Annotated in this window: 90 protein-coding genes, 1 pseudogene and 1 riboswitch; of the genes and pseudogenes, 36 read left to right on the top strand and 55 right to left on the bottom strand. The window is 68.4% G+C overall.

The window, feature by feature from the left end; genetic code table 11:
* Nucleotides 1–348: 348 nt before the first annotated feature.
* Both ACFWNN_RS36395 and ACFWNN_RS36390 read right to left on the bottom strand, forming a co-directional pair.
* A complete protein-coding gene (locus tag ACFWNN_RS36395; RefSeq protein ID WP_382444492.1) occupies nt 349–1,695 on the bottom strand; it encodes a polysaccharide lyase 6 family protein in 1,347 nt (448 codons plus the stop codon).
* 43 nt (nt 1,696–1,738) lie between these two features.
* Nucleotides 1,739–2,173, bottom strand: coding sequence for an NUDIX domain-containing protein (locus ACFWNN_RS36390; protein ID WP_382444491.1), 435 nt, complete (start codon nt 2,171–2,173; stop codon nt 1,739–1,741).
* A 74-nt stretch (nt 2,174–2,247) separates the two neighbouring features.
* On the opposite strand from ACFWNN_RS36390, the gene ACFWNN_RS36385 reads away from it, so the two are divergent.
* Nucleotides 2,248–3,180 (top strand): SPFH domain-containing protein, encoded by a 933-nt coding sequence (locus ACFWNN_RS36385; protein ID WP_382444490.1) that lies wholly within the window; start codon nt 2,248–2,250, stop codon nt 3,178–3,180.
* Nucleotides 3,180–3,398 carry a hypothetical protein gene (locus tag ACFWNN_RS36380; protein WP_382444489.1) on the top strand — a complete coding sequence of 73 codons (219 nt, stop codon included), beginning with the start codon at nt 3,180–3,182 and terminating at the stop codon, nt 3,396–3,398. Before ACFWNN_RS36385 ends, ACFWNN_RS36380 begins: the two co-directional genes overlap by 1 nt.
* Nucleotides 3,399–3,401: 3 nt before the next feature.
* Here the strand turns inward: ACFWNN_RS36380 and ACFWNN_RS36375 are convergent, their stop codons facing one another.
* Nucleotides 3,402–4,136: a PIG-L deacetylase family protein gene (locus ACFWNN_RS36375; protein WP_382444488.1), complete on the bottom strand. Its 735-nt coding sequence runs from the start codon at nt 4,134–4,136 to the stop codon at nt 3,402–3,404.
* A 152-nt stretch (nt 4,137–4,288) separates the two neighbouring features.
* On the opposite strand from ACFWNN_RS36375, the gene ACFWNN_RS36370 reads away from it, so the two are divergent.
* From ACFWNN_RS36370 to ACFWNN_RS36360, 3 genes are all read left to right on the top strand, one after another.
* Nucleotides 4,289–6,553 (top strand): glycoside hydrolase family 3 N-terminal domain-containing protein, encoded by a 2,265-nt coding sequence (locus ACFWNN_RS36370; RefSeq protein ID WP_382444487.1) that lies wholly within the window; start codon nt 4,289–4,291, stop codon nt 6,551–6,553.
* Between the two features lie 127 nt (nt 6,554–6,680).
* Complete coding sequence (gene rpsT, locus ACFWNN_RS36365) at nt 6,681–6,947, top strand: 30S ribosomal protein S20 (RefSeq protein ID WP_166047155.1); 267 nt, start codon at nt 6,681–6,683, stop codon at nt 6,945–6,947.
* 144 nt (nt 6,948–7,091) lie between these two features.
* Nucleotides 7,092–7,901, top strand: coding sequence for a hypothetical protein (locus ACFWNN_RS36360; RefSeq protein ID WP_382444486.1), 810 nt, complete (start codon nt 7,092–7,094; stop codon nt 7,899–7,901).
* Between the two features lies 1 nt (nt 7,902).
* Here the strand turns inward: ACFWNN_RS36360 and holA are convergent, their stop codons facing one another.
* Nucleotides 7,903–8,871 (bottom strand): DNA polymerase III subunit delta, encoded by a 969-nt coding sequence (gene holA / locus ACFWNN_RS36355; RefSeq protein ID WP_382444485.1) that lies wholly within the window; start codon nt 8,869–8,871, stop codon nt 7,903–7,905.
* An 87-nt stretch (nt 8,872–8,958) separates the two neighbouring features.
* A riboswitch (SAM riboswitch) is annotated at nt 8,959–9,104 on the top strand.
* Nucleotides 9,105–9,115: 11 nt separating this feature from the next.
* Between holA and thrC the strand changes: the two genes are divergently transcribed.
* Complete coding sequence (gene thrC, locus ACFWNN_RS36350) at nt 9,116–10,372, top strand: threonine synthase (protein ID WP_382444484.1); 1,257 nt, start codon at nt 9,116–9,118, stop codon at nt 10,370–10,372.
* Here thrC and ACFWNN_RS36345 read toward each other — a convergent pair.
* The 10 genes from ACFWNN_RS36345 to ACFWNN_RS36300 all read right to left on the bottom strand — a co-directional run bounded on the left by ACFWNN_RS36345 (nt 10,369) and on the right by ACFWNN_RS36300 (nt 20,908).
* On the bottom strand, nt 10,369–13,149 hold the full coding sequence (locus ACFWNN_RS36345; protein WP_382444483.1) for a DNA internalization-related competence protein ComEC/Rec2: 2,781 nt from the start codon (nt 13,147–13,149) through the stop codon (nt 10,369–10,371). The genes thrC and ACFWNN_RS36345 overlap by 4 nt on opposite strands.
* A gap of 672 nt (nt 13,150–13,821) precedes the next feature.
* Nucleotides 13,822–14,523, bottom strand: coding sequence for a helix-hairpin-helix domain-containing protein (locus tag ACFWNN_RS36340; RefSeq protein ID WP_382444482.1), 702 nt, complete (start codon nt 14,521–14,523; stop codon nt 13,822–13,824).
* An 87-nt stretch (nt 14,524–14,610) separates the two neighbouring features.
* The gene (locus ACFWNN_RS36335; protein WP_382444481.1) at nt 14,611–15,504 is read right to left on the bottom strand and encodes a DegV family protein; all 894 of its coding nucleotides are present in this window, start codon (nt 15,502–15,504) and stop codon (nt 14,611–14,613) included.
* 20 nt (nt 15,505–15,524) lie between these two features.
* Complete coding sequence (octT, locus tag ACFWNN_RS36330; RefSeq protein ID WP_382444480.1) at nt 15,525–16,238, bottom strand: diglucosylglycerate octanoyltransferase; 714 nt, start codon at nt 16,236–16,238, stop codon at nt 15,525–15,527.
* Nucleotides 16,235–16,840: a histidine phosphatase family protein gene (locus ACFWNN_RS36325; protein ID WP_382444479.1), complete on the bottom strand. Its 606-nt coding sequence runs from the start codon at nt 16,838–16,840 to the stop codon at nt 16,235–16,237. The genes octT and ACFWNN_RS36325 overlap by 4 nt, the downstream gene beginning before the upstream one ends.
* An 8-nt stretch (nt 16,841–16,848) precedes the next feature.
* Complete coding sequence (rsfS, locus tag ACFWNN_RS36320; protein ID WP_045316502.1) at nt 16,849–17,232, bottom strand: ribosome silencing factor; 384 nt, start codon at nt 17,230–17,232, stop codon at nt 16,849–16,851.
* 141 nt (nt 17,233–17,373) lie between these two features.
* On the bottom strand, nt 17,374–17,577 hold the full coding sequence (locus ACFWNN_RS36315; RefSeq protein ID WP_030468099.1) for a cold-shock protein: 204 nt from the start codon (nt 17,575–17,577) through the stop codon (nt 17,374–17,376).
* 85 nt (nt 17,578–17,662) lie between these two features.
* Entirely contained in the window at nt 17,663–18,244 is a 582-nt protein-coding gene (nadD, locus tag ACFWNN_RS36310; protein ID WP_382444478.1) for a nicotinate-nucleotide adenylyltransferase, read from the bottom strand.
* Nucleotides 18,245–18,426: 182 nt separating this feature from the next.
* Nucleotides 18,427–19,596 (bottom strand): cytochrome P450, encoded by a 1,170-nt coding sequence (locus tag ACFWNN_RS36305; RefSeq protein ID WP_382444477.1) that lies wholly within the window; start codon nt 19,594–19,596, stop codon nt 18,427–18,429.
* Nucleotides 19,597–19,612: 16 nt separating this feature from the next.
* Nucleotides 19,613–20,908, bottom strand: coding sequence for a glutamate-5-semialdehyde dehydrogenase (locus ACFWNN_RS36300; RefSeq protein ID WP_382444476.1), 1,296 nt, complete (start codon nt 20,906–20,908; stop codon nt 19,613–19,615).
* A 33-nt stretch (nt 20,909–20,941) separates the two neighbouring features.
* Between ACFWNN_RS36300 and ACFWNN_RS36295 the strand changes: the two genes are divergently transcribed.
* The 5 genes from ACFWNN_RS36295 to ACFWNN_RS36275 all read left to right on the top strand — a co-directional run bounded on the left by ACFWNN_RS36295 (nt 20,942) and on the right by ACFWNN_RS36275 (nt 29,535).
* Complete coding sequence (locus ACFWNN_RS36295) at nt 20,942–23,029, top strand: RecQ family ATP-dependent DNA helicase (protein WP_382444475.1); 2,088 nt, start codon at nt 20,942–20,944, stop codon at nt 23,027–23,029.
* Between the two features lie 95 nt (nt 23,030–23,124).
* Nucleotides 23,125–24,585 carry a PIN-like domain-containing protein gene (locus ACFWNN_RS36290; RefSeq protein WP_382444474.1) on the top strand — a complete coding sequence of 487 codons (1,461 nt, stop codon included), beginning with the start codon at nt 23,125–23,127 and terminating at the stop codon, nt 24,583–24,585.
* 63 nt (nt 24,586–24,648) lie between these two features.
* Complete coding sequence (locus ACFWNN_RS36285) at nt 24,649–27,174, top strand: ATP-binding protein (RefSeq protein WP_382444473.1); 2,526 nt, start codon at nt 24,649–24,651, stop codon at nt 27,172–27,174.
* On the top strand, nt 27,171–28,916 hold the full coding sequence (locus ACFWNN_RS36280; protein WP_382444472.1) for a DEAD/DEAH box helicase family protein: 1,746 nt from the start codon (nt 27,171–27,173) through the stop codon (nt 28,914–28,916). The genes ACFWNN_RS36285 and ACFWNN_RS36280 overlap by 4 nt, the downstream gene beginning before the upstream one ends.
* A gap of 25 nt (nt 28,917–28,941) precedes the next feature.
* A complete protein-coding gene (locus tag ACFWNN_RS36275; RefSeq protein WP_382444471.1) occupies nt 28,942–29,535 on the top strand; it encodes a hypothetical protein in 594 nt (197 codons plus the stop codon).
* Between the two features lie 59 nt (nt 29,536–29,594).
* Here ACFWNN_RS36275 and ACFWNN_RS36270 read toward each other — a convergent pair whose 3' ends face one another.
* A complete protein-coding gene (locus ACFWNN_RS36270) occupies nt 29,595–30,833 on the bottom strand; it encodes a DNA cytosine methyltransferase (protein WP_382444470.1) in 1,239 nt (412 codons plus the stop codon).
* A gap of 505 nt (nt 30,834–31,338) precedes the next feature.
* Complete coding sequence (locus ACFWNN_RS36265; protein WP_382444469.1) at nt 31,339–32,292, bottom strand: NaeI family type II restriction endonuclease; 954 nt, start codon at nt 32,290–32,292, stop codon at nt 31,339–31,341.
* 124 nt (nt 32,293–32,416) lie between these two features.
* On the opposite strand from ACFWNN_RS36265, the gene ACFWNN_RS36260 reads away from it, so the two are divergent.
* Nucleotides 32,417–33,601: a cytochrome P450 gene (locus ACFWNN_RS36260; RefSeq protein ID WP_382444468.1), complete on the top strand. Its 1,185-nt coding sequence runs from the start codon at nt 32,417–32,419 to the stop codon at nt 33,599–33,601.
* Here ACFWNN_RS36260 and ACFWNN_RS36255 read toward each other — a convergent pair.
* A complete protein-coding gene (locus ACFWNN_RS36255) occupies nt 33,579–33,989 on the bottom strand; it encodes a DUF1772 domain-containing protein (protein WP_382444467.1) in 411 nt (136 codons plus the stop codon). The two genes, ACFWNN_RS36260 and ACFWNN_RS36255, sit on opposite strands and share 23 nt — an antisense overlap.
* An 82-nt stretch (nt 33,990–34,071) precedes the next feature.
* On the opposite strand from ACFWNN_RS36255, the gene ACFWNN_RS36250 reads away from it, so the two are divergent.
* Nucleotides 34,072–34,974 carry an AraC family transcriptional regulator gene (locus ACFWNN_RS36250; RefSeq protein ID WP_382444466.1) on the top strand — a complete coding sequence of 301 codons (903 nt, stop codon included), beginning with the start codon at nt 34,072–34,074 and terminating at the stop codon, nt 34,972–34,974.
* On the opposite strand, the gene ACFWNN_RS36245 is transcribed toward ACFWNN_RS36250, so the two are convergent.
* Nucleotides 34,956–35,324: a VOC family protein gene (locus ACFWNN_RS36245; RefSeq protein WP_382444493.1), complete on the bottom strand. Its 369-nt coding sequence runs from the start codon at nt 35,322–35,324 to the stop codon at nt 34,956–34,958. The two genes, ACFWNN_RS36250 and ACFWNN_RS36245, sit on opposite strands and share 19 nt — an antisense overlap.
* Nucleotides 35,325–35,377: 53 nt before the next feature.
* Here ACFWNN_RS36245 and ACFWNN_RS36240 point away from each other — a divergent pair, with 53 nt between their 5' ends.
* Together ACFWNN_RS36240 and ACFWNN_RS36235 are read left to right on the top strand one after the other, a co-directional pair.
* Nucleotides 35,378–35,962, top strand: a complete 585-nt coding sequence (locus ACFWNN_RS36240; RefSeq protein ID WP_382444465.1) for an alpha/beta fold hydrolase — start codon at nt 35,378–35,380, stop codon at nt 35,960–35,962.
* Between the two features lie 12 nt (nt 35,963–35,974).
* Nucleotides 35,975–37,240, top strand: coding sequence for an MFS transporter (locus ACFWNN_RS36235; RefSeq protein WP_382444464.1), 1,266 nt, complete (start codon nt 35,975–35,977; stop codon nt 37,238–37,240).
* On the opposite strand, the gene proB is transcribed toward ACFWNN_RS36235, so the two are convergent.
* From proB to ACFWNN_RS36205, 6 genes are all read right to left on the bottom strand, one after another.
* Nucleotides 37,233–38,360 (bottom strand): glutamate 5-kinase, encoded by a 1,128-nt coding sequence (gene proB, locus ACFWNN_RS36230; protein ID WP_382444463.1) that lies wholly within the window; start codon nt 38,358–38,360, stop codon nt 37,233–37,235. The genes ACFWNN_RS36235 and proB overlap by 8 nt on opposite strands.
* Before the next feature lie 4 nt (nt 38,361–38,364).
* Nucleotides 38,365–39,822: a GTPase ObgE gene (obgE, locus tag ACFWNN_RS36225; RefSeq protein WP_382444462.1), complete on the bottom strand. Its 1,458-nt coding sequence runs from the start codon at nt 39,820–39,822 to the stop codon at nt 38,365–38,367.
* Between the two features lie 105 nt (nt 39,823–39,927).
* Nucleotides 39,928–40,185 carry a 50S ribosomal protein L27 gene (gene rpmA / locus ACFWNN_RS36220; protein ID WP_053735607.1) on the bottom strand — a complete coding sequence of 86 codons (258 nt, stop codon included), beginning with the start codon at nt 40,183–40,185 and terminating at the stop codon, nt 39,928–39,930.
* Between the two features lie 14 nt (nt 40,186–40,199).
* On the bottom strand, nt 40,200–40,511 hold the full coding sequence (gene rplU, locus ACFWNN_RS36215; RefSeq protein ID WP_065913850.1) for a 50S ribosomal protein L21: 312 nt from the start codon (nt 40,509–40,511) through the stop codon (nt 40,200–40,202).
* A gap of 265 nt (nt 40,512–40,776) precedes the next feature.
* A complete protein-coding gene (locus ACFWNN_RS36210) occupies nt 40,777–43,803 on the bottom strand; it encodes a translation initiation factor IF-2 N-terminal domain-containing protein (protein ID WP_382444461.1) in 3,027 nt (1,008 codons plus the stop codon).
* 214 nt (nt 43,804–44,017) lie between these two features.
* Nucleotides 44,018–44,743 carry a TIGR03936 family radical SAM-associated protein gene (locus ACFWNN_RS36205; protein WP_382444460.1) on the bottom strand — a complete coding sequence of 242 codons (726 nt, stop codon included), beginning with the start codon at nt 44,741–44,743 and terminating at the stop codon, nt 44,018–44,020.
* A gap of 205 nt (nt 44,744–44,948) precedes the next feature.
* On the opposite strand from ACFWNN_RS36205, the gene ACFWNN_RS36200 reads away from it, so the two are divergent.
* Both ACFWNN_RS36200 and ACFWNN_RS36195 read left to right on the top strand, forming a co-directional pair.
* On the top strand, nt 44,949–46,379 hold the full coding sequence (locus ACFWNN_RS36200) for a S8 family serine peptidase (RefSeq protein ID WP_382444459.1): 1,431 nt from the start codon (nt 44,949–44,951) through the stop codon (nt 46,377–46,379).
* Nucleotides 46,376–47,113: a PhzF family phenazine biosynthesis protein gene (locus ACFWNN_RS36195; RefSeq protein WP_382444458.1), complete on the top strand. Its 738-nt coding sequence runs from the start codon at nt 46,376–46,378 to the stop codon at nt 47,111–47,113. Before ACFWNN_RS36200 ends, ACFWNN_RS36195 begins: the two co-directional genes overlap by 4 nt.
* Here ACFWNN_RS36195 and ACFWNN_RS36190 read toward each other — a convergent pair.
* The 4 genes from ACFWNN_RS36190 to ACFWNN_RS36175 all read right to left on the bottom strand — a co-directional run bounded on the left by ACFWNN_RS36190 (nt 47,103) and on the right by ACFWNN_RS36175 (nt 51,933).
* Entirely contained in the window at nt 47,103–49,064 is a 1,962-nt protein-coding gene (locus ACFWNN_RS36190; protein WP_382444457.1) for a TIGR03960 family B12-binding radical SAM protein, read from the bottom strand. The genes ACFWNN_RS36195 and ACFWNN_RS36190 overlap by 11 nt on opposite strands.
* A gap of 339 nt (nt 49,065–49,403) precedes the next feature.
* Entirely contained in the window at nt 49,404–50,249 is an 846-nt protein-coding gene (locus ACFWNN_RS36185; RefSeq protein WP_382444456.1) for an ABC transporter permease, read from the bottom strand.
* On the bottom strand, nt 50,246–51,019 hold the full coding sequence (locus ACFWNN_RS36180) for an ABC transporter permease (protein ID WP_382444455.1): 774 nt from the start codon (nt 51,017–51,019) through the stop codon (nt 50,246–50,248). Before ACFWNN_RS36180 ends, ACFWNN_RS36185 begins: the two co-directional genes overlap by 4 nt.
* A complete protein-coding gene (locus tag ACFWNN_RS36175) occupies nt 51,019–51,933 on the bottom strand; it encodes an ABC transporter ATP-binding protein (protein ID WP_382444454.1) in 915 nt (304 codons plus the stop codon). The genes ACFWNN_RS36180 and ACFWNN_RS36175 overlap by 1 nt, the downstream gene beginning before the upstream one ends.
* Nucleotides 51,934–51,989: 56 nt before the next feature.
* Here ACFWNN_RS36175 and ACFWNN_RS36170 point away from each other — a divergent pair, with 56 nt between their 5' ends.
* Entirely contained in the window at nt 51,990–52,607 is a 618-nt protein-coding gene (locus ACFWNN_RS36170; RefSeq protein WP_382444453.1) for a GNAT family N-acetyltransferase, read from the top strand.
* Nucleotides 52,608–53,092: 485 nt separating this feature from the next.
* Here ACFWNN_RS36170 and ndk read toward each other — a convergent pair whose 3' ends face one another.
* Complete coding sequence (ndk, locus tag ACFWNN_RS36165; RefSeq protein WP_330270318.1) at nt 53,093–53,503, bottom strand: nucleoside-diphosphate kinase; 411 nt, start codon at nt 53,501–53,503, stop codon at nt 53,093–53,095.
* Between the two features lie 134 nt (nt 53,504–53,637).
* Here ndk and ACFWNN_RS36160 point away from each other — a divergent pair, with 134 nt between their 5' ends.
* Nucleotides 53,638–54,255: a hypothetical protein gene (locus tag ACFWNN_RS36160; protein ID WP_382444452.1), complete on the top strand. Its 618-nt coding sequence runs from the start codon at nt 53,638–53,640 to the stop codon at nt 54,253–54,255.
* Here ACFWNN_RS36160 and ACFWNN_RS36155 read toward each other — a convergent pair.
* From ACFWNN_RS36155 to ACFWNN_RS36095, 13 genes are all read right to left on the bottom strand, one after another.
* Entirely contained in the window at nt 54,252–55,694 is a 1,443-nt protein-coding gene (locus ACFWNN_RS36155; protein WP_382444451.1) for a DHA2 family efflux MFS transporter permease subunit, read from the bottom strand. The genes ACFWNN_RS36160 and ACFWNN_RS36155 overlap by 4 nt on opposite strands.
* A gap of 40 nt (nt 55,695–55,734) precedes the next feature.
* A complete protein-coding gene (locus ACFWNN_RS36150) occupies nt 55,735–56,217 on the bottom strand; it encodes a MarR family winged helix-turn-helix transcriptional regulator (RefSeq protein ID WP_382444450.1) in 483 nt (160 codons plus the stop codon).
* A 50-nt stretch (nt 56,218–56,267) separates the two neighbouring features.
* Complete coding sequence (gene pulA, locus ACFWNN_RS36145; RefSeq protein WP_382444449.1) at nt 56,268–61,667, bottom strand: pullulanase-type alpha-1,6-glucosidase; 5,400 nt, start codon at nt 61,665–61,667, stop codon at nt 56,268–56,270.
* Between the two features lie 94 nt (nt 61,668–61,761).
* Nucleotides 61,762–63,006 carry a hypothetical protein gene (locus ACFWNN_RS36140; RefSeq protein WP_382444448.1) on the bottom strand — a complete coding sequence of 415 codons (1,245 nt, stop codon included), beginning with the start codon at nt 63,004–63,006 and terminating at the stop codon, nt 61,762–61,764.
* A 22-nt stretch (nt 63,007–63,028) separates the two neighbouring features.
* Nucleotides 63,029–64,537: an alkaline phosphatase D family protein gene (locus ACFWNN_RS36135; RefSeq protein ID WP_382444447.1), complete on the bottom strand. Its 1,509-nt coding sequence runs from the start codon at nt 64,535–64,537 to the stop codon at nt 63,029–63,031.
* A gap of 51 nt (nt 64,538–64,588) precedes the next feature.
* Nucleotides 64,589–65,011 (bottom strand): hypothetical protein, encoded by a 423-nt coding sequence (locus tag ACFWNN_RS36130; RefSeq protein WP_382444446.1) that lies wholly within the window; start codon nt 65,009–65,011, stop codon nt 64,589–64,591.
* Between the two features lie 43 nt (nt 65,012–65,054).
* Nucleotides 65,055–65,753: an ESX secretion-associated protein EspG gene (locus tag ACFWNN_RS36125; protein WP_382444445.1), complete on the bottom strand. Its 699-nt coding sequence runs from the start codon at nt 65,751–65,753 to the stop codon at nt 65,055–65,057.
* A gap of 1 nt (nt 65,754) precedes the next feature.
* Nucleotides 65,755–67,071 (bottom strand): hypothetical protein, encoded by a 1,317-nt coding sequence (locus ACFWNN_RS36120; RefSeq protein WP_382444444.1) that lies wholly within the window; start codon nt 67,069–67,071, stop codon nt 65,755–65,757.
* On the bottom strand, nt 67,068–67,670 hold the full coding sequence (locus ACFWNN_RS36115) for a DUF3558 domain-containing protein (RefSeq protein ID WP_382444443.1): 603 nt from the start codon (nt 67,668–67,670) through the stop codon (nt 67,068–67,070). The genes ACFWNN_RS36120 and ACFWNN_RS36115 overlap by 4 nt, the downstream gene beginning before the upstream one ends.
* Nucleotides 67,671–67,720: 50 nt before the next feature.
* Nucleotides 67,721–68,020 carry a PE domain-containing protein gene (locus tag ACFWNN_RS36110; RefSeq protein WP_382444442.1) on the bottom strand — a complete coding sequence of 100 codons (300 nt, stop codon included), beginning with the start codon at nt 68,018–68,020 and terminating at the stop codon, nt 67,721–67,723.
* Between the two features lie 221 nt (nt 68,021–68,241).
* The gene (locus tag ACFWNN_RS36105) at nt 68,242–68,664 is read right to left on the bottom strand and encodes a DUF4233 domain-containing protein (protein WP_382444441.1); all 423 of its coding nucleotides are present in this window, start codon (nt 68,662–68,664) and stop codon (nt 68,242–68,244) included.
* On the bottom strand, nt 68,661–69,998 hold the full coding sequence (locus ACFWNN_RS36100; protein WP_382444440.1) for a bifunctional folylpolyglutamate synthase/dihydrofolate synthase: 1,338 nt from the start codon (nt 69,996–69,998) through the stop codon (nt 68,661–68,663). Before ACFWNN_RS36100 ends, ACFWNN_RS36105 begins: the two co-directional genes overlap by 4 nt.
* 5 nt (nt 69,999–70,003) lie before the next feature.
* Nucleotides 70,004–72,631, bottom strand: a complete 2,628-nt coding sequence (locus ACFWNN_RS36095; protein WP_382444439.1) for a valine--tRNA ligase — start codon at nt 72,629–72,631, stop codon at nt 70,004–70,006.
* 98 nt (nt 72,632–72,729) lie between these two features.
* On the opposite strand from ACFWNN_RS36095, the gene ACFWNN_RS36090 reads away from it, so the two are divergent.
* Both ACFWNN_RS36090 and ACFWNN_RS36085 read left to right on the top strand, forming a co-directional pair.
* A complete protein-coding gene (locus tag ACFWNN_RS36090) occupies nt 72,730–73,428 on the top strand; it encodes a hypothetical protein (RefSeq protein WP_382444438.1) in 699 nt (232 codons plus the stop codon).
* A gap of 150 nt (nt 73,429–73,578) precedes the next feature.
* Nucleotides 73,579–75,867, top strand: coding sequence for an FdhF/YdeP family oxidoreductase (locus ACFWNN_RS36085; RefSeq protein WP_382444437.1), 2,289 nt, complete (start codon nt 73,579–73,581; stop codon nt 75,865–75,867).
* A gap of 5 nt (nt 75,868–75,872) precedes the next feature.
* On the opposite strand, the gene ACFWNN_RS36080 is transcribed toward ACFWNN_RS36085, so the two are convergent.
* Both ACFWNN_RS36080 and ACFWNN_RS36075 read right to left on the bottom strand, forming a co-directional pair.
* On the bottom strand, nt 75,873–76,034 hold the full coding sequence (locus ACFWNN_RS36080) for a hypothetical protein (protein WP_382444436.1): 162 nt from the start codon (nt 76,032–76,034) through the stop codon (nt 75,873–75,875).
* A gap of 38 nt (nt 76,035–76,072) precedes the next feature.
* Nucleotides 76,073–76,630 (bottom strand): winged helix-turn-helix domain-containing protein, encoded by a 558-nt coding sequence (locus ACFWNN_RS36075; RefSeq protein WP_382444435.1) that lies wholly within the window; start codon nt 76,628–76,630, stop codon nt 76,073–76,075.
* 183 nt (nt 76,631–76,813) lie between these two features.
* Here ACFWNN_RS36075 and ACFWNN_RS36070 point away from each other — a divergent pair.
* Nucleotides 76,814–77,178, top strand: a pseudogene (locus ACFWNN_RS36070) (DUF2238 domain-containing protein).
* On the opposite strand, the gene ACFWNN_RS36065 reads toward ACFWNN_RS36070, so the two are convergent.
* Both ACFWNN_RS36065 and ACFWNN_RS36060 read right to left on the bottom strand, forming a co-directional pair.
* On the bottom strand, nt 77,123–77,614 hold the full coding sequence (locus tag ACFWNN_RS36065) for a hypothetical protein (RefSeq protein WP_089922227.1): 492 nt from the start codon (nt 77,612–77,614) through the stop codon (nt 77,123–77,125). The pseudogene ACFWNN_RS36070 and the gene ACFWNN_RS36065 sit on opposite strands and share 56 nt — an antisense overlap.
* Nucleotides 77,615–77,661: 47 nt before the next feature.
* On the bottom strand, nt 77,662–79,176 hold the full coding sequence (locus ACFWNN_RS36060) for a phytoene desaturase family protein (protein ID WP_382444434.1): 1,515 nt from the start codon (nt 79,174–79,176) through the stop codon (nt 77,662–77,664).
* A 65-nt stretch (nt 79,177–79,241) separates the two neighbouring features.
* On the opposite strand from ACFWNN_RS36060, the gene fdhD reads away from it, so the two are divergent.
* From fdhD to ACFWNN_RS36045, 3 genes are read left to right on the top strand one after another with little or no spacing between them, the layout of a single operon-like run.
* Nucleotides 79,242–80,069 (top strand): formate dehydrogenase accessory sulfurtransferase FdhD, encoded by an 828-nt coding sequence (gene fdhD / locus ACFWNN_RS36055; protein WP_382444433.1) that lies wholly within the window; start codon nt 79,242–79,244, stop codon nt 80,067–80,069.
* Nucleotides 80,056–81,186: a CaiB/BaiF CoA transferase family protein gene (locus ACFWNN_RS36050; protein ID WP_382444432.1), complete on the top strand. Its 1,131-nt coding sequence runs from the start codon at nt 80,056–80,058 to the stop codon at nt 81,184–81,186. Before fdhD ends, ACFWNN_RS36050 begins: the two co-directional genes overlap by 14 nt.
* Nucleotides 81,187–81,225: 39 nt before the next feature.
* Nucleotides 81,226–82,104 carry an alpha/beta hydrolase gene (locus tag ACFWNN_RS36045; RefSeq protein ID WP_382444431.1) on the top strand — a complete coding sequence of 293 codons (879 nt, stop codon included), beginning with the start codon at nt 81,226–81,228 and terminating at the stop codon, nt 82,102–82,104.
* Here ACFWNN_RS36045 and ACFWNN_RS36040 read toward each other — a convergent pair.
* The 6 genes from ACFWNN_RS36040 to tig form a co-directional block, all read right to left on the bottom strand.
* Nucleotides 82,101–83,414, bottom strand: coding sequence for a serine hydrolase domain-containing protein (locus tag ACFWNN_RS36040; RefSeq protein WP_382444430.1), 1,314 nt, complete (start codon nt 83,412–83,414; stop codon nt 82,101–82,103). The genes ACFWNN_RS36045 and ACFWNN_RS36040 overlap by 4 nt on opposite strands.
* Nucleotides 83,415–83,435: 21 nt before the next feature.
* Nucleotides 83,436–84,014, bottom strand: coding sequence for an RBBP9/YdeN family alpha/beta hydrolase (locus tag ACFWNN_RS36035; protein ID WP_382444429.1), 579 nt, complete (start codon nt 84,012–84,014; stop codon nt 83,436–83,438).
* A 710-nt stretch (nt 84,015–84,724) separates the two neighbouring features.
* Nucleotides 84,725–86,005 carry an ATP-dependent Clp protease ATP-binding subunit ClpX gene (gene clpX, locus ACFWNN_RS36030; protein WP_191305687.1) on the bottom strand — a complete coding sequence of 427 codons (1,281 nt, stop codon included), beginning with the start codon at nt 86,003–86,005 and terminating at the stop codon, nt 84,725–84,727.
* Nucleotides 86,006–86,327: 322 nt separating this feature from the next.
* On the bottom strand, nt 86,328–86,957 hold the full coding sequence (locus ACFWNN_RS36025) for an ATP-dependent Clp protease proteolytic subunit (protein ID WP_382444428.1): 630 nt from the start codon (nt 86,955–86,957) through the stop codon (nt 86,328–86,330).
* 19 nt (nt 86,958–86,976) lie between these two features.
* Complete coding sequence (locus ACFWNN_RS36020) at nt 86,977–87,591, bottom strand: ATP-dependent Clp protease proteolytic subunit (protein ID WP_382444427.1); 615 nt, start codon at nt 87,589–87,591, stop codon at nt 86,977–86,979.
* 115 nt (nt 87,592–87,706) lie between these two features.
* On the bottom strand, nt 87,707–89,053 hold the full coding sequence (tig, locus tag ACFWNN_RS36015) for a trigger factor (protein ID WP_382444426.1): 1,347 nt from the start codon (nt 89,051–89,053) through the stop codon (nt 87,707–87,709).
* A 290-nt stretch (nt 89,054–89,343) separates the two neighbouring features.
* Between tig and ACFWNN_RS36010 the strand changes: the two genes are divergently transcribed.
* Both ACFWNN_RS36010 and ACFWNN_RS36005 read left to right on the top strand, forming a co-directional pair.
* Nucleotides 89,344–90,156 (top strand): hypothetical protein, encoded by an 813-nt coding sequence (locus ACFWNN_RS36010; protein ID WP_382444425.1) that lies wholly within the window; start codon nt 89,344–89,346, stop codon nt 90,154–90,156.
* 288 nt (nt 90,157–90,444) lie between these two features.
* Complete coding sequence (locus tag ACFWNN_RS36005) at nt 90,445–91,344, top strand: LysR family transcriptional regulator (RefSeq protein WP_382444424.1); 900 nt, start codon at nt 90,445–90,447, stop codon at nt 91,342–91,344.
* 296 nt (nt 91,345–91,640) lie between these two features.
* Here the strand turns inward: ACFWNN_RS36005 and ACFWNN_RS36000 are convergent, their stop codons facing one another.
* Complete coding sequence (locus ACFWNN_RS36000) at nt 91,641–92,630, bottom strand: LacI family DNA-binding transcriptional regulator (RefSeq protein ID WP_382444423.1); 990 nt, start codon at nt 92,628–92,630, stop codon at nt 91,641–91,643.
* A 99-nt stretch (nt 92,631–92,729) separates the two neighbouring features.
* Between ACFWNN_RS36000 and ACFWNN_RS35995 the strand changes: the two genes are divergently transcribed.
* The 8 genes from ACFWNN_RS35995 (at nt 92,730) to ACFWNN_RS35960 (ending at nt 103,151) form a co-directional block, all read left to right on the top strand.
* The gene (locus ACFWNN_RS35995) at nt 92,730–93,983 is read left to right on the top strand and encodes an ABC transporter substrate-binding protein (RefSeq protein WP_382444422.1); all 1,254 of its coding nucleotides are present in this window, start codon (nt 92,730–92,732) and stop codon (nt 93,981–93,983) included.
* 5 nt (nt 93,984–93,988) lie between these two features.
* Nucleotides 93,989–94,858: a carbohydrate ABC transporter permease gene (locus tag ACFWNN_RS35990; protein WP_382444421.1), complete on the top strand. Its 870-nt coding sequence runs from the start codon at nt 93,989–93,991 to the stop codon at nt 94,856–94,858.
* The gene (locus ACFWNN_RS35985) at nt 94,855–95,676 is read left to right on the top strand and encodes a carbohydrate ABC transporter permease (RefSeq protein ID WP_382444420.1); all 822 of its coding nucleotides are present in this window, start codon (nt 94,855–94,857) and stop codon (nt 95,674–95,676) included. The genes ACFWNN_RS35990 and ACFWNN_RS35985 overlap by 4 nt, the downstream gene beginning before the upstream one ends.
* Nucleotides 95,677–95,707: 31 nt before the next feature.
* Nucleotides 95,708–96,814, top strand: a complete 1,107-nt coding sequence (locus ACFWNN_RS35980; RefSeq protein WP_382444419.1) for a glycosyl hydrolase — start codon at nt 95,708–95,710, stop codon at nt 96,812–96,814.
* Nucleotides 96,815–96,818: 4 nt separating this feature from the next.
* A complete protein-coding gene (locus ACFWNN_RS35975; protein WP_382444418.1) occupies nt 96,819–99,725 on the top strand; it encodes an alpha-mannosidase in 2,907 nt (968 codons plus the stop codon).
* Nucleotides 99,726–99,846: 121 nt separating this feature from the next.
* A complete protein-coding gene (locus ACFWNN_RS35970) occupies nt 99,847–101,331 on the top strand; it encodes a PKD domain-containing protein (protein WP_382444417.1) in 1,485 nt (494 codons plus the stop codon).
* Nucleotides 101,332–101,343: 12 nt separating this feature from the next.
* Entirely contained in the window at nt 101,344–102,789 is a 1,446-nt protein-coding gene (locus ACFWNN_RS35965) for a PKD domain-containing protein (protein WP_382444416.1), read from the top strand.
* Between the two features lie 185 nt (nt 102,790–102,974).
* Nucleotides 102,975–103,151 carry a hypothetical protein gene (locus ACFWNN_RS35960; protein WP_382444415.1) on the top strand — a complete coding sequence of 59 codons (177 nt, stop codon included), beginning with the start codon at nt 102,975–102,977 and terminating at the stop codon, nt 103,149–103,151.
* A gap of 78 nt (nt 103,152–103,229) precedes the next feature.
* Here the strand turns inward: ACFWNN_RS35960 and ACFWNN_RS35955 are convergent, their stop codons facing one another.
* Both ACFWNN_RS35955 and ACFWNN_RS35950 read right to left on the bottom strand, forming a co-directional pair.
* Nucleotides 103,230–104,669: a PKD domain-containing protein gene (locus ACFWNN_RS35955; RefSeq protein ID WP_382444414.1), complete on the bottom strand. Its 1,440-nt coding sequence runs from the start codon at nt 104,667–104,669 to the stop codon at nt 103,230–103,232.
* 12 nt (nt 104,670–104,681) lie between these two features.
* Nucleotides 104,682–106,508, bottom strand: a complete 1,827-nt coding sequence (locus ACFWNN_RS35950) for a PKD domain-containing protein (protein ID WP_382444413.1) — start codon at nt 106,506–106,508, stop codon at nt 104,682–104,684.
* 270 nt (nt 106,509–106,778) lie between these two features.
* On the opposite strand from ACFWNN_RS35950, the gene ACFWNN_RS35945 reads away from it, so the two are divergent.
* On the top strand, nt 106,779–106,955 hold the full coding sequence (locus tag ACFWNN_RS35945; RefSeq protein ID WP_382444412.1) for a hypothetical protein: 177 nt from the start codon (nt 106,779–106,781) through the stop codon (nt 106,953–106,955).
* The last annotated feature ends 48 nt before the right edge of the window (nt 106,956–107,003 follow it).

Below are 107,003 nucleotides of genomic sequence, written 5' to 3'. Positions count from 1 at the left end.
CTGGTATTACTCTCAAAGGAATACCCCGACGAGGGGTATTCATATTACTGGCTGTGTTTCGGCACGCTGTTGAGTTCTCAAAGAACACGCGCTCACCGGTTCCAGTCTCCGTTTCCGGAGGCTTTCTCTCGGGGCTGTGTTTGAAGCTTATTTGGTCTTGCGTCCCGGTGTCAAATCGGCCTCTCGGAGGCTCTTTCTCTTCCGGTTTTTTGGCCAGGCCCGTTCCGGTCTGTATTTCCCGGCCCGCTTCGCTCTGACATGGAGAACATTACACGGGCCTGTTTCGATCTCCAAATCGGGGGGTCCTGGTAACCGCCACACGGGCGGCTACCAGGACAAATGCGTTCGTCAGGGTGCGGAGACCCCGACGTCGGCCTTCGTGAGCGGCTTCCGCACCGCCGCCGAGTTGTACTCATCCGCCCCGACATCAGGCTTGCCGGAGCGCGCCTGAAGGTCGAAGTCCCGCGTCACATAGGAGTAGGTGCCCACTGACGCGTCGATGGCCGGGCTTCCGGAAGACAGCCGGAACAGTCCGTTGGCGTCCTTCACCAGCTTCGGGTCCACGGACTTGTAACCGGACGACGGCATGTTGCCGCCGGTTCCGCCCCAGATGACGTTGCCCTCGTACTTCACCGTCGAACCCGAGTGCATGGAGACGACACCACCCGACGAACCGCGGATGACGTTGTTCGCGAGCACGCAGTCCTTCGGCTTGAAGTCACCGCCGTCGCTGTCCACCACCGCACCGGTGCCGATCAACGTGTTGTACGCGACCGTCACGCGGTCCGGCCGGTCGTGCAGCTTCGAGTCGGGACCGCTGTCGGCCTCCTTGCCCGAGCCGAACACGATCGCGCGGTCTTTGGTGCTCTCCACGTAGTTGTTGATGACCTTGTGGTCGTTCCCGTGGAACCGGATGCCGCTGTTGAACAGCAGGTTGCCCTCGACCGTGGTGCGGTGGCCGTGGCGCAGGACGATGTAGCCCTTGCTGTTGCGGATGGTGTTGAACCGGACGACGTTGTCCGAGGACTTGATGGAGATGGCCTCCGCGTCCCCGTCCGCCTTCTCGAACAGGTTGTGCTCGACGATCGCGTTCGCCGACTTCGACTGCTTGTGGCTGTAGCCGAGCCGGATCGACTCTCCGCCGTTCGCACCGGTGAACTGGTGGTTGTAGAAGTAGTTGTGGTGGATCCACGACCTCTTGGCGATCTCGCTGCCGGGGCCGGTGATCTGGAGGTAGACGCCCTCGTTGTTCCGGTTCTGGAACGTGTTGTGGTCGATCTGGACGTCGTCGGCGCTCACGCTGAGCGAGGCGCCGTCCTTGTTGCCGTTGTACGTGTTGCGGGTGATGCGCGTGGCCTGCGCCTCCGGTGGCACGGAGAGCGTGCTGGTTCCGTCGAAGACGAACCCTTCGATTGTCACGTCTCGAACGGCCCCGAGTTCGAAGCCGCCGCGGGTGAACACCGTGCCGCCGACGTTCTGCGCGGCCACGGTGACGCCCGATTTCGTGATCTTGATCGGCTGGTCGGCCGCGTGCAGGCCCCTGGCCAGCACGATGCGCTGACCTGCTCGCGCGGTGTCCAGGGCGGCCTGCAGGGAGGCCACGCTCGACACGCTCACGACAGCCGCGTGGGCCGGCACAGCGACGAAGGACGACAGCAGGGCGGCCGCGCCGACTGCGGCCAGTGATCGGATCATTCGCCAACTCCGTTGTGGGCAGTTGGCGGCGGTAGAGCGGAATCTACCGCAAGATTCCGGCAGGTGGGGCAGTTCGATACAGACCAAGGGCCGTGTCCAGCGACGGCACTCGGTCCAGTTGTCCGATGTCTGCCACGGGGAACCACTGGGCGAGGTCGGTCGTGCCGCCCACCTCGCTGCGCAGCTCGCCGCCTGCGATCCGCACCTCGTACATGATCCGAAGTGCGTGGTAGTCGCGGTCGGGCTCCTCGCGGAGCTCGGAGTCGATGCCGATCAGCCGGACCACCTCGACGGCGTAGCCGGTCTCCTCCTCGAACTCCCGGATGACGCCGTCGTACGGGTGCTCGCCGTGGTCGATGCCTCCGCCGGGGAGGATCCAACGTTTGCCCTTCGGGCCAAGCCAGCGCGCCAGCAGGATCTCGTCGTTCTCGTTGATGCACACCCCGTAGGCGGCCACACGCTGCTTCTTCGCCCTCATGCGACGCAGCGTAACTTGCGATCACCCTCAGAAAAGTGATATCACTTAGATACTACTTCGCTAGGGGGTCCTGGATGAGTGCATCCATCGAAACGACGGTCCAGATGCCGGCGCCGGCCGTCCGCGAGAAGCAAGCGCGGGAACTGCCCGGTCTCCTCATGTTCTTCGCTGGGTTGGCGGTGCTCGCTGTGAGCGTGTGGACGATCATCGAGGGGATCAAGGCGACCGACGCCGCCGACGGCGACCCGGCGGTCGGCCTGCTGCTCACCGGAGTGCTGCTGCTCCTGGCCACCGCGGTGATCTGGAAGGGGCTGTTCACGGTCGCGCCCGGTGAGGTGCGCGTGCTGCAGTTCCTCGGCCGTTACGTGGGCACGGCCCGCACGGACGGTCTGCGGTGGGCGAACCCGCTCACCACGCGGCAGAAGATCTCCGTCCGGATCCGCAACCACGAGACGGCGACGCTCAAGGTCAACGACGCCGACGGCAACCCGATCGAGATCGCGGCCGTGGTCGTGTGGCAGGTCGAGGACACCGCGCGGGCACGGTTCGAGGTCGACGACTTCGTGCGGTTCGTCGGCATCCAGACGGAGACCGCCGTGCGGCACATCGCGAACAGCTACCCGTACGACAACCACAACGAGACGGGTCTCTCACTGCGGGAGAACGCCGACGAGATCACCGAAACGCTGGCGATCGAGATCGCGGCACGGGTGCAGTCCGCCGGCGTGAGGGTGATCGAGTCGCGGCTCACGCACCTCGCGTACGCACCGGAGATCGCCCACGCCATGTTGCAGCGGCAGCAGGCCGGCGCGGTCGTGGCGGCGCGGACCCGGATCGTGGAAGGCGCCGTCGGCATGGTCGAGCTCGCGCTGGAGCGGCTGGCCGACCACGACGTCGTCGAGCTCGACGAGGAACGCAAGGCGGCGATGGTCTCGAACCTGCTCGTCGTCCTGTGCGGGGACCGTTCCACTCAGCCCGTGGTGAACACCGGGTCGCTCTACACCTGATGGCCGATCGCAAAAGCGTTCTGCTCAGGCTTGATCCGGCGGTGCACGACGCGTTGAGCAGGTGGGCGAACGACGAGCTGCGCAGCACCAACGCGCAGATCGAGTTCCTGCTGCGGCGTGCGCTGGCGGACGCGGGCCGGCTGCCCGGCGAGGCGCAGAAGATGCCTCGCCGGGGACGGCCTCCCAAGAAGCCCGCGGAAGAAGACCCTGACGAATAGGTGTCAGAAGTCCGGTGGTGCCTCCAGGTCGTGGGCGCGGAAGAGCACGGCGTGCTCGACGCCCATGGCCTGGCCGCCCATCGCGGCCAGTTTGGGGATGAAGTCGGCAGGCGCGGGATGGCCCGGCAGCGCGGCCAGGTAGGCGGCGTGTGCTTCGAGAGAGGCCACGCCCCGTCGCAGCGGCTCCCCCGTCACGTCCACGCCGTGCGTCACGCCCGGCCCCATCCCGGGAACCAGGTACCAGCGCGGCGAGTGCGGTTCGAGACCTTCGTCGACCTGCTCGGGGAAGATCCACCGGTTGCCCGCGTCGCGGATGGCGTCGAGGGTCGCGAGGCCGACGGCGCGGTGGTCGGCCTGGTCGAACCCCCACGGCGTCTCGACCGCGAACGAGCTGCCGAACACCACGTCCGGTTTGAACCGGCGGATCTCGCGGCAGATGTCCCGGCGCAGGTCCAGGCCGTAGACGAGATGGCCGTCCGGGTGGCCGAGGATCGTCAGGTGCTTCACCCCGACGGCGGCGCAGGCGGCCTGTTGCTCGGCGGCGCGCAGCCTGGCGGTCTCCTCGGGCGGGTTCGGCATCCCGGCCTCTCCCGCGGTGAGCAGGAGGTAGCCGACCTCGATGTTGTTGGCGGTCCAGCGGGCGACCGCCGCGGACGTGCCGTACTCCATGTCGTCGGGGTGCGCGACGACGCAGAGCACCCGTCTGAACGTCTCCTCGGGTAGCGCGGGCAGTGTCATCCCGCCATTTTTCCTCCTTTCGGCGGGGGCGGCTGATCAGGCGTTTCACCTGCATGAAAACGCTGTCATTGAGTTCCTCCGTTCGGAGGTTTTCTCGTCCGACTCGTGCACGCGAAGGTGTCCGGCGGGCGCACCGGGAACGTGGAGGAGTCTTGTCTTTGTTCTCCCGCAAGCGCGCCGGACTCGGCGTGCTGGGCGTTGCTGTGGTGATCGCGTCGCTGACACCGGCCGGTGGTCTGGCGGCGGGCAGAGAGATCTACCTGGACAGCCGGGCGTCGACGGAACGGCGGGTCGAGGACCTGCTGCGGCGGATGACGGTCGAAGAGAAGATCGGGCAGATGGCGCAGATCCGCGTCGGGAAGCTGCGCGGTGACTGCAACAACGTCAACGGGCCGTTGGTCGACGCGTGCCTGAAGGCCGTGCTCGCGGACGCGCACGTCGGGTCGATCCTGTCCGGCGGCGGTGACGCGCCGCTCGACAACACGCCCAAGGCGTGGGCCGAGATGAACAACGCGATCCAGCGGTACGCGTTGGAGAACAACAGGTTGAAGATCCCGATCATCTACGGGTCGGACGGCGTGCACGGGCACAACAACGTCATCTCCGCGACGATGTTCCCGCACCAGATCGGGCTCGGCGCGACCTGGGACCCGGCGTTGCAGGAGAAGATCGGCGTGTCCGCGTCGAAGGCGTTGCGCGCCACCGGTGTCTTCTGGAACTTCGCGCCGGTCTCGGACATCGCGCGGGACACGCGGTGGGGCCGCTACTACGAGACCTACGGCGAGGACCCGTTCCTGTCCGGGCAGCTGGCGGCGGCGAACGTGCGCGGGCAGCAGGCCAAAGTGGACGACACGGCACAGCTGACCGCGACGGCGAAGCACTTCGCCGGGTACTCGGCGCCGGCGAACGGGCACGACCGCGCGGCGGCGCAGATCCCGATCCGGCAGCTGCAGGACGTCGTGCTGCCGTCGTTCCAGGCGCAGTTCGACGCGGGCGTGCGCACGGTGATGATCAACTCTGGCTCGTTGAACGGCGTGCCGGTGCACGCGTCGAAGTACATGCTGCAGACGCAGCTGCGCGACCGCATGGGGTTCAAGGGCGTCGCGGTCTCGGACTGGCAGGACATGAAGTACCTGGTGGACCGGCACAAGGTCGCGCCGGACTACAAGACGGCGATCGCGATGAGCGTCAACGCCGGTGTGGACATGGCGATGGAACCGTCGAACGCGGCCGAGTTCACGTCGTTGCTGCTGGCGAACGTGCGGGACGGCTCGGTGTCGCGCGGGCGGATCGACCAGGCGGTGCGGCGGGTCCTGAAGCTCAAGTTCGACCTCGGGCTGTTCGAGAAGCCGTACGTGGACCCGGCCAAGGCCGACGCGTCCGTGGTGGGGGTCGACCGCGACCTGGCACGGCAGGCGGCGGCCGAGGGAACGGTGCTGCTGAAGAACGACGGCGTGCTGCCGTTGTCGACGTCGGCGCGGAAGATCGTCGTGACCGGCGAGACCGCTGATGACGTGCGCCGTCAGCTCGGTGGCTGGACCGTGGAGTGGCAGGGCGTGCCGGACGACTCGCCGTTGCCGCCGACCACGACCGTGCTCGCGGGTGTGCGCGAGGCCGTTCCCGGTGCTGCTGTGGTGCACGCTCCGACTCAGGCCGCGGCGGTGTCCGAGGCGGCGGGTGCGGACGCTGTAGTCGTCGTCCTGGGCGAGAAGCCCGGAGCGGAGGGTCCCGCCGACACGGAGAACCCCGCGCTGACCGCGGAGCAGCAGGCGTGGGTGGACGCGGTGCAGGCGACCGGCAAGCCGGTGGTCGTGGTGCTGCTGACCGCGCGCCCGCAGGTGCTCGGTGCGGCGGCGGACGCGAACGCGCTGGTCGCGGGCTGGTTGCCGGGCAGCGAGGGCGGCCGGGCGATCGCGGACGTGCTGTTCGGCGCGGTGAACCCGAGTGGCAAGCTGCCGATCTCGTGGCCTCGTGCTCTGGGCGACCCGACGCTGACCTACGACCAACTGCCGGGCGCGAACACCTCGGCGGGCGCGAAGTACGACGCGTTGTACGCCTTCGGCCACGGGCTCTCCTACACGTCGTTCACGACCTCGGGCACCTCGGTGTCGGTGGACCGCTCGAACGGCGTGGTGAAGTTCACGGTGGCGAACACCGGTGCGCGTGCGGGCACCACGATCGTGCCGGTCTACGTGCGTCAGCCGGCCTCCCCCGTGCTCACGCCAGACCTTCGACTCGTGGGCTTCACCCGCGTCGAACTCGCTGCGGGACAGTCGAAGCAGGTCGAGGTGTCGTTCAAGCTGTCGCAGCTCGCGCTGACCGTCGGCGACGTGGACGGCGACGGACGGCGTGAGGTCGCCCGCGGCGGCTACGAGGCGGTGGTCGGCGCCGAGAAGGCCGCCTTCACGGTGCGCTGAGCTGGCCTGATATCCTTCGTCGTCGTGAACGCGCGGCACTCCGCCGTGGAGGAGAGCCGGTCCTCGTGACCGGTGCCGACAAATGCGCGCCACGAACCCCGGTTTCGACAAGAAGGGTGATGTCGCGATGGCGAACATCAAGTCCCAGCTCAAGCGGATCAAGACCAACGAGAAGGCCCGCCTTCGCAACAAGTCGGTCAAGTCGTCCCTCAAGACGGCCATCCGCAAGTTCCGTGAGGCTGCCGAGGCCGGCGACAAGGCGAAGGCCCTGGAGCTGCTGCAGGACGCGTCCCGCAAGCTCGACAAGGCCGCCACCAAGGGCGTCATCCACGCCAACCAGGCCGCCAACAAGAAGTCGGCGATGGCCCTGCGCGCGAACGCCCTCGAGGGCTGATCTCGCTCGCGGAGCTCACTCGAGCTTCTGGAAGGGCCCCATCTCCTCGCGGAGGTGGGGCCCTTCCGCATCTCCGCCTGGGACGCCTCCTCCACCGGAGCGGGCCCTTCCCCAGTGGGCGTCGCGCGCGGTAGGCGTAGTTCCATGGAATCGCTTCCGCGCATCGACTTCGTCGAACTGCACGACCTCGACGGCACGCCGCCCGTGCTGCGCACCCTGCACACGGAGTCCATCACCACCATCTACCGGCTGACCGACGCCGCCCGCGAGTACGCACGGCCGTTGGCGCTGGCACTGCGGTCGGGCGCGGACCACCGGATCGTGGATCTTTGTGCGGGTTCGGGTGGCCCGGTGCCGTTGATCCAGCGGCGGCTGCACGCGCAGGGCGTCCACACCCAGGTCACGCTGACGGACCTGGTGCCGAACGTGCCCGCTTTCGAACGCGTGGCCGCGACCAACCGGCGTCGCCTGCCCGACTCGTGCTGCACCGTGGACCACGTGCCGTCGCCGGTCGACGCCACGGACTGCCGGGTCGAAGGCACGCGGACGATCTACGGCGCCTTCCACCACTTCCCGCCGCCGCTGGCCACGCGCATGCTGCAGAACGCCGTCGACACCCGGCAGCCAATCGTCGTCGTGGACACCAAACGGTCGTGGCTCTACGTGCTGGTCTTCCCGTTCTTCCTGACGCTGACCGTGTTGCTCGCGGCGCCGTTCCAGCGCAACCCGCTGCCGCGCTACCTGCTGCGGCTCGTGCTGACCTACGTCGTGCCGGTGCTGCCGTTCATGATGTTCTGGGACAGCGTCGTGTCGTTCCTGCGCATGTACGGGCGCGCCGAACTGCGGCGGATCGTCGACGGCCTGAACGACACGGAGTCGTTCGACTGGACGATCGGCGTCGAACGCGGCTTCACCGGCGCCCAGTACCTGATCGGGATCCCGCGCCGGACGTGAGCTAACGACGGCTGTGCGCGGCCACGATCCGGAGCACGGCGCGCTCCAGCGCGTAGTCGGCGTCGGCCGCCACGCCCTTCACGTCGGCGTTGAGCCCCGCGACCACCTGCATCGCGTCGGCGAGACCCGCCTGGTCCCAGCCGCGGGCCTGCGCCTGCGCCTTCTTGATCTTCCACGGCGGCATGCCGAGCGGACCGGCCAGGCTGAACGGGTCGGCCCGGCCCACGGCGGACACGCGCGCGACCGTGCGCACCGCGTCCGCGAGCGCGTCCGCGACCAGCACGTGCGGCACACCGAGCTGCATCGCCCAGCGCAACGCCTCCATCGCGCCCGCCCGGTCCCCCGTGACGGCCTTCTCCGCGACGGCGAACCCCGTCACCTCGGCCTTGCCCTGGTGGTAGCGGCGGATCTCCTCGACCGTCACCTTGCCGTCGGTGTCGGACACGAGCTGCGACGAGGCCGCGGCGAGCTCGCGCAGGTTCGTGCCCACGGCGTCGATGAGCGTGGCGACGGCCTCCGGGTCGATCTTGCCGCCCGCCCGCCGCACCTCGTTGCGCACGAACGCCTCGCGCTCGGCCGGCTTGGTGACCTTGGCGCACTCCGTGACCGCCGCACCGGCCTTCTTCAGTTGTCCCGGCAGGTCCTTGGCCGCCTTGCTGCGGCCACCGCCGGTGTGCAGGACGACGAGCGTGACCCCGTCCGCGGGCGCCTTGACGTAGGAGAGCACCGTGTCGGCGACCTCCTTGCCGATGTCCTGCGCGTTCTGCAGGACGATCACGCGCCCCTCCGCGAACAGCGACGGACTCACCAGTTCGGCGAGCTCCGGAGGCGTGAGATCAGTCACCGGGACGCGGGTCAGATCGGCCGTCGAATCGACCTCGCGGGCAGCGTCCAGAGCCGCCCGAACAGCCCGTTCGACCAGCAACTCCTCTTCACCGACGATGAGGTGCAGTGACTCCGGTGCGCTCACGACCGGCATCCTCCCACGTCTCGGATCGTGGGCGTCTGTGGCTCGGAAACCGAGCTATGCCGTAGCTTGGTCACCACAACTGAACACCGCTCATCCAGAGGGGCAGAGGGAACGGCCCGAAGAAGCCCCGGCAACCGGCGTCAGCGCTGTGTGCACATACCTGTGGACGCATCTGAGCGCAGACGATCACGGTGCCAATTCCGACCCGTTCGATTTCGCGGGAAAGATGAGGAGATACCTCGCGATGACTGCTGTCACTGTGCCCACGAGCACCCAGTTCGACCTCGGCCCGGCCCGCGCGCTGCTGTGCCGTGAGTGTGGAAACGAAACCCCTCTCGCTCCTGAGTACGCCTGTCTCGAGTGTTTCGGGCCGCTGGAAGTGGCCTACGACTTCGGGAAGATCCGGCGCGAGGACATCGAGGCCGGCCCCAGGTCCATCTGGCGCTACCGCGGCCTCCTCCCCGTTCCGTCCACTGTGGAGCAGCACCCGAACACCGATCCCGGCGGCACCCGCCTGGTCGAGGCGCACAACCTCGCCAAGGCCTTGGGCGTCCGCAAGATCTGGGTGAAGGACGACACCGGCAACCCCACCCACTCGTTCAAGGACCGCGTCGTAGGCGTCGCGCTCGCCGCCGCCCGCGAACTCGGCTTCAAGGTGCTGGCCTGCCCGTCCACCGGCAACCTGGCGAACGCCGTCGCCGCGGCCGCCGCCCGTGCCGGCTGGAAGTCCGTCGTTCTCGTCCCCTCCAACCTCGAACGCGCCAAGATCCTCATGAGCGCGGTGTACGAAGGCGCCCTGATCGCCGTCGACGGCAACTACGACGACGTGAACCGCCTCGCCCAGGAGCTCGCCGCGGAGAACGAGGACTGGGCGTTCGTGAACGTCAACGTCCGCCCGTACTACGCGGAAGGCTCGAAGACGCTCGGCTACGAGGTCGCCGAACAGCTCGGCTGGCGCCTGCCCGACCAGATCGTCGTGCCGATCGCGTCCGGCTCGCAGCTCACCAAGGTCGACAAGGCGTTCCGCGAACTCGGCCAGCTCGACCTGGTGGAAGCCTCGCCGTACAAGGTGTTCGGCGCGCAGGCCACCGGCTGCTCCCCGATCTCCGCCGCCTTCAAGGCGGGCCACGACGTCATCCGCCCGGTCCGCCCGGACACCATCGCCCGGTCCCTGGCAATCGGCGCCCCGGCCGACGGCCCGTACGTGCTCGACGCGGTGCGCCGCACCAACGGCGCCATCGAGGACGTCACCGACGAAGAGGTCGTCGAGGGCATCAAGCTGCTCGCCCGCACCGAGGGCATCTTCGCCGAGACCGCCGGCGGCGTGACCGTCGCGACGGCGAAGAAGCTGATCGAGACGGGCAAGCTCGACCCCGACGCCGAGACCGTGCTGCTCATCACCGGCGACGGCCTCAAGACCCTCGACGCCCTCGGCGACACGATCGGCCCGCGCGCGACGGTCCCACCGTCGGCCGAAGCCGTCATCAACGCCCTGGGCTAGTCACCACCTCCTCTCACCCGGACGCCATCTCCCCGCCTCACAGGGAGATGGCGTCCGTCTTGAGCCACCCCGTGCGCGGGAACCGTTCCAGGCCTTCGACCACGTGCGGCCCGACCGGCGTCACCTCGGCCCGCCACGCCACGATTCGTTGCGGCCACGGGGCTTCCGCCTTCAACGCGTTGTAGTGGTAGTCGTGCCACACGTCCGGCGCGATCCGCAGGGCGTCGTCGAACACGTGCTCCGCCGCGAGGTCGTACGCCGCCTCCGGCGACTCCGCCTTCGTCGGTGCCAGCACATGCGTCATCACCGCCTTGTACGTGACGGCGCGCGTGCCGTCTTCGAGCGATTCGCAGATGTAGTAACCGAAATCGGGTTTCAGCTCGTCGTGCGGCCACGGCGTGGCCGCGTAGTTCGTCTGCCACAGCGCCCACGCGAGTCCCGGCGTACCACCGGGAATCGGGTAGCGCGCGTTGAACAACCTGACCCAGACCATCTCTTCTCCTTCGTACGATTCGATTCCCCGGCAACACCGCCAGGTCTCCGTCCTTGTCCGTGCGCAACACCAGCGCGCCACCCGTCCGCAACACGTCCACGACGTGCTCGCTCGGATGCCCGTACCTGTTGCCCGCGCCGACACTCACCAGCGCCACCCGAGGCCGCACGGCCCGCAGGAACGCGGGCAGCGAGTACCGCGACCCGTGGTGCGGCACCTTGAGCACCTCGGCACGCAGGTCCCGCTCCCCCAGCAACGCCGCCTGGCCGGCCAGTTCGACGTCCCCGGTGAGCAGCACCCGGCCCGCTCGCGTGTGCGCCCTGAGCACGAGCGAGTAGTCGTTCACCGTCGTGTTCCCGTCCTCGGCAACCGGCGGCCTCCGAGGTCCCATCACCTCCATCTCCAGTCCTGGCAAGGAAAACCGCTCCCCCGCCTGCGGCTCGACCACCCGCACGTTCTGGGCGCGGGCGAGCCGGCTGACGTCCCGCCACGCCCAGACGGGCTCCTTGAGCGGCCCGACCGCGATCGCCCCCACCGCACGCCCGGTGAGCGCGGCCTCCAGTCCGCCGACGTGGTCCGCGTGCAGGTGCGTCAAGACCAGCAGCGGAATCTTCTTGATTCCCAACGTCTTCAGGCACCGGTCGACCGCACCGGGATCGGGCCCGGTGTCGACCAACACCGCCGTGTCGGGCGCGTCGGTGGCCAGCACCAGCGCGTCGCCCTGGCCCACGTCGCAGCTGACGACCTTCCACCCGTCGGGCGGCCACACCGGCGCCACCACCCTCATGGGCACCAGCACCACGAACCCGCCGACGAGCACCGCGACGACCAACGTCCGCGTCTTCCTGAACCGCAACAACAACACCACCGCAGCAGTGGCCGCGGTCAGCGCCACCGCCCCGACCCAGCCGTCGGGCCAGCCGACCGCCGCCCCCGGCACCGACGCCGCCTGCCGCCCGACCAGAACCAGCCAGCTCACCGCGGGCCCGGCCACGTGCGTCACGACCTCGGCCGCGGCGCCGCTGACCGGCGCGACGGCCGCCGCCACCACCCCCAGCACCGTCGCCGGCGCGACGACCGGCCCGGCGACCAGGTTGGCCACCACCGAGACCAGACTCACCTGCCCGGAGATGCCGGCCACCAACGGCGCGGTGGCCAGACTCGCCGCCGTGGGCACGACGATCGCCTCGGCCAGCCCGTTCGGCACGCCACGCCGTTTGAGCGCCCGCGCCCATCCCGGCGCGACGAGCACCAGCGCCGCAGTGGCCACCACCGACAACGCGAACCCGGGCTCACCACCCAGCGCCGGATCGTGGAACACCAGCACGAGCACCGCCGCCGCCAACCCAGGCACCGCCGACCGCTGCCGGCCGAGCACCAACGCCAGCAACGCCACCGCACCCATGACCGCAGCGCGTAACACACTCGGCTCCGGCCCGGCCAGCACCACGAACCCGACCAGCGCCACGAACGCCGCACCCGCGGCCGGCCGCGGCCCGAGACGCCGCGTGAGCAGGTAGACCGCGCCACTCACGATCGCGAGGTTCGCCCCGCTCACCGCGAGGAGGTGAGCGAGCCCGGCCGTCCGGAACTCGTCCTCGATGCGCGGCACCATCTGCTCGGTGTCGCCCACCACGAGTGCCGGCAGCAGCCCGGCCTCTTCCTCGTCGAGCACGCTGCTGGCCTGCCTCAGGCCGTCGCGGAGTTCGGCGGCCCAGCGCTGGTAGGCCGGGGGTGGTTGCGGGTTCTGCGGAGGTCCGCGCACCCGTAGCAGGGCTGAGGCCAGGTCGCCGCCCCTGGGTGGGGCGAGCGTGCCCTTGACCGTGACCTTCTGGCCCGGCAACAGGTCCCGCCACTTGTCCGCCGGGGCCAGCACCACCAGGTGGGCGCCGTTGGCCGTTGCTTTGATCACGACGTTCTCGACGCCTGCCTGGGTGCCACCGAAGCCCTCGGCTCGGATTCCTTTCGGTCTGGTGGTGAGTTCGGCGGTGAGGGTGGTGCTGCGGCCTTCGTTCGCGGCTTGGCGGAGGGGGTGGGTCTCGGCTCGGTGGACCGCCGCGCCCACCCAGATCGCGGCCGCCGGGCCGGAGATCAGGAGGGCTATGGCGCAGGTTCTGGTCCACCAGGCTCTGCGCCAGGCGGCGAGGCCGATGGTGCCTGCCGTCAGGCCGGTCAGCACGGCTGTCTGCCAGCTCAGGAAGAGGCCGGCTGCGGCCGTGGCCCAGACTGCGGCGGCTGCCGGGACCAGGCGGAAGTCGTGGGAGGTCGGGAGTTTGCTAGCCATCTCGGGCGCTCGTTCGCAGTGGTCGCTGGATCACGGCTGTGGATGGGTGGGGCGGGCGAGAGCGCGGGGGCGCGGGGCCTGGGAGGGCGGGGCACGGGTGGGAAGCGCGAGCTGGGTGGGTGTCGGTCGGCGGTCTCGGGTCGCGGCTGGGGCTGCCTTGTCGGGGGCGGGGCAGGGTGTGAGGTTTTGAGGCTGGGCGGTGCGGGAGTGCGCGTGGGTGGAGGTACAGGCGTCGGAAGGTGGGGTGGTGCCAGGCGGTCTCGAGGTGGGCGTGGCTGGTGATGCGGACGGACGACATCGCTGACTCCGATCGGTGAGTGGTGAGGTGGTGAAGGGCGCCGGATTTGGGGCACGCCAGGGTTGAAGCGCTTCGAGGCGTGGAGCGCGGCAAGGGTGAAGCGTTCAGGGGTGGGGAGCGGCAGGGTTGGAGCGCGCGGGTTTTGGAGCGGGCAGGGCGTGGAGCGAGGCGGGGTGAAGCGCGCCCAGAGTGGGGACCGGGGCGGGGTTGGAGCGGGGCGGAGAGCACGGCGCAGGTTGGCGGTGCCGCTGGCAGCAGGCCGTGTGGGGTGAGCGGGCCTGCTGCGGTAGGCAGAACTGGCGGGTGGACAGGCCTGGTGGGCGGCGGGCGGGCGCGCTTGTTAGCTGGGGCGGGGCGAGTGGGCTTGGCGGTGGTTAGGTGTGGACCAGCTCTGCGAGCCTGGCCAGCTTTGAGTCGCCTATGCCTTCTACGTCGCGGAGTTGTTCGACCGCGGTGAAGGGGCCCTTGCGGGTGCGGTGGTCGACTATGCGTTGCGCCATCACCGGGCCTATGCCGGGGAGGGCGTCCAGTTCGGTCGTGGTGGCGGTGTTCAGGTTCAGCTTGGGCTGGGTGCCTGGGGCTTGGGGAGCGCCTGCTGCGGCTGGTGGGGGTGGGATGCCCACCGCTATCTGTTCGCCGTCGGTGAGTTTGCGGGCGAGGTTCAGGTTGTGGAGGTCGGTGCCCGGCTTCATGCCTCCGGCCAGGCGGATGGCGTCGGCCACGCGGGCACCGGACGGGGCGGTGATCAGGCCTGGGGTGGCCACCTCGCCGATCACGTTCACGACGAGGTCCTCGGCTGGGGCCGAGGTGCTCACCAGGGCCAGGTCCGGGGCGGGTTCGGCGGCGGGGCTCTGCCACCAGCTGCCCAGGCCTATCACCGTGCACGCGACGGCTATGCCCAGGGCCAGCAGGCCCCGGCGCGGGAGGGCGGGCAGGCGGAAGCGGCGGTGGGGTGGGGCGGTGTCGGCCGAGTCCTCTGATCGTGCGTGGACCAGGGTCGGGTCGGCTCTCACCTTGTCGGCCAGGGCGGCCAGGCGTTCGGTCGGGAGGGGGTCCTGGTGGGGGCGGGGGGACATGCGAGCGACGTTACGGAGCGGGGTGGGTGGGGAGGTGGGGTTGGCTCCGGGGCTGTGGATTACTCGCGGGTTGTGGACAGGTCGCGATCACTCGCCGGTCGGGGGCGCGGAATTGTCGGGGGTCTGTGGGATGCTGTCGGGTCCTCCTGGCAGCACCACGACGCCCAGCACGCCCGGTCCGGTGTGCGCGCCGATCACGGCGCCGACCTCCGAGATCACGCAGCCCGTCGAGCCGGGCAGCCGTTCGTCCAGGCGGGTCGCCAGCTCCGCGGCACGTTCCGGCGCGGCCAGGTGGTGCACAGCGAGGCCGACGGGGCCGTCGCCCGCCGCGGCCGCCGCCAGGTCGACCAGGCGCCCGACCGCGCGGCCCATCGTGCGCACCTTCTCCAGCGGCACGATCCGGCCGTCGTCCATGTGCAGCAACGGCTTCACGGCCAGCGCGGTCCCCACGAGAGCCGCCGCCGTACCGATCCGGCCACCCCGGCGCAGGTGCTCCAGCGTCTCCAGGCAGAAGAACATCCGGGTCTCCGCCGCCGCCGACGAAGCCGCCTCCTCGACCTCGGCGTGCGAACGCCCGGCAGACACGGCCGCGCACGCGCGCAGCACCGAGAACCCGAGCCCCATGCCCGTCGACCGCGAGTCGACCACGCGGATGCGGGCCGGATCGATCTCCTCAGCCGCGAGCCGCGCGGCCTCCCACGTCCCGGACAGCTCACGAGAAAGATGCACGGACACCACCGCGTCAGACGACGACAGCGCCTCGCGGTAGACCGCGGCCATCTCACCGGGTGTGGGCCGCGACGTCGTCACCCGGCGGTGTTCGGCGAGGGCGGCGGCCAGTTCGAACGGTCCGAAGTCGACACCGTCGAGACGTCCGGCACCGTCCACCGCGACGTGCAACGGCACGACGGTGATCGCATGGCGCTTCGCGAACCCCTCGGGCAGGTATGCCGTGGAGTCGGTGACGATGGTGATGCGCACGAGCGACGAGCCTACGGGGCTCACTCCTCCGAGCGACTCAACGCCACGGACGAGATGAGCTCCGCCATCGCCGCACCCACGAGTTCGTGCCCTTCCCAGCCCCAGTGCATCCCGTCCGGATTTCCGGCTCCGGATCGCACGTGCTCGCCGATCACCGAGGGCAGATCGAGCAGCGGAACCCCCGCACCCGCGGCCCAGCCACGCACGTGCGCCACCGCGGCCGCGTGCCCCTGATGCGCGTACGCGTACGTCTCAGCGCGATGCACCGACGGCACGATCCCGACCGCCGGCATCGTGTACTGGAGGTTCCGGACGGACTGCAACATGTCCTTCAGGTACCGCGCCGTCAGTGCCGGCGGCAGCGACGCACGCGTGTAAGGCGCCAACCGAGGCTGCACGGACTGATAGCGCGCACGAACCCAACGCCGCAACCAGTCCGGCCGCACATAACGCAGCCCCTCGCGCAGGTACGTGGGCAACGGTGAGGGCAACGTGTCCATGCTCCCCACCGCGAACACCAGCACGTCCGTGCGCGGCAGCAACGACCAGATCCGCGGGTCCCCGGTCAACGCCCACCAGGCGTCCCGCGCCGTCCACCCGAAACCGGCCGCGAGCTCCGCCGACCCACCCAGCCGCTCGGCACAGATGTTGTGCCACAGGCGCGGGTGGTCAGCGGGCAGCGGTCCGGACGGCCCGAAGAACGACAGCGAGTCCCCGAGGACCAGCAGTCTCAACGCGTGGTGCCCGCGTTGTACGACGTCAGCCGCCACCGGTCGTTGCGGCGGGTGAACACCGTCCAGTGGCAGTTCGAGATCCCGCCGAGCTGCGACCAGTTCTCCACCGGCAGCTCCAGCAGTCGCCCGGTCAACGCGCTGATCAGGCCACCGTGCGCGCACAGCATGACCGTCTCGGAGAACTCCGCGTCCACCTCGTGCACGACCCGGATGGCGCGCTCGGCCACCTCGACCCGCGACTCGCCGTCCGGCGGCGCGAACGTCGGGTCGGTGCGCCAGACCGCGACCTGGCCGGGCCACTCCTGCTCGACCTCGGCGACGTTGAGGCCCTGCCACTTGCCCAGGTGGGTCTCGCGCAGCCGTTCGTCGATCCGCAGCGGGATGTCCGTCGACGACGTGAACACCCCGGCGGTGTTGCGGGCTCGCTGCAGGTCCGAGGCCACGACGATCTCCGGCGCGAACCCGGCGAGCACCGGCACGGCGAACCTCGCCTGGTTCAGGCCGGTCTCGGTGAGAGCCGAGTCCAGATGACCCTGCAGGCGACCTGTCGCGTTGTAGTCGGTCTCACCGTGCCGCCACAGCACGAGCCGGCTCAGGGCCATCCGCTACCTCATTCAGCCGTCGAGTCGGCGGGGACGTCCGCCTCGAACTCGATCCGCGGGCAGTCCTTCCACAGCCGCTCCAGGCCGTAGAAGCTGCGCTCCTCGGTGTGCTGCACGTGCACGACGACGTCCACGAAGTCCAGCAGCACCCACCGGCCCTCGCGAGCCCCTTCGCGGCGCACCGGCTTCGTGCCGGCCTCCCGCAGCTTCTCCTCGATGTTGTCGACGATCGCGCCGACCTGCCGCTCGTTGGGAGCGGACGCGATCACGAACACGTCCGTGATCACGAGCTGGTCGGAGACGTCGAGCACCGTCACGTCGTGCGCCTTCTTGTCGGCCGCTGCGTTCGCCGCGACCAGCGCCAGCCGTCGTGCCTCGTCGGTGGCTGCCACGTCACTCCTCTGACTTCCGGCGGGCGTCGATACGCCCACACGAGTTACTGAGGGTACCGGCGTGCGCCAACGGGTACTTCACACGCAGGCATGACGAAGGCCACCTCAGCGCCCTGAGGTGGCCTTCACCTGCGCCGAAGCTTAGAGCGGGCGGACCTGCTGGGCCTGCGGCCCCTTCTGGCCCTGGCCGACCTCGAACTCGACCTTCTGGTTCTCCTCGAGCGAGCGGAAACCCTTGGACTGGATCTCCGAGTAGTGCACGAAGACGTCTGCCGAGCCGTCGTCGGGCGCGATGAACCCGAAGCCCTTTTCGGCGTTGAACCACTTCACGGTGCCTGTAGCCAAAGTCTTGCCTTCCACGAACCAGCAACAACCCGCTGATTGTTGCTCCCCGCGCGCTCGGATGCACGCAAAATCCACTCGAACGTGGTTACGACTCGGAGTACAGGCCTGTTTTCGCGATGTACTGGACCACTCCGTCGGGCACGAGGTACCAGACCGGCTGACCCGACGCGGTCCTCGCACGACAGCCGGTTGACGAAATGGCCATGGCCGGGACCTCGACCAACGACACGGAACCGGGCGGCAGGTGACGGTCGTTCAGCGTGTAGCCCGGACGGGTGACTCCGATGAAGTGCGCGAGGTCGAACGCGTCGGCGGCGCGCTTCCACGACAGGATCTGCTCCAGCGCGTCGGCGCCGGTGATGAAGAACAGGTCGGCGTCCGGGTACTGCTTCTTGAGGTCCGTGAGCGTGTCCACGGTGTAGGTGGGGCCGTCGCGGTCGATGTCGACCCTGCTGACGGAGAACCGCGGGTTCGAGGCCGTGGCGATGACCGTCATCAGATACCGGTCCTCGGCCTCGGAGACCTCCCGCGACGCCTTCTGCCAGGGCTGACCCGTCGGCACGAAGATCACGCGGTCCAGGTCGAACCTGGCCTGCACCTCGCTGGCGGCCACGAGGTGGCCGTGGTGGATGGGATCGAACGTGCCACCCATGACGCCGATGCGCATCGAAACAGCGTAGACCGGCGTTGTGCTGCTCCCGAAGACACAACGCCGGTCGTGCTGATCACACCGAACGGCTCAGGGGGAGGACGAGCCGTGCGGGTCGCGGCTTACCCCGAAGCAAAGCCGCGCGCACTGGAGGAACGCGCGGGCCGGTCCTCCATGACGCGACTCGCCCAAGATTTTTCTCACCAGGCCACGGCGAGCTTCACCGGGCCTCTGACCAGCGAACCCTTGCGGAACTCGACGGGTTCGGCGAGCCGCAGTCCCGGCATCCGGCGGGTCAGCGCGCCGAGCGCGACCTGGAGCTCCATCCGCGCGAGCTGCGAACCGAGGCAGAAGTGGATGCCGTGGCCGAACTGCAGGTGCTGGCCGACCTCACGCTCCAGGTCGAGTTCTGCGGCGTTGGTGTACATCGACTCGTCGTGGTTCGCCGACGACACGACCACCAGCACGGCGTCACCCTCCTTCACGAGCGCATTGCCGACCTGGACGTCCTCGGTGGCGATGCGGGTGAAACCGGCGCCCGCGCCCAGCGGGATGAACCGCAGCAGCTCCTCGACGGCGTTCGGGACCTTCTCCGGGTGTTCGTGGAGATCCTTCACGGCGTCCGGGTGGTCGGTCAGGGCGACGACGCTGTTCGCGATCATGTTCGCGGTCGTCTCGTGCCCGGCGACGAGGAGCGTGATGCCGAACCTGACGAGCTCGTCCTCGCTGAGCCTGTCCTCGTTGTCGCGAGCGGCCACGAGCGCACTGATCAGATCGTCCGTGGGATGCGCACGGCGCTTGGCGACCAGCTCGGTGAAGTAGCCGTGCAGCTTGATCATGCCGTTCATGGCTTCTTCGGGTGAGAGGCCGCCGACCGTGGACAACACCTGGTTCGACCACGTGCGGAAGTCGGCGCGGTCCTCGAACGGCACCCCGAGCAGCTCGCAGATGATCGTGATCGGGAACGGCATGGAGAAGCCCTCGACCAGGTCACCGGGGTTGTCCAGGCCGTCCAGCAGCTCGTCGGTGATCCGCTGGGCGCGCGGCCGCAGCTCCTCGACGCGGCGCACCGTGAACGCCTTGGAGACCAGCCGGCGCATGCGGGCGTGGTCTGCGCCGTCGTGCGTGAGGATCGAGCCACCCGGTGCGATGAGCGGTTGCATCCTCGGGACGTCCCGGTCGACCGTGCGCGCGCGGCTGAATCTCGCGTCGCCTAGGACGAACTTCGTGTCGTCGTAGGACGTGACGAGCCAACCCTCGCCGCCGTAGGGATACGTCACGCGCGTGACGGGTTCATCACGCCGTAGACGTTCATAGGTCGGATCGAGGGTCAGCCCGGCAGCTTCGGAGAACGGGTAGGTGGGAGCCATGTCTCCGAACGTAGAGCTACGCCTTGGGGCGCGTGTGGCCTTCTCCCCACACGACCCATTTAGAGGAAGTCAGCTCGGTCAGGCCCATCGGACCGCGGGCGTGCAGCTTCTGCGTGGAGATGCCGATCTCCGCGCCCATGCCGAACTCCGCGCCGTCGGTGTACGCCGTGGAGGCGTTGACGAACACAGCAGCGGCGTCCACACGGGCCGTGAACCTGCGTGCGGCCGTGACGTCATTCGTCACGATGGCCTCGCTGTGGCCGGAACCGTACGTCGCGATGTGCTTCACCGCGTCGTCCAACGAGTCGACGACCTTCGCCGAGATGTCGAGGCTCAGGTACTCGGTGCCCCAGTCCTCGTCGGTGGCGGTCAGCACGTCCGACTGCTGGGCGAACTGCTCGTCGCCGTGGATCGTGACGTTCTCCTGCTGCAACGCCTTGGTGATGCGCGGGACGAACTCGTGCGCGACGTCCTTGTGCACCAGCAGGGACTCCGCCGCGTTGCACACGCTCGTGCGCCGCGTCTTGGCGTTGAGGACGATCGCCTCGGCCATGTCGAGGTCGGCGTTCGCGTCGACGTAGACGTGGCAGTTGCCGACGCCCGTCTCGATCGTGGGCACCGTGGCCTGCTCGACGACGGCGTTGATCAGACCGGCGCCGCCACGCGGGATGACCAGGTCGACCAGGCCGCGCGCGGTGATGAGGTGGGTGACGGACGCGCGGTCGTGGCACGGCAGGAGCTGCACGCTGTCGGCCGGCAGGTTCACGCTTTCGAGTGCGTCGCGCAGGATGCCGACGAGCGCGGTGTTGGAGTGCTCGGCGGTCGAGGAACCCCGCAGCAGCGCGGCGTTGCCGGACTTGAGAGCGAGGCCGGCGGCGTCGACCGTGACGTTCGGGCGGGCCTCGTAGACCATGCCGACGACGCCCATCGGGACGCGGACCTGCTTGAGCTCGAGGCCGTTCGGCAGGATGCCGCCGGTGATCACCTGACCGACCGGGTCTGCCAGTCCCGCAACGGTTTCCAGGCCTGCCGCCACGCCTTCGACACGGGCTTCGTTCAGGGTGAGACGGTCGAGGAGGTTGGCTGGGAGACCCGCTGCCTTGCCCGCTTCGAGGTCCTTCTGGTTGGCCTCGATGATCTCTGGCGCGCGCTTGCGCAGCGCGGCGGCCATCTCCAGGAGCGCGGTGTCCTTGCGCTCGCGGGTGGCGAGGACGAGTTCGTCGGCGGCGACACGGGCGCGGCGAGCTGCCGCGTGCACCTGGTCGCGCAGGTCATCAGTCACGCCACACAGCTTACGACCTGCGACAATCACAATTGTCAGAGTGGCCTGGCAAGCTTGCTCCCCATGGACGACATCGCGTTGCGAGAACTGGCGGAGGAACGGCTCCGGGCACTGGCGGGCCCGGAGGCGGTGCTGCGCGAGGACCAGTGGACCGCGATCCACACCCTCGTGGCCCAGCGCCGCCGAGCTCTCGTCGTCCAGCGCACCGGCTGGGGCAAGTCGGCCGTGTACTTCATCGCGACGGCGTTGTTGCGTCAGCTCGGTGAGGGCCCCACGGTCATCGTGTCGCCGTTGCTCGCGTTGATGCGCAACCAGATCGACGCGGCGGCGCGGGCCGGTGTGCACGCGGTGACGATCAACTCGGCGAACCCCGGCGAGTGGGACGCCGTGCAGGAGCAGGTCGCGGCCGGCGAGGTCGACGTGCTCCTGGTGAGCCCGGAGCGGTTGAACAACCCCGACTTCCGCGACTCGGTGCTGCCTTCGCTGACGGCGTCGGCGGGCATGCTCGTGGTCGACGAGGCGCACTGCATCTCGGACTGGGGGCACGACTTCCGGCCCGACTACCGGCGACTGCGGACGTTGCTGACGGAGCTGCCGGCGGGCGTGCCGGTGCTGGCCACGACGGCGACGGCCAACGACAGGGTGGTGCACGACGTCACCGAGCAGCTGGGGCTCGGCGCCGACGAGGGCACGCTGGTGTTGCGGGGTCCGCTGGACCGGGACAGCCTGCGGTTGTCGGTCGCCCTGCTGCCCACGGCGGAGTCGCGGCTCGGATGGCTGGCCGAGCAGCTCGAACGGCTGCCGGGGTCCGGGATCATCTACACGCTCACGGTGGCGGCGGCGGACGACATCGCGGCGTTCCTCGCCTCGCGCGGTTTCGCGGTGGCCGCGTACTCGGGCAAGACCGAGCCCGCCGAGCGCGAGCGGGCCGAGGAAGAACTGCTGGGCAACAAGGTCAAGGCGCTGGTGGCGACGTCGGCGCTGGGCATGGGGTTCGACAAGCCGGACCTGGGCTTCGTCGTGCACGTGGGCGCGCCGTCGTCGCCCATCGCGTATTACCAGCAGATCGGTCGTGCGGGCCGCGGCGTCGAACGGGCCGAGGTCGTGCTTCTGCCCGGCCACGAGGACCGGGACATCTGGGCGTACTTCGCGTCGCTGGCGTTCCCGCCGGAAGTGGTGGTGCGTCAGGTGTTGTCCGCGTTGGACGGCGCGGGCAGGGCGTTGTCGACGGCGGCGCTGGAACCGATGGTCGAGCTGTCGCGCGGCAGGCTCGAGGTGGTGCTGAAGGTGCTGGACGTCGACGGCGCGGTGCGGCGGGTGAAGGGCGGCTGGGAGTCGACGGGCAGGCCGTGGGAGTACGACGGCGAGCGGTACGCGCGCATCGCGGAGGCGCGCAAGGCCGAGCAGCAGGTGATGGTCGAGTACCTGCGCACCGACCAGTGCCGGATGAAGTTCCTCCAGGACCAGCTGGACGACCCGACGTCGCACGCGTGCGGCCGTTGTGACAACTGCACGGGCGAACGCCTGTCGGTCGAGGTCTCCGAGGTGGCGGCCGAGGCCGCCCGCGAACGGTTGCTGCGTCCCGGCCTCGACGTGGCGCCGCGCAAGATGTGGCCGACGGGCATGGGCGCGATCGGCGTCCCGCTGTCCGGCAAGATCCCGCCGTCCGAGGTGGCGGCCACCGGCAGGGCGCTGGGCCGCCTCACCGACATCGGCTGGGGCAACCGCCTGCGCGACCTGCTCGCGGACGGCACCGCCGACCGCGAGATCCCGGACGACGTGTTCGCGGCCTGCGTGAAGGTGCTGTCGGCCTGGGGCTGGGACGAGCGCCCGGTCGGCGTCGTGACGATCGGGTCGCGCCGCCGTCCCCAGCTGGTCGGCAGCTTCGGCCAGAAGATCGCCTCGATCGGCCGGCTGCCGTTCCTCGGCACGGTGTGGCTCGGTGAGTCGACGCACCGGGCCAACAGCGCCCAACGCCTCGCCGGGCTGGTGCGGACGGGCGAGACCCCGGATCTGTCCGGTGTGGACGGTCCCGTGCTGGTCGTGGACGACCACATCGACACCGGCTGGACGATGACGGTGGCGGCACGGCTGCTCAGGAAGGAGGGGGTCTCCGCAGTCCTTCCGTTCGCGCTCGCGGTGACGAACTGACGGAATCGCGAGTTCAACACCTTCCGTGGCCAGCAGTTCACGTTTATGGCCAAAACAGTTCATAAGCTCGCCGAACTGAGGCATTCTTCAGGGCTGTGACCGACGACTCGGACGAACCGTCGCTGCTGACGCTGTACCAGGCATGGATCGGCTCCCCAGCGGGCGGCCACACCACAGCGCCAGAGCAGTTTTACCGCAGCGCCTTGATCGTGCTGGACACCAACGTGCTCCTGGATCTGTACCGCTACACACCGTCAGCAAGGGACCAGGTACTCGCGGCACTCGAACTCGTGTCGGCCCGCTTGTGGCTTCCCTATCAGGTTGGGCTCGAGTTCGTGCGGGGGCGCCCGAAGGTCATCAAGGACAGGGTCGACGACCTCAAACATGCTGGAACCCGGGTCCAGAATCATCTGGAGAGCGCCTGGAAGAATGTATCGGCCGCAGTAAAAGAAGTCAGTCAGCTCCTAGACCAATACGCTGCGGACGAAGAGGGGCAGTCTGAACTCAGCACGCTCATCAATCGAAATCGCTTCCAAGACATGATGAATTCCTGGAAGCGAGAACTTCTTGGCCGCGTCACTGACCTCACCGACGCTCAGGACATAGCTCTCAGCACTCTGGCCAGCGGCTCAGACAGCGTCCTTCCTCGCGTGTCCAAGCTCTTCGGAGACCGCCTCGGCGCCCAACCGCACCCCAGCAGAGTTCGCGAGCTCGTCGACGAGGCCATTACCTACCGCTACCCGAACGAAATCCCACCGGGCTTCAAAGATACCAGGAAGAACAACGCTACAGACCTTCAGATTGCAGGCGACTTCCTGCTGTGGGACGAGATGGTGAGTCATGCGGCTACGCTCGCTCAGCCGCGTCTGGTGCTCCTCGTCTCACGTGACACAAAGGAAGATTGGTACCAGACCGGCGTCCCAGGACAGCCCGACCGCCCTTGGCCTTCACTGCTGGATGAGATGCAAATAAGAGCTGACGCGGCACTCTTCATCACACATCCAAAGGATTTCTATAACGGAATCCGCGATTATCTTCAAGCGGACATCAACACCAAGACTGCTGAAGAAATCAGTCGCGCCGCCGACCAAGACATCGAGCTGACTGCACTGACATACGATCCCGTCTTCAACCAGGACGCACCAGCGCGCCAGCCCCCAGCAGGCCTCGCACTTGAGGCATACAGGGCAACCCCACTGGTCTCGACCGTAATTCGAGAAGCGCTCGAAGACCCGACACACCGCCCTTTCCAATGGTGGTTGATCGGACTGACCGCGAACCTCGGCCTCCGCACTCAGCGGGAAGACGAACCTCCGGTCGACATATCAGCTGCTGTGATCTCCTCCCTGCCTCCCGCTCCAGACTGGCGACCAGGCAGCGAACTTCCTCTCGGCGAGTGGCCTTTCCGCAGCACAAGCTGGGTCGCGCCCTGGTTCGCCCAGATGGTGAAAACAACGCCAACCGCAGATCGTGTGACTCTGCTCAGGCTCGCGGTAAGGCAGCTCAAGCGGCAAACGGGTGAATCGGAAGGCAAAACCCAAGACAACGTCCCCTAAGGACACCTAGGCTGGACCGCCTTCGCCGTGATACACCCGCCACCTCGTTAGGACCTTCCGGAGATGCCGCACAAGCTCCTTGACATCACGCCGACGACTCAGGTCCTGATCGCACTGACACGCACACCGATCACTCCAATCGACGCCATCAGTGAACTTATCGATAATGCCGTCGACTCATTTCACGCTGCCGAGGTTCAAGGCATACGGTCACAGGTCCGGCACGTCGTCATCGACGTTCCGGGCCTGACGCAGGTTGATCGCGGAGAGGGCCTGATCCGCGTACGCGACACAGGTGCCGGCTTAACTGCGGAGCAAATCGGCCACGCTATGCAGGCGGGCTTCTCGACTAAGAACCCGTTCGACACGCTCGGCCTGTTCGGCATGGGGTTCAACATTGCAACAGGAAAGCTTGGGCGAATTACGCGAGTCATCTCCGCGCGCCCAGGCGACGAGAAGGCAGTGGAGGTCGTTCTCGACCTGGACGCGCTAGTCAAGTCGAACAAGTTCGCGGTCAACGCCGAACTAGTCGACAAGCCAGCCGGCCTTGAACACGGCACCATCGTCGAGGTCCGCAGCTGGTGGCCCCCAGGCGACCAGAACGCAGGTTTCATCCGAGACGTGGCCAAGATGCCCAAACGTACCCTGCGCGAACGAATCGGAAGGCGTTACGCCACACTCATCCGCGGAGATCACCGGCAGCCTGTCAAGATCACCGTCAACGGCGCGGCTTGCACTGCGTTCGAACACTGCACTTGGTCGGAAACCCGTTTCGTCCAGCGCACCGGCCACGGTCAGATCCCTGCACGGATAAGCATTGACGAGGAACTTGGCAGTTCTCGTAGATGCACACACGATGGCGCCGACTTCGACGGACACAGCAGCTGCCCTCGTTGCGGCGGCACCGAGAGCCGCGAGTTGTCTCAGCGCGTTCACGGCTGGCTCGGCATCCAGCGCTTTGACGACAAAGACAAGTTCGGTATCGATCTCATCCGGAACGGGCGGGCGATCCGGGAGGCCGAGAAGGACTCCTTCTTCGAGCATGCCGACAAAACAACTGGCCATCGGGAGCGCGAGTACCCAATCGACCAGCAGTACGGCAGGATCGTAGGCGAGATTCACCTCGATCACGTACCCGTCGACTTTCAGAAGCAGCATTTTCAGCAGGCCACCGACGAGTGGCAGACGGCCATGGGATTTCTCCGCGGCGACTCGCTACTCCCCAGCAAGTGGCTAGGCGAAGACCAGAACGACTCACCGGTCTCCAGGCTCTTTCAGGGGTACCGCAAGGTACGAAATTTTGGCACCGCTGACATGTACATGGGCCGATATGACACCCTGAAGAAGAAGGCCTCGAGAATCCCGAGAGAAATTGAGGAGGATTACTACGAGCGGTTTTTGAACAAAGAACCTGGTTTCTACGACGACTCCAAATGGTGGGAACTGGTCGAATCTGCCTCCGAGCCCCCGATCGAGGCGCTGCCCGAGTGTTCGCTTTGCGGATTTCAGAACGTCAGCGACGCGGAGACCTGCGGCAGCTGCGCTGCAGTTCTGATCGGGAAGCCGTGCCACAACGACGACTGCAAGGAAAGAATCCTCAAGTCAGCTGACACGTGCCCGGTGTGCGGCGCGGATCAGACGGTGCAGGTGCTTCACCCATGGCATTGTGTCTTCTGCGAGCAGGAGAACAGGGCTGATACCGAGCGCTGCGGCACTTGCGGCACTCTGGCAGGAGCGCCACATCCCGCAAGCCCCGAGGTGCTCCGCCTCGAGTCGGATCTGCGGGAAGAACTTGGCATCCGCGGACTGAGCATCACCTTGGCCAATGGCACGAAGACCAATCCGATTGACATCTTCGTGCACTCGTCCCACCGTCCGATCGTCGCGGCACATGGCCGGCCGCCAGTGCCTCTGATAACCGCCCACAAGCCCGGCAGTTTGACGATCTACGCGGACCTGAACCACGACGTGTTCACCAGCAACGGTCTCCGGCCCGAGTACCTGATCGCTTCCGAAGCGGCCCAGTACGTCTACGCGCTGCATCCGCGACTGCAGGGCAAACCAGGTCACACCGTCGCCGTGCTGACAAGTGACCTGCTCGTGCAGGGTTGGGGGGACACCGTGGTCGACAACCCGGACTCAGTTCGGGACGACATCAAACGCCTGTTCGCCGAGATCACCGAGCGGGTACTGGACATCTCGCAAGCCCCAGACTTCTACGACGATCTCGACGTTGGCCAGCAACGCATGATGGCGAATGAAATGATCAGCGCAGGCGTGGATCTCCGGGAGATCGAACGGCTCAAGTCAGGTGCGTATTTGAAGTACTGCAGCCGTGACGCACTGGCCGCGTTCTTCGGGCGGCACCCGCAAGAGTGGTTCAACGGCAAAGTCTGGAGCGAGCCCTGGCCCGAAGGCGCTCTGCTCGGCCTAGTCGTTTCCGAGAAGCTGCAAGAAGAGTTGAAGATCAAGTACCTGCGTTGCCTGGAGGACTGCGCCTCTTACCTCCGCTATGAACAACCTGAGCAACTGCTAGTCATCCGGGCGCGGGCAGCCGCGGAGTTCTTGAACGGCAAGCTCTCGCCATGACTCAGCGGATCGCCGTAGCTCTCCACCTGGCGGGATCGGGCTGGAGAGCGTTCGAACGGACGGTGGAACGCCTGCTCATCGCCAAGGGCTATGAAGGCGTTCAACGCGTCGGCGCCTCCGGAGACGGTGGAGCAGATGTCATCGGCACGTTGAACAACCGCCGATGGCTGTTCCAGGTCAAGCGCTGGAAAACAGCCATCGGCCCAGCGGTTGTAGATGAGACGATCGAGGCGTGTCGGCGATATCAAGCCGACATCCCGGTCGTAGTCAGTCTCAACGGCTTCGAGGCCAGCGTACGCGGACAACAGAACGCCTTGGCCGCAAAGGGAATCCCGCTGCAGCTCTGGGATCGGAGCGCCTTGCTCAGGCAGGCTGAACTCGTTCCCGCTGCTCCACTGTCTCAGCGTTCGCAGGATCGGTTTCAGTTGCGGTCATACCAGGACCAGGCAGTAGACCGGATCATGACGGAACTCGTCAACGGCTCACGGAGCGCACTCGTCGTGCTCGCCACCGGTCTCGGCAAGACCTTCGTCGCGGCCGAGTTCTATCGGCGCTTCGTCTCCTTGCGACCGGGAGCGAAGGTCCTTGTCCTGGCGCATCGCAACGAGCTCGTGTACCAGCTTGAGCGATCCTTCTGGCCGATGCTTCCCGCGTCTGCCGCGACAGGCGTCTGGAACGGCCACGAACGTCCTGGCTCCGCAACACTCGCCGACCTCGACGTGGTGTTCGCATGCGTGGACAGTGTTGCGTCATACGTAGCGCAAGGACGCGAGCTGCCAGATTTCAAGCTGGTCATCGTGGACGAGTGCCACCACCTCGGCACAGGAACCTACGACGCCGTCCTGGGCGAGTTGTCAGCCGGGAACGGCGGCGCGTTTCTCGTGGGCATGACGGCAACGCCGTGGCGACCGGATGGCAAAACGCTCCAGCAGTGGTTCGACTACCCAGTCGTTGACATCGATCTCGTGCGAGGCCTGCGCGAGGGTTACCTGGCCAACGTCGACTACCGCATGTTCACCGACAACATCAACTGGGACAAGCTGGCTCAGGGCCTGCACGGCGCAGACGTCACCCTCACGCCGCGCGGAATCAACCGGACGATCTTCATTGAGGAGTGGGACGACGCCGTGGTGGAACGGCTCGCCGACGCTTGGCGCGAGGTGCCTCAACCCCGCGCAATCATTTTCTGCGGCACGATCGACCACGCAGAGCGAATGTCTGCTCGTATCAATGCACTGGGATTCACGCGGTCAGATGTAATCGCTTCCCGAACTAGCGACGGACGTTCCGTCGACGTTCCTACCAGAAGCCGGGTTCTTTGGGACTTCGCGGAGGGTCGCACTGGCGCGCTGTGCGCGGTCGACATCCTGAACGAAGGCGTCGATGTACCTGACGTCAACATCGTCGTCTTTCAGCGAGTGACCCACAGCCGACGCATCTTCGTGCAGCAGCTTGGCAGGGGTCTGCGCCTCGCCCCTGGCAAAGACAGGGTGACCGTGCTGGACTTTGTTTCCGACATCCGGCGCTTCGCCGCCGGTCTCGATCTGCAGAGCAATCTGAACAGCAAAATTGCTGGCTACAACCCCAGGGTAAAGCTTGGCAACAAGGTGACTTTCATGCGATCCGGCACCGTGGATGAGCAAGGAACTCAATTCCTCCGGGAGTGGCTGGGAGATCTCCAAGCGGTGCAGGACGCCGGCGAAGATGTGCACGTGCTCAAGTACCCGCCCGACCTTTCATGACAATCCACGCAGAAAGGCCATTAGCTTGACCGCATCTCGGCGTCCCCACGACGACTGGAACCGGCTGAAGCCGGACACCACGGAAGCCGTGGAAGATCTTGCACGCCAGCTCCGCAGCGGCACTTCGTCAAGCCAGGACCTGCTCGACACGTACCTATACGCGAAACGTCTACTTGCCGAGTCCATGCAGGCGTTCATCAGGACGAGCCTTCCGGAGCGATGCGAAGAGTTCCACCAGCTACGCGACCAGCTCGCTGAGCAGATGCAGCTGTGGTACGGCGACCGGCTCCCCGAGAGCTACCTGAGCGTGCCGTACGGATTCCGGGTTCACGAGGAGTTGTTCAGCATCCTGTTCCAGCGCATGGGCCAGAACGTGGAGGCTGCCCTTCTCCGAGTAGTGACAGGCGACTCGGTCCACACCGAACGCCGAACACGTGAACTGCGCGAGTTGGGCATGGCGGTCACCAGCTACAAGGCGAACGACATCGAGTACTACTGCCTCAAGTCGCTGGATCTGGACCACGGGATGATCAACTCAATTATCTTGAAAACCGCAAAGAAGAAGGGCTTCAAGCCCGTGGCGGAAAAAGACCTGAAGGCAGTCCTCGGCGAAGGCTAGACCTACCGCTCGGACTGTGGGTTCGCTCCGGTAAGCTTGCTGGAGCGAACCCACAGCAACTAGCTGATCTTCGCGCGATGCTTCATGAACAACTCGTGACGAAGATGGTCGTCCTGACCAGTGAACGCCTTGATCGAACCGAGCTTGTACGCGATCGATGATCCATCCCTGGTCTCGACCTCGAAGTCACGGCGGAGGTCGGCGATGGCGCGCTCCAACTCATAGGTCTGAAGAGTCCGCCCGACAGCCTTCTCCAACTGCCGGTGAGTCATGTACTCGCCTGATTCCCTCAACGCCCGGTAGAGCGGGTTCTGGTCGGTTTGGATCTTCCGATCCCGGATTTCACCTTCCATGTTCAGCGCCGCCTTGATGCGTCGCCCGATGGCTTCAGCAACCGGCGGAGGGAACGCGTTACCGATCTGACGATACCGGGAGGTCTTGCGGCCTTCGAAGATCCACTCACCGTCGTGCCAGCCCTGAATCCGGGCGACCATCTCGCAGGTCAGCTTCGGGCCGACCTTGAACTGATCCCCGGGCTGCGGCGGTGCGTCGGCAACGCCCATCGCATCGACACCGAGCTCCGCCCACGCGCGTTTCGCCCGTGTCGGGCCTAGGTCTGCACCGCCGTGTTTCTTGGAGCCTCCGACAATCGTGGGAGCGATTCCGTTCGCCTTTGCAGCCCACTCCTCAGCGCCCTCCCAGCCGTCAGCGGCCATGAGGTCCTTGAGCGTCTCCCCCACCGTCGGCGCCGCACCGGCTGGCTCCGGCCAGGCGAAGTACGGCGCGTACTTGTTCTGCAGCGCAACGAGCACGAACCGCGGTCTGAGCTGCGGAACCCCGAAGTCTGATGCCTGCAGCAAGCGCCACTCCGCCACATATCCCATGTCCGTGAGCCGGTCCAGGACGTGCTGACGGTACCCAGCAAACCGGGGCATGCTGAGGCCCCGGACGTTCTCAAGCATCAGCGCACGTGGCATCACCACGTCACAAAGTTCTACGGCCCAAGCGAACAGGTCGCGTTCATCGTTGGCGCCCAACTGCTTGCCCGCGATACTGAAGGGAGGGCATGGCACGCCGCCGGCAAGCAACGAGACGCCGATGTGTTCCATGGGCGCCCACACCGAGGGGTCTGCGACGTCCCCAGTTGCCACTACGTCTGACCTGAGGTTCTTACGCAGGGTCGCCGAGGCGTTCACGTCCAGCTCAACCGCCAGCCGATGCTTGAAGCCCGCCTTCTCAAGGCCAAGTGCCTGACCGCCTGCGCCAGCACAGATCTCCACTACTTCGAGACTCTGCACGAGCACCCCTTTCGCGCCCAAAGGTGATCAGACAAGCAACGCGGTGCAGTATCGTCCACCGACAGCCGGTAGCCGTACCCAACCTGCGCATGAGGCTCTGTCACTTGTCTGATAAATGCGGGGGCGCCGCCCGGTAGCGAACACAGGTAAGCGGCCGGTTTCCAGCGCCGCTGAACGACGGAGTCAGGATCAAGCCCGACGTCGTCTTCACAGCAAGGCTGGTCACTGTCTTCATCGGTGGCTGCTTCTGAGACACCCCCGCTCGCGGTTGTCAGCCTACGACGAACGAGTGATGCTGGACTCCAAGGCGAAAGCGGGACATCAAGCGACACAGAACCGTCACCGATGCGCTCGCTGCCGCTGGCTGACGAGTGCTGCGATGCCTGGAGCACGAGGACCTGAAGGACACAGCTGCGGCCGACGTGGGCACACTTGGTCGAGTCGAACATGGGTTCGACAATAGTTGGGAGCCCTGACAACGATGTGGATCACGCGCAGGCAGCTGCTAATCAGTTGAGCGGCGAGGGATGTCAGGAGCCATGGCGGCGGGCTCAGCGGCGGTCGCGACAGCCCACAGCTCACCTTGTATCTCAGCTTTCTGCCGTGCGTCATCCAGTTGCACCGGCACGACCCGTGCGGCTACGACCTGCCCCTTGCGCGGCACTGGCAACCCGAGGCTCGCGGCCACCCGCGGGTCGTTGTCCTGGTGCCCGAGGATGACGATCCCCTCGGGACGGAGAAGAGATCGCGCACCTCCCGACCCCCTGGCGCGCTTCATGAAATCGTCCTGCTGCGCCACAGTCGCGAGAACCGCACGCCCGATGAGACGCCCTTGGACCTGCCGGAACAGTTCGTTAACCCGTGCCTGACCGTGCTTGCTACCGCGAACAGCCTTCGCCGAGAAGATTCGGTCCCGCACGTCATCCGCGATGTGCAGGAGGAGATTCTCGTCCAGTACGCCGTGATCGGGCCATAGCCGCACAACCTTGTCACGCCCCTCCTGCGTGAGCCGCCGCTTGCCGTCACGGTTCGGGGGGCCGAGGAGCGGAAACTCCACCCTGACGAGTCCAGCGGACCAGGCACTCGATTGGTCGCTGGCCCAGAGCACCAAGCAGATGTGCCCGATCGACTCAGGCGGCAACATCCAGGCTCCTTGGGTCATCGAGAATTTGCAGTCGACCTGAACCCCAGCGATCTCGTAATCAGTCGCGGTACCGTCGTCGAACTCGAACTCACGATGCAGGTTGATCTCAACCAGGGTGCCCATGTGGGTCTTCTCAGTCTTGTGCAGTTGCCGGAAGTCCCACCTGCCGGTCCGCTGACCGTCGTAAAGCTGGTCGAGGGTTTCCCTCAGCACCGATGCGGTCCGATCACCGTTCGGATCCAGGCGGTACAGCTTCGCCCGCACCAGTTCCAAGGCGTCGTCAGACTCGCCGAACACCAGCGGCAGCTCTGTCATGGCCCCCCTTTGAACCCGATGATCTTGGCATGCCGCCGGGCGATCCAGCACTGGTTAAGGCCGCGCGAGATGAACCGGCCCCAGCCAGCGTATTCGCGCGGTGCGGTGTGGCACTGTCGTCGCCATGATTCCGGACGTGGTGCGGTACCGGCAGGCCGATGTGCTCCTGGCGCTGCACCGGCGGTTCGGGCCGGTCGTGCGGATGGGGCCCTACACCTATCTGCTCGGGCCGGAGGCGAACCGGTTCGTGTTCGCGCACTCCGAGTTGTTCGAGGTGGAGCGGGCGTTCCAGTCGTTGGTGCCGGTGGACGGGCCCACGTCGTTGATCGTGAGCGACGGGGAGGACCACAAGCGACGGCGGCGGGTTGTGCAGCCCGCGTTGGCGCATCGGCAGATCGCCGGGTACGTGCCGGTGATGCGGGCCAATGCCGAGGCTGCGGTCGCGGGGTGGCGGGCCGGTGAGGTCGTGGACGCCTACCAGGAGTTCCGGCGGGCCATTCGGCGCAGCACGATTCACGCGTTGTTCGGTGAGGAGCTGGCTCGGGACTCGGACTTCTTCGGGGCGCACCTGCAGGTGTTGATCAACCTGATCGACCGGAACCCGACGGTGGTCACCTTGCTCAGGACGCTGCGGGCTCCTGCTTGGCGCAACGCGATGCGGGCGCGCAGGGCCGTGGACGCGAGGGTGTACCAGGCCATCGAGGGGACTCGGCAGGGTGAGGCGGCCGGGGACGTGCTGACCGCGCTGGTGCAGGGGGACGGGCTCAGTGATCTGGAGGTGCGCGACCAGATCGTCACGCTGATCGCGGCCGGGTACGAGACGACCAGTGGTGCGATGGCGTGGGCCGTGTTCAACCTGTTGCGGCACAACGGGGTGTGGGAGCGGGCTCGGGAGGACGACGAGTTCCTGGCGAACGTCGTCAACGAGACGCTGCGGCTGTACCCGCCTGCCGTGGTGTCGGCGCGGGTGGCGGCGCAGGAGTTCGAGTTCGCCGGGAAGAGGATCAGGCAGGGCACGTTCCTGCTGTACAGCCCTTACGTGACGCATCGGAGTGCCGAGGTGTTCGCGGATCCGCTCACGTTCGACCCGGATCGGTGGGAGACCAAGCCGGCGCCGCACGAGTTCCTGCCGTTCGGTGGTGGGCCACACCGGTGCGTCGGGGCCGGGCTCGCTACGACCGAGCTCACGGTGATGCTGAAGGTATTGCTGGAGCAGCCGAAGCCCGAGCTGCTCCCCCAGCGTCTGACGCCGACCGGGCTCGCGGCGATGCGGCCGAAGAACGGCCTCAGAATCCGAGTGGCAGGGTGACCGTCGAGGCCAGGCAGGCGACGGCGCGGACGTGGTTCCAGAGCGTCCACGTGCGCAGGTAGGTGGGCCAGTAGGCGTCGTCGGTGCGTTCCAGGCGGTTGTTCATCGGCACGTTGACGACCATGGTGAGCAGGAAGCTGCCGACGACGTAGAGCAGGCCGCCGACGACCCTGCCCTGGAAGACCTCGACGGCGCACAGCACGGCGGTGCCGAGGAAGAGCAGCAGGAACACCGGGTTCTGGATGCGCACGTTGATGCGGCGCATGGCGGCACGGGCGTCGGCGGGCGGCAGGTCGGCGAGACCGGGCATGACGGCGACGGAGAAGGCGAAGAACACGCCTGCCATCAGGCCTGTCGCGGCGGTGGCGATCAGTGTGGTTGTCCCCATGGCGACAACTGTGGCGCGCAGGAGCAGGACTCTCAATGACAATTCATCGCGCAGGCTTGCTCGTTCGTCCAGACTGAGGAGCATGACGGACGCGCTGGGCGAGGCACTGCACCTGTTGAGGATGTCCGGCACCTTCTACTGCCGCAACGAGCTCACCGAGCCGTGGGGCGCGACGATGCCCGACATGGGCGACTGCCTGTGGTTCCACGTCCTCACCAGCGGGCAGTGCAACGTCGAGGTCGACGGCCAGGTCATCGGGCTCGAACCCGGCGACGTGCTGCTCGTGCCGGGCGGGCAGCAGCACCGGCTGTTCCACGGCGAGGGCGCGGAGACGCCGGTCGTCACGACGCTGCCGCACGAGTTCGAGACCGAGAACTACGCGATCCTGCGGTACGGCGGGGGCGGCGCGGTGACGCACCTCGTGTGCGGCGCGGTCCGGTTCGACCACCCGGCGGCGAAGCACCTCGTCACCGTGCTGCCGAGCGTGCTGTACGTGCGGCGCGCCGACGACATGCGCGCCACCATCGAGCTCATCGCCGCCGAGTCGAAGGCGGTGCGGCCCGGTGGCGAGGCGGTCATCACGCGGCTGGCGGACGTGCTGGTGATCCAGACGATCCGGTCGTGGCTCGCGAACGACCCGGCGGCGCGCACCGGGTGGCTGGGAGCGTTGCAGGACCAGCAGATCGGGCAGGCGCTCGCCCTCATCCACCGCGATCCCGCGCAGCCGTGGACCGTCGAACGGCTGGCGCACCAGACGGCGATGTCGCGGTCGGCGTTCGCGGCGCGGTTCACCGAACTCGTCGGCGAACCGGCCATGCGGTACGTCACGAGGTGGCGCATGCACGTCGCGATGAACCGCCTCAAAGACCGCGACAGCACGGTGAGCGAGGTCGCCCGCGGCCTCGGCTACGAGTCCGAGGCCGCGTTCAGCCGGGCGTTCAAGCGGATCGTCGGGGTGTCCCCCGGTCAGGCGCGGGCGGGCTGAAGCAGGTCCCAGCGGTTGCCGTAGAGGTCCTCGAACACGGCGACCTTCCCGTAGACCTCCTCGCGGGGCGTCTCCAGGAAGCGCACGCCGAAAGTGGACATCCGGGCGTGATCCCGGTCGAAGTCGTCAGTCGTGAGGAAGAACCCGACACGGCCACCGGTCTGGTCGCCTGCTCGTGCTCGCTGCTCATCCGTGCCAGCCTGGGCCAGCAGCAGCGACGCACCCCCACCCGCCGACACCACGACCCACCGCTTGTCGCCCTGCGGAGTGTCCTCGACCAGCGTGAACCCGAGTCCGTCCACGTAGAAGCGGATCGCCTCGTCGTAGTCGCGGACCACCAACGTCACCAAACCAATAGATCGCACGGCGATGAGTATCGACGACGAGAGAGGTCTACTCGCACATGGCTGACTCACTCGTGCTCCTGCACCCCGGCGGCGCGGACCCCTCGGCGTTCGGGCCGCAGTACGACGCGCTCGCGGACTTCGCGTTGCACGCACCGCATCGCGTCGACCAGGCCACTCAGGACCACACCGAGATGGCCGGCGAGACCATCAGATTCCTCGAACGCGTCGGGCCCGCCCACCTCCTCGGGTGCAGCGACGGCGCGACCGTGGGCCTGCTGACCGCCCTCATGCGCCCAGACCTCGTGCAACGGCTTGTGGTCGTGTGCGGCGTCTACCACCACGAAGGCTGGGACCCGGCAACGGAACTCACGCCCATGCACCACCGTTCGCCAGCGGTGTCCGAAACGGACCTGAGCAAGCTGACCAACCGCACGCTCATCATGATCGGCGACGACGACGAGGTGCGACTGGAGCACGCCACGTCCATGTACCGCGCGCTGCCGAACGCCGAACTCGCGGTCGTCCCGGGCACGTCACACGGGCTGCTGCACGAGAAACCCGCGCTGTGCAACGCGATGATCGTCGACTTCCTGACCAACGATCCGGTTGTGACATACGCCCCAATTCGTCGCCGTGTGTGATTGGGTGCATGCATGGCGGTTACATCGGAGAAGCATCAACTGCCCGTGCGGACGCTCGTCGCCTCAAGCGCCGGCAACGCGGTGGAGTGGTACGACTGGGGCATCTACACGGCGTTCAGCATCTACTTCGCCACCCAGATCTTCCCGTCGGGCAACGAGACCGCGGCGCTGCTGAGCACCTTCGCGACGTTCGCGCTCGCCTTCTTCTTCCGCCCGCTCGGCGGCTACCTGCTCGGCCGGTTCGCGGACCTCAAAGGCCGCCGCACGGCGATGTTGCTGACGATCGTGCTGATGTCCGGCGGCTCGGTGGTGATCGGGCTGCTGCCGACGTTCGAACAGGTCGGCTGGCTGTCCCCGGCGCTGCTGGTGCTGGCGCGGATCGCCCAGGGCATGGCGCTCGGCGGCGAGGTCTCGAACGCGTCGGCGTACCTCGCCGAGATCGCGCCGGCGAGCCACCGCGGCCGCTACTCGTCGTTCTTCTACATCTCGACCGGCGCGGCGGTGCTGATCGCGTCGCTGCTCGGGTTCTTCCTGTCGCGCAACCTCGACAAGGCGGCGATGGCCTCCTACGGCTGGCGCGTGCCGTTCCTGATCGGCGGGGTGCTCGGCCTGATCGGGCTGTGGCTGCGGCGCGAGCTCAAGGAGACCGACCAGTTCGAGGACAACAAGGCCAAGGCCGAGAAGCTGCGCAGCCCGCTGCTGATGACGATCAGGGAGCACCCGAAGGCCGTCGGGCAGATCATCGGCGTCACGCTGCTGTCGACGCTGAGCTTCTACACGTTCTTCTCCGCGCTGACGCCGTTCGCCGTGAAGACCAAGGGCGCCAACGACATCGACGTGTTCCTGGCGTTGTCGATCGGCACGGTGGTGTTCATCGCGTTGCAGTACCCGATGGGCTGGACGGCGGACCGCTACGGCCGCAAACCTCAGATGCTCGTGTGGTCGGCGGCGATGGCGTTGCTGGTGGTGCCGTTGTCCACGCTGGTCAAACCCGGCCTGGCGAACCTCGTGGTCGTGTTCGCCGTGGGACTCGCGCTCTACACCGCGCTCACGTCGATCGCGCCCGCGATCATGAGCGAGCTGTTCCCGACGGAACTGCGCGGGCTCGGCATCGGGGCTTGGTACAACCTGACCGTCGCCGTGTTCGGCGGCACCGCCCCGCTGGTCATCCAGGCCGTGGGCGGCACCGTCTTCTTCTGGTACGTGGCGGTCAGCGCGGTGATCACGTTCCTCGTGGTGCTGACCCTGCCGGAGACGAAGGGCGTCGAGCTCACCTAGTCAGCGGCACCAGGTCGTCCGCGTGCACGACCTCGCGGCGGTGTTCCAGGGCCAGGTCGTGGCTCTTGCGGCCGATCAACGACGGCAGCTCCGCCGAGTCGTAGCCGACCACACCGCGGGCCACGACCTCGCCCGCGAGGCTGACCAGCTCGACCACGTCGCCCGCCTCGAAGTCGCCGTCCACACCGGTGATCCCGGCCGCGAGCAACGACCGGCGGCGGCCCACGACGGCGGCGACCGCGCCGTCGTCGAGGTGCAGGCGGCCGTTGGCGTCGGTGGCGTACCCGAGCCAGAAGCGGCGGGCGGTGAGGCGGGAACCCGTTGCGGCGAAAGCGGTTCCGACGTCGGCGGTGGTCAGGGCGCGGCCTGCCTCGGTGGCGCCGGTGAGCAGCACCGGGATGCCCGCCGCCGACGCCAGGCGGGCGGCGGCGAGCTTCGAGGCCATGCCGCCGGTGCCCAGACCGGACGCGCCGGGAGCGGTGGCGTTCACGCCGTCCACGTCGGACGCCGACGCGACCTCGGCGATGCGCACGGAACCCGGCTTGCGCGGGTCACCCGAGTAGAGGGCGTCCACGTCGGAAAGCAGGAACAACGCGTCGGCGCCGACCAGGTGAGCCACCAGCGCGGCCAGCCGGTCGTTGTCGCCGAAGCGGATCTCCTCGGTGGCCACGGTGTCGTTCTCGTTCACCACCGGAACGGCGCCGAGGGCCAGCAGCCGGTCGAACGTGCGCTGCGCGTTGCGGTAGTGGGCTCGGCGCACCACGTCGTCGGCGGTCAGCAGGACCTGGCCGACCGTCAGGCCGTAGCGGCCGAACGAGTTCGCGTAGGCGTGCGCGAGGGTGAGCTGACCGACGCTCGCCGCGGCCTGCTGGGTGGCGAGGTCGCGCGGGCGGCGGGAGATCTTCAACGGCGCCAGGCCCGCGGCGATCGCGCCCGACGACACGAGCACCACCTGACTGCCTGCCGCGGAACGGGCGGCGAGGGCGTCGACCAGCGCGTCGAGACGCGCCGGGTCGAGGCCACCTTCCGCTGTGGTCAAAGAGGAAGAACCGACCTTGACCACGATGCGGTGCGCCGAAGCGACCGCCTGCCGAGCTTGTGAGACCACGGGGGCCGTCACGGATTTACTCCTCGTCGAAGTCGTCGCCGTAGTCACCGGGCGCGCGGCGAGCCTTCTTCAGGGCCTTGCGCTCGTGGGCGCCGATGCGGTCGTTGCGCTCGAGACGGGCATCCGTGCCACGGCCGGTCGGTGACATCGTCATCGCGATGCCGGCCGGCGTGGTCGGCTCCCAGTCGAACACCAGGTCGCCGATGGTGACCTGGCAGCCGGGAATGGCGCCCATCTTCACGAGCTTGTCCTCGACGCCCAGCCTGTTCAGGCGGTCCGCGAGGTAACCGACGGCTTCGTCGTTGGAGAAGTCGGTCTGGCGGATCCAGCGCTCCGGGCGTTCGCCCCGCACGATGAAGCCACCCTCGACCGAGGGGTCCTCGGTCACGGTGAAGCCCTGGTCGTCCACGGCGGTCGGCCGCAGCACGATTCGGGTCGATTCCTTCTTCGGCTGGGCCTCGCGGTACTCGCGGACGACCTCGGCCAGCTTGAACGACAGCTCCCGCAGGCCCTGGCGGGACACCGTCGACACCTCGAAGACCGGCAGGCCGCGGGCCTCGATCTCCGGGCGGACGATGTCGGCGAGGTCCTGGGCGTCGGGGATGTCGACCTTGTTGAGGATCACCACGCGCGGGCGGTCCTCGAAGTTGCCGCCGAGCGCCGGGGTGTACTCGGAGAGTTCCTTCTCCAGCGCGTCGATGTCGGCGATCGGGTCGCGGCCCGGCTCGTACGTGGCGCAGTCGACGACGTGCGCGAGCACGGCGGTGCGCTCGATGTGGCGCAGGAAGTCGAGGCCGAGGCCCTTGCCCTGCGACGCACCGGGGATCAGGCCGGGGACGTCCGCCATCGTGAAGATGGTCTCGCCCGCGGTGATCACGCCGAGGTTCGGGACCAGCGTCGTGAACGGGTAGTCGGCGATCTTCGGCTTCGCGGCGGACAGCACGGAGATCAGCGACGACTTGCCCGCCGACGGGAAGCCGAGCAGGCCCACGTCCGCGACGGACTTGAGCTCCAGCACCAGATCGCGCGTCTCGCCCGGCTCACCGAGCAACGCGAAACCGGGCGCCTTGCGGGCCTTGGACGCGAGCGAGGCGTTGCCCAGACCGCCACGGCCACCGGACGCCGCGATGAGCTGGGTGCCCTCACCGACGAGGTCGGCGACGATCTCGCCGGCCTCGGTCATCACCACGGTGCCGTCCGGCACGCGCAGGATCAGGTCATCACCGTTCGCGCCGTCGCGGTGCGCACCGGCACCGGCCTTGCCGTTGGTGGCGGAGGCGTGCGGGCGGAAGTGGAAGTCCAGCAGGGTGTGCACCTGCGAGTCGACGACGAGGATGACGCTGCCGCCACTGCCCCCGTTGCCGCCGTCCGGGCCGCCGAGCGGCTTGAACTTCTCGCGGTGCACTGAAGCACAACCGTTGCCCCCGTTGCCGGCGGCAGCGTGGATCACCACCCGGTCTACGAAGCGGGCCACGGAACTACTTCCTCTCAAAAGACTTGGACAAACAACGAGGGGCGGAGCCGGTTGACCGGTCCCGCCCCTCGCAGAGGTCTAACTACGTTCCAGGAGCGGTCTTTCTCAGACCGCGACCGGAACGATGTTGACGGTCTTGCGACCGCGCTTCGTACCGAACTCCACCGCACCCGGCAGCAGGGCGAACAGCGTGTCGTCCTTGCCGATGCCGACGCCGACGCCGGGGTGGAACTTGGTGCCGCGCTGACGGATCAGGATCTCGCCGGCCTTGACGACCTGACCGCCGAACCGCTTCACACCCAGGTACTGGGGGTTGGAGTCACGGCCGTTGCGGGAACTGGATGCACCCTTTTTGTGTGCCATGAGAAGTCAGGTCCTCACTTACCGGTGATGCCGGTGACCTCGACGCGGGTCAGCTTCTGCCTGTGACCCTGTCGCTTGTGGTAGCCGGTCTTGTTCTTGAACTTGTGGATGCGAATCTTCGGGCCCTTGGTGTGCTCGACCAGCTTGCCGGTTACCGAGAACTTCGCCAGGGCGTCCGCGTCAGCGGTGACGTCAGTGCCGTCGACCACGAGCAGCGCCTGGAGGGAGATTTCGGTGCCCGGCTCGCCCTCGAGCTTCTCGACCTCGACGATGTCGCCGACAGCGACCTTGTACTGCTTGCCGCCGGTCTTGACGATCGCGTACATCAGGACGGAAGTCTCCTGCTACTCGATGGTGACGGGCCATGCGCCAACCAGTCTGGGAACGGTGTTTCCACCACAGGCACCAGAGGAGGCACACGACAGGACCCGTCGGATGGCGGGCCGTCATCAAGGTTACGGGAGTGGGTACCGCAGGAGCAAACTGGGGTGCCCCGATCGCGTTTCCGCAGGCTGTGCGGTCCCTCACAGCCCTTCCACACAAACAAAACCGGGGCCGCCAGAAAGGCGGCCCCGGTCTCGTTCATTCGCGTCAGTCCTCCTGGACCGGCGGTCCCGCCGGCCGCGACACGGCGCGGCGACGGCGAGTGGTGGTGGTGACCACCGGCGCGGGCATCTGGACCTCGGGCTGCTTCGGCACCTCGACCACGATCGGGGCGGACGCCTCGGCGGCGACAGGCGCACCGGCCGCGCGCTTGGCCGCACGACGGCGCGGGCGAGCCGCAGGGGCCTCCACGACGGCCGGAGCGGCCTCGGCGACGGGTTCGGGCGCCGCGACCGGCGCAGGAGCCGCCACGGGCTCCTGCTCGGCCTCAGGCTCCACGGCGGGCATCTGCGAGCCGATGCGACCCGTCACGGCGGGCTGCTGGGACCCGATGCGGCCGGTCACGGCCGGCTGCTGCGAGCCGATGCGGCCGGTGACGAGAGGCTTCTCGACGACGGGCTCGACGGGCTCGACGAGCTCCTCCGCCGACTCCTCGACGACGACCGGGTCGACCTCGACGGGCTCGGGGTCCTCGGCCACCTCGTGCGGCACGTGACCGTTGAGCGCCTGCTCCTCGACCACGACGGCGTCGACGACGGCCTGCGGCTCCTTGTCCCGGCCCCGGCGACGGCGGCGGCGACGGCCGTGACCCTCGTGCTCCTGGTCTGCCGCGACCGCGTCCTCGGAGACGTCCTCGGGCTCGCCCGGTTCGAAGACCTCGGGCTCGACCGGGGCCGCGGGAGCCTCGACGGACGCCTCGACGACCTCGGTGGTCTCCGCCGCGTGCTCGGAACCGCCCTTGTTGCGGCGCGACTTGCGGCCACCGCCCTGCGGCTGCTGCTGGCCGCCGCCGTTGCCACCGCCGTGCGAGTGCACGGGCTCGGTGGACACGACGACGCCGCGGCCGCGGCAGTGCTCGCACGTCTGGCTGAACGCCTCGAGCAGGCCGGTGCCGACCCGCTTGCGGGTCATCTGCACGAGACCCAGCGAGGTGACCTCGGCGACCTGGTGACGCGTGCGGTCGCGGCCGAGGCACTCGGTGAGGCGGCGCAGGACCAGGTCGCGGTTCGACTCCAGGACCATGTCGATGAAGTCGATGACGATGATGCCGCCGATGTCGCGCAGCCGGAGCTGGCGGACGATCTCCTCCGCCGACTCCAGGTTGTTGCGCGTGACGGTCTCTTCGAGGTTGCCGCCCGACCCGGTGAACTTGCCGGTGTTGACGTCGATGACCGTCATCGCCTCGGTGCGGTCGATGATCAGGTAGCCGCCCGACGGCAGCCAGACCTTGCGGTCGAGCGCCTTGAGCAGCTGCTCGTCGATGCGGTACTCGACGAACGCGTCGTTGTTGCCGACGTGCTTCTTCAGGCGGTCCTGCAGGTCCGGCGCCACGTGGCGCACGTACGAGTCGATGACCTCCCACGCCTCGTCGCCCTGGACGACGAGCTGCGCGAAGTCCTCGGTGAACAGGTCGCGGACGACCTTCACCAGCAGGTCCGGCTCTTCGTAGAGCAGCGACGGCGCCTTGGTGGAGGTGCTGTCGGACTTCTCCTTGATGACCTTCCACTGGGCCTGCAGACGCGTGACATCGCGGCCGAGCTCCTCCTCGGAGATGCCCTCCGAGGCGGTGCGGATGATCACGCCGGCGTCCTCGGGGACGACGCGCTTGAGGATGTCCTTGAGGCGCTTGCGCTCGTTGTCCGGCAGCTTGCGGCTGATGCCCGTGGCACCGCCGCCCGGCACGTAGACGAGGAAGCGGCCCGGCAGGCTGATCTGGGTGGTGAGGCGGGCGCCCTTGTGGCCGACCGGGTCCTTGGTGACCTGGACGAGCACCGAGTCGCCGCTGGAGAGCGCCTGCTCGATCTTGCGGGACTTGCCCTCGAGACCGGCGGCGTCCCAGTCGACCTCACCGGCGTAGAGCACGGCGTTGCGGCCGCGGCCGATGTCGATGAACGCGGCCTCCATGCTCGGCAGCACGTTCTGCACGCGGCCGAGGTACACGTTGCCGACGATCGAGCCGGAGCCCGACGACGTGACGAAGTGCTCGACCAGCACGCCGTCTTCCAGCACGCCGATCTGGGTGCGGTCGCCGCGCTCGCGGACGACCATCGTGCGGGCCACGGCCTCGCGGCGGGCCAGGAACTCGGCCTCGGTCAGGACCGGGGCACGGCGGCGGCCGGCCTCGCGACCGTCGCGGCGGCGCTGGCGCTTGGCCTCCAGGCGCGTGGAACCGCGGATGCTGCGGACCTCGCTCTGCGCGGCCTCGGAGTCGGCCTTGTCGTCGCGCGCGTCCCGGGAGTCCCGGACGTGCACGACCGTGTTCGGCGGGTCGTCCTCGGACGTGACGTCGTCGTCCGTGCCGGTCTTGCGGCGACGGCGACGGCGGCGACGGCGGGTCGAGCTCTCGTCGCCCTCGTCCTCGGCCTCGTCGGACGCCTCGGTCTCGTCGGCCTCGCCCGCGTCCTCCGCGGCGGCCTCGTCGGTCTCCTCGCCGGACTCGGCGTCGGTGCCCTTGCCGCGGCCGCGGCCACGACGGCCCCGGCGGCGGCGACGGCGGCCGTCGGCCTCGTCGTCGGAGTCCACGTCGGCGTCCGCCTCCGCGGCCGCCTCGGCGGCGTCGAGCTCGTCCGCGGCGATCTCGCCGACCGACTTCTCCTCGACGACCGGCTCCTGCTCGACCACGAACGGCGAGACGGGCGCCTTGGGGCGCTCGACCGGCGTCGGGGGCAGGAAGACGGCGCTCGGGGCGGCGAAGAGCGGCGCGAGCGCGGGTGCCTCGAACGCCGGGACCGCGGGGGCCTCGTAGTCCTCGGTGACCTCGCCCGTGACGACGTCGTCCCAGTCGATGAGCGTCTCGGCGACCTTCAGGGCCACGTCGCGGCTCACGCTCGACTGCGCGCTGCGGGCGACCTCACCGAGGTCGGCCAGCGCCGTCATCACGTCCTTGCTGCTGACCTCCAGCAGCTTCGCCAGCGCGTGGACCCGCAACTTGTCCGGCAGGTCCGCCAGTTCAGGGCGTGCGGCAACCACGCCCTGCCCGCCGGTTCCACCGGCAGGCTGTTCCTTGTTCGACATGCAGCTCCTCCACCCCCGGGCGCGTCCCGTGAGGACGCGGCCGCGCAGGGGCCTCTCTTGTCTCTCTCCACCGCTGCTCGCGGCGGGAATCCTTGCCTCGCGCGCAGTGGCGTGGCGCCTCACCGGGCGCACGCTTGCGCAGGTCCCACGACGACGCCGCTGTCAGCGCCGCTCCTCCTGTTTGCGCTTAGCGGGTTGAGCGTTCCTGCGCTCGTCAGGACTCTCTGTCCTGTTGGAGCGGGTCCACCAGCCTGCCGTCGTCATCGAGGCGTCCCTGCGCCATCCGGGTTGCTTTCGCAGGTACCGGCGGCACGAGATCGGCCACGACGCGAAGCGCGTTCAGCACGTCGTCGGGTCGTACGGTAGGCGTTGCCTGCCGTACGACCGTCATGAGTATCCCACACGGTTGTGACAAAGCGGTGTCATCGTGTCCGGCGTCGCTCGAACGTGGTTCGACCAGCGCCGACACGACCGCGGGCCGCACGTCGAGCATCTTCGTGCCGCTCTTGGTCAGTCGCTCGACCTCGACGGACTCCTCCGCGAGGAAGACCTCCACCGCCTTCGCGAGCTCGTCGGGCGTGACCCCGTCGAGCTCGATCCGCCACTCGCTCGCGTCGATGCGCTCGGTGAGGTTGCCACCGAGCGACTGGACGACCTCGACGACGTCGATGCCGGGTGGCAACGCCTCGTCGAGCGCGAGCTTGAGGGCCACCGGGTCGACCTTCTCGACCACGGAGACCTCGACGTACTCGGCCTCGCTCGCCACGCCGGTCGGCGCGGCACCCACCCACGACACCTTCGGGTGAGGGCTGAACCCCTGCGAGTAGGCCATGGGCACGCCTGCCCTGCGCAGCGCACGTTCGAACGTGCGAGCGATGTCGCGGTGCGAAGTGAATCGCAGCCTCCCCCGCTTGGTGTAGCGGAGGCGCAGCTTCTGCACGGCGGCGGCCGACGGGTTGTTGGGCAGGTTGCGGCTCAGTGGTGCTCCCGAGTGGTGTTCCGACGGGTGAGCGGTCCCATCGGCGCAGGCTGTTCGTCCATGAGGACGGTACCGTGAACACGATTCATCACGCTCAGCTTGTCTAGATCGTTGCGCGTGGCTACCGTCCGGCTGACTGGACGCCCTGCCTACCTGGAGGTCACTGGTGCCTCTGCTCCACCGCGCCCGAGCGGCGGCGATGACCGCATTGCTCGTGGCCGGGGTACTGGCCGCGTCCCTGCCGGCCGGCGCCGAGCCGGACCCGACGCCCGAGGCTCCCGCCTGCATTCAACCAGGTCCGCTGCTGCGCTACCTGGTGGTCTTCCCGCAGTCCACGCCCGCCGAGCAGGCCGACGCGGAGATCACCGAGGCGTGTGGCCTGACCACCGTGTACTACTCGCAGATCTCGGTGGCGGTGGCCACCTCGCCCGACCCCGGCTTCCTCAAGCGGATCGGCCCGGAACGCGCGTACAGCGCCCAGGCCGAGAGCGTGTCCAAGCGGTCGGTGAAGCGCAAGAAGGACGACACGGAGCTCTTCCGGCCGTCCGGCGGGCGCTCCGCCGAGCAGTGGGACATGGATCTCATCCGGGCACCGCAGGCGCACGAGATCACCACGGGCTCGAAGTCCGTCGTCGTGGGCGTGCTGGACTCCGGTGTCGACGCCCGGCACCCCGACCTGGTGGGCGCTCTGGCCCCCGAACTCTCCGCGGGCTGCCTGACCGGCAAGCCCGACACCTCGCCGTCCGCGTGGATCCCGACGACGTCGCCGCACGGCACGCACGTCGCCGGCACCATCGCCGCCGCCGACGACGGCAAGGGCACCACGGGCGTGGCGCCGGGCGTGCGCATCGCGTCCGTGAAGGTCGTGGACGACGACGGGTTCATCTACCCGGAGTACGCGGTGTGCGGCTTCATGTGGGCCGCCGCGCAGAACATGACCATCACCAACAACAGCTACTTCATCGACCCGTACCTGTTCACGTGCCAGAGCGAGCCGGGTCAGCGGGTCATCTACGAGGCCGTGCGCCGGGCCGTCGACTACGCGACCTCGCGCAACGTGCTGAACGTCGCCGCCGCCGGCAACGCCGCCGCCGACCTGTCCCGGCCGGGCCGGGACTCGATGTCGCCGACGAACGGCGAGGCGCAGACGCGGCCGGTCGACTCGACGTGCGTGGTGCTGCCGGCACAGCTCAAGAACGTCGTGGGCGTGTCGGCGGTCGACTCGAACCAGACCAAGGCCGGGTACAGCTCGTACGGGCTCGGTGCGATCGACGTGACGGCGCCGGGTGGCGATCCGCGCTCGCCGAACGGGTGCGTGCTGTCGACCGTGCCGTCCGGCTACGACTACTCGTGCGGCACGTCGATGGCGGCCCCGCACGTGTCCGGGGTGGCGGCGCTGATCGCGTCGACGCATCCGGAGACCGACGCGGTGTCGCTGGGCCGGATGCTGAACGCGCAGGCGCAGACGCTGGCCTGCCCGGACGACTACGACCTCAACGGGACGGGCGTGCAGGACGCGTTCTGCACCGGGTACTCCGAGTACAACTCGTTCTACGGCCACGGACTCGTGGACGCGCTCGCCGCCGTCACGAAGTGATCGTCCACGCCTGTCTGCGCGACGGGCTGGGCGGCAGTCCGACGCTGGTGCTGCCCGACGGGGATTTCAGCGAGGCCGAACGCCGGGCGCTGCCGGGTGCGCACGGCTGTTCGCACGTCGTCTTCCTCGGGTCCGAGGGTGCGTTGCGGTTCTTCACGTCCGCCGGCGAGCTGCCTGGGTGCGGGCACGGAACCGTTGCGGCGCTGGCGGTTCTGGCTGCGGACGGCACTGATGAGTTCATTTTGCGGGCAGGCGGGCGAGCGTTCCGGGGCACGGCTCGGAGCACTTCCGCCGGCGTCGAGGCGTACTTCGATCCGGGGCCGATCCAGGTTCGGGATGCGACCTCTGCGGAACGTGCCACGGTCGTGCGCGCGTTGGGTGCTGACGGCCCGTGCGTGATCGCGACGCTGGGCAGGCCGCGCGTGCTCGTCGAGGTGCCGGACGTGGCCGCGCTGAGCCCGGATCTGGACCTGCTGCGGGCGGCGACCGACGAGTTCGGGCTGCTCGGCTGCTATGCCTACTCAGCCGGAAAACGGTACGCGGCAAGGATGTTCGCGCCGTCGATCGGTGTGCCGGAGGACGTCGCGAACGCCAACAGCACGGCTTGTCTGGCGGCTCATCTGGCCGCGGACGTCACCGTCGACATGGGTGACTCGCTCGGCAGGCCCGCCACCATCACGGCCACGGTCGCGGGACCGGGCGTGATGGTGGGCGGGCTCGCCGTCACGGCGTGAGCGCGGGGTTCTTCACCGGCGAGCCGACACCGACCGGGGAGATCGGCAGCAGCTTGCGCCCGGTCGGGCCGACCTCGATGTCGGTGCCCATCGCGGGGCAGACACCGCAGTCGAAGCACGGGGTCCAGCGGCAGTCGTCCTGCTCGCGTTCGTCCAGCGCGTCCTGCCAGTCGGCCCAGAGCCATTCCTTGTCGAGACCCGAGTCGAGGTGGTCCCAGGGCAGGACCTCCAGCTCCTCGCGCTCGCGGGTGGTGAACCAGGCGAGGTCGACGCCGAGCGGCTCGAGCTCCTGCGCGGCCATGGTGGTCCACCGGTCGTAGGAGAAGTGCTCGCTCCAGCCGTCGAACCGGCCGCCGTCGCGCCACACGGCCTCGATGACGTTGCCGATGCGGCGGTCACCCCGGCTGAGCAGGCCTTCGATCAGGCTCGGCTTGCCGTCGTGGTAGCGCATGCCGATGTTGCGGCCGAGGCTGCGGTCGCTGTTGACGGCCTCGCGGAGCTTGCGGAGGCGGTCGTCGACCACGTCCGGGTCGCACTGCGGGGCCCACTGGAACGGCGTGTGCGGCTTGGGCACGAACCCGCCGATCGAGATGGTGCAGCGGACGTCGTTGCGGCCACTCGCCTGCCGGCCCGCGCGGATGACGTTCTTCGCCATCTCCGCGATCTGCAGGACGTCCTCGTCCTCCTCGGTCGGGAGGCCGCACATGAAGTAGAGCTTCACCTGCCGCCAGCCGTTGGAGAACGCGGCCGACACCGTCCGGATGAGGTCCTCCTCGGACACCATCTTGTTGATGACGCGCCGCATCCGCTCGCTGCCGCCCTCGGGCGCGAAGGTGAGACCCGAGCGCCTTCCGTTGCGGGACAGCTCGTTCGCGAGGTCGATGTTGAACGCGTCGACGCGCGTGGACGGCAGGCTCAGGCCCGTGTTGGTGCCCTCGTAGCGGTCCGCGAGGCCCTTGGTGATCTCGGCGATCTCGCTGTGGTCCGCGCTGGACAGGCTGAGCAGGCCGACCTCTTCGAAGCCGGTGGCCGCCAGACCCTTCTGGACCATGGCGCCGATGCCCTCGATGGACCGCTCGCGCACCGGGCGGGTGATCATGCCCGCCTGGCAGAAGCGGCAGCCGCGCGTGCAGCCGCGGAAGATCTCGACGCTCATCCGCTCGTGGACGCTCTCGGCGAGCGGCACCAGCGGCTGCTTCGGGTACGGCCACGCGTCGAGGTCCATCGTGGTGCGCTTGAAGACGCGGTACGGGACCCTGTCGCGGTTCGGCACGACGCGCTGGATGCGGCCGTCCGGCAGGTACTCGACGTCGTAGAAGCGCGGGATGTAGACGCCACCGGTCTCGGCGAGCCTGGTCAGCACCTCGTCGCGACCGCCGGGGCAGCCCTCGGCCTTCCAGTTCTTGACGATCTCGGTGATCTCGAGGACGGCTTCCTCGCCGTCGCCGAGCACCGCCGCGTCCACGAACCGGGCGATCGGCTCGGGGTTGAACGCCGCGTGCCCACCGGCGACCACGATCGGGTCGTCCTCGGTGCGGTCCTCGGCGTGCAGCGGGATGCCGGCGAGGTCCAGCGCCGTCAGCATGTTGGTGTAGCCCAGCTCCGTCGCGAAGCTGATGCCCATCAGGTCGAACGCCTTGAGCGGGCGGTGCCCGTCGACCGTGAACTGCGGGACGTCGTGCTCACGCATGAGCTTCTCGAGATCCGGCCACACCGCGTAGGTGCGCTCGGCGAGCACGTCCGGCAGCTCGTTGAGGATCTCGTAGAGGATCATGACGCCCTGGTTGGGCAGCCCGACCTCGTACGCGTCGGGGTACATCAAAGCCCAGCGCACGGACGCCGCGTCCCAGTCCTTGACGGTCGCGTTGAGCTCCCCGCCGACGTACTGCACCGGCTTCGAGATCCGCGGCAGCAGTGGCTCCAACCTGGGGAAAACAGACTCGACACTCACACGACCAGAGTAACGGCCCTCACGCGGCTGGGCCGAATCGGCCAAGAGTGAGGTGGCCAGGAGCTCGACCGGCCGCAGGCGAGGCGCTCTCGGCTCGCCACGACGCCCGCCCCACGCAGCGGCGAAGCCGGGGCCCGCTTCCTCCCCCGCACGTCCAAGCCGTGTGGGGACGTGCCGTGTCAACCCGGCCACGCACGCTGGAGCCAAGGGCTTGGCTTCGCGTGCGAGGTGCTACCACTCGTGGCTCGGCCGAGCGTTCAGCCAGGCCTTCCCCGACCGCCGGCTCACCTGGCGAGCGCTAACGAAGGCCGAACCGCCCCACCCGGGCCGAATCGGCGGTCAGTCCAGCAACAACTTGCCCAGACGGCGTGCCGCGACCACCGTTCCCACGGCCGAGAGCAGGGCGAAGTACGCGACGTGGCCGAGCATGCCCCAGCCCACGACGCCCAGCGTGAGGCCGCGCATCAGCTCGACCGCGTGGTAGAGCGGCGTCCACGAGACGACCGTCTGCAGCCAGCCCGGGTAGACGCTGAGCGGGTAGAAGGTGGTCGAGAACAGGAACATCGGCAGCACCGCGAGCTGCACCAGGTCGAAGTCCTGCCACGACCGCATGAACGTCGTGGCCGCCATGCCGACCGCCGCGAACGCGAACGCCACCAGCAGCGCGGCGGGCAACGCGAGCAGCGCCCATGGCGAGAAGACCAGGCCCATGCCGAGCATGACCGCGATGAAGCCTGCCGAGTACAGGCCGCCGCGCAGCAGCGCCCACGAGATCTCGCCGATCGCGATGTCCATCGGGCCCATAGGGGTCGTCAGCATCGCGTCGTAGAGCTTCGCGTACTTGAACTTGAAGAACACGTTGAACGTCGCGTCGTACACGGCGCCGTTCATCGCGCTGGCCGCCAGCAGCGCCGGCGCGACGAACGCCGCGTAGCTGACCGGCTGCCCGTCCGGCCCGACGACGGAGTTCACCATCTGCCCGAACCCGAGGCCCAGCGACCACAGGAACAGCATCGGCTCGAACGCCCCGCCGACCAGCACGAACCACGCGCGCCGGTTCACCATCGCGGACCGTTCGACGAGTTTGCTGGCCTTGCCGCCGTAGAGCCCCGGCGGGATCACCCGCCACAACAGCCCCACACTGGCGGGCCGGGCCCGGTCGGCGCGGTCGAGGGTCTGCGTCATACCGCCAGCCTCCGGTGGAAGAACTTCACGCCGAGCACGATCCCCGCGCTGATCAGCGCCCCGAGGTACGCGAGGTGTCCCAACGCCGGTAAGAGGTCCAGCGTGCCGAACGTCGCGCCGCGCGCGAGCTCGATGCCGTGCCACGCGGGCGTCAGCCACACCACCGGCACCAGCCAGTCCGGCAGCTGGCTGACCGGGAAGAACGCGCCGGTGAACAACGTCATCGGCATGAGCACGAACCGGAAGATGTTGTTGAAGGCCTCCGGCTTCTCCAGCGTGGCGCTGTAGGCGATCAGCGGCACGCCGAACGCGAGCCCCGCCAACGTTCCGGCCAGGATCGCCAGCACGATCCCCGGCCCGGCCGCCGCGCCGAGGACGGCGGCGATCCCCACGAACACCACCGACCGCAGCAAGAGCTGCGAGCTCAGCCACATCACCTGCGAGTAGAGCACCTGCGCGGGCGTGATCGGCGTGGCCACCATGGCGATGAACGACTTCTGCCACATGAACTGCGACATGACCGGGAACGTCGACTCGAACGTCGCCCCCTGCACCGCCGTGACCACCACCAGCGCGGGCGCGAGGTACTGCAGGTACGGCACTCCGCCGATCAACGCCGTCGACTGCACCTGCGACCCGAACCCGACGCCCAGCGCCAGCAGGAACAACACCGGCGTGAGGAAGCCCGACACGGCCGTGGCCCGCCAGTTGCGCCGGTACCACGTCCAGGTCTTCTCGAACCCGAACCAACTCGCCCTGAGCGTCTCCATCAGTCCACCAACGTCCGGCCGGTGAGCCTGAGGAACACGTCCTCCAGCGAACTCCTGCGCACCAGGCTCTGCACGGGCGTCACACCTTGCTCGTGCACTCTCTGCAGCGTCGCCTCACCGTCCTGCGTGTACAGCAGCAGCCGGTCCGGCAGCACCTCGACCCGGTCGGCGAACCTCGTGAGGTCGGGTTTCTCCTCGTCGGGCTGGAACCGCAGCTCCAGCACCTCCCTGGTCGAGTACCGGGTGATCAGCTCCTTGGGCGACCCCTCGGCCGCGATCCGGCCTCCGTCCATCACCACGAGCCGGTCGCACAGCTGCTCGGCCTCGTCCATGTAGTGCGTGGTGATGATGAGCGTGACGCCGTCCTGCTTCAGCCGGAACAGCCTGTCCCACAACAGATGTCGCGCCTGCGGGTCCAAACCGGTCGTGGGTTCGTCCAGCAGCAGGAGCTCCGGGTCGTTGACGAGCGACCGCGCGATCGTGAGCCTGCGCTTCATGCCGCCGCTGAGGGGCTCCACCTCGTGGTCCGCCCGGTCCGCGAGCTGCGCGAACTCCAGCAGCTCCAGCGCTTTCTCCCGGCACCTCTGCCGCGACATCCCGAAGTACCGGCCGTAGATCTGCAGGTTCTGCCGGACCGTCAGCTCAGTGTCGAGGTTGTCGAGCTGCGGCACCACCCCGAGCCGCGCTCTGATCTTGGGCCCGTCCGTCCCGGGATCCATCCCGAGCACCTTGAGATCGCCCCCGGTGCGCCCGGAGACGCACGAGATCATGCGCATGGTCGACGACTTCCCGGCCCCGTTGGGCCCGAGAAACCCGAACGCCTCACCCCGCCGCACCTCGACGTCGATGCCGCGCACGGCCTCGAACGACCCGAAGTGCTTGGTCAGGGCCTTGGCCTCCACGAGGTTGTCCACCTGCCCGACGTTAACGAACAGGTCCGACAATTTTCACTGCAATTACGATCGACGGCATGACGCTGCGCTGGCTCTCGGAAGCCGACGACCACCTCCGCGCCGAGATCCACGCGGTCGTCCACGACGTCGTGGCCTCGGGCGGCGCGGTCGGCTACCACTCGCCTCCCACTTTCGAGCGAATCTCGACGTGGCTGGACGGCGTCCTGAAGCAGGTCCGCGACGGCGACGCCGCGTTCTGCGCCGTCGAGGTGGACGGCGTCGTGCGCGCGGTGGGCCTGTGGCGCCGGGGTTCGACCGCCGTCTTCCAGCACCGCGCCGAGGTCCAGCAGATCATGGCGCACCCTTCGGCACGCGGCCTCGGACTGGGCAGGCGGGTGATGGAGGGCCTGATCGACCACGCGCGCTCTGCCGGGATCGAGATCCTCATGCTCGGCGTGCGCGGGAACAACCACGGGGCGATCGAGCTGTACGAGACGTTGGGGTTCCGGGAGTGCGGGCGGATGCCGAACGCGATCGCCGTAGGGTCGGAGCGGTGGGACGACGTGTGGATGTACCTGCCGCTCGGCTATCCGGAGGGGACGATGCTGAACGGGGCCGCGGAGGGCGGGCTGGGCAGCAGCCCGAAGCGCGACCGGACTACGGGACCGGAGCGGTCAGCCGATCGGGCCGGATGACGATCGTGCTGACCGTGTGGTTTCCCCACAGGGTCGTGTGGATCAACATCTGCCAGTCGGTCGACAACATCGTGAACTCGGGCACCGTCCTGCAACCGAACCCGTACTCAGGCGGAGGACTCGTAGTACGCGTCAGTGTCGAACTCCTCTTCCTCGCCGGAAACCCAGAGGTTGAACCCGAACAGGCACTCCCGCTGCGAATCGACGAGGTCGTACTCGGTCGCCATCCGCTACCGGTCGGCGTTGATCGGCCCAGCGAATCCGGGGTCGTAGATGTCCGCGGCCTTGGTACCAAAGCGCCGTGCTCGGTCAGGCAGGAAGCCGCACTGCGATCAGGCGGCGTGAGCATCACCGGCCGCTCCTCCGGCACCTCGCAGAACTCCAAGCCCGACGACAGCGGGTTCCGCTTCGTTGACACGCGCGACCCGGAAAATAGCGAACGGCCCCAACCGAATTACTCGGTCGAGGCCGTCGCGAAGCACGGATCAGAGGTTCGGGAACCAGATCTTGATCTCGCGCTCGGCGGACTCGGCCGAGTCGGAGCCGTGCACCAGGTTGTACTGGACCTCGGTGCCGAAGTCGCCGCGGATCGTGCCCGGCGTGGCCTTCTCGACGGGGTCGGTGCCGCCGGCGAGCTGACGGAACGCGGGGATCGCGCGGACGCCCTCGACGACGATGGCGACGAGCGGGCCACCGGTGATGAAGTCGACCAGGTCGCCGTAGAACGACTTGCCGTCGTGCTCCGCGTAGTGCTGCTCGGCGGTGGCGCGGTCGGCGGTGCGGAGCTCCAGCGCAGCGAGCTTGAGGCCCTTGCGCTCGATGCGGGCGATCACCTCGCCGACGAGACCACGGGCAACGCCATCGGGCTTAACGAGAACCAGGGTGCGCTCGGACACGACGGTGTGACTCCTCAAAAAACAGGTACGGGATGTGCCGACAAGGGTAACCGCGCACGTGCGGCACCTTTCGCCAGGGCTGTGACGCGGACTACTAGGCATCCATTGCGAGCCGATGCGACATAGTTCTGCGCGTGAGTGCAAAGCACACGGGTTCCGCCGTGACCGGCGCCGCCGTCCTCTTCGTTCTGCTCAGGCTTCTCGCGGTGTCCGGATACGACTGGCACACGGCGTTCGCGCTACTTCACACGCTCGCATTGGACGACGCGCCCGGCCTGTTCCTCGGCACGTTCATGGCGGACGACCGCATCAGCACGGTCCTGCTGATGATCGTCACCCCGGCGACGTTCTTCTACTTCCTGCGCACCCGCAAGGACCCGGAACGTCCGAACACGACGGCACTTCTCGCGTTGATCGTCCTCATCGCACTCATGGTCAGCCACACCCTGACGTACCACCGCTGGTGGCTGGCGCTGGGTGCCGTGGCGATCGGCGCGGCCATGGTGCTCGCGATCCACAACGCCCGGTGGGTCCTCAAGTGGTTCGCCTGGCTCCTGGCCGGGTCGGCGCTCGCGGTGGCCGCGATCGTCAGCACGCCGTGGGTGCCGAAGGAGCGCATCAACGACAAGGACGAGGTCTACGTCTTCGAGACCAGCCCCGGCTTCCTGAAGGTCCTCGACGCGAAGGACCGGAAGTTCAAGATCCTGCGCACCGAGGACGTTCAGAAGCGGGAAGAGCTCACCGACCACTAGTGCACGAGCACCGGCTGAGCAGAGCGGTCGACCGAAACCTGCCGCAGCACGAACACCGCGAGCCCGAGAGCCACCGTCACCAGCGCGGCCGAGATCCAGAACGCCAGGTGGAACCCGGCGGTCAGCGCCTCCAGCCGGCCGACGCCCGAGGCCAGCAGCGACGACGTGTACGAGGTCGAGGTCGTGGCCAGCACGGCCAACCCCAAGGCACCGCCCACCTGCGCGGTCGTGTTCACGAGACCGGACGCCAGGCCGGCCTCGTCGTGCGAGGCGCCGGACATCGCCAGCGACATCAAAGCCGGGAACGACAGCCCCAGCCCGATGCCGAGAGGTGCCACCGCGGGCAGGATGTGCGCGACGTAGGAGCCGTCGACCGGCACCTGCGTGAACACCAGCATCCCGGCGAGCATGAACAGCAGGCCGACGATCAGCATGTTGCGTTCGCCGTACCGCGAGTTCAGCCGGGCCGACAGCGACACCGAGAACAACGCGATGGCGCCGGCGACGGGCATGAAGGCCAGGCCGATCTGCAACGGCGTGTACTGCAGCACGAGCTGCATGTACAAGGTGCCGAGGAAGAACAGGCCGAACATGCCCGCGACCATCGAGATCTGCACGAGGTTCGCGCCGGTCACGTTGCGGGAGCGGAACACCCGCAACGGCAGCAAGGGCTTCGCAGCGGTCCGTTGGCGCACAACGAATCCCACCAACAACGCGACGGCAACGGCACCAAGCCCCAGCGTGTGCGCGGAACCGAAGCCGTAGTGCTCCGCCTTGACGATCGTGTACACGCCGAGCATCACCGCGGCCACGATCAACAGCGCGCCGATGACGTCCGCGCCCTCACGCAACCCGAGTCCGACCGAGTCGGGCACAAGACGCACGGCGGCGACGGCCGCGACGAGCCCGATCGGGATGTTCACGAAGAAGATCCAGTGCCACGACATGGCGTCGGTGAGCACACCGCCCAGCAGCAGCCCGAGTGACGCACCGGCAGCGGCGACGAAGCTGAAGACGCCGATCGCACGGCGCTGCTCCCCCGGCTCCGGGAACATCGTCACGACCATCCCCAGGGTCACCGACGTCGCCAGCGCACCGCCCGCACCCTGCACGAACCGCGACACGATCAGCATCTCGGCGCTGAACGACAGCCCGCACAGCAGCGAGGCCACCGTGAACACGCCGAGGCCGATCAGGAACACCTTCTTGTGCCCGATGAGGTCGCCGAGACGACCCGCGAGCAGCAGCAGACCGCCGTAGGCGATCAGGTACGCGTTCACGACCCACGCGAGCCCGGCCTGGCCGAACCGCAGGTCCTCCGCGATGGCGGGCAGCGCGACGTTCACGATCGTCTGGTCCAGCACGATCATCAACATCCCCGCGCACAGCACGATCAGCGCGAGCCAGCGCGCGTCCGTTCTCGATCCCCCTGAAGTCATAAGAGGAACCGTAACAGATAGTTTTGTACGGGACTATCTTCTACCCAACCGCATGACGCAGAGCACGTTTGCGCGGCGGCTTCTCACACGGAGGCGGGGTGCTCAGGCGACCTTCGACCAGCCGGGTCAGGCCTCCGACCAGGCCCGATCGTTCGTCAGCCGGCAGCGAGCCGAGCACGCTGCTCACGACGTCCTCGTACACCTCGTCGGCCTTGAGAGTGATCGCACGGCCGGTCTCGGTCACCACCACCACGCGGGCACGACGGTCGGTGGGCGACGGCTTGCGCTCGGCGTAACCGGCGGATTCGAGCGCATCCAGGGTGACGACCATGGTCGTCTTGTCGATGCCGACGCGATCGGCGATCTCGATCTGCGTGAGCTCCGCGTCGAGCGCGCTCGCCAGAACGCAGCGGGCTCGCGGAGTCAGTCCGATCTCCGCGAGCCTCGCCGTCAGCTCTGTCTCGAGCGCGTGCGACGTCCGATGCAGCAGCATCATCAGGTCAGTACACCCCGTCGTGCCCATGGACCCAACGGTAGCAAACTAATCTGAAACAAAACTGTTTCTCAGCGGGACTATCGCTCCAGCACGACCACCGACCGCGCCGCACCCGCCTTCTTCTCGCTGGTCAGCGGCTTCCACCCGTCACCCGGCAACGCGATCGTCTTGTCCGTCGGGAACGGGTTGATCACCACGAGCAGCCCGCGCCTCGCCGGATCGACGTCCGGTCCGACGGTGTCGTCGACGTGCATGACGATCAGGCCGGACTCCGCGGCCGGGAACGACACCTTCTGCTGCACCAGGTCCGCCGACCCCAGCGAGAACAACGGGGACTTCTGGCGGATTCGCAGCAACTCCAGCGTCGCGTCCAGCGAGGCCTTCATGTCGGACGACGCAGGCTTCGCCAGGCCCAGCAACGGCTTCGCGTACGGCCACTTCGCCTCGTTGTCGGCCTTGGGCGGCAATCCGCGCCCGAAACCGTTGTCGCGCAACGACGGGTCGTAGGCGTTGAACCAGTCACCCGAGTCGTAGCTGTTGCGGTCCAACGACTTCGACCGCAGGAACTCGGTGCCCGCGTGCACGAACGGCCGCCCCTGCCCCAGCAACGCCGGCGCCAGCGAGACCGTCTGCATCTTCACCCGGTCGGCCATCGACGTCTCGGGCTTCAGCTTGAACATCAACGCGTCGAACAACGCCTCGTTGTCGTGCGCGTCGACGTACGTGATGGCCTCCAACGGCTGCCCGGTGTACCCGGCGGGTGAGCCGTTGTACTGCACGTCCCGCCCGGCGACGACCGGCCCGGCCGTGGACTGGAAGCGGTACGACGCCATGTTGCCCGCCATGCCGAGCTTCACCAGGTCGCTGTAGTTCTCCAGGCGTTGAGCCACGTTCCCGTTGGCGGGAGACGAGTTCACGTCCCCGGCCAGCCCGGAGCCGATGCCCTGCACGCGCGGGTCGTCGTCGAACGGCCCGCCGCCGCGCACGGCGTCACGCAGCCGGTCGGAGAACGTGCCGACGCCCGTGCCCGCCATGTTCGCCTGCGTGGCCTGCTCGAACCGGGCGTTGCCGGCGACCTCGCCGAAGTCCCAGCCCTCGCCGTAGACGCCGATCTTGCGCCCGTCCACACCGTCCTTCTGAACAGTCAGCGCGTCCAGGGCGGCGCGCACCGCGAGGATGTTCGCCTTCGGGTGGTGGCCCATCAGGTCGAACCGGAACCCGTCGACCTTGTAGTTCTTCGCCCAGCGCACGACCGAGTCCACGACGAGTTTGCCCATCATGGCGTTCTCGGTCGCGGTGTTCGCGCAGCACGTGGAGTTCGCGACCGAGCCGTCGAGGTTGAGCCGCTGGTAGTAGCCGGGCACGACCTTGTCCAGCACGGACGTCGGTGCGTCGCCGAACGCCGCCGTGTGGTTGTAGACGACGTCCACCACCACGCGGTTGCCGTTGTCGTGCAACGACTTCACCATCTCGCGGTACTGCTTCGAGCGTGCCGCGCCGTTCTGCGCGTCCGCCGTGGCGTACGAGCCCTCGGGCACGTCGTAGTGGAACGGGTCGTAGCCCCAGTTGAAGCCGTCCTTGGCCGCGACCGCACCCACGCAGGCCTGCTGCTGGTCCGAGTCGGCGGGCAGCGACGGGAGGTCACAGGCCGGGGTGGTCTGGTCGGAGCGCTTCTCGGGGATGGTGGCGATGTCGAACGTCGGCAGCAGGTGCACGGTGTCCATGCCCGCCGCGGCCAGCGTCTTCAGGTGCTTCATGCCGGTCGAGTCGCGGTGCGTGAACGCCTTGTAGGTGCCGCGATCGGCCGCCGGCACGGACTGGTCGTTGATCGAGAAGTCGCGCACGTGCAGTTCGGTGATCGCGCCGCCCATGCCCTTCGCGACGTCCTTCGACCATCCGGCAGGCATCGTGCGGCTGTCCTTCAGGTCGGCGAACTGCGAGTGCGTCGAGTTCACCGACAACGCCACCGAGTACGGGTCGGTGACCACGACCGTGCGCTGCCAGTTGGTGACCTCGAACTGGTAGTACTCGTTCTTCCAGTCACCGGAACCCGTCCACGAACCGGACGCGTCGTCACGCTTGAGCTGCACGACCTTGCGCGGTTCGCCGGAGGGCTGGTCGAACAGCCGCAGCTTCACGTTCTGAGCCGTCGGCGCCCACAGCCGGACCGACGCGCGGTCACGGTCGAACGTGGGTCCGAACGTCAGTTTCGTCGCGGCGGAAGCGAACCGGTCGTCCAGCACGCCCGCGATCTGCACGCTCGTGCGGTGCCGGATCGCCCCGCCCGCGTCGACGTGCACGGCGGACAGCTTGTCCCGCAACGCCTCGTCGACGAACCCGCGCACGGCGAACACCGGCTTTCCGCGAAGGTGCGGGAACTGCGCCGGCACCTCCTCGGTCGTGGGCGTCAGCCGCAGCACGCGAGAGCCGTACTCGAGCCGGTAGCCGTCGGACTGCACCGAGGGCACGTCCCAGACGACCTTGTCCTTCGAGATCCAGATCGCCTTGGCCTTCGTCAGGTCGTCATCGGCGGCCGGACCGGCGTTCGGCGGCAGCAGGTAGGTCTCGTTCCCCTGCAACTGCCACACCTCGTTGCCCTTCTGCCCCAGGTCGAGGAACTGGTCGGGGCCGGGGTCCTTGGTGTCGCCGCGGTGGATGATGTAGCTCAGGCCCGCCGCGCCGGCCGCGAGCGGCACCGACCAGTAGACGCCGTACGCGTCCCGGCCGTCCGGCACGCGGGACTGGTTCCAGCCCGGTGACGGCTCCGCGGAGCCGGTCCAGTGGTACATCGTCCAGTCGGTGTAGTCGCCGTCCGCGCGGTTGTAGTGGATCACCGCCCGGTTCTCGGCGGCAGCGCGAGTGGCGTGCACCTTGCCGTTCGCGACCCACGCGTGGCCGCTGGCGAACTTGCCCGTCGCCTCCACGGTCGTGCCGCGCACGACGGAGAAGTCGGTGGTGGGCGGCAGTTCCGCGATGCCGTTGGTGAACGGCACGTCCCCGCGGCCGGCGACGCGCACGAACGCTCCGGTGGCGTCACCGACGTAGTGCACGACCGCCTTGCCCGTGGCCGCCTGCTCAGCGGCGTACACGGCAGGATCGCCCTGCTTCAGCCAGATCTCGGGCGTCACGCTGGGGTCCACGAACCGGTCGACGGACGTGTCCTTCTCGTCGCCCTTGTGCGCGATGATCCCGACGGACTTGGCGCCCGGCTTCAGCTTCACCCAGGCGAAGCGCCCGTAGGCGCCCTCGCCCGCGAACGGCAGCGGGGAGTTCCACTCGGTCGGCGTCTCCACGTCACCCCAGACGTGCAGGCCCCAGCCGTCGTAGTTGTCGCGCGCGTAGTGCACGACCAGCCAGTCGGGGTTCTTCGTGCCGGGGTCCGGCAACGGCGGCGCGGCGACGAGCGACACGAACGCGCCGTCCGCGCCGATCTCGCCGGACTTCGCGACCACGCGCAGTTCGACGCGCTTGCCGACGGCCGCGCCCGGAAGTGCCGACAGGTCAGCGAACACGCGGTACGGGGCGGCGTCGTCGGTCCCGAGGACGGTCCAGTCCCGGGTGCCCTCGACGCGTGCGGCGAACGTGGCCGCCGCGTTGGGCGCGCCGATGCCGTCCGCGCGCAGTTCGACGCGCTTGTCGAGCACGGTTCCGGCAGCCGGAGCGATCAACGTGGGCGTCGGCTTCGACTTGGCGACGTCGCTCGTTCCCTTGAGCACCACCGTCGACAGCGCGGGCACGGTGACCGTGACGCGGCCGTTCTGGACCTGGGCGTTCTCGAAGCCGGTGGACGACACCGGCACGGTCACGGTCGCGGGTGAGGTGCCCGCGTTGGCGACGACGAGGTGCTCACGGCCGAGGATGCGGCTGAACGCGAAGACGTCGCCGTCGGCATACCGGAGGACCTGGTTGCCGTCGCGCCACACGGGGTCCTTGTCGACCTGTGCCGCCAACGCCTTGAGCTGCTGGTACAGCGGGTGCGAAGTGTTGAAGTTGTCTTGGGCACCGGTGCGGTCGCTCCCGACGAGCTTCTCCGCCATGTACTCCGGCGTCTTCGACGCGAACATGTCCTGACGTGCGAGTTTGTCGCCGCCCGTGCCCGCGAAGCCCTGCTCGTCGCCGTAGTAGACGACCGCGTTGCCGCGCCACAGGTACATGAGCTGGTTGCCGAGCTTGAGGCGGTCGAGCAGCTCCGCGTCCGTGATGCCCGGACGGTCGTTGCGGATCATCCACGCGATGCGGCCCATGTCGTGGTTGCCCAGGAACGTGGGCAGCGACGAGGCGTTGGAGTCGGCGTCGGTGTAGCGGTCGTCGTCCAGCAGGACCTCGCCGAGGCGCTGGGAACCCTTGCCGGACAGGAAGGTCAGCGCGCTGCTCTGGAACGGGAAGTCCAGCGTGGCCTGCATGCGGCCGTCCGTCGTGTACTTCGAGGTGTTCTCCGGGGAGGAGTCGAAGACCTCGCCGAACACGAAGAAGTCCTTCTTGCCCTTGCGGTTCGCGTACTGCTTGACGTGCGGCGCGAGGGCCTGCCAGAACTCCAGGTTGACGTGCTTGACGGTGTCGACGCGGTAGCCGTCGATGTCGAGCGTGTCGATCCAGCTGGTGAAGATGTCCTTCATGCCGTTGACCACGCGCGGGTGCTCGGTCATGAGGTCGTCGAGGCCGGAGAAGTCGCCCTGCTCGCTCGACTCGCCGGAGAACGTCGAGTCGCCGCGGTTGTGGTAGAGCGTGGAGTCGTTGAGCCACAACGGGAACTTCGTCGGGCCGTCCATCACCGGGGTGTACGGGAAAGACTTGTCCGCATCCAGCTTCGGGAAGTCCTTCTTGCCCGCGTAGTCCGCGATGTCGAACGGCTTGCCGGACGCATCGAGGTACGGCTGGGCGCCCGTGCTGACGTACTGGGTCTTGCCCTCCTCGTACTTGATCACGTCGGCGGTGTGGTTCGCGACGATGTCGAAGAAGACCTTGATGCCCCGGCGGTGCGCGTCCTTGATCAGGTCGCGCATCTCCTGCGTGGTGCCGAAGTGCGGGTCGAGCTTGGTGAAGTCGAGCGTCCAGTAGCCGTGGTAGCCGGCGCTGTCGCCCTGGACCCAGCGGTTGAGGAACATCGGCGTCATCCAGATCGCCGTGATGCCCATGCCGTCGAGGTAGTCGAGCTTCTGGCGCAGGCCCTTGAGGTCGCCGCCGTGGTAGAAGCCCTTGTCAGCGGGGTTGAAGCCGTTCTCGGCGGCGTTGCTGCGGCCCCGGTCGTTGCCCGGGTCGCCGTTCGCGAACCGGTCGGGCATCACGAAGTAGAAGCGCTCGCCCCTCAGGTCGTCGCGCTTCGGGGGCAACGCGAGCCGCGCGTCCCCGTCGCGCACCCCCGGCGCTATGTCCACCACCTCGCCCACGGCAAGACGTTGCGGTGGAGCGGCAACGGCCTGGACCGGTGTGAGGGGGATGAGAACCAGTGCAGCGAGCGCGGCGACGACCCGACGCATCGCGACCTCCTTGTCGCAACTTCTTGCAGGGTTGCTGCACGAAACCACGACAAACAGCAGGAAACAATACGTCGGGTCTTGCAAATATTTGCAGTCAGCCTGCCGGACGTCGGTAGGTGATCGCCATCTTGAGCGGATGTGAGCGCCACTCGTTGACCGCCATGCCCGCGATCACACCGATGCCCTCGACGGACTCGGCCGTGGCCGGGGCGCTGCGGCTCGTCGATCCCGCGAGCGGTCCCTCGGTGGGCGCCGGGGCGAACTGGGCGATCACCACCTGCTGGCCCTCGTGCGGCTGCACGGCCAGCAGCACGTGCGGTTCGGCCTGCTCGCTGTCGTTCTCGATCGGCTCCAGGGAGAGGAACTCGCCGCGTTCGGCCGCCACGCCCGCCATCCGGCCCGCCCACTTGAAGGCGTTCATGACGTCGTCGTCGGAGAGCTCGGCGTCGGCTTCCTGGAGGGTGACCTGCTGCAGGCGCGTGCTGTGCGCGGTCATCTGACCGTTGGTGGTGAAGCGGTCGGGGACCATCGCGTCGCCGGTCTCGACGTCGATCATGAGCATGTCGCGGAACCGGGTCTCGGCGAGCGGCGACCTGCCCATGACGCCGCGACCGAGCATTTCGTGCAGCTTCGGGTCGGTGACGCGCCAGAACGTGGTCTGCTCGCCGATGCGGAGCCCGACGAAGTCCTTGACCGGGAGGCTCGGCATGGCCGTGATGAGGCTCTGACCAGGTTCGATCGGCGGCTTCGGGGGCTGCGCGCGGAACGGCGGCAGCGAGGCGAAGCCCGGATCGACCCGTGCGGTGCGCACGACGTGATGCGCCCACGCGCGCACGCGAGTCAACGGGTGGTCGGGGAACCGTGCGTCGTGGCGGGGGTCGTCGCCCGCGTGGAACGGCAGGACGCCCTGCAGCTCCGGCGCGTACGGGTGCTGCATGGTCCAGTTCTCGAACCCGATCTCGGCCGCGAGGACGGCCTCCCGCGCGCCCGTCATGCCGCGTTCCACCGCCCCCAGCTGGAGGACGGCGCTGCTGCTCTCCTTCGGGATGGTGAAGGAGGCGACGAACACCTGGCCGTTCGGCTGGTTCGGCAGCGGCATCTTGATGATCCGCAGCAGCGCCTGCGCTCCCCCGAACTGGACGACGTGGGCCTCGATCAGGCAGCCGGTCTCGCCGTGGATCAGCGCGAGGTCGTGCCTGAGCCTCGGCAGGTCGTCCAGCCCGGCGGGCAGGTCGGGGACCAGGCCGTAGTAGGTCAGTTGGGCCTGGTCACCGCTCTGGTGCTGCCAGGTGTTCTGGTCGAGCTGACGGAAGCCGGTGGTGTCGAACGAGATGGGCACCTCGCCGACACTACGGCCCCGGTCAGGCCGCCCTGAGCGTTTTGGTCCAGAGCGAGGCGCCTGTCGCGTCGCGCAGCCACACCGTGAGCTCGTGCTGCGTCGCCTTGACCTCGCCGAAGTGCTGGAAGTTGTCCAGCGGTGTGGTGTTGGCGGCGGGCGGGGCGTGCACGAACACGGCCTGCGGGCCGAACGTCGGGTCGAGCGTGTTGGGACCGAACGCGCCGGAGTGCAGCGGGCCGGACACGAACTCCCAGAACGGGTCGAAGTCGCCGACGGCCGCACGGTCGGGTGAGTAGTGGTGCGCGGCGGTGTAGTGGACGTCCGCCGTGAGCCACACGGTGTTCTTGACTTTGCGCTTCTTGAGTTCTTTGAGCACCCAGGCGATCTCGTGCTCGCGGCCGTTGGGGGCGCCGGGCAGGCCGTTCGCCACGCCTTCGATGTCGGTGCCGTCCGGTACGGTCAATCCGATGGGCAGATCCGCCGCGATGATCTTCCAGGTGGCGGTGCTGCGGTCAAGGCTGTCGACCAACCATTTCGCCTGCTTGGCGCCCAGGATGACGCCGGGCTTGTCCTTCGGGGAGGTGTTCTTGTCCTTGTAGGTGCGCATGTCGAGCACGAAGATCTCGACGTTGCGGCCGTAGGAGAACTTCCGGTAGACGCGGCCGTCCACCGCGCGCTTCCGGTCGATCGGCATCCACTCGTGGAACGCCTGGAAAGCCCGCTGCGCCAACACGTCCACGCGCTTCTCGGTGTAGAGCGGGTTGTCGAGGATCTCGCCCGGATACCAGTTGTTCGTGACCTCGTGGTCGTCCCACTGCGCGAAGGTGGGTACCTGGGCGGCGAAGCGCTTCACGTTGTCGTCGAGGAAGTTGTAGGCGAACTGGCCGCGGTACTCGTCGAGCGTTTCGGCCACTTTGGACTTCTCTGGCGTGACCAGGTTCCGCCAGATCCGGCCGTCCGGGAGCGTGACGCTCGCCTGCATCGGGTTGTCCGAGTAGACGCTGTCGCCGCTGTGGATGAAGAAGTCGGGCCTGCGGTCGGCCATCGCCTTGAAGATCGGCATGCCGCCGATGTCGGGGTTGATGCCCCAGCCCTGGCCGGCGACGTCACCGGACCAGACGAAGCTGACCTCGTCGCGGCCGATCGGGGCGGTGGAGAAGCTGCCGGTGATCGGTGCGCTGCGGTTGCGGCCGTGCAGGTCCTCGGCCGTGACGCGGTAGTAGGCGGTGCGGCCGGGCAGCAGACCGCTCACCCGGACCTGGCCGGTGCCGCCGGTCTCCGGGGTGAGCACCGGGCCGCGGATCCGGCGCGACAGGCGGAACTTCGGGTCGTTGGACACCTCGACGAGCATCCGCGAGGGCTGGTCGGCGCGCGTCCACACGATGCCGCCGTCCCAGGTGACGTCGCCGGACTGCACGCCGTGGGTGAGGGTCGGACGGCCGGACCTGGCGAGGCTGACGCCACTCGGCACCAGGGCGGCTGCCGTGCCGAGTGCGCCTGCCTTGAACAACGTACGACGGTCGAAGGTCATGCGCGGTTTCTAGTCGCCGCTTCTGGCCTGCGGCGAAACCCGAGGTGAACTTCAGCAGCGCAGGTCCGTCCAGCCCGACACGTAGGTCCCGCCGGGCACGGTCACGCTCGCGACGGCGCGCGTGCAGTTCTGGAGCGTCTTCGAGGGCGCGCCCCAGAGTTCCTGCTTCGTGCCGGTGCGGGACTCGCCGCCGGGGTACTCCTCGGTGCCGTCGATCACCGCGATCCAGTTGGTGACCCGGTAGGTGTGGCCCTGGGCGTAGGAGTCCCAGACCCAGGTGTAGGCGTAGTTGTTGCCGCAGCCGGCGAACTGCTTGACCGAGGCGATCTTGACGCCCTTGTGCAGGACGTACCCGGTCGTGCCGATCTGCTTGGCGGTCGGGCAGCCGGGGACGGTCTCGGCGTGCGCGGTACCCGTGGTGACGGACAGCAGCGTCGCGGCCAGTGCGGCGGCGAGGGCAAGTGGCTTTCTCACAGCCGCGACGCTGCGGCAGTCCGGTTATGCGGCGGTAAATCCCTTACGTCAGGCGCTTGAGCCAGTCGGTGATGATCTGCCGCGACGCCGGCGTCGCGTGCACCCAGGTCTGCTGGTTCTGGTCGGTGTACTTGACCACGAGCCAGCGGCCGTCCTCGAAGTCGATCGTGGTGAGGAACGTCTTGGCGCGCTGCCGGCTCTCCCCGTCGCGCTTGGCCGCGTACAGCTTCGCCGTGCCCTTGCGGGGCTGGGCGAGCAGCTGCCGCAACGAGATCGACGGCGACGCCTTGCCCGGCTGGTGCACGTTGATCTCGCTGGCGTGCACGTTGATCGACGCACCACGCCCCGCCGGCACGTCCGGCAGCTGCATGGCGAGCACCTCCGGCGCGTTCTCCGGCCGGATGGGATGCAACTGCACGAACCCGTTGTCGTGCACCGCAAGCACCCCGTGCTGCGAGTTGGCCGCAACGACCACGGGCCGCGTCTCATGGGGCGTCACCGCGATCCACGCCGAGTAGTCGTGCTCGGCCTTGGCGATCAGGTGCAACGTCCCCCGGACGTCAGGGTGGTCGAGCCCGACCCGCCGCAACTCCCCGATGACGTCGCGCTCGATCAGCACGCGCTCGTCCTCGGTCTCACCGGGCGACTCGACACTCAGAGCCGGGTGGTACTCCCCCAGCTTCTCCTGCTTCCACAACACGTCGAAGGCGAGGTCGGACAGTTGGATGGACGACCGCAGCACGTCACCCCCCGATCGTCGGCGGTGCGACCATCGGCATGTCGCCGATGATCTCGTTCGTGTTCTCCTCGGTGATGAGGTAGTCGGCGCTCTTGTGCTCCAGGTCGTCCTCGCCCTGGCCCTTGGCCCCGTGACCGCCCATCCCGCCCACACCGGCGGCACCACCACGCCCAGCGGCCCCGGCAGCACCACCACCGCGAGCACCAGCACCGGCAGCACTCTCACCCATGCCACCGAACACCCCGGCCTTACCGCCAGGCTGCTGCGAGGCCGAGCCGGCCGATCCAGCACTGCCCATGCCGCCGCCCACACCACCGGCGCCACCGAACTTGCCGGCACCGCCCATGCCACCACCGGCACCACCGCCGCCGCCGAACCGGCCACCACCCGCGCCACCGGGCCCACCGGTGCCGCGCCCTGTGCCACCGGGACCGTTCAGACCACCTGTGGGCGGCCGGACGGGCACGCCGACGGGCGGCAGGCCGGTGTTCGGGGGCCGCTCGATCACGCCGCCGACTGGGGGCTTGCCGGTCAGGTTGGTGTCGACGGGCCGACCGGTGTTGTTGGTGTTGCTCGTGTTCGTGTTGTCCGTCCAGCTCGAGGTGGTCGTGTCCCCGTTGGTGGTGGGAACGGTCCACCCGGTGCCGGTCGGATTCTGCGTGCTGCTGGTGGAACTGGTGGACGACGACCTGGAGGCGCTCGTCCGGTCGACGTTGTTGTTCCAGTTCTTGTCGTCGTCGCCACCACCGTTTTCCTTGATGACCTCGACGTTCAGCGTGTCCGCGACAACGCCTGGGAACTCCTTGGGCAGCTCACCTCGGTTGGTGTTGCTCGCGCTCTGGAACTCCCGGTAGACGGAGCGGTTGTACTCCTCTTCCTTGTTGTACGCGTTGACCTTGTCCTCGGTGTCCGTGTCCCACGGGGTCAGGTCGTCGTACAGGTTCGTGTCCGGCTTGGCAGCCGGCATGTCCTTGAGCTGACCCTTGTTGAGGTTGAACTGGTACACCTGGTTGGAGATCGAGTGGTCGGCCTGCCGCAGCGCGTCCTGCATCTGGATCATGGCCTGGTTGATCGGGTTCGCGGCGGCCTGCGCGGCGTCCGCGCTCGCGCCGGTCCACGCCTCGCCCAGAGTCTCGCCGACCTTCTTCAGCCTGGACTCGATGAGGACGTAGCTCTTCTCCAGTTCCTTGGCCTTGTCCGCAGCGGTCTGCGCCGTACCGGTGCCTTTGCCACCATGCATCTGGGCGTAGATCTCAGCCCCGGAGAAGCCTTCGGCTCGCGAGGTGTCCTCGGAGAAACAGCTGGGCGCGGGTCGTGTCATTTCGCACCTGCCTTGATCGTGGTCATTCCCAGATTCGCGAAGTCGGTCGCGCCGGCGCACGGGTCAGCGAAGTACTTGCTCTTCTCGTCGCTCTGCAGGGAGAACATGATCACCCGATCCTCCGAGACGCCGACGAACAGCTCGCACTTGCCCTTCTTGCGGTTGTCCACGACCATCGCGATGGCCGCGGGGTACCCCTGGACTTCCAGCGGCTCGAACACCGGGTAAGTCGAGTCCTTCTTCGCGTAGAGGGACTCCAGGCCGGTACCCGCCGGGGAAATGATCATGCCGGGCGACATCTCCGCGTCAGTGAACGTGCCGGGCCACGAGCACCCCGCCCCTGCGGACGTCGTGTTCAGCGAGCCCGCAACGCCAGGGAGGCCGAAGGTCTGCAACTGCGCCGCGGTCACCACTCCGCACGGATCGCCCTCGGCGACCTTCACATCGATCGGGTTCGAGATCTTCGGCGCGCCGGCGCTGTTGCTCGTGCTGGTCGGCTGCGACGCAGTGGTCGGCGTGCCGCTGGTACCACCGCTTGTGCCGCATCCCGCCAGCAGAACAAGTGCGGCGGCGCCTGCGACAACGGTTCGGATGCGCAACAGCTCAGTCCTTCGGCTTCGGTGTTCGGCCCTCTGCTGGGTCCGGCGGATCATCCGCTGACCTTGCGGGCGTTCGTCTGCTCGGTCTGCTCGTACTGGGCGAGCGTGGCCTTGAGGTTCTTGATCCGCGTCTTCAAGGTTTCCTGCAACTGCTCGTTCGACGTCTGGTGCGCGGCTCCAGCGGTCACGGCCCAGTTGTTGTAGACGCCGCTCGGCCTGTCCAGGCCTGCCGGCTGAATTGCGACCAGCATGTTGCCCGTGTCGTACGCCTTCACGAGGTCGGCGTGGATCGACTCGTACTCCTTGATGGCAGCGCGCAGCGTCTCGAGATCAACCTTGGTACCGCTCATCCCCAGTGCCTCCCCCGTGCAGATTCGTGCGCCGATCAGCATAGCGCCAGGTCGCGGGACCCGTCCCGGATTCAAAGCACGATCGGGTGAACAAGGCGGAGGCGTGGTTGCATTGCGACAAGCAAGGGCACGTACGACAGTGCCGCCGTTAGCTCATGGCTATTCGGCGGCACCGTAAATGTTCTTTCCGAATTGTTCGAGTGCTTTCACCCGAATGCGAGTCAGGAAGCGGCTGTGCCGTTCTCCTGCTCGGCCTTCGCGGCTGCCTGCTGGGCGGGGAGGCGGCCCTCGGCCATGCGCTTCAGGAGGTCCTTGCGCAGCCAGAGCATGTAGACCCAGACGAGGCCGAAGATCACGCCGATGACGCCCATCGCCGGCAGCAGGAGCCAGGTGGCGATCAGCAGGACGTGCAAGGCCACCACGGCCGGAATGGCCCAGGGGCGGCGGACGAAGGCGCACATGGCGATGAACAGGACGATGAAGCCGAACGCCACGCCGCCCACCAGGGAGTCGACGCCGCCGTGCAGTTTGGCGATGACCGGGAGGGCCAGGGCCACGACGATCACTTCGAGGATGAGGGTGCCGGCCATGATGCCCCGGAACGCCTTCATCGGGTCTTTCTTCAGCGGGGCCGGGGCGGTCATGCCGGTTCCTTCCCGAACAGCGCGCGGGCCTCGCCCGCGGTGACGACGGAGCCGGTGACGATGATGCCGCCGCCGGACTGTTCGTCCTCGGTGAGGTGGATGGCTTCCTCGATGGCGTCGACCAGGCGCGGGCGCACCTCGAAGCGGTCCTCACCGAAGATCGGGACGGCCAGGCCCGCCAGGACGTCCGGGTCCATGGCTCGCGGGGAGGAGTTGGTGGTGATCACCAGTTCCTGCACGACCGGTTCGAGGGCCGAGAGGATGCCTTCGGCGTCCTTGTCGGACATGACGGCGACGACGGCTACGAGCTTGCGGAAGCCGAACTCGGATTCCAGAGCGCGAGCCAATGCCGCGGCGCCGTGCGGGTTGTGCGCGGCGTCCACGAAGACGTTGGGGGCGCTGCGCACCCGCTCCAGGCGGCCCGGGGTGATGACGGACGCGAAGCCCTCGCGGATGAAGTCGATGTTGATCTGGCGGTCGGGGCCCGCGCCGAAGAACGCCTCGACGGCGGCCAGCGCCAGCGCGGCGTTCGCGGCCTGGTGTTCGCCGTGCAGCGGAAGGAAGATGTCCTCGTAGGTGCCGCTGAGGCCCTGCAAGGTGATCATCTGGCCGCCCACGGCCACGGCGCGGGAGACGACGCCGAACTCGCTGCCGAAGCGCGCCACGGTGGCGTCCACCTCGGCCACTCGGGTCAGCAGGACCTTCATGACCTCGGGGGTCTGCTCGCCGATGATGGCGACCGAGCCCGGCTTGATGATGCCGGACTTCTCGACTGCGATGTCCTCGGGGCGGTTGCCCAGGTATTCGGTGTGGTCGACGCCGATCGGGGTCAGCACGGCGACGCGGGTGTCCACGATGGACGTCGCGTCCCACGTGCCGCCCATGCCGACCTCGACCACGGCGACGTCGACCGGCGCGTCCGCGAAGGCCGCGTAGGCCATGCCGGTGAGCACCTCGAACTTGCTCATCCGGATGTCGGACTGCGTGTCGACCATCGCGACGTACGGCTCGATGTCGCGGTAGACCTCGACGTAGCGCTCGGGCGAGATCGGCTCGTTGTCGAGGCTGATGCGTTCGGTCGCGAGCTGCAGGTGCGGGCTCGTGAACCGGCCCGTGCGCAGGCCGATGCGCGTGAAGAGCGCATCGACCATGCGCGACGTCGACGTCTTGCCGTTCGTGCCGGTGAGCTGCACGACCGGGTACGACGTCTGCGGGTCGCCCAGCACGTGGGCGAGCGCCTTGATCCGCTCCAGCGACGGCTCGAGCTTCGTCTCGGGCCACCGCTGGTTGAGCTCGTTCTCGACGTCGAGGAACTCGTCGAGGTTGTTCTCCACTGTGCTTACGCCTCCGGGAGCGCGGCCAGGCGCTCGTTGATGCGGGCGATCTCGGACTCGGCCGTGGCCTTGCGCTCCTCGATCTTGGCGCGGACGTCCGCCGGCGCCTTGGCGAGGAACGCCTCGTTGCCGAGCTTGCCGGACGTCTGCGCCAGTTCCTTCTGCGCCACGGCCAGGTCCTTCGCGAGCCGCTTGCGCTCGGCCGCGACGTCGATCGCGCCGGACAGGTCCAGCTCGACCTTCACCGCGCCCTTGGGCAGGCCGACCTCCAGCGTCGCGGAGACCGTGAACTCCTCACCGGGCTCGGTCAGGCGGGTCATGGACCGCACCGACGGAACCTGGTCCAGCAGCCCGACGCAGCACGCGCCGCGGACCTTGCCCGCGACCTTCTGGCCCGGCTTGAGGCCCTGCTCCGAACGGAACCGGCGGATCTCGGTCGCGAGCTTCTTCAGGCCCTCGATCTCGGCCTTGGCGTCCAGGTCCCGCTCCGCGCCGGACGGCTTCGGCCACTCGGCGACGACGAGCGACTCGCCGCCGGTCAGCGAGGTCCACAGCGTCTCGGTGATGAACGGGATCGACGGGTGCAGCAGGCGCAGCAGGACGTCGAGGACGTGGCCCAGGACGGACTGCGTGGCCTCGGCGCGGCCGTCCGCGATCTGGACCTTCGCGATCTCCAGGTACCAGTCGCAGAACTCGTCCCACGTGAAGCTGTACAGCGCCTCACAGGCACGGGAGAACTGGAACGCCTCGAAGTTCGAGTCCACAGTGGACACGAGTGCGTCGAGCTCGTCCAGGATCCAGCGGTCGGCCGCCGTCAGCTCGTCCCGCGCGGGCAGCGGACGCGCGACCGTCGCGCCGTTGGCCAGCGCGAACCTCGTGGCGTTCCACAGCTTCGTGGTGAAGTTGCGGGACCCGGCCGCCCACTCCTCGGCGACGGCCATGTCCGAACCGGGGTTCGTGCCGCGCAGCAGCGTGAACCGGGTGGCGTCCGCGCCGTAGCGCTCCATCCAGTCGAGCGGGTCGATGCCGTTGCCCTTGGACTTCGACATCTTCTTGCCGTACTGGTCGCGGATCAGGCCGTGCAGGAACACGTGGTCGAACGGCTGGACCTCGTCCATCGCGTACAGACCGAACATCATCATCCGGACGACCCAGAAGAACAGGATGTCGTAGCCGGTCGAGAGAACCGACGTCGGATAGAACTTGCGAAGGTCCTCAGTGGACTCCGGCCAGCCCAGCGTCGAGAACGGCCACAGGCCCGACGAGAACCACGTGTCGAGGACGTCCTCGTCCTGACGCCAGCCCTCACCCGTCGGCACCTCGTCGTCCGGTCCGACGCAGACGACCTCGCCGTTCGGGCCGTAGTAGACCGGGATCCGGTGGCCCCACCACAGCTGGCGCGAGATGCACCAGTCGTGCAGGTTGTCGGTCCAGTCGAAGTAGCGCTTGTTCAGCTCGGCCGGGTGGATCTTGGTGCGGCCGTCGCGCACGGCGGCGGACGCGGCCGCGGCGATGTTCTCGACCTTCACCCACCACTGCAGCGACAGGCGCGGCTCGACGACGGTGTTGCAGCGCGAGCAGTGCCCGACGGAGTGGACGTACGGCCGCTTCTCCGCGACGATCCGGCCCTCGGCGCGCAACGCGGCGACGATCGCCGGACGCGCCTCGAACCGGTCGAGGCCGAGGAACGGGCCGTTCGCGGTGATGACCGCGCGGCCGTCCAGGATCGTGAGGTTCGGCAGGCCGTGGCGCTGGCCGATCTCGAAGTCGTTCGGGTCGTGCGCGGGCGTGACCTTCACGGCGCCGGTGCCGAACTTCGGGTCGACGTGCGCGTCGGCGACGATCGGGATCCGGCGGCCGGTCAGCGGCAGCTCGACCTCGGTGCCGATGAGGTGCCGGTAGCGCTCGTCGTCCGGGTGGACGGCGACCGCGGTGTCGCCCAGCATCGTCTCGGCGCGCGTGGTCGCGACGACGATGGACGCGTCCCCGTCGCCGTAGCGGATCGAGACGAGCTCGCCCTCGTCCTCGCTGTGGTCGACCTCGATGTCGGACAGCGCGGTCTGGCAGCGCGGGCACCAGTTGATGATCCGCTCGGCCTGGTAGATCAGGCCGTCGTCGTACATCTTCTTGAAGATCGTCTGGACGGCGCGGGACAGCCCCTCGTCCATGGTGAAGCGCTCACGCGACCAGTCGATGCCGTCGCCGAGCCGCTTCATCTGGTCGAGGATCTTGCCGCCGTACTCCTCTTTCCACTCCCAGACGCGCTCGACGAACTTCTCGCGCCCGAGGTCCTGCCGCGACAGGCCCTGCTTCGCGAGGTCGCGCTCGACGGCGTTCTGGGTGGCGATGCCCGCGTGGTCCATGCCCGGCAGCCACAGGACCTCGTAGCCCTGCATGCGGCGGCGGCGCGACAGCGCGTCCATCACGCTGTGGTTCATGGCGTGGCCCATGTGCAGCGAGCCGGTGACGTTGGGCGGGGGCAGCACGATCGTGAACGGCGGCTTGTCGCTCTTGACGTCCGCCTCGAAGTACCGCCGGTCGACCCACCGCTGGTACAGCTCCGCCTCTACCTCCGCCGGAGTCCACGCGGCGGGGAGGTCAGGACGCTGGGTTGCGGTGTCGAGTTCAGTCACAGCCGAGAAGTCTACGGAGGCCGGGGTCTCGACTTGAAACGAGATACCTGCTAACGCGGGCGGGCAACCTGGACAGGCCCGCGAACGTGGTGTTCTGCGTGAACCACAAGACGGTCTCCGTCCTCTCCCTGGCGGTCATCGTCGCCGTGCTCGTCGCCCTGCACCCGTCGTGGCGGACCCCTCCCGCGATCAACCTCGCGTTCCCGTTCGCCGGCACGCCCGCCGAGCAGTGGGCCGACGGCGGCGACGGCATCGTCGTGCCGGACGACCGCCCCGAGTACGCGCTGGTCCGCAGCGCGCTCATCGCGTCCAGGACCGACCGCGAGATGATCGAGCGACACGACCCGAAGAACTTCCTCGCGCTGCTCGCGCCGGAGGTGCGCGACCAGGTCGCGGGCAACCTCCCCGGCTGGACGACGCGGATCAAGACGGGCACGAGGCTGCTCGGCGTCAAGGTCCAGGGCCGGATGACGCTGACCGAGCGCGACGGCCACGCGGTCGTGCTCACGGACTACGTGTTCGCCTACGCCTTCGAACCGCCGGATCCGGACGCGCTCGAGCACCAGCGCGAGATGGTCGTGGCGAGCCGGAACCAGGTGTCGTACGCGGTCACGCCGGAGGGGATCTGGCCGTCGGAGGCCAAGGGCTTCCAGTACTCGGTGGCGTGCGGCGCGGCCCGTGAGGGCTACCTGGCGCCGCAGTTCACCGAACCGGCGCAGGGCATCGGCGTGGTGGGCGACGACCGCCGCTTCTTCTCGGCCGACGGTCCGCTGCCCACCCCGAACACCTGCGGTTGATCACCCTTTCAGAGGTGCCGCCCGCACGTGACGCCGATCACAATTGTTCGTCACGGACCGTTCACACCCCTTGGGGCCCGTGTCGACGGCGCCGCCGCGTTCTTCGGGGGCGCTGGCGGCGCCGACGTCGATCAGCGAACAATGGGACGCATGAGCAGCAAGCCCCCGCAGCACGACGTCGACGAGTCCGCGCTCGAAGTCAGCACCCCCAAGACCTGGGCAGCGGGTATTCCCGGTGTGCTCGTGTCGCTCGACCGGGCGGTCGAGCAGATGGGTGTCGGGCGCACGGTCAAGACGTTGCGACTGCTCAACCAGCGTGAAGGTTTCGACTGCCCCGGTTGCGCGTGGCCAGAGCCCCAGGGTCACCGCAAGATGGCGGAGTTCTGCGAGAACGGCGCGAAGGCCGTCGCGGAGGAAGCCACCAAACGACGAATCGGGCCCGAGTTCTTCGCCGAGCACTCCGTCGAGAGCATGCGGACGAAGACGGACTACTGGCTCGGACAGCAGGGCCGGCTCACCGAACCCATGGTTCTCAAGCCCGGTGCGACGCATTACACACCGATCAGCTGGGACGCGGCGTTCACGCTCATCGCCGACGAGCTGACAGCGTTGTCATCCCCGGACGAGGCGATCTTCTACACCTCGGGCCGCACCAGCAACGAGGCCGCGTTCCTCTACCAGCTGCTGGTCCGCTCGTTCGGCACCAACAACCTCCCCGACTGCTCGAACATGTGCCACGAGTCGTCCGGCTCGGCGCTGAACGAGACCATCGGCATCGGCAAGGGCTCGGTGTCGATCAAGGACTTCGACCTCGCCGACCTGATCGTGGTCATCGGCCAGAACCCCGGCACGAACCACCCGCGCATGCTCAGCGCGCTGGAAGACGCGAAGAAGAACGGCGCCAAGATCATCGCGATCAACCCGCTGCCGGAAGCGGGCCTGATGCGGTTCAAGAACCCGCAGAACGTCGCGGGCGTGGTCGGCAAGGGCACCGCGCTGTCCGACGAGTTCGTGCAGATCAAGGTCGGCGGCGACCAGGCGCTCTTCCAGGCGATCGGTCACCTGCTGCTGCAGTGGGACAAGGTCGACAAGATGTTCGTCGAGGCCAAGACGCACGGCTTCGCGGAGTACGCGGAGAGCGTCCGCGAGCTCGACTGGGACGGCGTGCTCACCGCGACCGGCCTGACCCGCGAGCAGATCACGCGCGTGGCCGGGATGTTCGTCGACTCGAAGGCCACCATCGCCTGCTGGGCCATGGGTCTCACGCAGCACAAGCACAGCGTGCCGACGATCCGCGAGATCACGAACGTCATGTTCCTGCGCGGCATGATCGGCAAACCGGGCGCGGGCCTGTGCCCGGTGCGCGGCCACTCCAACGTGCAGGGCGACCGCACGATGGGCATCTACGAGAAGATGCCCGAGAAGTTCATGCTGGCCCTGGAGAACGAGTTCGGCATCTCCGTGCCGCGCAAGCACGGCTACGACACCGTGGACGCCATCAACGCCATGCGCCACGGCCGCGGCAAGGTGTTCATCGCGATGGGCGGCAACTTCGTCAGCGCCACCCCGGACACCCCGGTGACCGAGAAGGCGCTGGAGCAGTGCTCGCTGACCGTGCACGTCTCCACGAAGCTCAACCGCTCGCACGTGGTCCACGGCAAGACTGCGTTGATCCTGCCTGCCTTGGGACGCACGGAAAGCGACGTGCAGCACTCGGGTGAGCAGTTCGTCACCGTCGAGGACTCGATGTCGGTCGTGCACCGCTCCCGGGGCCGCCTGAAGCCCGCGTCGGACCAGCTGCTGTCCGAGGTCTCGATCGTCTGCCGGCTCGCCCGCAAGACGCTCGGCAAGTCGCACCCGGTGGCGTGGGAGACGTTCGAGAAGGACTACGACGTCATCCGCGAGCACATCGCCGGCGTCGTGCCCGGCTGCGCCGACTACAACACGCGCGTCCGTCAGCCCGACGGGTTCGTGCTGCCGCACCCGCCGCGCGACTCGCAGGAGTTCGCGACGGCCACCGGCAAGGCGAACTTCACGGCCAACGAGATGACGGTCATCGAGATCCCCGAGGGCAGGCTGCTGATGCAGACCCTGCGCAGCCACGACCAGTACAACACCACGATCTACGGCCTGGACGACCGCTACCGCGGCGTGAAGGACGGCCGTCGCGTGGTGTTCGTGAACCCCGAGGACGTCGCCGCGCTGGGCTTCTCCGACGGGCAGATGGTCAACATCATCTCGGAGTGGAAGGACGACCCGACGGGCGTCGTCGAACGCCGCGCCGAGTCGTTCCGGATCGTCTCCTACTCCACCGCGCGGGGGTGCGTGGCGACGTACTTCCCGGAGGCGAACCCGTTGGTGCCGCTGGACTCCAAGGCGGACATCTCGGGTACGCCGACCTCCAAGTCGGTGATCGTCCGGCTGGAAGCCGCGAGCTGACGCCGTCAGGCGTGCCGGACCCGGACGAAGAGCCCTAACCGGCGTCGTTCGGGTTCGGTCTTCTCGGCCTCCTCGTCCTTCTTCACGAGCCGGCGCGCGGCGGCGTCGGACTCGAACTCCTGCTGACGGAACTTCGCGATAGCAAACGCCTGATCGTGGGACAGCACAGCGGTTCTCCTTCGGTGGGATTCGTTGGCGGGATCAGTTATTCGGGCGCGACGGTGTGACTCAGGAAGAGCCGGACCGCCTTGGCCCCTTCCGGCCGCAACTCCGGGTTCAGGCGACGCTCGTCGTACTTGTCCAGGAGCGTCCGCAGTTCTTCCACGAGGGCAAGGGCTTCCTCGGCCGTGACGAACTTGACCGTGCCCTCGGTGCCGACCACCGGGCGCCACTCCTCCGGCAGGAGGTCGTACTGGCGCAGGCGGGTGCGCATGCGCTCGAACTCCTGGTCCAGGTAGGCCATCGACGCCGCCTCCGCCGCCATGGCCGCCTCGCCCTCCAGTCCCTCCGACGAGATGGACTGGCGCTTCGGGACGATCTTCCAGGGCTTCTGCCGGCCGGGCCCCTCGACCTCCTCAACGAAGCCGTACTTGGACAGCATGTTCAGGTGGTACGAGCAGCTCGCGACGCTCTCCCCCAACGCCGCCGAGCACTGGGTCGCCGTCTGCTGCCCCTCCTCCGTCAGGAGCTGGAGCAGCTTCCAGCGGAACGGGTGCGAGAGCGCCCGCAGCGCTTTGGGGTCGGTGATCGGAGCGTCCGTCATGCCACCAAGGTCTCACATCAAGGAACCTTTAGCAAGGAACCTTGATATATAAATCCTGATATGGGCGGGCCAAGATCGGCCACGATGGCCGCATGTCCTGGGGGAAGCAGTGGCTGCTGGGCGCGTTCGGCTCGCTGGTGGCCGTAACGCAAGCGCCTCGACACCGCACAGTGGGCGTGGGCGTTGCTGTTCCTCGCGCTGCACACGGTCGCGGCGCGGTGGATCTACTCGTTCGTGCCGTATGACGACTGGACGGACGCGCTGCTCGGCACACGGCTGTCGGAGGCGTTCTCGTGGCAGCACAACCACTTCGACCGGCTCGTGCACTTCTCGTACGGCGCGTGCCTGGCGGCGCTCCTGCGCTGTACGAACTGCTGGAGTGGGCGATCGCGATGACGCTCGCGCCCGGCATCGCCGAGGCCTACAACGGGCAGCAGGGCGACATGTGGGACGCCCACTCGGACATGGCACTGGCCGCGCTGGGCGCGTTGGTCACCAGTCTGGCGAGTTCCTCGCTACGGCGGTCACGAGCGGAAGCGACTCGATGACCGGCACGCGCAGCAGCTCGGCGGGCACATCAGGGTCGCGCACCGGCTCGATGAGCTCGCGCAGCAACGCCCCGACGACGTCGTCCGCGGACTGGTCGACCTCGTGGATCAGGTCGCGCAGCTGATCGGCGGCCTCGTTGAGGACGCGCGGCCGTTGCGGCTCCTCCAGCATCAACGCCGCCAGCCGCAGCACGCGACGGCAGGTGCGCAGCCGGAGGCTCCTGCTGGCGGACTCGCGCGTGCCCGCGAGGCCCAGGCGGCCGCGGGTGCGTTCGATCCACGGCTCGACCGTCTCGCGGCGCCAGATCGGGCCGGACGCGAGTTCCGCGTCCGGCTCCGGGATGCCGTGCGAGCGTCTTTTGCGCCACACAGCGACCAGTTGCCGACTGAGCCCCATGGCGTCGGCGATCTCGGCGATTCCGTAGAAGTCCCCCACGCCGCAGAGCGTAACCAGAGATGACGTGGGGTGTCATCAAAAATGTCTCAGAAGCGTTCGAGAACCGCGCGCGCCGCGTTGTGGCCGCCGATGCCGCTCACGCCGCCGCCGCGCCGGGAGCCCGCGCCGCAGACGAACACGTTGTCCACATCGGTCTCGACGCCCCACTGGCCGACCTGCTCGTCGGTCTCGGCGAACGGCCAGTCGAGCTCGCCGTGGAAGATGTTGCCGCCGGGCAGGCCGAGCTCCTCCTCCAGGTCGAGCGGGGTGCGGGCCTCGATGCACGGGTTTCCGTCCGGGTCGACCGCCAGGCAGTCCCGGATCGGCTCCACGAGGTGCGTGTCGAGCTGGTCGAGGTAGCGGCGCACGAGCTCGTCGCGCAACTCGTCGTTGCGGCCCTCGAAGAGCGACGCCGGCAGGTGCAGGCCGAACAGCGTCAGCGTCTCGTGGCCCGCGAGCGACGGCCCGAGGATCGACGGGTCGGTCAGCGAGTGGCAGTACATCTCCCCCGGCAGCACCGACGGCACCTGCCCGGCGGCGCTCTCCAGGTACGCGGTCTCCAGCTGGTCGTAGGACTCGTCGAGGTGGAACGTGCCGGCGAACGCGATCCGCGCGTCCACTCCCGACTTCAGCTCGGGCAGCCTCCGGAGCAGCATGTTGATCTTCAGCTGGCAGCCGGGGGCGTCGTGCACCTCCTTGCCCCGCAAGCGTCCCAGCACGGACGGCGCCACGTTGGAGAGCACGAACCGGGCCTCGACCGTGGTGTCGCCGTACGTCACGGACGCGGTCTTGCCGTCCGACTCGATCGACGTCACCTCGGCGCCGGTGACGATCTGCGCCCCGGCCTCGCGCGCGACCCGTTCCAGCTCGGCGGTCACCCCGCCCATGCCGCCGACCGGGACCTTCCACTCCCCCGTGCCGTTGCCGATCACGTGGTAGAGGAAGCACTTGTTGGCGCGCAACGAGTGCAGCGACGAGTGCGTGCCGATCAACGCGTCGGTGGCGACGACCCCGCGCACCAGGTTGTTGTCGAAGAGCTCCTGCAGGGTCGCGCCGATCGGCCGTTCGAAGACCTGGTCCCACACCCGGCCGCGGGTCACCGCGTCGACGTGCACGCGCAGATGTTCCCGTGACACCAACGGTTCCAGCAGAGTCGGCGCCAGGGCTTCCGCCATCAGCTCCAGGTCGACGTACCAGCGCTGCCACCGCTCCCAGTCGTCCAGCGACCCGCACACCGCGCGGAACGACTGCTCGGTCGCGTCGCCGGGGGTGCGTTCGACGAGCAGCCCGCCCTGGCCGTTCGGCGTGTAGGACGAGGCGGCGCGCGACCTCAGCGCGAGGTTCAGGCCCAGGTCCGACACGATGCGGTCGGGCAGCAGCGAGACGAGGTACGAGAAGCGCGAGAGGCGGGCGTCGACGCCCTCCCACGGTGAGGCGCTCACCGCGGCCCCGCCGACGTGCGGCAGCTTCTCCAGCACCCTGACCGACTTCCCCGCCCTGGCGAGGTACGCGGCCGCCACCAGCCCGTTGTGGCCGCCTCCCACGATCACGACGTCGTCCATGCCCCGGAATCCCTCCCACGTAGCCTGGTCGGTGGGGAACATAGCGGTCCGAAGGAGATGTGCACATGGGCCGAGTGACGGTGCGCCGAGCGGTCGAACGGGTGTCGCCGAGCGGTCGTCGGCGCAGAGTCGACGCGCTCGCCGCCGAGGAGCCGCTGGAGCTGAGGGTCAACGGCAAGGCGTTGGCCGTCACGATGCGCACGCCCGGTCAGGACGTGGAGCTCGCGCACGGCTTCCTGCTCAGCGAGGGCGTGATCGGGTCGTCGGCCGACATCTCGATCGCCCGGTTCTGCGAGGGCACCGGGCCGGACGGGCTGAACACCTACAACGTGCTGGACATCGCGCTGGCCGAGGGCGTGCCGCCGCCGGACACCGGGGTGGAGCGGAACTTCTACACCACGTCGTCGTGCGGGGTATGCGGCAAGGGCGCGCTGGACGCGGTCAAGCTCAAGACCCGCTACTCACCCGCGTTCGACGAGGTGCGGGTCACCCCGGAGCTGCTCACGACGTTCCCGGACGCGTTGCGGGAACGACAGAAGGTCTTCGAGAGCACCGGTGGGCTGCACGCGGCCGGGTTGTTCGTGGACGGCGAGCTGCTGGTCGTGCGCGAGGACGTGGGCCGGCACAACGCGGTCGACAAGGTGCTGGGCTGGGCGGTGCTGCAGAACCTCGTGCCGTTGCGCGGCGCGGTGCTGATGGTGTCCGGGCGGGCGTCGTTCGAGCTGGTGCAGAAGGCCGCGATGTCCGGGATCCCGGTTCTCGCGGCGGTGTCGGCGCCGTCGTCGCTCGCGGTGGAGCTGGCCGAGGAGCAGGGCATGACGCTCGTCGGGTTCCTGCGCGGCGACTCCATGAACGTCTACACCGGTGGGGAGCGCGTGGTTGAGACCGCTTGACGGGGTCGTGGTGGTGAGCCTGGAGCAGGCCGTCGCGGTGCCGTACGCGACCCGGCTGCTCGCCGATCTGGGCGCGCGGGTCATCAAGATCGAACGGCCCGGTGTGGGCGACTTCGCCCGCCACTACGACTCGTCGTGCGGCGAGGTGTCGTCGTACTTCGCGTGGACGAACGTCGGCAAGGAGTCGGTGTCGCTGGACATCACCCACCCCGACGGCCGGGAGGTGTTGGAACGGCTGGTGGCGCGCGCCGACGTGCTGCTGTGCAACCTGTCGCCGCGGGTGTGGTCGCGGCTGGCGCTGGACCTGCCGGCGTCGTTGATCGTCGGCGAGCTGTCCGGCTACGGCTGGGACGGGCCCTATGCGGACCGCAAGGCGTTCGACGCGCTGGTGCAGTCCGAGGCGGGGCTGGTGGCGCTGACGGGCGAGGGTGACGTGATGGCGCGGGCCGGCATCTCGGTGGCGGACATCGCGGCGGGCGTGCAGCTGCAGTCTGCGGTGCTGGCGGCGTTGCTGCAGCGCGGCCGGACGGGTGAAGGGGCGCGGCTGCGGCTGTCACTCTTCGCGGCGATGGCCGAGTGGATGCACCAGCCGATGCTCTACGCCGCCGGAACGGGCGCGCCGGCCCCTCGTTCGGGCGCGCACCACCCGAGCATCGCGCCGTACGGACCGGTGGCGTGCGCGGACGGGTCGGTGCACCTGGCCGTGCAGAACGACGGGCAGTGGCAGCGGTTGTGCGGGCTGATCGGGCTGGGCGCGGAGGAGAGGTTCGCCACAGTCGAGTCCCGGGTGGAGCACCGCTCTGAGCTCCAGAAACTGCTGGAAACGGCCTTTTCGGGCCTCACCTCGGCCGAGTTGCTGACCGCGCTGGACGGGGTGGACGTGCCGTGCGCGCTGACCCGGCCAGTCACCGACCTGGCCACTCACCCACAGCTCGACACGTGGGTTGACGTGCGGGTTCCCGGCGGAACGGCCCGGATGCTGGCGCCGCCCGTGGCCGGGTTCGAGTGGTCAGCGGGTGCGGTGCCCGACCTCGGCGAGCACAATGACGCCGTGCTGACCTGGTTGGGCTATTCGAGTGAGGAACTGTCCTCGTTACGTGTGCGTTCCGTCCTCTGAGTAGGAAACGAGGAACGGCGCCCACGCGATGAGGTGAGCATGGGGGAACCGAGGTACAGCCGCCGCACCCTCCTGGCGGCGATCGGCGTGGTCATCGCGACTGCCACCGGCATCGCGACGTACGTGTCGACTTCGAACGCCGTCGAGCAGCAGATCGCGACGGCGGACAAGGTGCGTGCCACGTCCGCCGCGAAACCGGTGATCCGCTTCGAGCGCGTGTACTCGGCCTCCCGCCACCGCGAGGTCACCCTCGCCTTCTACCTGCCGTCCGGCGTGAACCCGCGCGGCCTGCCGATGTCGATCCTGCTGCACGGCCTGAACGGCGACGCCCGACACGCGGCGATCGGCGGCCTGCCCGACGTGCTGGCCGCGGCCGTCGCCAAGGGCAAGGTGCCCGCGTTCGGCTTCGTCGCGGTCGACGGCGGCAACAACTACTGGCACGAGAACGTCCCGGGCGACGACCCGATGGCGATGCTGCTCGACGAGATCCCCCGCTGGCTCAAGGAACGCGGCTACGGCGAACCGTTCGCGGTGACGGGCGTGTCGATGGGCGGCTTCGGCTCGTTGCTCTACGCGCGCCGCCGTGCCGAACGGGGCGACCCGATCGCGGCCGCCGCGGCCATCTCCCCCGGCCTGATCACGACGTGGCCGGAGATGGCGAAGCGCAGGGCGTTCAAGAACGAAGGCGAGTGGGCGTCGCTCGACCCGTTGCGGCACCTGCGGGCGACCGGCTCGACGGCGGTCGGCGTGTGGATCGGCGACCGCGACAAGTTCATCGAGGGCACCCGCCGCTACATCCACGACGCGCGCCCGGTCATCGGCACCGTGAAGGGCGGCGGGCACGACGACGGGCTGTACCGCAAGGTCACGCCCGACGTCGTCCAGTTCCTCGCCAAGTACGCGAAGCGCGCCGTCTAGACCCTGACGGCCGCCCGTCCCCAGTGCAGGTACTTCACCCGGTCCTGCTCGTCCCGTCCACACAGGACGAGCACGGGGTGGTAGCCCTCTTCTTCGTGCACACCGATCAGCGCGTCGTCGCGCAGGCCGGTGTACTCGTGCTCGTCGTCGTCGACCAGGGCTTCCCAGATCTCGTCGAGGGGCACGAACCGCAACCGCACCCGGCCGCCGTCGCCCTCGCTCACGTGCGCCTCCAGCCCGGCCGACCGGTAGACGCCGACGACCTTCTCGACGTCGATCGGCACCGGCACGAGCGGCGGCGTGGGCAGGCTCTTCGGCGTCACGTTCACGAGGTCGCCCAGCACCTTCGCCTGCACCGCCCTGACCAACGGCAGGCTCCTACCGCCGTTGGTGAGAACTGCGACGGCCAGCCCGGCCTCCGGAAGCACCCGCAGCGAGGCCTCGAACCCGAGCGTCGATCCCGTGTGCCCCATGCCTTTGCGGCCGCCGGGATAGTTCTGCAGCACCCAGCCGAGCCCCTGGTCGCCGCCGAGCCCGAAGTTCGGCAGCGCGAACTGCACCTCGCGCATCGCCGCGAACTCGTCCGACTCGACGTGCGGCCGCGCGAACTCCACCAGGTCGCGCGCACTCATGGCGAGCACCGTCCCGGCCGGAGCCGCCGCCTCGGTCAGGTACTTCTCGGCAGGCTTGCGGTCGTCGCCCAGATGCCCGGTGGCGACGGTCTGGTCCGCGTACTCGGCGAACGTCGTGGCCGTGGTCCCGAAGTCGCGGTCCGCGATGACGTCCTCTTTGATGGCGGCGTGAAAGGGCTTGCCGCGCAACACTTCCACGATCCTGCCCAGCACCACGAACCCGCTGTTGCAGTACGTGTAGAGCTCGCCGGGCGCGACGACCTGCTCAGCATCCGCCATCAGCTCGACGTACTTCTCGACCTTGTCGTCCCCACTGCCGGTGTCGAACCAGAGGTCGCCGTCGAACCCGCCGGTGTGCGTCAGCAGGTGCCTCGGCGTGATTCTGGCCGCGGCTTGTTCGTCGGCGAGCTTGAACGTCGGCAGCACGTCGCGCACCGGGCGGTCGAGGTCGAGCAGGCCCTCGTTCACCAGCTGCTGGATCAGCGTCGCGGTCCAGATCTTGGTGATCGACCCGATCTGAAAGACTGAGGTCGCTGTCACCTTCTCGTTGGTGACGTTGTTGAGCACGCCTGCCGCTACGTCTTCGACTTCACCGTTGTGCAGGACGGCTACCTGCGCCCCGACTATGCCGTGCTCGGCGATCAGGGCGTCCAGGTCGATCAGGTTGGTCTTGGTCACGCATCCCCCAGGATGTTGTGGCTAGCGAGGTGAGAGCGGCACCGTCCTCGACCGCACCCACTTGAGGACCGCGGGCCACTCGCCGTAGCCCGCGTCGATGTTGATGTGGCCGGCGCCCGGCAGCACGTCCAGCTCGATCTTCAGCGACTCCGCCAGCTGTTTCGCCTCGGCCATGGAGCAGTGCGGGTCGCCCTCGCCGGCGATCAGGCGGGTGTCGGTGGCGGCTCGGCGCAGGTTGGCCGGGTCCAGCGGGGCCGGGAAGAACGACTTGATGGCCGGCTCCGGGTGGTCCAGCTGGGGCGGCGCCACCAGGAGGACCCGGTCCACGTGGGCGATGTTCTCGCGCGCTGCGTGGTGGAGCCAGAGGTAGCAGCCCAGGGAGTGGGCCACGACCACTCGTTCCCGTTCTTTGGGGAGGGCTTCGAGGTGGGTGTCCAGTTCGGTCAGCCAGGTGTCCCGGTCTGGGGCTTCCGGGCTGCTGAAGTGGGGCATGTCGGCCAGGCCGCCGTGTTCGGAGACGGTCTGGGCCAGCCAGCGCTGCCAGTGGCCCGGGCCGGAGCCGGTGTAGCCGTGGAGCAGGAGGACGTGGGGCAGCGACATGTCTTTCAGACTAGTCACTTGGGTACGTCGGTTGCGTTCTGTTGGTTGGGCTGCGGTTGCGAGAGTTGGTTGCGCGGGTCTCGACGAAAGATCTGGGGTGTGCGATTGGGGCTTGACCTTGAGCCTCTGGCGGGATGCATTCGCGGCCTTCAAAAGCCGGGGTTGAAAGCGCCCCGGCCGGACCGAACAGGTTGGCATCCCGCCCCCTCAAGGTAAAGCCCCAATCGCCTTGAGCGGTGGAACCGGCTCTGTGGCGGGCATCAGCCCGTTCGGGCTCGCCTGCGGCATCGCGTGCCAGGCCTCGTAGGTGGTTGGCCTTGCGTCGACGGCTATCCGGTTGGCACCGCGCGCCGGGCCTGCGTGCGTGGTCGGCCTGCGTTGACGACTGCGGTTGGCACCGCCCAGCAACCCGCAGGCCTCCTCCCCCGTTCCCCTCTGCCGCTCAGCCCTGCTCCTCCTCCCCTCCGCCCTAGTTCTTCCGCAGCCCTGCCGCCCTGGCCCACCGCCAGCCCTCCTCCTCAGCCCTGCCGCCCTGGCTCACCGCCAGCCCTCCCCCTCAGCCCTGCCGTCGGCCGCCCACCCCGCGCGTTTCTTGTGCCCGACTGTCGTCCCCCGGAATCGGCCCGTCCGGCCTCCCTGCATGCCAAAGGGGCGCCGGTGGTGTCCACCGGCGCCCCTTTGGCTGTGCTTGCTTGCTGCTTGCTGAACCCCTAGGCCGACTTCTCGCGGCGCTCGCGGCGCGAGGGCTGCCGGGCCACGATGGTCGGGTTCACGTTCTCCTTCACCGTCTGCTCGGTGATGACGACCTTGGCGACGTCCGTGCGGCTCGGGATGTCGTACATCACCGGGAGCAGGACCTCTTCCATGATCGCGCGCAGGCCTCGGGCACCTGTGCCTCGCAGGATCGCCTGGTCGGCGACTGCCTCCAGGGCGGTCTTGGTGAACTCGAGTTCCACGCCGTCCATCTCGAACAGCTTCTGGTACTGCTTCACCAGGGCGTTCTTCGGCTCGGTGAGGATCATGACCAGGGACGGCTTGTCGAGGTTCGTGACGGAGGCGACCATCGGCAGACGCCCGATGAACTCGGGGATCAGGCCGAACTTGATCAGGTCCTCCGGCATGGAGTCGGCGAAGTAGTCCGCCGCGTCCGTCTCGGCCTTGGAGCGGACCTCGGCGCCGAAGCCCAGGCCTCGCTTGCCCACCCGGTCCTGGATGATCTTCTCCAGGCCCGCGAAGGCGCCTGCCACGATGAACAGGACGTTCGTCGTGTCGATCTGGATGAACTCCTGGTGCGGGTGCTTGCGGCCGCCCTGCGGGGGCACCGAGGCGGTGGTGCCTTCCAGGATCTTCAGGAGTGCCTGTTGCACGCCCTCGCCGGAGACGTCGCGCGTGATCGACGGGTTTTCACTCTTTCGAGCGATCTTGTCGACCTCGTCGATGTAGATGATGCCCGTCTCGGCGCGCTTCACGTCGTAGTCGGCGGCCTGGATGAGCTTCAGGAGGATGTTCTCGACGTCCTCGCCTACGTACCCGGCCTCCGTCAGCGCCGTCGCGTCGGCGATGGCGAACGGCACGTTCAGCATCTTCGCGAGCGTCTGCGCGAGGTAGGTCTTGCCGCACCCCGTCGGGCCGAGCATGAGGATGTTCGACTTCGCCAGCTCGACACCGTCGTCACGACCCTCGCGCCCGCGGTCGCCCGCCTGGATGCGCTTGTAGTGGTTGTAGACGGCGACGGAGAGGGTGCGCTTGGCATCACTCTGGCCGATGACGTACTGGTCGAGGAACTCGTGGATCTCGGCGGGCTTCGGCAGCTCGTCGAGCTTCACGTCGCCGGCTTCCGCCAGCTCCTCCTCGATGATCTCGTTGCAGAGATCGATGCACTCATCGCAGATGTAGACGCCGGGGCCGGCGATGAGTTTCTTCACCTGCTTCTGGCTCTTTCCGCAGAAAGAGCACTTCAGCAAGTCGCCGCCGTCACCGATACGCGCCATGACCGCTGACCTATGTCCCCTCCGGCGCACACCTGCTGTAGTGCGCCTGCTGACTTGCTGTGGCAGTCCCACTGGCTGTGGGTGCTGAGCCCGTTCTCCTGACGGTACCTGGCCGACCCCGTTTCCGGGGAGGACCAGCGTCCCCCCGACGCGTCGATCAGGCCTGTTGACCGTCACATCGGCGTGTCGGATGGGTGCGCGATGGCCGGTGGCTGGGGATTCCCAGCCACCGGGACCCGGGGTCTGGGTTGTCCCCAGATGGCACCGGGCGGCGGAGAGGCGAGCGCTCTGTGCGAGCACACCCCACCCCGCCGAACCGCACTCAGGACTTGGCGGAAAGCTTGCGGTAGGGCAGCACCGAGTCGACGATGCCGTACTCCCTGGCCTCTTCGGCCGTCAGGATGCGGTCGCGCTCGATGCTCTCGCGAACCTCCTCCGCCGTCCGGTTGGTGTGCCGCGCGAGGGTGGTCTCCATCAGGCGGCGCACGCGCTGGATCTCGTTCGACTGGATCTCCAGGTCGGACACCTGACCGTACGCGCCCTCCATGGAGGGCTGGTGGATCAGGATTCGCGCGTTCGGCAGCGCGTGGCGCTTGCCGGGGGTGCCGGCGGCCAGCAGCACCGCGGCGGCCGAGGCGGCCTGACCGAGGCAGTACGTCTGGATGTCCGGGCGGACGAACTGCATCGTGTCGTAGATGGCCATCAGCGAGGTGAACGAGCCACCCGGCGAGTTGATGTACATCAGGATGTCGCGGTCCGGGTCCTCGGACTCGAGGACCAGCAGCTGCGCCATGACGTCGTTGGCCGAAGCGTCGTCAACCTGCACGCCGAGGAAGATGATGCGCTCCTCGAACAGCTTGTTGTACGGGTTCGACTCCTTCATGCCGTAGCTCGTGCGCTCGACGAACGAAGGCAGCACGTACCGCGACTGAGGGGTGTGGAACTGGCTCACTTCGAGATCTCCTCAGCTGCTAGTTGCTCGAGCCGACCGGCTGCGCGCGGGTGACGACCTTGTCGACGAAGCCGTACTCCAGCGCTTCCTGCGCCGTGAACCAGCGGTCGCGGTCGGAGTCGCGGGTGATGGTCTCCACCGACTGCCCGGTGTGCTCCGCGATCAGCTCGGCCATCTCGCGCTTCGTGCGCGTCAGCATGTCCGCCTGGATCGCGATGTCCGCGGCAGTACCTCCGACACCGGCCGACGGCTGGTGCATGAGGATGCGCGCGTGCGGGAGCGCGTGGCGCTTGCCGGGCGCGCCCGCGGAGAGCAGGAACTGCCCCATCGAGGCCGCGAGGCCCATCGCGTACGTGGCCACGTCCGGCTGGATCAGCTGCATCGTGTCGAAGATGGCCATGCCCGCCGTGACGGAGCCACCCGGCGAGTTGATGTAGAGCGTGATGTCCTTCTCGGGGTCCTCAGCGGCGAGAAGCAGCAGCTGAGCGGTGATCTGGTTGGCGATGCCCTCTTCGACCTGCGATCCCAGGACGATGATCCGCTCGCGGAGCAGCCGCTCGTACACCGAGTCGTTGAGGTTCATCCCGGCGGTGGCCGACCGCAATTCGGGGGTCGGGAAGGAGTGCTGCGTCACGTCTGCCTGCCTAACTCCAGGTGGAACGAATCTGGAAGCGAAAACTCTCTGCGATCGACCTTAACGAAGGCGGGCGGCGTCAGATGCCCGACACCGCCCGCGTTCGCTATGAGCTTTACTCCTGGCCGTCCTCATCGGACTTGGTCTCGCCGAAGAGCTCGTCGAGGTCGAGCTTGGTGCCGCTGGTGTCGGACACCTCAGCCTGGCGCACGACGCTCGCGAGCGCCTTGCCCCGGCGGACGTCGGCGAAGATCGCGCCGAGCTGGCCGGACTGCTGCGCGCGCTTGACGTACTCGTCCGGGCTGATGCCGAAGCGCTGGGCCTGGTAGATGATCCGCTCGGTCAGCTCGCCGTCGGACACCGTGACCTGCTCGGCGTCGGCGATCGAGTCGAGCACGAGCTGCGTCTTCACGGCCTGCTCGGCGGCGGTGCGGAGCTCGGTGTCGAACTCCTCCTCCGTCTGGCCCTGCTCGGTCAGCCACGCGGCGAACTTCGCGTCGTCGTGGTCGAAGGCGTGCACGGCGTCGTGCTTCCGCGCGTCGATCTCGCCCTGGACGATGCCCTCGGGCAGCGGGACCTCGGTGGTCTCCAGCAGCGCCTCGAGGACCTTGTCGCGGGCCTGGACGCCCTGCTGCATCTTCTTGACGCGGCCGAGGCGGGTCTGCAGGTCGGCCTTGAGCTCCTCCAGCGTGTCGAACTCGCTGGCGAGCTGCGCGAACTCGTCGTCGAGCTCGGGCAGCTGACGCTCCTTGACCGAGCTCAGCACGACGGTGACCTCGGCCTCGCGGCCCTCGTGCTCACCGGCGACGAGCGTGGTGGTGAAGGTCTTGGACTCGCCCTCGGACGCGCCGACGAGCGCGTCGTCGATGCCCTCGACGAGCTGGCCGGAGCCGACCTCGTAGGACAGGCCGCTGGTGCGCGCCTCCTCGACCTCGGCGCCGTCGACGGTGGCCGACAGGTCGACGATGACGAAGTCGCCGGTCTCGACCGGGCGGGTGACGCCGGTCAGCGTGCCGAAGCGGGCGCGCAGCTCGTCGAGCTGGGTGGCCACGTCCTCGTCGGTGACCTCCTGCTCGTCAACGGTCACGGCGAGCTCGCCGAACGCCGGCACGGTGATCTCGGGGCGGACGTCGACCTCGGCGGTGAACTCGAGCGTCTGACCGTCCTCGATCTTCGTGACCTCGAAGTCCGGACGGCCGAGCGTGCGCACCTCGCCGGCGTTGACCGCCTCCAGGTACTTGGCCGGGATGGCCTCCTGGATGACCTCGTCCAGCACCGGGGCGCGGCCGATGCGGTTCTCCAGGACCTTCGCGGGGGCCTTGCCCGGACGGAAACCGGGGATGCGGACCTGCTTCGCGAGCTTCCGGTACGCCTGGTCGAAGTTCGACTTGAGCTCGTCGAACGGCACCTCGACGTTGATCCGGACCCTCGTCGGGCTCAGGTGCTCGACGGTGCTCTTCAACGTGGACTCCTCGATACGAACAAGAACGTGCAAGACAGCCGGTACCGCCACTCGGGACGCCCGGATTCCCAGCGAGTCTAGGCGAGACCCGCGCTGTGACCGCCGCCACCCCGCTTTGGGCCTTCGACAAGGCGATCCTGGGGGACGCGCACGTCCAGAACTTCTTCGAGCATGCTCGCCCCTCTCCGCCCGGTCCGCGTGATCGGCACGTCAGCGCGGCGTCAGCGCACCCCGGTTGAGTTCCCGGCGGCGGGACCCGACCCGCCAACCGACGAACCTGGGGGATCACGATGGCGCACAAGCGTTCCAGAGCTCTGGCCGCGACGGCCGCGACCGCAGTGCTGCTCGGCCTGACGACCTCGGCGGGCGCCCAGGCGGCCGACCCGCAGCAGCCGGCCGCCGCGCCCATCGCCGCGACCGCGGCCCGTCAGGCGGCGGCCGCCGCACGTCAGCCGCCTGCTGCGGGCCCGCGGGAGGCGACCGCCGTCGGCTACAGCTACGCCGGCGGGCAGGAGTCGGTCACGATCGAGAACCAGAACTGGGTGGTGCCGTCGCACGAGTCGGGCCGCACGCCCGCGCACCCCGGCTGGTCCGTCCACCTGTCCGACGAGAAGCTGGGCGCGGGCCTGCCCCGGCAGGACTTCGCGGCCAGGGCCGGGGTCGACGGCGACAACGTCCTCGCGAGCGCCGGTGGCTTCCTCTCGATCATCGACCAGAACCAGTTCGACGTCCCGTTCCTCGTGGTGAAGCTCCCGAAGCGGAGCGTGAACTGCGGTGAGTTCGTCGACGTCCCGCTGGACGGCCCGCGCGTCTTCGTGCGCAAGCTGGACGGCGAGCTCTACGAGGCGGATCGGAACACCGTCGCCCGCGCCGAGAGCGTCACGCCCGCCACGTCCGCGACCGACACGACCAAGTCCGACATCTCGGTGGAGGTGAAGCCGGTGTCCACCGCCGCTCAGCTCACCGCTCACGCGCCGTTCCAGAAGTACGCGGGCCGCACCTTCGTCCGCCAGAGCGGTCACGAGATCACGCTGAAGATCCACGGGCAGTCCGGCACGACCGAGATCAAGGTCCTGGCAGGCGCGGTCGCCGTCTCCTGCTGACACCGCCCTCAGAAGCGCCGTCCCGCACTCCCGGGGCGGCGTTTTTTGTTCGTCTTGCGAACCACATAACTGAAACGAGTCGCCCCGCTACGGCCCGTCAAAACGCTCTCCACGATTTCACTCTTTCGGCCGAAACAGCCTTTCGCGACCGATCAAGATGACTCCATAAGCACCAATCGTCCCTGCTCAGCGGGCAGGTAGCGTTACTGCTCCCGCACCATCCGTAACAGGACCACGGGAACGAACGAGAAAAAGTCGTCGCACCGTTTTACCCCGAGGATCCGCCTGATGGAGACACGCCAGCTTCTCGCGTTCACGACCGTGGTTCAGACAGGGAGCTTCACCAAGGCCGCTGCCACGCTCAACTGCTCGCAGCCGACCATCACCACCCGCATCAAGGCGCTCGAGGAGGCCCTCGGGGTCGTCCTTTTCCGGCGCCTCCCCCGAGGTATCCAGATGACGTCCGCAGGCGTGGAACTACTCCCGTTCGCGCGAAACATCATCAACCTCACCGAAAAGGCTCGAAAAGCCATCACGATGAACGGCGAGCCGCACGGCAAACTCGTCATCGGTTCCGCACAGAGCCTGACCGACTACCGTCTGCTACCGCTCATCGAATACATGTGCTGGCGCTACCCGTCGGTCCAACTCTCGTTGCACTCGCGCAACGCGTTGAACAACCTGAACTCGGTCCGGGACGGCCAGCTGGACTGCGCCTTCTTCATCGGCGCCATCGAACCCCGCGAGGGCCTCGAGACGACGGTGCTCTGCCCGGAGCCGCTCGTGATGGTCGCGGGCCCGAACCACATGCTCACCCAGCGCCAGTCGCTGGCCGAGGACGACCTCACGAGCAGCACCCTGATCAGGGCCGAGAACGGCGCCAGCTACCACGAGCTCTTCGAGCACTCCCTCGGCTACGACGACACGAGGGCCCCGGTGCTCGAACTCGACTCGGTGGACGCCGCCAAGAGAGCGGTGGCCTCAGGCCTGGGCATCGCCCTGATGCCGGAGGTGACCGTGTCCGCCGAACTGTCCGACGGCAGGTTGGTCCGCTTGCCCTGGTCCCCGACGTTCCGCGTGTACACGCAGTTCGGCTGGCGCCAGGACAACTCGACGAACCCGGCTGTGACGGCTCTCGTGTCGGCCGCGGCGCAGGTGGTGAGCGACCAGGTCGCGTCCCTGACCTGACGACGACGCCTCCCCCACGCGAAGCCGGAGGCGAGCCCGGACGACCGCGCGCATCGTCGAAGCGGTGCGGTGACGTGCGGTGCCAACTCAGCCACGCACGCTGGAGATCGGGGCTTGACTTTGGGTGCGAGGTGCTACCCCTCACGGATCGGCCGGGCGCTTTTCAGCCCGGCCTTTTCCGGCCGACCAGCACCTCGCAAGGGCCCCGAAGTCAAGCCCCGATCTCTATCGACGCGCCAGCGGCGATGACTCGACCACGCTCGTCTCAAGTCTTTGCGCCCAAGGCGACCCCAGACCTACGGACCCGGCGCCACCCCGGAGCTCCCTCGCACCACCAGCTCCGGCAGCACGTCCTCGACGTCGGTCGGCAACGCACCTTCGATGACCGCGGTCAGGGCCCGGGCCGCCCGAGCCCCGAACGCGAACGTGTCCCGCGACAACGCCGTCAGCCGCCCGTGCTGGCACAGCACCGAGTCGTCCCAGGCGATGATCGACAGCTCCGCGGGCACCGCGACCCCGAGCGACGCGGCCACCTCCGCCCCGGCCACCGCCATCACGTCGTTGTCGTAGACGATCGCGGTCGGCGGCGCAGCGGACTCCAGCAGCGCACGGGTGGCAACCGCCCCGGACTCGGCGGTGTAGTCCCCCGGCACCACCACACCGTCCACAACGGACGAAGCGAACGCGGCGTCGCGCCGGACCGTGTGCAGCAACGACGACAGCCCGGCGACCCGGGCGATCCGCCGGTGCCCCAACGACTTCAGGTGCTCCACCACCGAGGTCATGGCCGCGTAGTCGTCGGCCCACACGGAAGCCAGCGAGCCGTGGTGCCCGGCACCACCCACGACGACGGCCGGCAGCCCGAGCGAGGACATCAGCTCCACGCGCGGATCCGCGACCAGGAGATCCACCAGGAAGACCCCGTCGACCCGGTGCTCGGCCCACCACCGCTGGTACAGCGCGATCTCCTCCTCGCGGGAGGCGACCACCTGCAGCAGCAGGGCGCACGACATCTCCGACTGCATGCCGGCGATCAGCTGGAAGAAGAAGGCCTCGTCGCCCAGCGCGCGTGGCGGGCGGGCCAGCACCAGCCCGACCGCGTCGGCCGAGGCGGAGGACAGGGCCCGCGCCGTGACGGACGGGCGGTAGCCCAGTGAGGACGCCACCTCCAGCACGCGGGCGCGGGTCGACTCCGAGACGCCCGCGCGGCCGTTCAGCGCCAGCGAGACGGCGCCCTTGGAGACGCCCGCCGCGGCGGCGATGTCCTTGATGGTCGGCCTCTTCACAGCACGGCACCCTGTCCGGAACGAGACAACAAGACGTTCGGAGGCTAGCCGGAGATAAACCGGTTTAGCTAGGGTCCGCGACCAAGGAGGTGGGTGTCAATGAAGAGGCGCACGTTCCTCGCGGGCCTGGCGGCGGTGCCCGTGGCGGGATGCGGTCTGTCCGGCACGTCCAGCACCAACACGGCCACGAACGGGCAGGTCACGGGCGAGATCACGTTCCAGACCTGGTCTCTCAAACCCAAGTACACCGACTACGTCAACGGTGTCATCGACGCGTTCCAGAAGCAGCACCAGGGCACGACCGTGAAGTGGGTCGACCAGCCCGCGGACGGGTACCTGCAGAAGGTCATGGCGGACGCGAGCGCGGGGAGTCTTCCCGACGTCATCAACGTGCCACCGGACCTCAGCTTCCCGCTCGCCAAGGCCGGACAGCTGGTGGACCTGAACGAGAGCCTCAAGGACGCCAAACCCGAGTACCTCGACAACGCCTGGCAGGCGTTCGAGATCCCCGGCAAGGGCGGCTGCTACGGCTTCCCCTGGTACCTCAACACCGGCCCGATCTTCTACAACAAGGCCCTCTTCACGCAGGCGGGCCTGGACCCCGAGAAGCCCCCGAAGGACTTCAGGGAGCTGGAGACCACGGCGCTCAAGCTCGCCGAGAAGAAGGTCGCGATCCTCGGCCAGACCCCGAGCATCGCCGACTTCGGCCTCTACGGCGTGAAGCTCTTCGACAGCGACAAGTTCACCTTCAACGAGCCCAAGGGCGTCGAGTTCGTCGAGTTCTACAAGCGGATGTACGACGCGGGCGCGCTCATCCCCGAGGCGCTCACGCAGAACTACACCGGCGCCGGCGCCAAGTTCATGGCGCAGCAGACGGCGATGAACCCCGGCAGCGCGTACGACCTCGGCAAGTTCAAGACCGACGCGCCCAGCCTCTACGCGAACGTCGGCATCACCACGCCCATCACGAACACGGGCAGCGCCAACATGTTCCTGCACGGCATGAGCGTGCCGAAGAGCAGCAAGAACCAGGCGACGGCGCTGGCGTTCGGCCGGTTCGCCACCAACGCCGAGAACCAGGTGAAGTTCGCCAAGCTCGCCTCGATCTTCCCGAGCACCTCCAAAGGCGGCGACGACCCGTACTTCACCACCGAGGACGGCACGGACGAGGCACGGGTCCGGGTCGCCGCGGCCAAGCAGCTCAAGACCGCGGTGAACTACACGCCCGTCCAGTTCAGCGACCAGATGCGCGAGGCACTGCTGCAGCAGCTGGCCGACGCCATGCTCGGCAAGAAGTCGCCGAAGCAGGCGCTGGACGACGCCGTCGCCGAGTGCAACCGGCTCCTGAAGTAGGCGCCATGACCCACCGCCCGTACACACCGTGGCTGTTCCTGGCCCCAGGACTGGTCGTCTGCGGCCTGTTCGTCATCTTCCCGTTCCTCAACATGATCGTGCTCGCGTTCACCGACGCGAGCGCGCTGGGCGGCGGCCAGTTCACCGGTGCGGACAACTTCGTGCGGATGGTCCAGGACCCCAAGTTCTGGGCCGCGGCACGCAACAGCGCTCTCTACATGGCGGGCGTCGTCCCGCCGCTGGTGCTGTTGCCGCTGCTGATCGCGATGCTGGTGCAGAAGATGGTGCCGGGCATCGGGATCTTCCGGACGGCGTTCTTCACGCCGGTGATCGCGTCCACGGTCGTGGTCGGGCTCATCTGGACGTGGCTGCTCGACAGCCGCGGCCTGGTGAACAGCGTGGTGGAAGCGTTGGGCGGCAGCAGGATCGGGTTCCTGACGGACTCGACGCTGCTGCTGATCAGCTCGATGGTGGTGACGGTCTGGCGCGGCCTGGGCTACTACATGGTCATCTACCTGGCCGCGCTGGCCAACGTGCCGAAGGACCTGCACGAGGCCGCGATGGTCGACGGCGCGGGACCGGTCAGGAGGTTCTGGTCGGTCACCGTGCCCAGCCTGCGGCCCACGATGGTGCTGGTCGCGGCGCTGAGCGCGGTCAACGGGTTCCGCGTGTTCTCCGAGATCTACCTGCTGTCGGGCGGCACCGGCGGGCCGGGCGGGGCGAGCACCACGCTGGTGATGCTCATCCAGTCGGTCGGCCGCGGCCTCACCGGCGAGGTCGGGTACGCCTCCGCGCTCAGCGTCGTGCTGTTCGTGATCCTGCTGGGCCTGCTGCTGATCACCCTGAAGCTCAACCGCAGGGAGGATCAACTGTGAAGCGCGCCCACGTCTTCCTGGCACTGCGCTACGCCGGGCTGCTCGCCGTCCTCGCGATCAGCATCGGCCCGTTCCTGTGGCAGTTCGCCACGAGCATCAAGGGTCCGGACGAGGACGTGTTCGTGCCCGACTTCATCCCCGACGACCCGACGTTCGCCAACTACGCCGCCGTGGCGGACGTGGTGCCGGTGTGGAACTTCGCGCTCAACTCGCTGGCGGTCGCGAGCGTCAACGTCGTCACGAACTGCCTGGGCGCGGCCATGGCCGGCTACGCCCTGGCCCGCCTCAGGTTCCGCGGCCGCCGGTTCGCCGCGGTGGTCTTCGCGAGCAGCATCCTGGTGCCGTTCGAGGCGATCATGATCTCGCTGTTCCTGGTGATGCGCGGGTTCGGCCTCACCAACACGCTCACCGGCGTCGTGCTGCCCGGCGCGATCGCCGCGCTCAACGTCCTGTTGCTGCGCAACGCGTTCCTCGCACTCCCCGCCGAAGTCGAGGAGGCCGCGATCATCGACGGCGCCAACGCGTGGCAGCGCTTCACCCGCCTCGCGCTGCCGTCGGTCAAGGGCACGCTGGTCGTGGTGGCGCTGTTCTCGTTCATGTTCAGCTGGGACGACTTCCTGTGGCCGCTCATCGTGCTGAGCGACCAGGAGAAGTACACGCTCACCATCGGCCTGGCGTACCTCCAGGGCACGTTCGTGCAGAACCAGCGGCTGGTGGCGGCGGGCACGATCATCGCCGTCGTCCCGCTCATCCTGCTGTTCCTGTTGCTGCAGAAGCACTTCTTCCGCGGAGTGGGAGAAGGCGCGATCAAGGGCTGACACCCCGAGGAGCTCAACCTTGCGTTTCGGCGTGAACTACACACCTTCCCAAGGCTGGTTTCACCACTGGCTCGACTTCTCCCTCGACGACGTCAAAGCCGACTTCGAGTCCATCGCGGGCCTGGGCCTCGACCACGTGCGGGTGTTCCCGCTGTGGCCGGTGTTCCAGCCCAACCGGGGACTCGTCCGGCACCGGGCCGTCGACCAGCTCGCGCAGATGCTCGACGCCGCGCACGACTGCGGCCTCGACGTCCAGGTCGACGTCCTGCAGGGCCACCTGTCGAGCTTCGACTTCTACCCGTCGTGGGTGCAGACCTGGCACCGCCGCAACATCTTCACCGACCACGACGTGATCGACGGGCAGCGCTTCTACGTCCGCACGCTCGCCGAGGCCCTGCGGGACAAGCCGAACTTCCTCGGGTTCACCCTGGGCAACGAGGTCAACCTGCTCACCGAGTCGAACCCCTGCACGCCCGAACAGGCCGGCGAGTGGATCGACGCGCTGCTCGCCGAGTGCGAACGGTCGGCGCCCGGCCGCCTGCACGTCCACTCCGAGTACGACGCCGTCTGGTACGAGAGCGAGCACGCGTTCCTGCCGGAGCACGCGGCCAACAAGGGCGCGATGACGACCGTGCACTCGTGGGTCTTCAACGGCACCGCGCAGCGCTATGGCCCCATGTCCGCGGAGAGCGTCCACCACGCCGAGTACCTGGTCGAACTGGCCAAGGCGCACGCCAAGGACCCCGAACGGCCGGTGTGGCTGCAGGAGGTCGGGGCGGCCCAGCCGGAGATCACCGCCGAGCAGGCGCCGCGGTTCGCCGAGCAAACGCTTGCGAACGTGCTGACCTGCTCGAATCTGTGGGGCGTCACCTGGTGGTGCTCGCACGACGTCGACCGTGCGTTGGTGGACTTCCCCGAACGCGAGTACGAGTTGGGGTTGTTGACGACGGAACGCAAGGTCAAGCCGCTCGGCGAGGCGATCGCCCGGATCGTGCGCGAGGCAGTGCACGAGCCGGTCGCGCGCACGCCGATCACGCTGCACGGCAACCGGCCCGCGTGGGGTCCGGGCGGCGCTTTCTTCGAAGAGTGGATGAGCCTCGCGCGGGACGGCGTGCGGGCTTCGATCGAGCTGGGGTGAACACGTGCACGACGAACGCGCGCTGCTGGAAGAACGACTCAACCGCACGCTGAAGGAACGCATCCGCCCGGCCGTCTACGGCGAGACCGCGCCGCTCGAACTGGCCGTGTGGACCGTGCCCGACGAGCCCGTGCCGGTCGCCGAAGCCCTGGCGGCCACCTACGAGCCCGCGCAGGTCGGCGACGACTGGGGCGCACCGTGGAGCACCAGCTGGTTCCGGCTCACCGGCAGCGTCCCGGAGGCGTGGGAGGGCAAGCAGGTCGAGGTCGTGCTGGACCTCGGCTTCACCCACCCCGGCCCCGGTTTCCAGTCCGAGGGCCTCGCCTACGGCGCGGACGGCGTGCCCATCAAGGGCATCGAGCCGCGCAACACCTACCTGCCCGTCGACGGCCGCGAGGTGCTGTTCTACCTGGAGGCCGCGGGCAACCCGACGATCCTCGACTTCCACCCGTTCCTGCCGACCCCGCTGGGCGACAAGGAAACGGCCGGCACCGAGCCGTTGTACAAGATCCTCAAGGCCGAGCTCGCGGTGTTCCAGCCGCAGGTCTGGCACCTCATGCTCGACATCGAGGTGCTCCAGTCGCTCATGAAGGAGCTCCAGGAGCACGACCCGCGCCGGCACAAGATCCTGCACGCGCTGGACCGGGCGATGGACGCGCTGGACCTCAACGAGGTCGCCGCGACCGCCGATCTCGCGCGCGAGGAGCTGGCGGGCGTGCTCACGTTGCCCGCCAACGCCTCCGCGCACAAGGTCTCCGCGATCGGCCACGCGCACATCGACAGCGCCTGGCTCTGGCCGCTGCGGGAGACCGTCCGCAAGTGCGCCCGCACGTTCTCGAACGTCACCAAGCTGATGGACGAGTACCCGGACTTCTACTTCGCCTGCTCGCAGGCGCAGCAGTACGCGTGGATGCAGGAGCACCACCCGCACGTCTGGGACCGCGTCCGCGAGAAGGTCCGGAGTGGACAGTTCGTGCCGGTCGGCGGCATGTGGGTCGAGTCGGACACGAACATGCCGGGCGGCGAGGCGATGGCCCGCCAGCTCGTGCACGGCAAGCGCTTCTTCCTGGACAACTTCGGCGTCGAGACCGAGGAGGTCTGGCTGCCCGACTCGTTCGGCTACAGCGCCGCGCTCCCCCAGCTGATCAAGCTGAGCGGCTCGCGCTGGTTCCTCACCCAGAAGCTGTCGTGGAACCAGATCAACAAGTTCCCGCACCACACGTTCTGGTGGGAGGGCATCGACGGCACGCGGATCTTCACGCACTTCCCGCCCGTCGACACCTACAACTCGTCATTGTCCGGTGAGGAGCTCGCCCGCGCCTCCCGCCAGTTCGCCGAGCACGCCAAGGCCTCGCGGTCGCTCGTCCCGTTCGGCTACGGCGACGGCGGTGGCGGCCCCACCCGCGAGATGATGGAGACCGCCCACCGCGTGGCGAACCTCGAAGGCTCGCCGACGGTCAAGGTCGAACCGCCGCGCGACTTCTTCCAGGCCGCACAGGACGAGTACCCGGACGCGCCGGTGTGGGCGGGCGAGCTGTACCTCGAGAAGCACCGCGCCACCTACACCACGCAGGCCAAGACCAAGCAGGGCAACCGCCGCAGCGAACACCTGCTGCGCGAGGCCGAGCACTGGGCCACCGCGGCCGCGCTCCAGGGCGCCGGCTACCCGTACGAGGACCTCGACCGGTTGTGGAAGACCGTGCTGCTGCACCAGTTCCACGACATCCTGCCCGGCAGCTCGATCGCCTGGGTGCACCGCGAGGCCGAGGCCACCTACGCGCGCGTGGCGTCGGAGCTGAAGGCGCTCACGACCAGTGCCATCGACGCGCTGAAGGGCGACGGCGACGACCCGCTGACGTTCGACGTGCTCGGCGGCGACGCCCCGGAACCGTTCGCCACCCCGGTGAACGGCGTGCTGGACAACGGCAGGCTGCGCGTCACGATCGACGCCGAGGGCATCGTCACGTCGATCCTCGACCTCGAGCAGGACCGCGAGGTCCTGCCCCCGCACGGGTTCGCGGGCATGCCGCAGCTGCACCGCGACAACCCGAACCAGTGGGACGCCTGGGACATCGACCCGTTCTACCGCAACTGGAAGGCAGACCTGATCCCGTCCGAACGGATCGACGGCGCCGACGGCGTGGTGGTCAGGGCCAAGTTCGGCAACTCCGTGCTCACCCAGACGATCCGGCTGCGCGAGGGCGCGAAGCAGGTCGACTTCGAGACCGAGGTCGACTGGCAGGAACGGGAGAAGCTGCTCAAGATCGCGTTCCCGCTCGACCTGCGCGCCGAGGTCTCCACGGCGGAGACGCAGTTCGGCCACCTGCACCGCCCGGTGCACACCAACACCTCGTGGGAGGCGGCGAAGTTCGAGATCTGCGCCCACCGCTTCCTGCACGTCGGAGAACCCGCCTACGGCGTCGCGGTGGTCAACGACTCGACCTACGGCCACGAGGTCACCCGCACCACCCGCGACGACGGCGGCACCACCACGACCGTGCGGCTGTCCCTGCTGCGCGCGCCGAGGTTCCCCGACCCCGAGACCGACCAGGGCGAGCACTCCTTCCGCTACGCCCTCGTGATCGGGGACCTGCCGGCCGCCATCGACGCCGGCTACCGGATCAACCTGCCCCCGCGCACCGTCCGCGGATCGCAGGCGCCGGAACCGCTGGTGCGCACGGACAACCCGGCGGTGCGGATCGAGGCCGTGAAGCTGGCCGACGACCGGTCGGGCGACGTCGTCGTCCGGCTCTACGAGGCGCACGGCGGCCGTGCCCACGCGTCGCTCAACACGTCCTTCCCGCACAGCCGGATCCAGGAGACGGACCTGCTCGAACGCCCCCTGGCCGACGCCTCGGCGGACGTGACGCTGCGCCCGTTCCAGGTGCTCACCCTGCGGTTCAGCGGCTAGGCCGAACGACGCAACTTGGGCGGGGACGCGCAACGAAACCCCGCCCAAGGCGATTGAGGTGCTGGGGAACCTCCAGCCACTGGGGGCTTGGGGGTACTGGGGAACGTGGGGGAACTTTCGCATGCCTTCATGGAGATCGATCGCGGTCGTCGCCGCGCTCGCGCTGGGAATGATCACACCGGGTGTCGCGCACGCGGCACCACCCGCCAACGACGACTTCGACGCCTCGACGCCGATCACCTCGTTGCCGTTCACCACGCAGGTCGACCGGACCGAGGCGACCAGGGCGCTCGACGACCCGAAGAACTGCGTGCAGTGGCCGGCCGAGGGGTCCGTCTGGTTCCACCACACCGCCGCCGAGGACGGCATCTACCGCGTCACCACCGACGGCAGCGACCTCGACGTGAAGCTGTCGGTGCTCAGCGGCACCCGCGGTGAGCTGCAGTCCGTCGGGTGCTCCGGCCCCGGAGGCCCGTTCACCTTCCGCATGACCGCCGGCCAGACCTACTACTTCATGGCGGCCGACGGCTACGACGGCCGCGGCGCCACCTTCAAGATGTCCCTGCAGCGGATGGCCCCCGTGGCCAACGACGACTTCGCGAACGCGCAGCAGGTGACGTCGCTGCCGTTCAGCGCGCCGCAGCCGGACTTCACGCTGGCGAGCGCGGAGCCGGACGAGCCGTGGACCCCGGCGTGCACCGGAGTCCGCGAAGGCACGCCGACCGTCTGGTACACCTACACGCCGACCACGACGCAGTGGGTCCACGGCCAGATCAACAACTCCGGTCCCGTTCTCGGGGTGTACGAGGGCTCGTCCCTCACCGACCTGCGGAACCTCGGCTGCGTGAACCCGAGCTACTACGACGGCAGGTCGTTCCAGTTCGTCGCCGGCCGGACGTACCGCCTGCAGTTGCAGTACAGCTTCTTCTCGGCCGACAACGCGACGCTGCGGCTGTCGGAGGCGGCCCCGCTGCAGACGAGCCTGTCCCGCGTCTTCGACGAGCGGTCGATCTTCCAGGACGTGAACCTCTCGGTCTACCACCAGAACCAGTACAACCAGCCGGTCAGCACGGAGTGGGACTTCGGTGACGGCACGGTCCTCCCGCCGAGCACCGACACCGCGAAGTCGCACCGCTACACCAAGGACGGCAGCTACACCGTCACGGTCAAGGCGACGTCCGAGGACGGCCGCACCGCCACCTCGTCGTCCCCCGTCGTGGTGAAGACGCACGACGTCGGCATCGCGAAGCTCGCCACGCCGGGATCGGCGCGGGCGGGCGACCAGAAGCCGGTCAACGTGCAGGTGTCGAACACCCGCTACCTGGAGAAGGGCACCACGGTCACGCTCTACAAGTGGGGTGAGTACGGGTGGCAGTCGATCGGCACCCTCTCGCTCGACGTGCCGGCCCACCCGATCCGCAAGGTCACCTTCCCGTTCTCCTACACCTTCACGGCGGAGGACGCGGTCAGGGGCAAGGCGAACTTCCGCGCCACCGTCTCGCTGCCGTACCCGGCCTTCGACGCGCTGCCGCTGGACAACGAGGCGATCTCGACCGCCACGACCGTCCGTCCCGCCGCCACCGCCGCGTCCGCGACCGCGAACTGACCAGGGGGAGACATGTTCAGACGGGCAGGCTTGACCGCCATCGCACTCGCCGTCGCCGCGGTGTTCGCACCCGCCGTGGCCCACGCGGCACCGGCCGGTGACGACTTCGACTCCGCCGCGGAGATCACCGCGCTGCCGCACAGCGCGACCCTCGACACCACCGGCTCGACCAAGGCCGACGACGACCCGAACCCCTGCTACTTCTGGGGCAAGGGCTCGGTGTGGCAGAAGTACACCGCGCCGAACGACGGACTGCTGCGGGTCTCGGCCCGCAGGGGCGCCTTCGGTTCGATGCTCGCCGTCTACACAGGACAGCGCGGCGCCCTCGGCCTCGAACCGAACGGGTGCGTCCAGGACGGCGGCTACACGGTGCACGCCAAGGCAGGCACCACGTACTACTTCATGGTCGTCGACTACAGCGACCAGTACAGCGGCCCGCTGTCGTTCACGCTGCGCCAGGCCGCGCCGGAACCCAACGACGCCCAGGCTTCGGCGACGGCGGTGCAGGTGCCGAGCACCCAGCAGCCCGACCTCACCCTCGCCACCGCCGAACCGGGCGAGGCCCCGCCGACCTGCGACACCACGGCGACCAGGTCGGTCTGGTACCGCTACACCCCCACCCAGGCCAAGGTCGTCGAGGTCTCGGGCACCGTGATCAGCGTCCACCGCGCGGGCGAGACGGCCGAGCTGGCGTGCGCGCAGCGGTACTCGAGGGCGCTGTTCCCGGCCGCCGCGAACGAGACCTACCTGATCAGGGCGGCCACGTCCGAGACGGTGACCGACAGGGTCCAGGTCCAGTTCCGGACCGCCCCGGCCATCACCGCCTCCCTGTCCACCTGGCCGGACCGGCCGACCGTGCTGAGCGACACCACGCTCGGCGTGTGGGCCGGCGACCTGAACTCCCTGCCGCTGGCGAGCGCCACGATCGACCTCGGCGACGGCACCGTCCTGCGCGCCGACAGCGGACGGGTCGTGCACAGGTTCACCAGGGACGGCGACTACCGGGTCACGACGACCGCCACGGTCGCCGACGGCCGCACCGCCACGAACACGAGGACGTTGCAGGTCAGGACGCGCGACGTGTCGGTGGCGGCTCTGACGGTCCCGGCCTCGGCACGGGCGGGCCAGACCAAGCCGATCAAGGTGTCCATCGCGAACACCCGCACTGACGAGGACGTCACCGTCACCCTCTACCGCGTCGGCGCGAACGGCCAGCAGGAACGGACGATCGGCAGCCTCACGCAGCGCGTCGCGGCGTCGGCGCAGGGATGGACCGAGTTCCCGTTCGCCTACTCCTACCGCGAGGAGGACGCGACGGCGGGCCAGGTGACGTTCCGGGTGCGCGCCGAGGTGAGCGGCTTCGGCTGGAGCGGTGACGACAAGGGCGACGACAACGAGGCCCGCGCCACCACCACGTCCGTCCGCCCGGCGGCCGGAGGCAGCGCACTGGCCAACTGATCGCGGCCTGCGAGGAAGCCCTCGTGTCACGACCCCTCAGGTCGCGGCACGAGGGCTTCGTCGTCCGCGCCTCAGGCGCGGGTAAGGGGTTCCGCGCCGACGCCCTGGGTGATCGTCCGATGTGAGGGGTGACCCCTCAGGAGCAACCTCAGCGTTGTCGGAAAACGCACTGAGGAGTGAGTCAGATGGAGTGGACGCCCGAGGCGATCAAGGCGGAGATGGACTACCGGCAGACCGCGCTGCGTGAAGACGCACGGCGGGTGCAGGAGTTCTACCGCAACGGCGGCAAGCCACGCTCGTGGTGGCACCGCATGACACACCGGCACGAGCCCGAGGTTCCCGCCGGACCACGGGCTGCCTGATGCCGGGGGTGGCCGCAGGGGGTGCGGTTCCTCTCGTCCAGGAACCACACCCCCTGCGGCCTTTCACGCTTTCCGGCGTCAGGTCTGCGCCGGACGCAGGACCGAGGTGGCCCGTGCCTCGTTGTCCTCCGGCTTCGCGTCCTTCGTCCCGATGACGGTGTGGGCGACGACGGCGCGGAACGTCACCTGCCCGTCGGTCGCGTCCTTGCCGGTGTAGGTGTAGGCGAACGGGAACTCCGTGGTGACGCCCGGCGAGACCTGCTGCGTCAGGCTCCCCATCAGCTCGTCGTTCCCGCCGGCCGGGTTGACGCGGTAGAACCAGACCTTGACCTCCTCGGTGCGCACCCGGCTCGTCGCCGCCACCTCGATCTGCTTCGTCTCGCCGGGCGTGAACCCGGCGGGCGCCGTGAGTCCGGTGATCGCCACGTCGTGCGTCTCGACCCGCACCGTCGTCGTCGCGGTGCCGGTGCGGCCGTCAGCAGTCGCACCGGACACGGTGACCACGTAGTCACCGTCCCGCTGGTAGCGGTGCGAGTAGTACTCGCCCTGCACCGGCACCGAGGTGCCGTCACCGAACGAAAGGGTGCCGCTCACCAGTTTCCGTCGGTGCGAGTCACCGGCGTACACCGAGAACCGCACCTCGTCGCCCGCCGCGGGGAGGCCGTACCGGCCGGCGTCCCAGGTGATCTGCGGGGCCAGCGGACTCGCGGCACCGATCTTGAGCTCGAAGTCGCGGGCGTTCTGCAGCGAGTCGGCGACGCGGATCAGGTAGTTCTCGCCCGCGGTCGCGGCGAACACGGCGTCCCCGACACCGGCGAAGCAGTCCAGTTCGGACAGATCGGTGGCGCGGTGCACGCTGACCGTGCCGTAGCTGCTGCCCGCGCTCACGTACCGGGTGCGGGTAGCCGTGTAGCGGTACCAGACCGACTGCGTCGCCTGCGTGTTGCAACTGGGCGGCACCTCACCGGGTTCGGCGCCGGCCAGGCGCAGATCACCGGTGTGCGTGGCCGGCAGGGTCGTCACCTTCGCTGAGGCACGGTTGTCGTTCGGCTCCGGCGTCAGCTTGCGCAGGCTGAGCGTGAGCGGTCCGCTCTCCCACGAAGCACTTTCCCGCACCACGACGTAGTAGGTGGTCCCCGCCGTGACGTGGAACGTGCTCTCGGGTGACGACGACGCGCAGGAGCCGGGCACCTCGGTCAACGCACCGCGCTGCCCGGTGAGCACGGCGAACGACACGTACTTGCGGTCGCTGAGCAGCCGCAGCCGCACGATCCCGTCGGCCGGCGCGGTGTGGCGCAGCCACAGGGTCGACTCTCCGACGCGGCCGCAGACGTACGGGTCGTCAGGCGCCTTGGTGGCTCCGGTGGTGTCGAGCGCGCCGGTGAAGGGCAGCGCGGTGATCTCGGTCGCGGCGTCGAAGTCGTCACCGGCGGGTGCCGCGAGCGCGACACCCGGTGCGAGCGCCGCGATCACGGCCGCGGCAAGAGCCGCGAGCGAAACGCGCAGGAGCTTTCTCATGATCCCCCCAGATCAGTTCAGGACGGCGGCGGTCGCCGACGGTCCGACGGTGGTCGCCACCGCGATCACGTCGTTGCCCGCGGCTCGGGTGTCGGAAGACGACGTCAAACGCACGGTCGCGCGGAACGCCACCTTGCCGATCCGCGCGTCCTCGGCGGTGAAGGTGTAGGCGAACGGGACGTTGATCGTGGCGGACGCGGGCAGGTCGATGGTCTGCTCTCCGAGCGGCAGCCAGGAGAGGCGGTCCAGCCGGGTGAACGTGACGACCGCCCGCTCGGCGAACGCGTCGTTGCGCACCTGCACGGTGATCGCCTTCTGCTCACCGGCCGCGGCCGTCGCCGGAGCGGTGAACTTCGTGATGCCGGCGTCGTGCGCGGCGGCGGGGGTGACCAGGTCGATGGTGGTCGGGATCGAGATGACCTCGTTGTCCTGGCGGGAGTCCCTGTCCGAGAGGTACACCACGGCGCGGAACGAGATCTTTCCGACCGCCGCGTCCTCGGTGGTGATCCGGTGGGAGGCCGAGACGTCGGTGGTGCTGTCCGCCGCCATCTGGACGGTCTTCTCGCCGATGAACCTCCACCCGAAGGCCTGGTCGCTCCGGTAGAACTCGACTCGCGGGCTCGCCGCGTACCGGTGGTTCGCGAGCCCGACGGTCACCGTCACCGGCCTGCCCGGCATGGTGAGCGCCGGTGTCTTGAACGACGTGATGCCGACATCGCGCGTCTTGACCACGACGTTCTGCGTGGCCGAGGCAACGCGCCCGTCGGCCGACTTCGACCGCACGGTCACCGCGTACGTGCCGTCCGCGGCGTAGTGGTGCTGCTGTTCCTTGACGCCGGTCGCGGGCAGGGTCGTGCCGTCACCGAAGTCCCACTCGGTGGTGATCGACGAGCCGTAGTCGTTGGAGTGGCTGACGGTGAACGTGGTGGCCTTGTCGTGGATCGACTGGTCGCCGTAGGGCGCGTACCCCAGGAACGTCCCCAGCTCGGGCGCGTCGAACAGCCCTATCCTGGCGAGGCTGTGTCCCTGTCCGGCGAGCTGGAAGTGATAGGTCCTGCCGGCCGTCAGTTCGACGACTCGGCCGCTCAGGTCGGCACCGCTGGCACAAGCGAGCGCACGCAGGTCCTCGACCGCCGTCCCCTCGTACACCGTGAGGTAGGCGTTCCCGGTTTCGGCGAGCAGGAACTGGTTCTGCTGGGGCGTGTAGCGGTACCAGACCGAAGCGGCACCTTCCCAGGCGCAGCTGCCGAAGGGTTCGTCGGGCTCCGCGGACGCTGCCGAGAGGTCGGGCCGCTCCGTGGTGGGCCCGAAGGGCAGTGACGTCACGACCGTCGCGTCGGCGAACGCGTCGTTGGCGGGGACGGCCACGCGCTCGACGGACAGCCGGAAGGGCCGGTCGGACGTGTTGTTGTCGTTGACCAGCAGGTGGTAGGTGGTGCCCGCCTCGACCCGCAGGGTGGCCGGCCTCGACCCGTCCCAGGAGCAGTTGTCACCCGCGGGACGCCTCAGGTCCCCACGTTCACCGGTGTAGGCGGTGACGGGCAGGCCATCACCGTCGCCGCCGGTGCCGAACCGCAGAAAACCGTCCTCAGTGGCCGTGTAGCGGAACCACACGGTGCGGGCCACGTCGCGGTGGCTGCAGTCCGACGTCGGATCGTCGACGTCCCGCGTGGCCGAGTTCGCGTCTCCGTCGGCCGCGAACGGCAGGGTGGTGATCACCGTTGCCGCGTCGAAGTCGTCGTTGCCGGGTGGTTGTGCGTGCGCCACCCCCGGAACCAGTACCGCCAGCATCGCCGCGGCGATGCCGAGCACGGCCGCGCGTGATCTGGAAAAGGGCATGCCTCTGTTCCCCCAAGTCCCCCAGGACTCCGCCCTGCGTTCGCGGAGCTCAGCAGACCTAAGCAAACCAGACCGTGATCAGGAAAGTCCGCTGTGTCCGATTGCACCGTTCGGCAGCGCCCTTACCCGGCCGCGGGGCACCCGCCGCACGTGTGCGGCGGGACTGTGTAAGGGGTCCGCGGCGACGTCCTGGGTGATCGTCCGATGTGAGGAGTGACCCCTCAGGAGCAACCTCGGCGTTGTCGGAAAACGCACTGAGGAGTGAGTCAGATGGAGTGGACGCCCGAGGCGATCAAGGCGGAGATGGACTACCGGCAGACCGCGCTGCGCGAGGACGCACGCCGGGTGCAGGAATTCTACCGCAACGGCGGCAGGCCCCGTTCGTGGTGGCACCGCATGACACACCGGCACGAGCCCGAGGTCCCCGCCGGACAACAGGCCGCGTGATGCCGCGGAAAGCCGCAGGGGGTGTGGTTCCTGGTCCAGGAACCACAC

Origin of the sequence: Lentzea sp. NPDC058450 (assembly GCF_042721395.1) — a bacterium.
Lineage (GTDB): Bacteria > Actinomycetota > Actinomycetes > Mycobacteriales > Pseudonocardiaceae > Lentzea.
This window is presented reverse-complemented; position numbering and strand designations above follow the sequence as displayed.

Bases quoted from the DNA above. Each gene is read 5' to 3' on its own strand.
- ACFWNN_RS36235 (WP_382444464.1), top strand. From the start codon at position 35,975: ATGGCGGTTACATCGGAGAAGCATCAACTGCCCGTGCGGACGCTCGTC.
- ACFWNN_RS35965 (WP_382444416.1), top strand. From the start codon at position 101,344: ATGTTCAGACGGGCAGGCTTGACCGCCATCGCACTCGCCGTCGCCGCG.
- ACFWNN_RS36380 (WP_382444489.1), top strand. From the start codon at position 3,180: ATGGCCGATCGCAAAAGCGTTCTGCTCAGGCTTGATCCGGCGGTGCAC.
- ACFWNN_RS36155 (WP_382444451.1), bottom strand. From the start codon at position 55,694: ATGACTTCAGGGGGATCGAGAACGGACGCGCGCTGGCTCGCGCTGATC.
- ACFWNN_RS36305 (WP_382444477.1), bottom strand. From the start codon at position 19,596: ATGGCTCCCACCTACCCGTTCTCCGAAGCTGCCGGGCTGACCCTCGAT.
- nadD (WP_382444478.1), bottom strand. From the start codon at position 18,244: ATGCGCATCGGCGTCATGGGTGGCACGTTCGATCCCATCCACCACGGC.
- ACFWNN_RS36395 (WP_382444492.1), bottom strand. From the start codon at position 1,695: ATGATCCGATCACTGGCCGCAGTCGGCGCGGCCGCCCTGCTGTCGTCC.
- ACFWNN_RS36185 (WP_382444456.1), bottom strand. From the start codon at position 50,249: ATGACGCAGACCCTCGACCGCGCCGACCGGGCCCGGCCCGCCAGTGTG.
- ACFWNN_RS36150 (WP_382444450.1), bottom strand. From the start codon at position 56,217: ATGGGCACGACGGGGTGTACTGACCTGATGATGCTGCTGCATCGGACG.
- ACFWNN_RS35945 (WP_382444412.1), top strand. From the start codon at position 106,779: ATGGAGTGGACGCCCGAGGCGATCAAGGCGGAGATGGACTACCGGCAG.
- ACFWNN_RS36250 (WP_382444466.1), top strand. From the start codon at position 34,072: ATGACGGACGCGCTGGGCGAGGCACTGCACCTGTTGAGGATGTCCGGC.
- ACFWNN_RS36240 (WP_382444465.1), top strand. From the start codon at position 35,378: ATGGCTGACTCACTCGTGCTCCTGCACCCCGGCGGCGCGGACCCCTCG.
- ACFWNN_RS36035 (WP_382444429.1), bottom strand. From the start codon at position 84,014: ATGTCGCTGCCCCACGTCCTCCTGCTCCACGGCTACACCGGCTCCGGC.
- ACFWNN_RS36085 (WP_382444437.1), top strand. From the start codon at position 73,579: ATGAGCAGCAAGCCCCCGCAGCACGACGTCGACGAGTCCGCGCTCGAA.
- ACFWNN_RS36325 (WP_382444479.1), bottom strand. From the start codon at position 16,840: ATGGCCCTGAGCCGGCTCGTGCTGTGGCGGCACGGTGAGACCGACTAC.
- ACFWNN_RS35990 (WP_382444421.1), top strand. From the start codon at position 93,989: ATGACCCACCGCCCGTACACACCGTGGCTGTTCCTGGCCCCAGGACTG.
- ACFWNN_RS35970 (WP_382444417.1), top strand. From the start codon at position 99,847: ATGCCTTCATGGAGATCGATCGCGGTCGTCGCCGCGCTCGCGCTGGGA.
- ACFWNN_RS36210 (WP_382444461.1), bottom strand. From the start codon at position 43,803: ATGTCGAACAAGGAACAGCCTGCCGGTGGAACCGGCGGGCAGGGCGTG.
- ACFWNN_RS35955 (WP_382444414.1), bottom strand. From the start codon at position 104,669: ATGAGAAAGCTCCTGCGCGTTTCGCTCGCGGCTCTTGCCGCGGCCGTG.
- ACFWNN_RS36045 (WP_382444431.1), top strand. From the start codon at position 81,226: ATGGGGGAACCGAGGTACAGCCGCCGCACCCTCCTGGCGGCGATCGGC.
- ACFWNN_RS36010 (WP_382444425.1), top strand. From the start codon at position 89,344: ATGGCGCACAAGCGTTCCAGAGCTCTGGCCGCGACGGCCGCGACCGCA.
- ACFWNN_RS36385 (WP_382444490.1), top strand. From the start codon at position 2,248: ATGAGTGCATCCATCGAAACGACGGTCCAGATGCCGGCGCCGGCCGTC.
- ACFWNN_RS35960 (WP_382444415.1), top strand. From the start codon at position 102,975: ATGGAGTGGACGCCCGAGGCGATCAAGGCGGAGATGGACTACCGGCAG.
- ACFWNN_RS36120 (WP_382444444.1), bottom strand. From the start codon at position 67,071: ATGACACGACCCGCGCCCAGCTGTTTCTCCGAGGACACCTCGCGAGCC.
- pulA (WP_382444449.1), bottom strand. From the start codon at position 61,667: ATGCGTCGGGTCGTCGCCGCGCTCGCTGCACTGGTTCTCATCCCCCTC.
- thrC (WP_382444484.1), top strand. From the start codon at position 9,116: ATGACTGCTGTCACTGTGCCCACGAGCACCCAGTTCGACCTCGGCCCG.
- ACFWNN_RS36005 (WP_382444424.1), top strand. From the start codon at position 90,445: ATGGAGACACGCCAGCTTCTCGCGTTCACGACCGTGGTTCAGACAGGG.
- ACFWNN_RS36345 (WP_382444483.1), bottom strand. From the start codon at position 13,149: ATGGCTAGCAAACTCCCGACCTCCCACGACTTCCGCCTGGTCCCGGCA.
- ACFWNN_RS36390 (WP_382444491.1), bottom strand. From the start codon at position 2,173: ATGAGGGCGAAGAAGCAGCGTGTGGCCGCCTACGGGGTGTGCATCAAC.
- rplU (WP_065913850.1), bottom strand. From the start codon at position 40,511: ATGTACGCGATCGTCAAGACCGGCGGCAAGCAGTACAAGGTCGCTGTC.
- ACFWNN_RS36135 (WP_382444447.1), bottom strand. From the start codon at position 64,537: ATGACCTTCGACCGTCGTACGTTGTTCAAGGCAGGCGCACTCGGCACG.
- ACFWNN_RS36360 (WP_382444486.1), top strand. From the start codon at position 7,092: ATGGAATCGCTTCCGCGCATCGACTTCGTCGAACTGCACGACCTCGAC.
- ACFWNN_RS35995 (WP_382444422.1), top strand. From the start codon at position 92,730: ATGAAGAGGCGCACGTTCCTCGCGGGCCTGGCGGCGGTGCCCGTGGCG.
- ACFWNN_RS36265 (WP_382444469.1), bottom strand. From the start codon at position 32,292: ATGACAGAGCTGCCGCTGGTGTTCGGCGAGTCTGACGACGCCTTGGAA.
- ACFWNN_RS36340 (WP_382444482.1), bottom strand. From the start codon at position 14,523: ATGTCCCCCCGCCCCCACCAGGACCCCCTCCCGACCGAACGCCTGGCC.
- ACFWNN_RS36260 (WP_382444468.1), top strand. From the start codon at position 32,417: ATGATTCCGGACGTGGTGCGGTACCGGCAGGCCGATGTGCTCCTGGCG.
- clpX (WP_191305687.1), bottom strand. From the start codon at position 86,005: ATGGCGCGTATCGGTGACGGCGGCGACTTGCTGAAGTGCTCTTTCTGC.
- ACFWNN_RS36110 (WP_382444442.1), bottom strand. From the start codon at position 68,020: ATGAGCGGTACCAAGGTTGATCTCGAGACGCTGCGCGCTGCCATCAAG.
- ACFWNN_RS36295 (WP_382444475.1), top strand. From the start codon at position 20,942: ATGGACGACATCGCGTTGCGAGAACTGGCGGAGGAACGGCTCCGGGCA.
- ACFWNN_RS36280 (WP_382444472.1), top strand. From the start codon at position 27,171: ATGACTCAGCGGATCGCCGTAGCTCTCCACCTGGCGGGATCGGGCTGG.
- ACFWNN_RS35950 (WP_382444413.1), bottom strand. From the start codon at position 106,508: ATGCCCTTTTCCAGATCACGCGCGGCCGTGCTCGGCATCGCCGCGGCG.
- ACFWNN_RS36180 (WP_382444455.1), bottom strand. From the start codon at position 51,019: ATGGAGACGCTCAGGGCGAGTTGGTTCGGGTTCGAGAAGACCTGGACG.
- ACFWNN_RS36060 (WP_382444434.1), bottom strand. From the start codon at position 79,176: ATGGACGACGTCGTGATCGTGGGAGGCGGCCACAACGGGCTGGTGGCG.
- ACFWNN_RS36170 (WP_382444453.1), top strand. From the start codon at position 51,990: ATGACGCTGCGCTGGCTCTCGGAAGCCGACGACCACCTCCGCGCCGAG.
- ACFWNN_RS36375 (WP_382444488.1), bottom strand. From the start codon at position 4,136: ATGACACTGCCCGCGCTACCCGAGGAGACGTTCAGACGGGTGCTCTGC.
- ACFWNN_RS36255 (WP_382444467.1), bottom strand. From the start codon at position 33,989: ATGGGGACAACCACACTGATCGCCACCGCCGCGACAGGCCTGATGGCA.
- ACFWNN_RS36105 (WP_382444441.1), bottom strand. From the start codon at position 68,664: ATGACCGCCCCGGCCCCGCTGAAGAAAGACCCGATGAAGGCGTTCCGG.
- rpsT (WP_166047155.1), top strand. From the start codon at position 6,681: ATGGCGAACATCAAGTCCCAGCTCAAGCGGATCAAGACCAACGAGAAG.
- rpmA (WP_053735607.1), bottom strand. From the start codon at position 40,185: ATGGCACACAAAAAGGGTGCATCCAGTTCCCGCAACGGCCGTGACTCC.
- ACFWNN_RS36075 (WP_382444435.1), bottom strand. From the start codon at position 76,630: ATGACGGACGCTCCGATCACCGACCCCAAAGCGCTGCGGGCGCTCTCG.
- ACFWNN_RS36285 (WP_382444473.1), top strand. From the start codon at position 24,649: ATGCCGCACAAGCTCCTTGACATCACGCCGACGACTCAGGTCCTGATC.
- fdhD (WP_382444433.1), top strand. From the start codon at position 79,242: ATGGGCCGAGTGACGGTGCGCCGAGCGGTCGAACGGGTGTCGCCGAGC.